This window comes from Halomonas sp. 72 (genome assembly GCF_052379785.1).
Classification (GTDB): Bacteria; Pseudomonadota; Gammaproteobacteria; order Pseudomonadales; family Halomonadaceae; genus Vreelandella; species Vreelandella citrativorans.
Genome location: NZ_JBQSYY010000002.1, coordinates 1 through 112,816 on the forward strand (window position 1 = coordinate 1; position 112,816 = coordinate 112,816).

112 protein-coding genes and 1 tRNA gene (1 of these 113 cut by a window edge) are annotated in these 112,816 nt (G+C 55.3%); 68 read left to right on the top strand and 45 right to left on the bottom strand.

The genetic code is table 11. From position 1 onward, the window contains the following. Both ACT3T6_RS01885 and ACT3T6_RS01890 read left to right on the top strand, forming a co-directional pair. Window positions 1–210: hypothetical protein (locus ACT3T6_RS01885; protein ID WP_444625936.1), on the top strand; the 210-nt coding region annotated here is incomplete at its 5' end. A 91-nt stretch (window positions 211–301) separates the two neighbouring features. Further along, window positions 302–490 (top strand): hypothetical protein, encoded by a 189-nt coding sequence (locus ACT3T6_RS01890; RefSeq protein ID WP_193055153.1) that lies wholly within the window; start codon window positions 302–304, stop codon window positions 488–490. A 92-nt stretch (window positions 491–582) separates the two neighbouring features. On the opposite strand, the gene ACT3T6_RS01895 is transcribed toward ACT3T6_RS01890, so the two are convergent. Further along, window positions 583–1,434 (bottom strand): Tim44 domain-containing protein, encoded by an 852-nt coding sequence (locus ACT3T6_RS01895; RefSeq protein ID WP_172119062.1) that lies wholly within the window; start codon window positions 1,432–1,434, stop codon window positions 583–585. A gap of 144 nt (window positions 1,435–1,578) precedes the next feature. On the opposite strand from ACT3T6_RS01895, the gene ACT3T6_RS01900 reads away from it, so the two are divergent. After that, complete coding sequence (locus ACT3T6_RS01900; protein ID WP_193055154.1) at window positions 1,579–2,154, top strand: isochorismatase family protein; 576 nt, start codon at window positions 1,579–1,581, stop codon at window positions 2,152–2,154. A gap of 16 nt (window positions 2,155–2,170) precedes the next feature. Here the strand turns inward: ACT3T6_RS01900 and yaaA are convergent, their stop codons facing one another. Next, on the bottom strand, window positions 2,171–2,950 hold the full coding sequence (gene yaaA, locus ACT3T6_RS01905; protein ID WP_172119060.1) for a peroxide stress protein YaaA: 780 nt from the start codon (window positions 2,948–2,950) through the stop codon (window positions 2,171–2,173). Window positions 2,951–3,062: 112 nt separating this feature from the next. Further along, window positions 3,063–4,094 carry an NADP(H)-dependent aldo-keto reductase gene (locus ACT3T6_RS01910; RefSeq protein WP_193055155.1) on the bottom strand — a complete coding sequence of 344 codons (1,032 nt, stop codon included), beginning with the start codon at window positions 4,092–4,094 and terminating at the stop codon, window positions 3,063–3,065. A gap of 250 nt (window positions 4,095–4,344) precedes the next feature. Here ACT3T6_RS01910 and ACT3T6_RS01915 point away from each other — a divergent pair, with 250 nt between their 5' ends. Continuing rightward, the gene (locus ACT3T6_RS01915; protein ID WP_193055156.1) at window positions 4,345–4,839 is read left to right on the top strand and encodes a tetratricopeptide repeat protein; all 495 of its coding nucleotides are present in this window, start codon (window positions 4,345–4,347) and stop codon (window positions 4,837–4,839) included. Window positions 4,840–4,858: 19 nt separating this feature from the next. Then, window positions 4,859–5,365 (top strand): hypothetical protein, encoded by a 507-nt coding sequence (locus ACT3T6_RS01920; protein WP_193055157.1) that lies wholly within the window; start codon window positions 4,859–4,861, stop codon window positions 5,363–5,365. A 29-nt stretch (window positions 5,366–5,394) separates the two neighbouring features. Here ACT3T6_RS01920 and ACT3T6_RS01925 read toward each other — a convergent pair whose 3' ends face one another. The 6 genes from ACT3T6_RS01925 to ACT3T6_RS01950 all read right to left on the bottom strand — a co-directional run bounded on the left by ACT3T6_RS01925 (window position 5,395) and on the right by ACT3T6_RS01950 (window position 8,663). Beyond that, window positions 5,395–5,940 (bottom strand): LOG family protein, encoded by a 546-nt coding sequence (locus ACT3T6_RS01925; RefSeq protein ID WP_193055158.1) that lies wholly within the window; start codon window positions 5,938–5,940, stop codon window positions 5,395–5,397. A gap of 36 nt (window positions 5,941–5,976) precedes the next feature. After that, window positions 5,977–6,498, bottom strand: coding sequence for a DUF501 domain-containing protein (locus ACT3T6_RS01930; protein WP_193055159.1), 522 nt, complete (start codon window positions 6,496–6,498; stop codon window positions 5,977–5,979). Window positions 6,499–6,510: 12 nt separating this feature from the next. Beyond that, on the bottom strand, window positions 6,511–6,813 hold the full coding sequence (locus ACT3T6_RS01935; RefSeq protein ID WP_193055160.1) for a hypothetical protein: 303 nt from the start codon (window positions 6,811–6,813) through the stop codon (window positions 6,511–6,513). A gap of 38 nt (window positions 6,814–6,851) precedes the next feature. After that, window positions 6,852–7,253, bottom strand: coding sequence for an acyl-CoA thioesterase (locus ACT3T6_RS01940; protein ID WP_193055412.1), 402 nt, complete (start codon window positions 7,251–7,253; stop codon window positions 6,852–6,854). A 50-nt stretch (window positions 7,254–7,303) separates the two neighbouring features. After that, window positions 7,304–8,128: a hypothetical protein gene (locus ACT3T6_RS01945; protein WP_193055161.1), complete on the bottom strand. Its 825-nt coding sequence runs from the start codon at window positions 8,126–8,128 to the stop codon at window positions 7,304–7,306. Window positions 8,129–8,231: 103 nt separating this feature from the next. Then, the gene (locus ACT3T6_RS01950; protein ID WP_193055162.1) at window positions 8,232–8,663 is read right to left on the bottom strand and encodes a hypothetical protein; all 432 of its coding nucleotides are present in this window, start codon (window positions 8,661–8,663) and stop codon (window positions 8,232–8,234) included. Between the two features lie 37 nt (window positions 8,664–8,700). Here ACT3T6_RS01950 and ACT3T6_RS01955 point away from each other — a divergent pair, with 37 nt between their 5' ends. Continuing rightward, the gene (locus tag ACT3T6_RS01955; RefSeq protein ID WP_193055163.1) at window positions 8,701–9,864 is read left to right on the top strand and encodes a MalY/PatB family protein; all 1,164 of its coding nucleotides are present in this window, start codon (window positions 8,701–8,703) and stop codon (window positions 9,862–9,864) included. 3 nt (window positions 9,865–9,867) lie between these two features. On the opposite strand, the gene ACT3T6_RS01960 is transcribed toward ACT3T6_RS01955, so the two are convergent. From ACT3T6_RS01960 to ACT3T6_RS01980, 5 genes are all read right to left on the bottom strand, one after another. Beyond that, the gene (locus ACT3T6_RS01960) at window positions 9,868–10,806 is read right to left on the bottom strand and encodes a co-chaperone YbbN (protein WP_193055164.1); all 939 of its coding nucleotides are present in this window, start codon (window positions 10,804–10,806) and stop codon (window positions 9,868–9,870) included. A 258-nt stretch (window positions 10,807–11,064) separates the two neighbouring features. Then, window positions 11,065–12,135 (bottom strand): AbrB family transcriptional regulator, encoded by a 1,071-nt coding sequence (locus ACT3T6_RS01965; RefSeq protein WP_319022158.1) that lies wholly within the window; start codon window positions 12,133–12,135, stop codon window positions 11,065–11,067. Continuing rightward, a complete protein-coding gene (locus tag ACT3T6_RS01970; RefSeq protein ID WP_193055165.1) occupies window positions 12,122–13,636 on the bottom strand; it encodes a tripartite tricarboxylate transporter permease in 1,515 nt (504 codons plus the stop codon). Before ACT3T6_RS01970 ends, ACT3T6_RS01965 begins: the two co-directional genes overlap by 14 nt. 1 nt (window position 13,637) lies before the next feature. After that, a complete protein-coding gene (locus ACT3T6_RS01975; RefSeq protein WP_226912029.1) occupies window positions 13,638–14,090 on the bottom strand; it encodes a tripartite tricarboxylate transporter TctB family protein in 453 nt (150 codons plus the stop codon). Between the two features lie 104 nt (window positions 14,091–14,194). After that, window positions 14,195–15,082, bottom strand: a complete 888-nt coding sequence (locus ACT3T6_RS01980) for a tripartite tricarboxylate transporter substrate binding protein (RefSeq protein ID WP_319022162.1) — start codon at window positions 15,080–15,082, stop codon at window positions 14,195–14,197. Between the two features lie 288 nt (window positions 15,083–15,370). On the opposite strand from ACT3T6_RS01980, the gene ACT3T6_RS01985 reads away from it, so the two are divergent. Both ACT3T6_RS01985 and ACT3T6_RS01990 read left to right on the top strand, forming a co-directional pair. Next, the gene (locus tag ACT3T6_RS01985) at window positions 15,371–16,054 is read left to right on the top strand and encodes a GntR family transcriptional regulator (RefSeq protein WP_193055166.1); all 684 of its coding nucleotides are present in this window, start codon (window positions 15,371–15,373) and stop codon (window positions 16,052–16,054) included. A gap of 75 nt (window positions 16,055–16,129) precedes the next feature. Further along, complete coding sequence (locus ACT3T6_RS01990; RefSeq protein WP_193055167.1) at window positions 16,130–17,110, top strand: D-2-hydroxyacid dehydrogenase family protein; 981 nt, start codon at window positions 16,130–16,132, stop codon at window positions 17,108–17,110. 252 nt (window positions 17,111–17,362) lie between these two features. On the opposite strand, the gene ACT3T6_RS01995 is transcribed toward ACT3T6_RS01990, so the two are convergent. Then, window positions 17,363–17,439, bottom strand: a tRNA-Met gene (locus tag ACT3T6_RS01995). Window positions 17,440–17,713: 274 nt separating this feature from the next. On the opposite strand from ACT3T6_RS01995, the gene phbB reads away from it, so the two are divergent. After that, complete coding sequence (gene phbB / locus ACT3T6_RS02000) at window positions 17,714–18,460, top strand: acetoacetyl-CoA reductase (protein WP_193055168.1); 747 nt, start codon at window positions 17,714–17,716, stop codon at window positions 18,458–18,460. 99 nt (window positions 18,461–18,559) lie between these two features. Here phbB and ACT3T6_RS02005 read toward each other — a convergent pair whose 3' ends face one another. Next, window positions 18,560–21,376 carry a DUF349 domain-containing protein gene (locus tag ACT3T6_RS02005; protein WP_193055169.1) on the bottom strand — a complete coding sequence of 939 codons (2,817 nt, stop codon included), beginning with the start codon at window positions 21,374–21,376 and terminating at the stop codon, window positions 18,560–18,562. A 183-nt stretch (window positions 21,377–21,559) separates the two neighbouring features. On the opposite strand from ACT3T6_RS02005, the gene minC reads away from it, so the two are divergent. From minC to sbcB, 4 genes are all read left to right on the top strand, one after another. Continuing rightward, the gene (gene minC / locus ACT3T6_RS02010) at window positions 21,560–22,312 is read left to right on the top strand and encodes a septum site-determining protein MinC (RefSeq protein WP_193055170.1); all 753 of its coding nucleotides are present in this window, start codon (window positions 21,560–21,562) and stop codon (window positions 22,310–22,312) included. Between the two features lie 148 nt (window positions 22,313–22,460). Next, window positions 22,461–23,279, top strand: coding sequence for a septum site-determining protein MinD (minD, locus tag ACT3T6_RS02015; RefSeq protein ID WP_172118548.1), 819 nt, complete (start codon window positions 22,461–22,463; stop codon window positions 23,277–23,279). Beyond that, window positions 23,276–23,527 carry a cell division topological specificity factor MinE gene (gene minE, locus ACT3T6_RS02020; RefSeq protein WP_018918334.1) on the top strand — a complete coding sequence of 84 codons (252 nt, stop codon included), beginning with the start codon at window positions 23,276–23,278 and terminating at the stop codon, window positions 23,525–23,527. The genes minD and minE overlap by 4 nt, the downstream gene beginning before the upstream one ends. A gap of 82 nt (window positions 23,528–23,609) precedes the next feature. Continuing rightward, the gene (sbcB, locus tag ACT3T6_RS02025) at window positions 23,610–25,103 is read left to right on the top strand and encodes an exodeoxyribonuclease I (protein ID WP_193055171.1); all 1,494 of its coding nucleotides are present in this window, start codon (window positions 23,610–23,612) and stop codon (window positions 25,101–25,103) included. A gap of 13 nt (window positions 25,104–25,116) precedes the next feature. Here the strand turns inward: sbcB and ACT3T6_RS02030 are convergent, their stop codons facing one another. Together ACT3T6_RS02030 and ACT3T6_RS02035 are read right to left on the bottom strand one after the other, a co-directional pair. Beyond that, window positions 25,117–27,957, bottom strand: coding sequence for an insulinase family protein (locus ACT3T6_RS02030; protein WP_193055172.1), 2,841 nt, complete (start codon window positions 27,955–27,957; stop codon window positions 25,117–25,119). Then, window positions 27,957–28,643, bottom strand: a complete 687-nt coding sequence (locus tag ACT3T6_RS02035; protein ID WP_193055173.1) for an SOS response-associated peptidase — start codon at window positions 28,641–28,643, stop codon at window positions 27,957–27,959. The genes ACT3T6_RS02030 and ACT3T6_RS02035 overlap by 1 nt, the downstream gene beginning before the upstream one ends. 190 nt (window positions 28,644–28,833) lie before the next feature. Between ACT3T6_RS02035 and ACT3T6_RS02040 the strand changes: the two genes are divergently transcribed. Together ACT3T6_RS02040 and ACT3T6_RS02045 are read left to right on the top strand one after the other, a co-directional pair. Continuing rightward, on the top strand, window positions 28,834–29,448 hold the full coding sequence (locus tag ACT3T6_RS02040) for a TetR/AcrR family transcriptional regulator (protein WP_172118544.1): 615 nt from the start codon (window positions 28,834–28,836) through the stop codon (window positions 29,446–29,448). 53 nt (window positions 29,449–29,501) lie between these two features. Continuing rightward, entirely contained in the window at window positions 29,502–30,107 is a 606-nt protein-coding gene (locus tag ACT3T6_RS02045) for a 1-acyl-sn-glycerol-3-phosphate acyltransferase (RefSeq protein WP_225733772.1), read from the top strand. 88 nt (window positions 30,108–30,195) lie between these two features. Here the strand turns inward: ACT3T6_RS02045 and ACT3T6_RS02050 are convergent, their stop codons facing one another. Together ACT3T6_RS02050 and ACT3T6_RS02055 are read right to left on the bottom strand one after the other, a co-directional pair. Continuing rightward, window positions 30,196–31,476 carry an HlyC/CorC family transporter gene (locus ACT3T6_RS02050; RefSeq protein WP_193055175.1) on the bottom strand — a complete coding sequence of 427 codons (1,281 nt, stop codon included), beginning with the start codon at window positions 31,474–31,476 and terminating at the stop codon, window positions 30,196–30,198. 87 nt (window positions 31,477–31,563) lie between these two features. Continuing rightward, complete coding sequence (locus ACT3T6_RS02055; protein WP_193055176.1) at window positions 31,564–32,361, bottom strand: cytochrome C assembly family protein; 798 nt, start codon at window positions 32,359–32,361, stop codon at window positions 31,564–31,566. A gap of 209 nt (window positions 32,362–32,570) precedes the next feature. Between ACT3T6_RS02055 and ffh the strand changes: the two genes are divergently transcribed. Further along, window positions 32,571–33,998, top strand: a complete 1,428-nt coding sequence (ffh, locus tag ACT3T6_RS02060; RefSeq protein WP_172118541.1) for a signal recognition particle protein — start codon at window positions 32,571–32,573, stop codon at window positions 33,996–33,998. Between the two features lie 77 nt (window positions 33,999–34,075). Here the strand turns inward: ffh and ACT3T6_RS02065 are convergent, their stop codons facing one another. From ACT3T6_RS02065 to ACT3T6_RS02085, 5 genes are all read right to left on the bottom strand, one after another. After that, window positions 34,076–34,843 carry a metallophosphoesterase gene (locus ACT3T6_RS02065; RefSeq protein ID WP_193055177.1) on the bottom strand — a complete coding sequence of 256 codons (768 nt, stop codon included), beginning with the start codon at window positions 34,841–34,843 and terminating at the stop codon, window positions 34,076–34,078. 30 nt (window positions 34,844–34,873) lie between these two features. Beyond that, window positions 34,874–35,686: an ABC transporter permease gene (locus ACT3T6_RS02070; RefSeq protein ID WP_193055178.1), complete on the bottom strand. Its 813-nt coding sequence runs from the start codon at window positions 35,684–35,686 to the stop codon at window positions 34,874–34,876. Beyond that, entirely contained in the window at window positions 35,683–36,564 is an 882-nt protein-coding gene (locus ACT3T6_RS02075; RefSeq protein WP_226912030.1) for an ABC transporter permease, read from the bottom strand. Before ACT3T6_RS02075 ends, ACT3T6_RS02070 begins: the two co-directional genes overlap by 4 nt. Window positions 36,565–36,664: 100 nt before the next feature. Next, window positions 36,665–37,798, bottom strand: coding sequence for an extracellular solute-binding protein (locus ACT3T6_RS02080; protein ID WP_193055179.1), 1,134 nt, complete (start codon window positions 37,796–37,798; stop codon window positions 36,665–36,667). Then, window positions 37,795–38,835 (bottom strand): ABC transporter ATP-binding protein, encoded by a 1,041-nt coding sequence (locus ACT3T6_RS02085; protein ID WP_193055180.1) that lies wholly within the window; start codon window positions 38,833–38,835, stop codon window positions 37,795–37,797. The genes ACT3T6_RS02080 and ACT3T6_RS02085 overlap by 4 nt, the downstream gene beginning before the upstream one ends. A gap of 211 nt (window positions 38,836–39,046) precedes the next feature. On the opposite strand from ACT3T6_RS02085, the gene ACT3T6_RS02090 reads away from it, so the two are divergent. The 11 genes from ACT3T6_RS02090 to ACT3T6_RS02140 all read left to right on the top strand — a co-directional run bounded on the left by ACT3T6_RS02090 (window position 39,047) and on the right by ACT3T6_RS02140 (window position 49,734). Further along, complete coding sequence (locus ACT3T6_RS02090) at window positions 39,047–40,036, top strand: LacI family DNA-binding transcriptional regulator (RefSeq protein ID WP_193055181.1); 990 nt, start codon at window positions 39,047–39,049, stop codon at window positions 40,034–40,036. Window positions 40,037–40,310: 274 nt separating this feature from the next. Then, a complete protein-coding gene (gene rpsP, locus ACT3T6_RS02095) occupies window positions 40,311–40,559 on the top strand; it encodes a 30S ribosomal protein S16 (RefSeq protein ID WP_009724081.1) in 249 nt (82 codons plus the stop codon). A gap of 45 nt (window positions 40,560–40,604) precedes the next feature. After that, complete coding sequence (rimM, locus tag ACT3T6_RS02100) at window positions 40,605–41,150, top strand: ribosome maturation factor RimM (RefSeq protein ID WP_172118535.1); 546 nt, start codon at window positions 40,605–40,607, stop codon at window positions 41,148–41,150. A gap of 62 nt (window positions 41,151–41,212) precedes the next feature. Next, the gene (gene trmD, locus ACT3T6_RS02105; RefSeq protein WP_193055417.1) at window positions 41,213–41,974 is read left to right on the top strand and encodes a tRNA (guanosine(37)-N1)-methyltransferase TrmD; all 762 of its coding nucleotides are present in this window, start codon (window positions 41,213–41,215) and stop codon (window positions 41,972–41,974) included. Between the two features lie 191 nt (window positions 41,975–42,165). Then, window positions 42,166–42,522: a 50S ribosomal protein L19 gene (gene rplS / locus ACT3T6_RS02110; protein WP_087110090.1), complete on the top strand. Its 357-nt coding sequence runs from the start codon at window positions 42,166–42,168 to the stop codon at window positions 42,520–42,522. A 138-nt stretch (window positions 42,523–42,660) separates the two neighbouring features. Next, window positions 42,661–43,542 (top strand): site-specific tyrosine recombinase XerD, encoded by an 882-nt coding sequence (gene xerD, locus ACT3T6_RS02115; RefSeq protein ID WP_193055182.1) that lies wholly within the window; start codon window positions 42,661–42,663, stop codon window positions 43,540–43,542. Further along, window positions 43,517–44,308, top strand: a complete 792-nt coding sequence (locus tag ACT3T6_RS02120; RefSeq protein ID WP_172118533.1) for a DsbC family protein — start codon at window positions 43,517–43,519, stop codon at window positions 44,306–44,308. Before xerD ends, ACT3T6_RS02120 begins: the two co-directional genes overlap by 26 nt. A 209-nt stretch (window positions 44,309–44,517) precedes the next feature. Then, window positions 44,518–45,834 carry a homoserine dehydrogenase gene (locus tag ACT3T6_RS02125; RefSeq protein ID WP_172118532.1) on the top strand — a complete coding sequence of 439 codons (1,317 nt, stop codon included), beginning with the start codon at window positions 44,518–44,520 and terminating at the stop codon, window positions 45,832–45,834. Window positions 45,835–45,840: 6 nt separating this feature from the next. Continuing rightward, window positions 45,841–47,229: a threonine synthase gene (thrC, locus tag ACT3T6_RS02130; protein WP_193055183.1), complete on the top strand. Its 1,389-nt coding sequence runs from the start codon at window positions 45,841–45,843 to the stop codon at window positions 47,227–47,229. 63 nt (window positions 47,230–47,292) lie between these two features. After that, window positions 47,293–49,047, top strand: coding sequence for a single-stranded-DNA-specific exonuclease RecJ (locus ACT3T6_RS02135; RefSeq protein WP_193055418.1), 1,755 nt, complete (start codon window positions 47,293–47,295; stop codon window positions 49,045–49,047). Window positions 49,048–49,116: 69 nt separating this feature from the next. After that, entirely contained in the window at window positions 49,117–49,734 is a 618-nt protein-coding gene (locus ACT3T6_RS02140; RefSeq protein WP_193055184.1) for a YitT family protein, read from the top strand. A 73-nt stretch (window positions 49,735–49,807) separates the two neighbouring features. On the opposite strand, the gene ACT3T6_RS02145 is transcribed toward ACT3T6_RS02140, so the two are convergent. Beyond that, window positions 49,808–52,318 (bottom strand): heavy metal translocating P-type ATPase, encoded by a 2,511-nt coding sequence (locus ACT3T6_RS02145; protein WP_226912031.1) that lies wholly within the window; start codon window positions 52,316–52,318, stop codon window positions 49,808–49,810. Continuing rightward, on the bottom strand, window positions 52,315–52,743 hold the full coding sequence (locus ACT3T6_RS02150; RefSeq protein WP_193055185.1) for a MerR family transcriptional regulator: 429 nt from the start codon (window positions 52,741–52,743) through the stop codon (window positions 52,315–52,317). Before ACT3T6_RS02150 ends, ACT3T6_RS02145 begins: the two co-directional genes overlap by 4 nt. A 304-nt stretch (window positions 52,744–53,047) precedes the next feature. On the opposite strand from ACT3T6_RS02150, the gene ACT3T6_RS02155 reads away from it, so the two are divergent. Further along, the gene (locus tag ACT3T6_RS02155; RefSeq protein WP_193055186.1) at window positions 53,048–54,400 is read left to right on the top strand and encodes an OmpP1/FadL family transporter; all 1,353 of its coding nucleotides are present in this window, start codon (window positions 53,048–53,050) and stop codon (window positions 54,398–54,400) included. 84 nt (window positions 54,401–54,484) lie between these two features. Here ACT3T6_RS02155 and ACT3T6_RS02160 read toward each other — a convergent pair whose 3' ends face one another. Next, window positions 54,485–54,655 carry a hypothetical protein gene (locus tag ACT3T6_RS02160; protein WP_193055187.1) on the bottom strand — a complete coding sequence of 57 codons (171 nt, stop codon included), beginning with the start codon at window positions 54,653–54,655 and terminating at the stop codon, window positions 54,485–54,487. Here ACT3T6_RS02160 and prfB point away from each other — a divergent pair. The 7 genes from prfB to ACT3T6_RS02195 all read left to right on the top strand — a co-directional run bounded on the left by prfB (window position 54,654) and on the right by ACT3T6_RS02195 (window position 60,943). Continuing rightward, window positions 54,654–55,752, top strand: a protein-coding gene (gene prfB, locus ACT3T6_RS02165) for a peptide chain release factor 2 (RefSeq protein ID WP_172118525.1) whose coding sequence is annotated in 2 segments (ribosomal slippage) — window positions 54,654–54,728 and window positions 54,730–55,752 — 1,098 coding nt in all. Because the reading frame shifts where the segments join, the coding sequence is not laid out codon by codon here. The genes ACT3T6_RS02160 and prfB overlap by 2 nt on opposite strands. 34 nt (window positions 55,753–55,786) lie before the next feature. Then, complete coding sequence (lysS, locus tag ACT3T6_RS02170; RefSeq protein WP_193055188.1) at window positions 55,787–57,298, top strand: lysine--tRNA ligase; 1,512 nt, start codon at window positions 55,787–55,789, stop codon at window positions 57,296–57,298. A 90-nt stretch (window positions 57,299–57,388) separates the two neighbouring features. Next, window positions 57,389–57,775, top strand: coding sequence for a hypothetical protein (locus ACT3T6_RS02175; protein ID WP_172118523.1), 387 nt, complete (start codon window positions 57,389–57,391; stop codon window positions 57,773–57,775). 143 nt (window positions 57,776–57,918) lie between these two features. Next, window positions 57,919–59,319 carry an MFS transporter gene (locus ACT3T6_RS02180; protein ID WP_193055189.1) on the top strand — a complete coding sequence of 467 codons (1,401 nt, stop codon included), beginning with the start codon at window positions 57,919–57,921 and terminating at the stop codon, window positions 59,317–59,319. A gap of 43 nt (window positions 59,320–59,362) precedes the next feature. Continuing rightward, window positions 59,363–59,671, top strand: a complete 309-nt coding sequence (locus ACT3T6_RS02185; protein WP_172118521.1) for a BolA family protein — start codon at window positions 59,363–59,365, stop codon at window positions 59,669–59,671. After that, the gene (locus ACT3T6_RS02190; protein WP_193055190.1) at window positions 59,668–60,507 is read left to right on the top strand and encodes a hypothetical protein; all 840 of its coding nucleotides are present in this window, start codon (window positions 59,668–59,670) and stop codon (window positions 60,505–60,507) included. The genes ACT3T6_RS02185 and ACT3T6_RS02190 overlap by 4 nt, the downstream gene beginning before the upstream one ends. Next, the gene (locus ACT3T6_RS02195) at window positions 60,497–60,943 is read left to right on the top strand and encodes a GNAT family N-acetyltransferase (RefSeq protein ID WP_193055191.1); all 447 of its coding nucleotides are present in this window, start codon (window positions 60,497–60,499) and stop codon (window positions 60,941–60,943) included. Before ACT3T6_RS02190 ends, ACT3T6_RS02195 begins: the two co-directional genes overlap by 11 nt. Here ACT3T6_RS02195 and zapB read toward each other — a convergent pair. Together zapB and rsmD are read right to left on the bottom strand one after the other, a co-directional pair. Next, window positions 60,936–61,118, bottom strand: a complete 183-nt coding sequence (zapB, locus tag ACT3T6_RS02200) for a cell division protein ZapB (RefSeq protein ID WP_172118518.1) — start codon at window positions 61,116–61,118, stop codon at window positions 60,936–60,938. The genes ACT3T6_RS02195 and zapB overlap by 8 nt on opposite strands. Before the next feature lie 93 nt (window positions 61,119–61,211). Continuing rightward, window positions 61,212–61,820, bottom strand: a complete 609-nt coding sequence (rsmD, locus tag ACT3T6_RS02205) for a 16S rRNA (guanine(966)-N(2))-methyltransferase RsmD (protein ID WP_172118517.1) — start codon at window positions 61,818–61,820, stop codon at window positions 61,212–61,214. 90 nt (window positions 61,821–61,910) lie between these two features. Here rsmD and ftsY point away from each other — a divergent pair, with 90 nt between their 5' ends. The 4 genes from ftsY (at window position 61,911) to rpoH (ending at window position 66,320) form a co-directional block, all read left to right on the top strand. Further along, window positions 61,911–63,512 (top strand): signal recognition particle-docking protein FtsY, encoded by a 1,602-nt coding sequence (gene ftsY / locus ACT3T6_RS02210; RefSeq protein ID WP_193055192.1) that lies wholly within the window; start codon window positions 61,911–61,913, stop codon window positions 63,510–63,512. After that, window positions 63,509–64,177 carry a cell division ATP-binding protein FtsE gene (gene ftsE, locus ACT3T6_RS02215; protein WP_087110053.1) on the top strand — a complete coding sequence of 223 codons (669 nt, stop codon included), beginning with the start codon at window positions 63,509–63,511 and terminating at the stop codon, window positions 64,175–64,177. The genes ftsY and ftsE overlap by 4 nt, the downstream gene beginning before the upstream one ends. Then, window positions 64,174–65,220: a permease-like cell division protein FtsX gene (ftsX, locus tag ACT3T6_RS02220; RefSeq protein ID WP_193055193.1), complete on the top strand. Its 1,047-nt coding sequence runs from the start codon at window positions 64,174–64,176 to the stop codon at window positions 65,218–65,220. Before ftsE ends, ftsX begins: the two co-directional genes overlap by 4 nt. Window positions 65,221–65,453: 233 nt before the next feature. Beyond that, a complete protein-coding gene (rpoH, locus tag ACT3T6_RS02225; RefSeq protein ID WP_087110047.1) occupies window positions 65,454–66,320 on the top strand; it encodes an RNA polymerase sigma factor RpoH in 867 nt (288 codons plus the stop codon). Window positions 66,321–66,414: 94 nt separating this feature from the next. Here rpoH and ACT3T6_RS02230 read toward each other — a convergent pair whose 3' ends face one another. The 6 genes from ACT3T6_RS02230 to coaBC form a co-directional block, all read right to left on the bottom strand. Further along, entirely contained in the window at window positions 66,415–66,714 is a 300-nt protein-coding gene (locus tag ACT3T6_RS02230; RefSeq protein WP_193055194.1) for a hypothetical protein, read from the bottom strand. A 77-nt stretch (window positions 66,715–66,791) separates the two neighbouring features. Next, window positions 66,792–67,400, bottom strand: a complete 609-nt coding sequence (gene slmA, locus ACT3T6_RS02235; protein WP_087110043.1) for a nucleoid occlusion factor SlmA — start codon at window positions 67,398–67,400, stop codon at window positions 66,792–66,794. A gap of 21 nt (window positions 67,401–67,421) precedes the next feature. Beyond that, the gene (gene argB / locus ACT3T6_RS02240; protein WP_193055420.1) at window positions 67,422–68,321 is read right to left on the bottom strand and encodes an acetylglutamate kinase; all 900 of its coding nucleotides are present in this window, start codon (window positions 68,319–68,321) and stop codon (window positions 67,422–67,424) included. Window positions 68,322–68,410: 89 nt separating this feature from the next. Then, window positions 68,411–69,796, bottom strand: coding sequence for a phosphomannomutase/phosphoglucomutase (locus ACT3T6_RS02245; RefSeq protein WP_193055195.1), 1,386 nt, complete (start codon window positions 69,794–69,796; stop codon window positions 68,411–68,413). A 72-nt stretch (window positions 69,797–69,868) separates the two neighbouring features. Beyond that, on the bottom strand, window positions 69,869–70,327 hold the full coding sequence (gene dut, locus ACT3T6_RS02250) for a dUTP diphosphatase (RefSeq protein WP_087110037.1): 459 nt from the start codon (window positions 70,325–70,327) through the stop codon (window positions 69,869–69,871). Window positions 70,328–70,398: 71 nt separating this feature from the next. Continuing rightward, a complete protein-coding gene (coaBC, locus tag ACT3T6_RS02255; protein ID WP_193055196.1) occupies window positions 70,399–71,655 on the bottom strand; it encodes a bifunctional phosphopantothenoylcysteine decarboxylase/phosphopantothenate--cysteine ligase CoaBC in 1,257 nt (418 codons plus the stop codon). Window positions 71,656–71,796: 141 nt separating this feature from the next. Between coaBC and radC the strand changes: the two genes are divergently transcribed. The 7 genes from radC to ald all read left to right on the top strand — a co-directional run bounded on the left by radC (window position 71,797) and on the right by ald (window position 77,178). Further along, the gene (gene radC / locus ACT3T6_RS02260) at window positions 71,797–72,471 is read left to right on the top strand and encodes a RadC family protein (protein ID WP_172118509.1); all 675 of its coding nucleotides are present in this window, start codon (window positions 71,797–71,799) and stop codon (window positions 72,469–72,471) included. 256 nt (window positions 72,472–72,727) lie between these two features. Further along, window positions 72,728–72,964 (top strand): 50S ribosomal protein L28, encoded by a 237-nt coding sequence (gene rpmB, locus ACT3T6_RS02265; RefSeq protein WP_172118508.1) that lies wholly within the window; start codon window positions 72,728–72,730, stop codon window positions 72,962–72,964. Between the two features lie 26 nt (window positions 72,965–72,990). Then, window positions 72,991–73,146: a 50S ribosomal protein L33 gene (gene rpmG / locus ACT3T6_RS02270; RefSeq protein WP_009098622.1), complete on the top strand. Its 156-nt coding sequence runs from the start codon at window positions 72,991–72,993 to the stop codon at window positions 73,144–73,146. Between the two features lie 180 nt (window positions 73,147–73,326). After that, the gene (gene mutM, locus ACT3T6_RS02275) at window positions 73,327–74,154 is read left to right on the top strand and encodes a bifunctional DNA-formamidopyrimidine glycosylase/DNA-(apurinic or apyrimidinic site) lyase (protein WP_172118507.1); all 828 of its coding nucleotides are present in this window, start codon (window positions 73,327–73,329) and stop codon (window positions 74,152–74,154) included. A 49-nt stretch (window positions 74,155–74,203) separates the two neighbouring features. Then, window positions 74,204–75,394, top strand: a complete 1,191-nt coding sequence (locus ACT3T6_RS02280; RefSeq protein ID WP_172118506.1) for a class I SAM-dependent rRNA methyltransferase — start codon at window positions 74,204–74,206, stop codon at window positions 75,392–75,394. Window positions 75,395–75,460: 66 nt separating this feature from the next. After that, on the top strand, window positions 75,461–75,895 hold the full coding sequence (locus ACT3T6_RS02285; RefSeq protein ID WP_193055197.1) for an acyl-CoA thioesterase: 435 nt from the start codon (window positions 75,461–75,463) through the stop codon (window positions 75,893–75,895). Between the two features lie 164 nt (window positions 75,896–76,059). Next, entirely contained in the window at window positions 76,060–77,178 is a 1,119-nt protein-coding gene (gene ald, locus ACT3T6_RS02290; RefSeq protein ID WP_193055198.1) for an alanine dehydrogenase, read from the top strand. 67 nt (window positions 77,179–77,245) lie between these two features. Here ald and ACT3T6_RS02295 read toward each other — a convergent pair whose 3' ends face one another. Beyond that, the gene (locus ACT3T6_RS02295) at window positions 77,246–77,494 is read right to left on the bottom strand and encodes a SlyX family protein (protein ID WP_193055199.1); all 249 of its coding nucleotides are present in this window, start codon (window positions 77,492–77,494) and stop codon (window positions 77,246–77,248) included. Between the two features lie 110 nt (window positions 77,495–77,604). Here ACT3T6_RS02295 and ACT3T6_RS02300 point away from each other — a divergent pair, with 110 nt between their 5' ends. Continuing rightward, on the top strand, window positions 77,605–78,159 hold the full coding sequence (locus ACT3T6_RS02300) for a cold-shock protein (protein WP_226912032.1): 555 nt from the start codon (window positions 77,605–77,607) through the stop codon (window positions 78,157–78,159). 131 nt (window positions 78,160–78,290) lie between these two features. Here ACT3T6_RS02300 and ACT3T6_RS02305 read toward each other — a convergent pair whose 3' ends face one another. The 7 genes from ACT3T6_RS02305 to map form a co-directional block, all read right to left on the bottom strand. Next, window positions 78,291–78,680 carry a hypothetical protein gene (locus ACT3T6_RS02305; RefSeq protein WP_087110018.1) on the bottom strand — a complete coding sequence of 130 codons (390 nt, stop codon included), beginning with the start codon at window positions 78,678–78,680 and terminating at the stop codon, window positions 78,291–78,293. Next, entirely contained in the window at window positions 78,677–79,849 is a 1,173-nt protein-coding gene (gene dapE, locus ACT3T6_RS02310) for a succinyl-diaminopimelate desuccinylase (protein ID WP_193055200.1), read from the bottom strand. The genes ACT3T6_RS02305 and dapE overlap by 4 nt, the downstream gene beginning before the upstream one ends. Beyond that, a complete protein-coding gene (dapD, locus tag ACT3T6_RS02315; RefSeq protein ID WP_172118502.1) occupies window positions 79,836–80,861 on the bottom strand; it encodes a 2,3,4,5-tetrahydropyridine-2,6-dicarboxylate N-succinyltransferase in 1,026 nt (341 codons plus the stop codon). Before dapD ends, dapE begins: the two co-directional genes overlap by 14 nt. 109 nt (window positions 80,862–80,970) lie before the next feature. Then, window positions 80,971–81,318, bottom strand: a complete 348-nt coding sequence (locus tag ACT3T6_RS02320; RefSeq protein ID WP_193055201.1) for a Spx/MgsR family RNA polymerase-binding regulatory protein — start codon at window positions 81,316–81,318, stop codon at window positions 80,971–80,973. Window positions 81,319–81,357: 39 nt separating this feature from the next. Then, window positions 81,358–82,554 carry a succinyldiaminopimelate transaminase gene (dapC, locus tag ACT3T6_RS02325; protein WP_193055202.1) on the bottom strand — a complete coding sequence of 399 codons (1,197 nt, stop codon included), beginning with the start codon at window positions 82,552–82,554 and terminating at the stop codon, window positions 81,358–81,360. A 132-nt stretch (window positions 82,555–82,686) separates the two neighbouring features. Beyond that, on the bottom strand, window positions 82,687–85,362 hold the full coding sequence (locus ACT3T6_RS02330) for a [protein-PII] uridylyltransferase (protein ID WP_193055203.1): 2,676 nt from the start codon (window positions 85,360–85,362) through the stop codon (window positions 82,687–82,689). Next, window positions 85,362–86,153, bottom strand: a complete 792-nt coding sequence (map, locus tag ACT3T6_RS02335) for a type I methionyl aminopeptidase (RefSeq protein ID WP_172118499.1) — start codon at window positions 86,151–86,153, stop codon at window positions 85,362–85,364. The genes ACT3T6_RS02330 and map overlap by 1 nt, the downstream gene beginning before the upstream one ends. Window positions 86,154–86,521: 368 nt before the next feature. On the opposite strand from map, the gene rpsB reads away from it, so the two are divergent. The 18 genes from rpsB (at window position 86,522) to tilS (ending at window position 107,313) form a co-directional block, all read left to right on the top strand. Continuing rightward, complete coding sequence (rpsB, locus tag ACT3T6_RS02340) at window positions 86,522–87,271, top strand: 30S ribosomal protein S2 (RefSeq protein WP_193055204.1); 750 nt, start codon at window positions 86,522–86,524, stop codon at window positions 87,269–87,271. A gap of 217 nt (window positions 87,272–87,488) precedes the next feature. Continuing rightward, window positions 87,489–88,358 (top strand): translation elongation factor Ts, encoded by an 870-nt coding sequence (gene tsf, locus ACT3T6_RS02345; RefSeq protein ID WP_193055205.1) that lies wholly within the window; start codon window positions 87,489–87,491, stop codon window positions 88,356–88,358. A 121-nt stretch (window positions 88,359–88,479) separates the two neighbouring features. Beyond that, window positions 88,480–89,253: a UMP kinase gene (gene pyrH, locus ACT3T6_RS02350; protein ID WP_172118496.1), complete on the top strand. Its 774-nt coding sequence runs from the start codon at window positions 88,480–88,482 to the stop codon at window positions 89,251–89,253. A 4-nt stretch (window positions 89,254–89,257) separates the two neighbouring features. Then, entirely contained in the window at window positions 89,258–89,815 is a 558-nt protein-coding gene (gene frr, locus ACT3T6_RS02355; protein ID WP_193055206.1) for a ribosome recycling factor, read from the top strand. Between the two features lie 86 nt (window positions 89,816–89,901). Further along, a complete protein-coding gene (gene uppS, locus ACT3T6_RS02360) occupies window positions 89,902–90,693 on the top strand; it encodes a polyprenyl diphosphate synthase (RefSeq protein WP_193055207.1) in 792 nt (263 codons plus the stop codon). Continuing rightward, window positions 90,686–91,507, top strand: a complete 822-nt coding sequence (locus tag ACT3T6_RS02365) for a phosphatidate cytidylyltransferase (RefSeq protein ID WP_172118494.1) — start codon at window positions 90,686–90,688, stop codon at window positions 91,505–91,507. Before uppS ends, ACT3T6_RS02365 begins: the two co-directional genes overlap by 8 nt. Beyond that, window positions 91,504–92,700 carry a 1-deoxy-D-xylulose-5-phosphate reductoisomerase gene (gene ispC / locus ACT3T6_RS02370; protein ID WP_193055208.1) on the top strand — a complete coding sequence of 399 codons (1,197 nt, stop codon included), beginning with the start codon at window positions 91,504–91,506 and terminating at the stop codon, window positions 92,698–92,700. Before ACT3T6_RS02365 ends, ispC begins: the two co-directional genes overlap by 4 nt. 78 nt (window positions 92,701–92,778) lie before the next feature. Continuing rightward, entirely contained in the window at window positions 92,779–94,137 is a 1,359-nt protein-coding gene (rseP, locus tag ACT3T6_RS02375) for an RIP metalloprotease RseP (RefSeq protein WP_193055209.1), read from the top strand. A 100-nt stretch (window positions 94,138–94,237) separates the two neighbouring features. Next, complete coding sequence (gene bamA, locus ACT3T6_RS02380) at window positions 94,238–96,589, top strand: outer membrane protein assembly factor BamA (RefSeq protein WP_412767875.1); 2,352 nt, start codon at window positions 94,238–94,240, stop codon at window positions 96,587–96,589. 59 nt (window positions 96,590–96,648) lie between these two features. Further along, on the top strand, window positions 96,649–97,155 hold the full coding sequence (locus tag ACT3T6_RS02385; RefSeq protein WP_087109986.1) for an OmpH family outer membrane protein: 507 nt from the start codon (window positions 96,649–96,651) through the stop codon (window positions 97,153–97,155). A gap of 58 nt (window positions 97,156–97,213) precedes the next feature. Next, window positions 97,214–98,251, top strand: a complete 1,038-nt coding sequence (gene lpxD, locus ACT3T6_RS02390; RefSeq protein WP_193055210.1) for a UDP-3-O-(3-hydroxymyristoyl)glucosamine N-acyltransferase — start codon at window positions 97,214–97,216, stop codon at window positions 98,249–98,251. A gap of 133 nt (window positions 98,252–98,384) precedes the next feature. Further along, window positions 98,385–98,828, top strand: a complete 444-nt coding sequence (fabZ, locus tag ACT3T6_RS02395) for a 3-hydroxyacyl-ACP dehydratase FabZ (protein WP_087109982.1) — start codon at window positions 98,385–98,387, stop codon at window positions 98,826–98,828. Further along, window positions 98,825–99,592, top strand: coding sequence for an acyl-ACP--UDP-N-acetylglucosamine O-acyltransferase (lpxA, locus tag ACT3T6_RS02400; RefSeq protein ID WP_193055211.1), 768 nt, complete (start codon window positions 98,825–98,827; stop codon window positions 99,590–99,592). Before fabZ ends, lpxA begins: the two co-directional genes overlap by 4 nt. A gap of 16 nt (window positions 99,593–99,608) precedes the next feature. Next, window positions 99,609–100,781, top strand: coding sequence for a lipid-A-disaccharide synthase (gene lpxB / locus ACT3T6_RS02405; protein WP_193055212.1), 1,173 nt, complete (start codon window positions 99,609–99,611; stop codon window positions 100,779–100,781). Further along, entirely contained in the window at window positions 100,771–101,388 is a 618-nt protein-coding gene (gene rnhB / locus ACT3T6_RS02410; RefSeq protein ID WP_193055213.1) for a ribonuclease HII, read from the top strand. Before lpxB ends, rnhB begins: the two co-directional genes overlap by 11 nt. 65 nt (window positions 101,389–101,453) lie before the next feature. Further along, on the top strand, window positions 101,454–104,960 hold the full coding sequence (gene dnaE / locus ACT3T6_RS02415) for a DNA polymerase III subunit alpha (protein WP_193055214.1): 3,507 nt from the start codon (window positions 101,454–101,456) through the stop codon (window positions 104,958–104,960). Between the two features lie 135 nt (window positions 104,961–105,095). Beyond that, a complete protein-coding gene (locus ACT3T6_RS02420; protein WP_172118486.1) occupies window positions 105,096–106,049 on the top strand; it encodes an acetyl-CoA carboxylase carboxyltransferase subunit alpha in 954 nt (317 codons plus the stop codon). Next, window positions 106,030–107,313, top strand: a complete 1,284-nt coding sequence (gene tilS, locus ACT3T6_RS02425) for a tRNA lysidine(34) synthetase TilS (protein WP_193055215.1) — start codon at window positions 106,030–106,032, stop codon at window positions 107,311–107,313. Before ACT3T6_RS02420 ends, tilS begins: the two co-directional genes overlap by 20 nt. 20 nt (window positions 107,314–107,333) lie before the next feature. Here the strand turns inward: tilS and ppx are convergent, their stop codons facing one another. Beyond that, entirely contained in the window at window positions 107,334–108,878 is a 1,545-nt protein-coding gene (gene ppx, locus ACT3T6_RS02430; protein WP_193055216.1) for an exopolyphosphatase, read from the bottom strand. A 701-nt stretch (window positions 108,879–109,579) separates the two neighbouring features. Between ppx and rho the strand changes: the two genes are divergently transcribed. The 3 genes in view from rho to ACT3T6_RS02445 are tightly spaced (at most 55 nt apart) and all read left to right on the top strand, a layout consistent with a single transcriptional unit that may run on beyond the window. Further along, window positions 109,580–110,839 (top strand): transcription termination factor Rho, encoded by a 1,260-nt coding sequence (gene rho, locus ACT3T6_RS02435; protein ID WP_172118483.1) that lies wholly within the window; start codon window positions 109,580–109,582, stop codon window positions 110,837–110,839. 48 nt (window positions 110,840–110,887) lie between these two features. Next, a complete protein-coding gene (ubiD, locus tag ACT3T6_RS02440) occupies window positions 110,888–112,384 on the top strand; it encodes a 4-hydroxy-3-polyprenylbenzoate decarboxylase (protein ID WP_193055217.1) in 1,497 nt (498 codons plus the stop codon). A gap of 55 nt (window positions 112,385–112,439) precedes the next feature. Continuing rightward, a protein-coding gene (locus tag ACT3T6_RS02445) for an NAD(P)H-flavin reductase (protein ID WP_193055218.1) crosses the window boundary here: on the top strand, window positions 112,440–112,816 show its 5' portion. The gene runs 361 nt beyond the window's last position; 377 of the gene's 738 nt are visible here — the first part of the coding sequence; its start codon is at window positions 112,440–112,442; its stop codon lies beyond the right edge, outside the window.

Consider the following 112,816-nt stretch of genomic DNA (forward strand, 5'->3'; position numbering starts at 1 on the left):
CGCGCCTCGGGGGATTTTTTTTTGCATGCAGGAAAAGGCGGCAAGGCACTCTTCAGCGTGATGGATCAGCCGCTAACCCCAGCAGCACTTTGTGCTGCATCGCCGGCTGAAGCCAGCTCCCACAATGTAGAGGCAGGTCAATCCATAATGCCTACAAAACATGGCTGGAATTTACTATTTACGCTTTTTTGCGTCAGGCAGCTATCCTGATATGGGTGGTTATGACGCACTGTTGTCTTTAGAATGATATGGCACGTTGATGGAAGGGTAATCTGCGCTTTATCTCAGGAGGAGAAACAACATGAATGGACAATGGATCAAGAAATTATCAGCGGCGGTATTGATGGCTCTGCTCGCGGGCGGTTTGGCTGCCTGTGATAACCAGGGGCCTGCTGAAGAGGCAGGTGAAAGTATTGATGATAGTATTGGAAGCGCCGGCGAAAGCATTGAAAGCGCGGGTGAGAGTATCGAAGAGGCTGCTGAAAACTAATTCACTATGTTGATTTAAACGGTTGATTAGGTTGCCCTGTGGAAAGAAAAACGGCCGCTAAAAGCGGCCGTTTGAAGGTATAGCTCCGCGTTTTAAGCGCCAGGGTTTTGCTCAATACCTTGCACATACCAGGGCGCTTGGTCGCGCATTGCACGGGTTAAGTGCCACGACTCGTTGAACTCGGTCTGCTCTCCATTCTCCTCTATAACGCCATGAAAGATCACGCTTGCCTCAGCATGCCCTTCGTATTCGTTAATATCCCCCAATTCGGCAAATAAACGTACGATGTCGGTACGGTTATTGGCAGGATGCTGAGCACGCTCGGAGCGTAGCAGGTTATAGAGCTCGGGAGTGACATACTCCTGAATCTGGCTAAAGTCGTTATTGTCCCAGGCGCGCTGCAGCGTCATAAAATGCTCTTTAGCACCGTTTAAAAACGGCTCTTTATCAAACCAGGTCGGCGTGCTTTGCAGGTTGCTTGCCAGGCTACCAGGCACAGCGCCTACTGAGCCAGCAGCAGGCGCTGATGGTACGTGCTGTGTGCGTTGGTAGTTGGGTTCGGAAGCATGCGCTGGACGTCGCTGGCGAATAAACGCACGGAAAGCGATCATCGCAAGCACTGCGATACCGACCACCATGAGCAGGTCCATCATTCTTAGCTCATCAAAGGCACCGCCGAAAAAGAGTGCGGCAATTAGCCCACCAGCCAGAAGACCGCCCATCATACCGCCCATTCCGCCTCTACGTGCTGCCGCACCCGCTTGGCCCTGTTGCTGGCCACCTTGCGCTTGTTGTGTACTGGGAGTGCTGGCCGGGCGGTCCGCAGAACGGGACATGCTGCCCATATTGCCACCACCCCCCATACGACGCGCTTCCGCATGCTCCACCGCAACGCTAAACCCCATAACGCTGACCAGCAGCATGACAAACAATTGTCGTAACATGGCAATCTCCAATGTTCAAAGCCTTAAGAAAATAAGCCCAATGTAATGAGCGTGTAGAAAGCGTTGGGCAGCTAGTTTAGCGCCTCAGCTGTCAGAATGGGCTATCTTAATGGCACTAATAAGCATAAAGAATAAGAGGAAGGTATGCGCCTACAACGAGATCGTAGCCTATTGTTAATGATCGACTTTCAAGCAGGATTACTGCCGGTGGTTGAAGGCGGTTTGCAGGTAATAGAGGAGGCCGCCTGGCTTGCAAACGTAGCAGAAGCCTTGGCAGTGCCTGCATGGCTTACCGAACAATACCCTGAAAAACTCGGGGGAACAGCGCCTGGTTTGATAAGGGAGTTGGGTGAGCATCAGGTTTGGCAAAAACATCATTTCAACGCCATGGAAGAGCCAAAATTTGCCCGAGCATTAAAGGCCCAGTCGGTGCAACAAGTCGTGATCTGTGGCACAGAAGCACACATCTGTGTGTTGCAGAGCGCGCTTGGCTTGCTGGAAGCTGGATATAGTGTGTACTGGCTAAGTGAAGCGACAGCCAGCCGACGTTGTGAGGAAGCTCGCTTTGCGCGTGAGCGTGCTTGTGCTCAAGGCGCCATTGCGGTGACGGCGGATATGGTGGCTTACGAGTGGCTTGATCGCTGTGATACCGCGCTATTTAAAGAGGTGCATCGCCGGTTGCTTAAGCCGCGCTCCTCACGCGGCGTAACTTTTTTTTAGCAAAAGGGGGAAACGTTTATCGGTCGGCTTCTTTGCGTGTGAACACCAGCGTATCGCCCTCAGAAGCCGCTGCATCAAATTGGTAGCCTGCCACGTTAAATGCTGTAAGCGCTTCAGGGTCATTCACCTGCTGATGAATAATCCAAGCGCTCATCAAGCCTCGAGCCTTTTTGGCATAAAAGCTGATGATTTTAAACGTGCCGTTTTTCTCATCTTTAAACACCGGCGTGATGACGCGGGCGTTCAGCTTTTTGGCATCTACCGCTTTAAAGTACTCATTAGAAGCAAGATTCACCAGAACCTTTGAGCCGCTTTCTGTAATAGCCTGATCAAGGGCGTTGGTCAGTGTAGGCTTCCAGTACGCGTATAAATCCTTACCCGCCTGATTAGACAGTTTGGTGCCCATCTCCAGTCGGTACGCCTGGATTAGATCCAGTGGGCGCAGTAAGCCATACAGGCCTGACAAAATACGCAAGTGCTGCTGGGCAAACCGGTTATCCGCATCGCTGAATGTTTGCGCCTCCAGGCCAGTATAAACATCGCCTTGGAATGCTTGAGCGGCAGGTTTGGCATTCTCTAGTGAAAACGGCGGCTCCCATTCAGCAAAGCGTGCTGCATTAAGGCCAGCAAGCTTGTCGCTGATGCCCATCAGCTCACTGATCTGCTGAGGTGAATAATCACGCAGGATATCGATCAGCGCTTGGCTTTCCGTTAGAAAACCGGGCTGTGTCACCTGGTGAGTGGTGGAGGGCGTTTCAAAATCCAGCGTTTTCGCTGGCGAAATAACGCTTAGCAAGGTGAGCTCCTTCGGCCGATGCAAAACCAGATAAGAACAAAATCATGGCCGATAGTATATCAAGCCTCGGCGTTGGCCGAGGCTATCGCTTTAATAGCGTGTGTATCAATGCTTAGGGGCAGGGGTTTGGCATCCGGCGATGAATATCCTCAATCGCGCTAAGCACATCGTCGTCCAGCTTAAGGCTCTCACTGGCCAGGTTGCTTTCCAACTGGTCCAGTGTGGTGGCACCAATAATATTGCTGGTAAGGAAGCTGCGTGAATTAATAAACGCCAGTGCCATTTGTGCGGGGTCAAGGTCATGTTCGCGGGCCAGCTCAACGTAGGCCTTTGTCGCCGCCTCCGCCTCTGGTGAGGTGTAGCGCTTAAAACGCTCATAAAGCGTCAGGCGGCCTTTTTCGGGCCATGCGCCATTAAGATACTTGCCAGAAAGAACGCCAAAGGCCAAGGGAGAATAAGCCAGCAAGCCTACGTCTTCGCGATGAGCAATCTCCGCCAGGCCCACTTCAAACGAGCGATTAAGCAGGTTGTAAGGATTTTGTATGGAGGCCACTCGCGGTAGATCCATTTTTTCGGCCAATTGAAGCGAGCGCATGACGCCCCACGGGGTTTCATTGGAGAGGCCGATCGATCTGACCTTGCCAGCATCCACCAGCTCCTTGAGTGCAGAAAGTGTCTCTTCAAGCGGCGTGGCATCTTCATTCTCCTGATGCGCGTAGCCCAGCTTGCCGAAAAAGTTGGTGTTGCGGTCTGGCCAATGCAGCTGATAAAGATCGACATAGTCCGTTTGTAAGCGCTCAAGGCTTGCGTCGATGGCTTGGTGAATATGGTCACGCGTTAAGCGTGGGCCACCTCGGATATGCTCAGGCCCGGGGCCTACCGCCTTGGTGGCGATAATAACGTCATCGCGGTCGCCACGCTGTTTCAGCCAGCTGCCCACATAGGTTTCCGTTAATCCTTGCGTTTCGGCTTTGGGCGGTACGGGGTACATCTCAGCTGTATCGATAAAATTGATACCGAAAGCGACGGCGCGATCCAGCTGTTCGTGAGCTTCTGCCTCACTGTTTTGCTCGCCAAACGTCATCGTACCAAGGCAGAGCCGACTGACCTCAATTCCCGTTCTGCCAAGTGGGCGCGTTTGCATTTTTGTCTCCTCGCTAAAGCGAAAATTATCGCCGAATGGGCGTTTGTAAAGGTGATGAATGACGGTGTGTGAGAGGCATGTTAGCGAGGCTATTTGAAAGCAGCAAATCAATGGGGTTGAGTCGTTGCAAAGGCAGGCGTATGCTTGCCACCCCATTGGCCGGCTGACCCCGGTTTTTCGTGTGATTGGCAGTCAAATGATGTAGTGACCGCTAATTCAATATCTCAACAAATTGGCAGGGTGGTTTGCCATGCCGCAGGCATCATCTTTGTTTATTCGGCTAGAGTTTCGTTTAGCTGAACGGCTGTTTCAAAACCGTTGGTTGTTACCGCGTTCAGAGCGCACACAGCGTCTTACCATGCGTTTGTTCAAGCGCTGCGCTGAAGCGGGGCATCCTGATGCACTGTCCGTTTACGGGCATATGCTGTTTCATCGTAGCTTATCGCCGCAGGACAAAGCGCGGGGGGCACGCTATGTGGTGGAAGCCGCTCAAGCGGGTGATGTGAAGTCGCAGTACCAGGTGGCCCAGATCTACGAGCACGGCTGCGCGCAGTACCCGCGCCGTGAAGATTATGCAGTAACGTGGTATGCCCGTGCGGCGCAGTCCGGTCACTATTTGGCTGCTGAGCGGCTGGCCAGCGCCTATCGTTTGGGTGAGCTAGGCTTAAGCATAGATGCGAGCCAGGCTACCTACTGGGAACAGTTCGCTGAACATCATCCGCACAACGATGTGACCGCCGCGTAATGATTGAATGAGGAAGTCAGTGTCCGAGACGCTACCCACTGTATTAGATATTGAAGCGTCCGGATTTGGGCGTGGTAGTTATCCCATAGAAGTCGGCATTGCACGTGCTGACGGTAGCTGCTGCGCGTTTCTTATTCAGCCACTGGATGAGTGGACGCACTGGGACCCTAAAGCAGAGCTCTTGCACGGTATTTCGCGTGATCGCTTGTACCAGGAAGGGCACCCTGTTCGTCAGGTGGCCCAATGGCTCAACGATGAGTTAAGCGGGTTAGGCAAAGCGTACAGCGACAGCTGGGGCTACGATAATACCTGGCTTTCGCTGTTGTTCCACCATGCCGGCATGCTGCCTCGCTTCCGCCTGGAGGCGCTGCGCATTTTGTTGAGCGAAGAGCAGCAAGCGATATGGAGCGGTACCAAAGAGGCCATGATTACCGAGGTCGATATCCATCGTCACCGAGCGGGAGACGATGCCCGTCTGCTCCAGCTCACCTATCAGCGCACCCGCAACGTTATCCACGGCGCGTAGCGCGCTTGCCATGTCTGCCTTGCTCACCTCTACCTAAGCTGGCTCTCCAGCGCGTCAAGTAGCGCCTCTGGTGTTACCGCGTCCAGCAGCATATCGCGTGTCGTTTGAGCTAGAAAACCCTGCGTCACGGTGTTGTCGAGAAATGCCAGTAGTGGTGTATAAAACCCCTCGGTATCCAGTAGGCCCATGGGCTTCTCATGCAGGCCTAAATAGCCCCAGGTCCAAATCTCAAACAGCTCCTCAAAGGTACCGATACCGCCAGGCATGGCAATAAACGCATCGGCGTTAGCGGCCATGGTGGCTTTGCGTTCATGCATGTTGGGCACGCGGATCAGCTCGGTGAGTCCAAAGTGCGCCTGCTCGCGCTCTACCAGATGGTCCGGCATAACGCCTATCACGTTGCCGCCTGCCGCCAGCGACGCATTAGCAAGCTCGCCCATTAGGCCAATACGCGCGCCGCCGTATACCAGGGTGTGCCCCCGCTCTGCCAGCACAGTACCTAATGCCTGGGCCGCTTGACGATAAGTCGGGCTGTTACCTTCTCGTGAGCCGAGATAAACGCAAATTCGGGACATTAATTGGGTTCCTTAACGCTTATGAGAGAAGCGGTGTTATGGAAGGTGCTGGTCTACCTGGTAGTGCTCATCCATCCACTGACCAATCACATTATCGCCACATAAATGATGGGCATACTGAGTGTGCAGGCAGCGTATCTGTTGCCAGTTGCTGATACCGCCAATGCCACGCTCGGTCAACACATCGGTGTATCCCAGCCGTGCAACCTCTGTGCACTGGGCGTCGCTCATATAATCCCAGCGGGCTTTTACATAGTCACGATGGCTTTGCTGATAATGCGCTAGAAATTCTGGCTCTTCTTGCAGGCGCTGCTCAAGTGATTTGATAACCCCCACCGCTTCAATGCGTGAAATTTCTACCTTTAGTACATCAGAACAGAGCCAGTACAGGGTAGGAAAGGGTTTGCTATCAACAATCGGCGCCATACGCAGCACCAGCGGTGTGCCTTCGCTATCAGTGGCGGCAACGGCTTCGATGCCACGTGGTGCGCGGCCTAACTGCTGGGTAATAATCGCCAGCTGACGCTCATCGGGCGCCTGGTTGGTGCGGATCACCATTAGGTTGGTCTCTCACGAACGGTCGTCTTGAACAAATTTATTGGAGCGGCCAACAGCACGAAAAAAGCAGCGATTCAACTGCTCAGGAGACGCTACATAGCACCATGTCCGCTCGCAATACTCGGCGGCCCGCGCCATTAGTACGTCATAAAGGCGGTTAAACGGGGCATCATAATCGTAAGGGTCAGCCCCAAACAAGCGGATATGCGGATAGTCTGCAAAGCGCTCAATAAAATAGCGCTCAATATCCGCTTCGACAGCGCGATGCTGCGCGGTATTGTCAGGGTCCAGCCAGAGATTATAGCGAATGGCCATGCTGTGCTCCTGGTCGCCCCGTCCGGCGGGTTGGTGCGTTAGGCGGGCGCATCTTGTAAGTGAGTCGACAAGGCGTCGCGCAGCGTGCCCTCAATAGGTACGGCGCATTTAGCCTGGTGATCGTACTGTACCATCACCGTGTGGCCGAGATTGGCGAGCGTGCCATGTTGGCGTGCTTCCTGAGTGACGGTAAATGAGCTATTGCCCAGCCGCGTTAAGTAGGTGCGTAATTCGACGTCATGGCCGTAAAACAGTTCTGCACGGTAGTCGATTTCCATCCGCGCCATTATCAAACGCCACTGCTTCGGGTTCAGGTCAGGTGTAAAAAGCTTGAATAGGTCGTTGCGGGCCAGCTCAAGCCAGGCGGGTAGGCGCGTATTGTTAATATGGCCCAGCGCATCCGTATCGTAAAACGCCGGCTCAATCGTACGGGTAAACATGGCAATCACCTTATCGTTGGCAGGAGTTGTAAATTCAGGCAAGCGTTCGGTCAAGCCGTTTGCCTGTTGCCTTCGCGTCGCTTGGAAAACCAGCGCTGGACTTGTAGCCAGCCCAGCAGCCATAGCGTTGCTACCAAAAAACCGGCCAGCGTGCCCCAGGCAAGCCCCAACGTTTCATACGTATAAGAGACACACAGGGCGTAACTTAACAGCGAGCCCAGCCCCACGGGGTAGTGTTTGATAACGGTCGCGGTAGGCGCGGGGCCTTGGGTTATATGCAAAATTAGCAGGAAAGGCAGCATGGTGACGGGGAAAGCCGCCAACGTGCCTGCCCAGGCAGGCGGTACCCAATGGGCAAGGCTTGTGATGGCAAAGACAATAAGCGTCGCCAGCAAGGCGCGAATACATAAAGCACCCCATGAGAAAGACTGACGTGCAGTGGCCAGACTGTCGGGTATTCGCCGGAAAATCCACGTAAAAAATACGATAGCGCAAAGCGTCACCAGCGTACCCGTCAAGCGAGTAAAATCGAACTGGGCAAGCACCAGGCTTGCCATAAGCCATAGAGTGATCGCGCCTGCCATTCCGCTAGCAACACCCTTCAAGCCGGGTTTACGGCCGCAAAGCCAGTAACCCGCGCCAAGTGCCATGGTCGCGGTAAAGCCCGCGAGTGTATGAATGGCACTTTCAGCGGAAAACGTTGGGGATATCTCCAGACCAATAAAGAACAGTGCCAGCGCGGTACCCAAAGGGTAGCCTGATAAAAGCCCTGCCACTTTGGGACTCACACGTACAGCAATCGCCCCCAGTCCCAGCACCATCGTGACTGACACCGCTACTTTGGCTAATTGCCAGCTAATCGGAACGTCCAGCATCAATGACTATCCTTATAATTGATTAAACATTTTTCTTCGTTTGTCAGCCAGTATATCCGCGCGCGGCACACCAGGCCGCGCTATCGAAAACGTTAACGTTTTTTTATACTAAACGTAGTCCCTGCTGATCGCGCCAGGCCGCCTCCAAAGCACTTTTTAGTGGTACTTGAAGGTGGGCTGGAAGCGCAGAGTGCGCGGCCTCTAACGTGTTAAACGTGCGGTTGCGCAGCCAGCAGTAAGCCCAGGCACTGGCTTCAGCCTCGCTTTGAGGTGTTGGCTTGGCAGGCATTTGGTTGAGCAGAAAAACCGCTGTGCGGGGTGCCCACAGCGGAATGTCATCCTCACGTGTTTGGCTCCAGTGTTTAAGCATTGCCCCATCGGGCGTCGTGTCCGGCGTGCCCAGTTTGGCAACCCGTGCGGTTTCCGCCAGTATGAGCGCTAACTGGTCAGCATCGGCCTGACCAAGCGCTTGCCATTGCCGCAATAGCGCTGATAATCCTGTGCGTACCTTGGTATAAAAATCATCTTGCGGCATGCTCGTTACCAACCTTCGTCAATAAGTGAGATCTGTTATGGCTTTTGATTTTGCCACGCCTATCGAGCGACGCCACCCCGAAGGTGGCTACTCATCCCAAAAATGGCATCGCTATAACGGTGAAGTACTGCCTCTATGGGTTGCCGACATGGATTTTTATTCGCCGCCCGCGGTGATTGAGGCGCTACAAGCACGGGTCGCTCATGGTGTTTACGGCTACGGAGAAGTGCCTGCTACGTTAACAGAAACGCTCTGCACATGGAGCGCTACGCACTATGACTGGACGATCCAGCCCGACTGGCAGCACTGGCTGCCGGGTGTCGTGGCCGCGCTCCACTTCGCCACGCTGGCGTTAACCCAGCCAGGCGATGGCGTGCTAACGGTAGCGCCTATTTATCCACCGTTTTTAGCCGTCGCTGAGCGTACCGGGCGTTTGCCCCAGCAGGCCATGCTGGCCGCGCCTAAACGCCCAGGCGAGCCATGGCAGTTGGATATTAGCGCGATTGAAGCCGCCATCACGCCCAAAACACGCATATTACTCTGGTGCCATCCGCATAATCCGACCGGGCGGGTTTGGAGCCGTGAAGAGCTGGCGCCATTGGTGAAACTGGCTGAGCAGTACGATCTATGGGTTGTCTCTGACGAACTACACTGCGACCTACTGTTGGATAAAGATGCTCAGCATCGCCCGTTAGCGGCTATGTTTCCTGAACTAGCCAAACGCACGATTACCCTTTGGGCGCCCTCTAAAACCTTTAACCTGGCGGGGTTAAGCAGCGCATGTGCGATCATCCCTGACCCCGAAGTGCACCAGCGGTTTGCCGCTGCCTGCAAGGGCCTGTTGCCCGATGTTAACGTGCTGGGATTAGTGGCGGCAGAAGCGGCGTATCGCGAGGGTGAACCGTGGCGTCAAGCGCTGCTGGATGTGCTGCGTCAGCACCGCGCCACGCTTGAAGCACGCGTTGCCAACTGGCCGGGTGTGCATCTAAGCGCACCGGAGGCAACCTATTTGGCTTGGCTTGATATGAGGGAAGCGGGGCTGGGAGAAACGCCTTACCAAACGCTCAAGGAGCAGGCCGGTGTGGCGCTTTCAGACGGGGCAGCGTTTGGCTACCCCGGCTTTGTTCGACTAAATTTTGGTACTACGGGTGCTCAATTGGAAGCAGCATTAACGCGCATGGATGCGCTATTGAAGCCTTAGCCATTAATAAAGCAGCGCAAACAGCTTGCGGCGATAGGCGACCGTCAACGGGTGGTCGGCGCCTAGCGCATCAAACACCTGCAACAGCGTTTTACGTGCCGCGTCGTCGTTGTAGGTACGGTCGTGCTTCATTAGCGTAAGCAGTGCTTCAAGCCCTGCATCGTATTGACCATCGGCCACTTGGCGCAGGGCGCGCTGGAACTGCGCTTCGCTATCGTCGCGCTCATCCAAGGCCGCAATGTCTTCTGCAGAAAGCGCTTGTTCACTGAACGTAATGCTGGCGCGTACGCCACGTGCTGCGGGGCCATCGCGCTCTTCGGGGGGGAGATTTTCCAGCACGCTGCGCGCCTCATCTCCGCGCCCTTCAGCCACTAATACGCGGGCAAACGCCACTTGGTAGGCGTAGTGTTCCGGGTATTGCGTCACCAGGTCCTGGTAAATGCCGTGGGCTGTTACGGTGTCGCCTTGCTCAAGCGCCGCCTCGGCCTGCTCTTCAGGGCTTTCTGGTGCATCGGCTGGGGCAGGGAAGTAGCGGCCTAACCATTCACGCACCTCTTTCTCGGGCAGTGCGCCCTGAAAATTATCCACAAGGCCGCCCTGGCTCACCAGTTTAACGTCCGGTACCGCCCGCACACCCAACTGTGCAGAAATTTCCGGGTTAGCGTCTGTATTTAGCTTACCAAGCAGGAAGGTGCCCGCGTATTCGAGCGCCAGCTTCTCCAGTACCGTCAGCAGTGTGGCGCAGCTACTATCGGCTGGTGAGTAGCAGCCCAGTAGTACTGGCACTTGCATTGACGCTTCCAGCACTTGCTGAATGTTGCTCGCATCAAGTTCGACGATCACATCTTCAGGGCGCACTGGCGCACGTTCGGTGTCAGCAGTATTCGTGCTTGCGGTATCCGCTGTCAGCGGTTTGCCGGTGCGAGGATCAATGATTGACATGGGTAAGCTCAGCTTCGCAGAAAAATAATTGCTTATGATATGCAGGCAGTCACCGCCATATTCAAGCCGGAACGATGCTAATCATGTAAATCTGAAGAGAAGGCTAGGCCAAGAGGAAAAATATAGGAGCAAGCACTGCTCTAAAGGAGTCTATTAGCACTTTATATCGACAGCTCTTGAGAGTGGCTTCGACGAGACGGTGACGCCAATGCGTGCAGCGCGCGATAGCATCACCATTTAGCCTCGTAAGCGCTATCGTTAGCCTTGCTGCATTTGTTTTCCTAGCCAACTAGCGATGAGGGGTAGCATCGCTACGATCAAGAAAACACGCAGTACATGGTGGGCTGCCACCATGGCGGGATCTATGGACAACGCAAGCGCTACGACGCCAAGTTCCGGCGCCCCCCCAGGTAAATAGGATAAGAACAAAGGCGTGTTGTCCAACCCTATAATGGGCGCAAACAACAGGGCTGCAACGAAGGAGCCAAAGGTAAGGAGTACACCGATCACCGCCGCTAGCCAACCATCTTTTAAAATTTGTGGAAGGGAGTAATTCGCGAATCGCGCTCCTACTCCTGCGCCAATGACAATCTGTGCTGCGCTGGAAAGCAAGGGAGGGACATGCACCGTTAAAAGATCAGTCGCGTGCAGTAATCCCGAGCTGAGTAATGGAATCAATAGCATCGCTGAGGGAAAGTTTAATCGCCAGGCTAGCCAGCCGCTGGCTATCGCCACCAGGGCCAGGATTCCATGGTTAATAGGATCGATTGCTTCCGCGTGAGTGAAGCTTGCAAGACTAGCGTCAGCGAGGTTAATACCGGATGTCGCCTGGATGATGATGGGCGCTGCAATTAGCAATACCACTAAGCGCGCGGTATGACAAAGGGCTACGCGGCTGACTTCGGCTCGGTAATTCTCTGCCAAAACTGAAACGACTGAGAGTCCTCCGGGTATGGCGGCGAACAAAGCAGTTACTCTATCCATTTTCCCGAAGCGATAGAATATTTGATAGGCAATGAAACAAAATGCCAGCGATAACACACTCATGACAATCAGGCTTATGGTCCAGTCCCCGGCTTGTCGTACGATTTCTGGGGTAAAACTGGTTCCTAGCATCGTGCCGATAGCGACCATAGCGTAACTGCGCCAAGGGTTTGGAAAACGAGGCTGAAAAGACGTCGTCTGAGTGCACAAGAGTGATGCCGTTAGGCTGCCCAGTACCCATGGCAACGGTAGAGAGAGTGCAAAAAAAGCGAGTCCGCCTAACGTGCCGATGCCAAAGGTAATGCCTCCCCGAAGTTGAGGAGGCATTTGTTTAATTAGATTCATGGCTAGCGCGGCGGGAGCGGAAGGCTTTTAATGCGGGGGCTCCAATTAAAACAAGCAGCATTATGATGAAAAGAGCAAGAGCAATGGGCCGCTCCATCATATATTCAAAAGGTCGGCCACCGGACACCTGTAAGGTGCGCACGACTTCTCCTTCCATCATGCGGCCAAGCAGTAAACCGATGACTGTTGCCGCGACGGGATAGTTGTTTTGTCGCATGAGCCAGCCAAGTCCTGCAAATGCGGCAACTGTTAGCGGCCCAGCGATAGTGCCGGTTATGCCATAGCCGCCCCAGGCACACATTGCTAATACACTGGGCACTAGGTAAGCCAAGGGAACGCGCACCACCATGCCCAGTAAGCGCAGGCTAAGTAATCCCAGAAATGCGAGAAGTACTACTTGGCCCAGATTGCCGAGAATAATCGAATAGACGATATCGGTCTGGTCTCTTATAAACGATGGCCCACCAATAATGTTGTGAAAAGAGAATGCGGCCAGAAGCACTGCAGTCGCAGCCCCACCAGGAATGCCAAGCGCTAATAGCGCCGTCATTGAGCCTCCCTCCGAGCTGGAGTTCGCGGACTCGGCTGCCACGACACCCTCGGGTGCTCCTTGGCCGAACGCTTCAGGCGTTTTCGACGTTCGTTTGGCCTCACCATAAGAGACCAGATTAGCTACCGATGAGCCCACGCCTGGGATGGCGCCGATCACTGCGCCGATGAGGCTACCTCGTAGTAAGATGCCGGGATGGCGAAATGTCTGCCCAACGCCTTTGAGAATAAGCGCAAAAGATATATTACGTTGAGCCTCATTTTGTACCAGAAATGAGCTTCCTCTCAGGCGTAACAACTCAGAAGCGGCGAAGATGCCGATCATGGCGGGTACTACTGGGATGCCATCAAGGAGGTAGGGGTTGCCTATCGTCGTGCGCATAATACCCGTCGTGGACATACCAATTTGACTGAGCATGAGCCCCAGGAAGCCAGCCAGCAGGCCCTTGGCCATACTGCTATCGTTGAGTGTCGCGATGAGGGTTAATCCCCACAGCACCACCACGACCATTTCCAGCGGGCCTATCTTAAGTACAAAAGCAGCCAGTGGATTGATTAACAACATCAGCAGGCTATAACCCACGAAAGCGCCCACAACTGAAGCGCACAGGCCCAGGCCCAAGGCTTCATTGTGTTGTCCCTTTCGCGCCATAGGGTATCCGTCAAATGCCGTCGCAATTGACGAGGATGACCCCGGGATGTTCATAAGAATAGCGGTTACCCCGCCACCGTAGGCACCGCCAGTAAATATGGCGGTTAAAAACAGCATGGCTTGAAGAAAATCCATACCAAAGGTTACGGGCAAGAAAACGGCCATGGCCATGGAAATTTGCAGCCCGGGAATCGACCCAAAAACGAGACCGATTAATAAGCCCGGAATAACCCAAAGCCAAGGGCTTAGATCAGTAAAAAGATGGGAAAACGCCTGAGATAATGCGAATTGATCAATCATGTTAAAGCACTAGTGTGGTCATTGGGTAAGGGAAGAGAGAGCCAAAGCCCTTGACGAGAAAAACAGTAAACAAAAGTGCGTACAAAGGCGGTTGCCATTTACCTTTACTCCCACACATAAGAATGCCAACCCAGACGAAAACAAAAGTAGCAACATCGAAGCCGACATTGGTTAACGCAAAGCAGAAGACGGCAAATCCTGCGAGAAGCAGTATGTCGCCCCATAACGATGGTTTATCCGTACTGCTGGATGAGGGAGCTGGAACTGGCTTCAGCAAGATTTTAGCGACAATCCCAATGGACAGAAGGCCGATGATTATCGCGGTGGGGGCCACTACCACCAGATTGTTCAGCGTTGTGGAAGCCTGAGTAGCACTCCAGGTAATAAAGCCCGCTATAGCCAGTACAAGGCCTAACAAAAAGGCATGTGTTGCAGAAATCTTTCCTGTCACCATTTTATAGCGCCTCCACATTGAAATAATAATGGGACCAAGCGTAAGTTGGTCCCGTGACGATTAAGCGAAAAGCATTAGTGCACATGTGCCAGCATTGAAATCATTTATTCTTCTGATGTGTATTGCTTCAAAATTTCAAAGTTGGACTCAATGATCTCTGTCGTACGTTCAGGACCAAGCCACTCTGCACCAATATCCTGGGCTTCTAGTCGGCTAACGAACGCCTCATCTTGCAGCGCACTGTGATAGGCATCGACCATTTGTTGGAATGCTTCGGGGTTGCTCTCTTTAAAGTCAGCATGCGCGGCAAGGCCTCGCATTGATCCTGCAAGCACCGGAACCGGCTCGTGACCGCTCTCTTCAAGCGCTGCATTAAGCGTTGGTGCATCCCAGTCCTCCGATGCGGTATCAGCCGCGAGGGCAAGAGGACGTATATATTCCTGGATTGATAGCGTGCCGTCTGCAGCTAATACGGTCATGTCTACCTGCCCGCCAGCGACCGCCGTGCGCGCAGCGCCACCAGACTGATAGGTGACAATGTTGACGTCTGTTTTATCGAGACCAAAGGCCTCAAGAGCGAGTTCAAGGTTGATAGCGCCGGTCGAGCCAGGTACGACAGAAACTCTAAGTTTTCCTGGATTTTCCTTGGCTGCCGCCATGAAATCCGCCAGCGTTTCATAAGGCGTATCAGCATTAACGGCGAAAAGATCGTAATCATTCCACTGCCCGTTAATGAATGCGAAGTCTGACAAATCATAAGTGGCATCAAAGCCAAGAATCGCATTAGAGACGTAAGGGTGGATTGAAGAGGCAAGGAAATAGCTGCCATCAGCAGGCATGTTGTGGAAGTAAGTATGACCTACGTGACCACCGCCGCCATTCTGATTAATGACTGAAATCGGCGTGCCCAGGTCTTCCTGGAGCCGTTGAGCCAGCGCGCGAGCGGTGCGGTCAGCGGACCCGCCAGGGCCAAGCGCAACAACGAAAGTGATTTTCTGTGTTGGCCAGCTTTCCTAGGCTGCGGCGGTGAGGGGGGTAATTGCAGCTGCCAGGGAGAAACCCAGCATAGCTGTAGCGATGACTTTCTTCTTATCGATCATGGTGGTCACTCCGCTTCATCATAGACAATTGTAAGACAATCATTTGTGCGTGAATATAGAAGTACATATAGTAGTTCCTGTCAATCCTCGGATATGTAAACAAAAGATCTATTTTTTCAGATGTTTTTTGGAAATTATTGAAAATTATATAGAGTGTGTTGTCTTCGGAGGATAAATATTTTGTCTACAATAAAAGAAGAAACGCATGGTTTGGCAGCTGAGCGAGTGGCTAGTGGCTTGTACGATGAAATACTTAAAGGGCAGCTGCAGGCTGGGACTCGTCTTGGAGAGGTCGCGTTGGCTGAGCGCTTTTGTGTTAGTCGGGGGCCGGTGCGTATGGCGCTCAAAAGCCTTAGCGAGTGCGGGCTCGTTACTATCGTGCCGAACAGTGGGGCGCACGTGCGTGAAATGCGGTACGAAGATGCCCGGGCGATCTACCAGGTCAGAGCTGCTCTTGAGGCTGAAGCCGCCATGTTGGCGGCCAGTCGTGCCAATGCATCCACTGCCGATGAATACCTTACGTTACTGCAGTTACATGCCAGCCAAGTGACATCTCATCCTGAGGGAGCCTATCTTCAGGAGTCTGAGGAGTATGATTTTCATTTAATTACCGCACGAATGTCCGGTAATCCACTCATTCAGCGTTATTTAACCCACGAGCTTCGCCCGCAGCTAACCCTGTTAAGGAATAAGCATCGGCATGTTACAGGGCGTGGAAAAATCGCACTTTATGAGCACGAGCGCATAGCCTCAGCTATCTCGGAAGGTGATGTGGAGGTGGCGGGCTTATTGATGCGGCGGCATATACAGAGCAGTTGGGAAGCGCTTGAAGAGCAGTTGCCCAAGAGAGATGCCCTTAATTAAACAGTGATTGAGCGATAACCACGCGGCTTAGCAATGCTATGTCCGGCCTTGGCCTGCGCTAGAGAAGGAGTGTATATGAAGACGGTGATTCTTGATGATTGGGAAGGCTGTATGAAGGAGCACCCTGCCGTATCTCGCTTGCGCGAATTCTCTGAGGTATCGGTCTATGGTGATGTGCCTGCCTTTGAAACCCTGGTGAGCCGGCTTCAAGGGGCCGATGCGATTATCCCGCTCAGGGAGCGCACCTTGATTGATCGAGACCTTATCGCGGCTTTACCTGACCTAAAGCTGATCGCCCAAACCGGTACGGGGCTGGCTCATGTGGATAAAGAGGCAGTGGACGAAGCGGGGATTTCGATTGCAACGACGCCGGGTGGGTCTACGGCGGCGGTAACCGAGATGACCTTTGCGTTTTTACTTAATCTCACCAAGCGGATTGTTGAGGTAGATCGCCGGATGTCCACTGGAGAGTGGCCAACGATTGTTACCAGTAATTTGAGCGGTAAAACCATTGGCCTGATTGGTCTGGGCAAGATTGGTTGTACCGTGGCGAGAATGGCGCAGGCCTTTGGTATGCGAGTCATTGCATGGGGCCCCAGACTGACCCAGGAGCGAGCCGTTCAGGTGGGAGCAGAGTACGTGTCATTAGAAAGCCTGCTCACCCAAGCGGACGCCGTTAGTATCCATGTAAGGCTTGTGCCTGAAACGGAAGGGTTACTGACGACGGAGCATTTTGAGCTAATGAAGCCTGAGGCGATTCTGGTCAATACATCACGCGGGCCCATTATTGACGAAGCGGCGCTCATTGATGCTTTGCAGCGTAAGAAGATTGGTGGGGCGGGACTTGATGTTTTCTGTGAAGAGCCGCTACCGCAGCATAATGCCTTTGCGGCATTGGATAATGTCATGATAACGCCGCATATGGCATGGAAGACCGAAGAGACCTTTTCGCGTTTTCTCAATGGGTCGGTTGATAATATCCATGCGTTTTTTGTAAAGGGAGAGCCGCAAAATATCGTTAGTATTTCCCCTGACAAGAAAAAAGCAGGCGTGTAACCGGCCAATGAGTCTCGGTGCTAATTTTGAGGGCTTGGATGTACAGTTAGTTTGCCTGAGTCAGTCCGGTAAGTTGCTTATGTGGCTTGCTGGGAGCTGTGCTTTGGTTTTTCGGTAAGGGTATTCGATGTCGAGCGTCGGCGTGATGCGCTCGGCATAACGGTGTGCGGTGGCGTAGTGCTGGGGAGATGCGAAGAGGGGGTAAACGAAAAAAGGCAGATCAGTAAATAACTGATCTGCCTTTTAAAATATTGGTAGCGGGGACCGGATTTGAACCGATGACCTTCGGGTTATGAGCCCGACGAGCTACCAAGCTGCTCCACCCCGCATCAACGTGAGGCGTATTCTACGGATTTTTTGCGCCACGTCAACCCTTTGTGGCAAACAAAGCACAAAGGCTGATATTCATCGTACTGCAATATGCAAAGAGTAAAGCTATGCTTCCCATGGTCCCAATAAAAAGCTTACTGTCGGTAGGCCGCCTGACAATAAAATCGGTGGCGTGCTGTTGGTGATACAAGCGCTTGACGCTTATTCGAAATGGTTTACGGACCATAACAGTACTTAGCGTCCAAGCCATTTGTCATATCAGGGAGGTAGTCAATGGCCAATCAAGCCCCCGTCGCCTGGGTAACTGGTGGAACTGGCGGAATCGGCACGGCAATTTGTCGTTCGTTGGCAGATGCGGGTTATAGGGTAGTGGCAGGGTATAACAATCCCGAAAAAGCCAAAACCTGGCTGGACACCCAGCAAGCTGCCGGTTATCAGAGTATTACAACACTTGGAGTCGACCTGTCTGACCATAACGCATGCCTGGATGCTGCGCGTGAGATCCACGAACAGTATGGTCCAATTAGCGTGCTGGTAAACTGTGCTGGCATTACCCGCGACGGCACGATGAAAAAAATGGCCTACGAACAGTGGTATCAGGTCATCGATACCAACCTTAATAGCGTCTTTAATACGTGCCGCAGCGTGATCGAGATGATGCTCGAAAATGGCTATGGCCGAATTATTAATATCTCCTCCATCAATGGCCGTAAAGGGCAGTTTGGTCAGGTTAATTACGCTGCCGCTAAAGCCGGTATGCACGGTTTAACCATGTCGCTGGCGCAGGAAACGGCCACCAAAGGCATTACGGTAAATACCGTATCGCCTGGCTATATTGCCACTGACATGATTATGAAAATTCCGGAGCCTGTGCGTGAAGCCATTCGTGAAACGATTCCGGTGAAACGCTACGGTACGCCGGAAGAGATTGGTCGCTTGGTGACGTTCCTTGCCGATAAAGAGTCTGGCTTTATTACCGGCGCCAACATCGATATTAACGGTGGGCAATTTATGGGCTAGGCCACCCATGCCTACGCGACGGCTTATTCCTCACAAGGGAGCATGCAAAACGGGAGGCGAATCGCCTCCCGTTGTGTTGTTGTCGCATTGATGGGGCGATCAGGGGGGCGGAATATGCCCCAGGTCGCGCAATAAGCTATCCAGTTCCCTGGCTTCTTTTTCCCACTGCGCTATCGATACCGGGCCAAGCGCTAATAGCGCGGCTAAGACATCGATAATTTCTTCTTCGCGACTACGCTCCTGGCGAATTCCTTCATTCAAGCGCTCTACCTGAATCGCCAAGCGCAAAGGCTCGTCGCTTTGCCGGATGCTGCCGCTGGTTAATAAAGACAGATGCACCCGCAGCCGAGAAATGGCGTCTGCCCGTGCTGCCTCATCGTCCAGCGACAAAGGGAGTGGCGTGGATTGACGCTGGTGGTTACGCGTCTGATGCGCCTCGACAAATACGCTGGGAAGCGGCGTGCTGATGATATTGTCAGCGTTAATAATTTCCGCGGCCCCGCCGTCCAGATAGCGCTGATCGGCGGCCAGGTGTGCGTTAACGAGCGGTAAAATAAGCTGCCATTGCTGAACGGTATCCGCAATCTTCAGACGACTCAAACGCTCGCGCTTGGCGCGCACAATACCGCTTAAGCGACGCTGCATGCCTTCGCTACGCCGGTTTCGCGGCAGTGGCTCAAGCTGGCTGACCTGGTTCAAAAAGTCGTCCAGCGTGCTGGTTTCATTGGCGGTAGTGGGTTGCCAGCTGTCCATTTGATCGATAAGTATTTGCATGGCTTCAAGCTGCTGTTGCTGATGGGCAGCCTGCTCACTCTTGTAGGCTTCGCGCTGAGCAAACAGCTGATCGCACTCGTGCCGGAACGCCTTCCAAAGGGTTTGTTCCGCCCCTTTGGGTGCGCGCCCTAACTGACGCCAGTGCTGCTGTAGTTGCTTGGTTTGTGTAATGCGTTGAGCCAAAGGCTGTTGCTGGTCGTGACGAAGCGCCCGCACTTCTTCAATGAGCGCCTGCTTTTGAGAGGCGATCTGCTCGGCCCGCTGATCAATTAATGTTTGCAACTGATGGCGGATTTTTCCAAACCGCTGACCAACGGCCTCAGAGCGCTCGCGAGGCACCGGTGAGTAGTGGCGCCATTGATGGCGTGCCTTGTCGCGAATTTCACGTAGTACATCCGGGTCGGCGTCCTCTGCTGGCTGGGAGAGCAGTGTTTCAAGCTGTTCACACAGCTGCTCGCGGGCCTGCAGGTTTGCTTCACGCTCCTGACCTAGTTGGTCGCGCCATGGGGCTAACCGCTCGTGGATGCGGTCAGATGCGGCACGAAAGCGCGCGGACTGTTCGCGATTGGCGGCGGCATCGCCCAGCGACTTCCACTCTTTCACTAGCTGGCGGTGGTGGCGGTCAAGCGCGGTTTCCGCCATGTGCGGGTCGTTGGCCAGTGCTTCAATGCTTGAGCATAACTGCTCGCGCTTGGGCCCTGCGACAAAGCCGCGCCAATCGCGTAGCTCGGCAAGGCGCGCGCCGGACTGCTTGAAGCGTGCCTTCAGCGGCTTGGCTCCCTCCATTTGCAGGGCTTCGATTTGCGGCTTTAAGCGCTGGTGAAGATGGCTGGCACTTTTGAAGGCGCCACGCTCAAGTAGGTGCTCAAAGCTATCGAGTTCTGCTTCATAAGTGCTTAATGAAACCGAGGTGTGTGGGGTAGCTGCCGGTGTGTGAGACTCGCTGGCAAGTGTTGCTTGAGCGCGCTGTATCAACGCAGGCGGCGTAAATGCTTCTGGCCAGTAGCATTCGTTCAGCAGGCGACGCATGACGTGGTGGTCATTATCCGCAAGCGCTTGCTCAAGCGCGACATTAACACCTTGCCAGCGCTGCCAGGCATCCAGACACTGCTCATATTGAATAATGGCTTGCGTGTAGCGTTGGCTTGCAGGTTCGCTGGGCGAGTGTACGTCCGAGAGTGCTTGCCAGCGTTGGCTGAAAAGTTGGCGTTGGGCACGCAGGCTGTCAATATCCTGAACGGTCAGCTCGGTAGCATGATGAAGGCTTTCAAGCGTCTCCTCTAGCCCATCAAGCAGCTGATCACGTGTCTGATCCGCTTCCTCTCGGCGGGCAAGGCTCTGCTGGCGAGCCTGCTCCTGCGTTTCATGGTCGTGAAGCGTTTTACGACAGCCCAGCATGGCTTGATGAAAGCGCTGCTCTTGCTCGGCGCTGGGCGGGGGCGTCAGGTTCTTCCATTCGCGCTCTAAATGGCGAAAGCGACCGCCATATAGCGGCTCCCAAGGCGCGCGAGCCTGCTGTTCCATCTGGTGAAGAAGATGCTCCAGCTGCTGCTGTTGGCGAGCCAGCCATTCGGCATCGGTTCGCTGCTGGCCGAGTTTTTCGCGGGCAAGGCGAGTTACATAACGATCACGTCGCGCATCTTTAAGCAGGCGCTTTAGGCCCTCTTCTGTCTCAATGCGCTCGGCGGCGCGATGACGAACAGCCGCGACACCGTTTTGGCACGCTTGCTTAATCAAGTCGTCTTCACGGGTTAGTCGGGCAAGAGCGGTCAGGCGCAGATCAAGGTTGTCGCCTTGCAAGACAATCACGTTTAAAAGCCGCGGCTCGTCCAGCCCTTCCACCAGGGCTTGGCGTTGTTGCAGTTCGGTACTGCCTTCAAGACCGCTAAGCCGCTGGCTCACGGCATTGAACCATGCCTCTTGCTGGCTGTGGTCAGGGTAGCCCGCCACCAATCCTTCGACATCATCCAGCGCGAGCAGGGCCGCCAAGCGGATGCTGCTGTCACTATCGTGCGCGAGTGCTTGCAGCGCTTCGCGCTGTTCAGCCTGGTGGGGGTCAAGTCGAGAGAGGGCCTGTCGGCGTACCTCGGGGTCGGGGTGTTGCCAACGAGGAGCGAACAGGCGTCTTAACAGTCCGTGCATGGATCATCCTGCGTAGAGGTGCGTAGCATGAAAAAAATTAGCCATTATTGAACAGCGGTTGCAGTCACTGGCGCTGTCGCTTAGCTTTGCCTTACCAGGGTGTAATAGAAATTGATTCTTCACACCCAAAGGCGCCAAATTGCGCTACCTTTATCTTACCTGAACATGACATGGAGTTCGGCTATGAGCCTCAACGCCGATAGTGCCAACATGGCATTTACCTTTAAAGGCGGCATGCTGCCGATGACCGTCATGGAATTAAGTAGCGCTGACCCTGAGCATATCCGGCGGCAGTTGGCCGGTAAACTGTCTCAGTCTCCTGCCTTCTTCCAGCATACACCGGTTGTGCTAAGCGTGGAAAAGCTTGATGAGCCTCATTTGGCTTTGGAAAGAATATGCGCCGTTTGCCGGGATCACAAACTTTTACCCGTTGCGGTGCGCGGCGGTTCAGAGCCGGTACGCCAGTCGGCTTGGGCATTGGGGCTTGGGTGGTTTGCACCTGTAGAGGAGACGCGCGCTCGGGCACTGGAGAGCGTCAGCAGCAAAGAGGAAGCCTCAAAAAACAATGCCTCTGACGACGACCGTATTGAGGCACACGCCAAGAGTGCGGCAACACGGCTTTATCGCGGTACCGTTCGTTCAGGCCAGCAGGTCAGTGCATCGGATGGGGATCTGATCGTTATTGGTGCCGTCAATGCGGGGGCAGAAGTACTAGCAGCAGGTAGTATTCATATTTACGGTGCTCTGCGGGGGCGGGCGCTGGCAGGTATTCATGGTAATACTCAGGCCGGTATTTACTGCCGCGAGCTTGAGGCTGAGCTGCTTTCGGTGGCTGGGAATTACAAACGCCTCGAAGATGTTGATCCCCGGCTTTTGGGCCGCGCCGCAGAAGTTCATTTTATAAGAGAGCAGCTTGAAATTAAGCCGTTGGGTTGATGCTTTCAACGTAGCGTGCATCCATGCTTAATGCTTAGCGACGCTGCCTTGCCTATCCGTTACAGTAGGGCTTTTGTGACATTGACGTTCCCGTTATTCGTTCAGCGTCATGCGCTCGCGATGAACGACTTCAAGAAGGAAGTGAATCTTGGCTAAAATTATTGTTGTGACCTCAGGTAAAGGGGGGGTCGGTAAAACCACTAGCGCTGCAGCAATCTCAACAGGTCTGGCCCTGCGTGGTAAAAAAACCGTGGTCATTGATTTTGATGTAGGGCTTCGAAACCTTGACCTGATTATGGGATGCGAGCGTCGTGTAGTGTATGACCTTGTAAATGTTATACAGGGCGAAGCCGGCCTTAACCAGGCGTTGATCCGTGATAAGCGTGTTGAAAATCTGTATATCCTGCCCGCTTCACAAACCCGGGATAAAGATGCGCTAACCCAGGAAGGGGTGGCGGAGGTCTTGGAAAAGCTTCGAGAAGAATTTGACTTTATTATCTGTGACTCGCCTGCTGGTATTGAGCGTGGTGCGCAGCTTGCCATGTATTTTGCCGACGAAGCGATTGTGGTCACCAACCCGGAAGTCTCATCGGTACGCGATTCTGACCGTATTTTGGGCCTTTTGGCATCAAAAACCCGGCGTGCTGAGCAGGGTGGTGATCCGATTAAAGAGCACCTGCTCGTTACTCGCTATAACCCTGAACGGGTGACCTCCGGGGATATGCTTACCCTTGAGGATATTCGTGAAATTCTGGCCATTCATTTACTGGGCCTGATTCCTGAGTCCGAAGCTGTGCTTCGCGCCTCGAACCAAGGGGTGCCGGTCACTCACGATGCATCAAGTGATGCAGGTCAGGCGTATACGGATACCGTTTCACGTCTGCTGGGTGAGGAGATTCCGTTACGTTTTCATGAGGTGCAGCGCAAAAGTCTGCTTAGCCGTATGTTTGGAGGTAACCGTCGATGAAACTCTTGGAATTCTTGAAGCGTGAGCGCAAGAAATCCGCCTCGGTGGCCAAAGAACGGTTACAAATCATCGTGGCGCATCAGCGAAGCCAGCGTGGTCAGCCTGACTACATGCCGCTACTTGAGCGCGAACTGCTCGAAGTTATTCGTCGCTATGTACATGTTGACGACAATGCCATTCAGATTTCGCTGGATAGCGAAGATAACTGCTCAGTACTTGAGCTGAATGTGACGTTGCCCAAAAGCTGACAAGACAGGAGGGCAACAGGCGGCGAGAAAGGCGCTGGGTGTGCTAGGCTAGGGTTTTTGCTGCCTTGCGGAGTGCTTGTTCATGGCGCCACCTAATGCCGCCCCTGCCAGTTTTTTGTGGCATGACTATGAAACATTCGGGGCCGATCCGCGTCGAGATCGGCCCGCTCAATTTGCTGCGCTGCGTACCGATGCGGACTTAAACGAGATCGGTGAGCCTATCGAGCTCTACTGCAAGCCAGCAGACGATTACCTGCCTCATCCTGCTGCGTGTTTGATTACCGGGATTACCCCACAAAAAGCGCGACGTCACGGTCTGCCTGAAGCGCAGTTTGCCAGTGAAGTGCAGCGCCACATGAGCGAGCCGGGCACCTGTGTTGCGGGATACAACAGCTTACGCTTTGATGATGAAGTGTCTCGTCACCTGTTCTATCGCAACCTGATCGACCCCTACGCCCGCGAATGGCAAAACGGTAACTCCCGTTGGGATTTAATTGATGTGGTGCGCGCATTTTATGCGCTACGCCCGGATGGCATTGAGTGGCCGCTACGTGAAGATGGTGCGCCAAGCTTTAAGCTTGAGCATTTAACCAAAGCCAACGGGATTGAGCATGAAGGTGCGCATGACGCGGTGGCCGACGTTCGGGCAACCATTGCCCTGGCGCGACTGCTCAAAACGCGTAACCCTAAGCTCTTCGATTACTTGCTTGGCCTGCGCGGCAAACGCGCGGTTGCCCAGCAGCTTGACCTGCCTAATGCCAAGCCGCTTTTGCACATTTCCCGCCGCTACCCGGCCAGCCGTGGTTGCAGCGCCCTGGTAATGCCGTTAGCTGAGCACCCTACCAACCCTAATGGGATGATCGTGTACGACCTGAGTGTTGATCCAAGCGACTTTCTTACGCTTTCGCCTGAGCAAATACGCGAGCGCGTCTTTGTCAGTCAGCAGGATTTAGCGGAAGGTGAGGCGCGTATTCCACTCAAGGTCATTCATATCAACCGTTGCCCGGTGATCTTTCCATCGAGTGTGCTCAAGGACATAGAGGGGCCGCAAAAAGGAGCGTATGGCGCGATTGTTGAGCGCCTTGGGTTGGATATTGCAACGTGCCGCCAGCACTGGAAAACCTTGCGCAGCGCCCAGGGAGTGACGCCTAAAGTGGCCGAGGTCTTTAAGACCAACTTTGATGACGCACCCCACGACCCTGACATGATGCTTTACTCCGGCAGCTTCTTTTCCGCCGCCGACCGGCAGCAGATGGAGCAGGTGCGTGAGATGGAACCCTGGGATCTGGTAGGGCAACGGTTTGCCTTTCAGGATCCGCGTCTTGAGGAGATGCTGTTTCGCTATCGGGCGCGTAGCTACCCTGACACGCTGGAAGGTGACGAGCGCGAGCAGTGGGAGGCGTTTCGCTGGATGCGAATTAATGATCCGGCGATGTCCGGCTTTACGCTTAAGGCCTTTGCTCGAGAGATCGAGCGCTACAATCAGCAGCCGCTCAGCGAGCGTGAGCGGCAGATCCTTGAAGAACTGGTGATGTTTGTCGAGGCCATGATGCCCGCCCAGGCGTTCGATGCCTGAGCGGCACATTCATTTACGGAGTGTTGCGCTGGGTAAACGGCGTTAGTGCTTCGCGGTAAGGCGTTACATCGCTGGGCTCATCACCCGGGTTGAAGCGTATATCAAGCTGGTGGCCAAGTAGCTCTGGCCATGCAGCTTGAATATCCGCAGCGCTAACCTCAAGTGCCAGGTTGGCCAGCTCTTCACGACGGTCAAAGCGGATCTCATCCAGCGCGGTGGCCTGCCAGTAACGGTTGGCCATGCCCGCAAGGCTGGTATCACGCTCGCTCAGACTGGCATGGACCGCTTTGCGATAGGCGTCGAGTTCAGCATCGTCGAGTTGCTTAAGTGCTTCGCCAGCGTCAGCTAAAAAGGCATCCATGTGCGCAGCGACCGTTTCGCTGTCCACATCCGGCGATTGAACGAGTAGTGCAATGCCAGGTGCCTCAAGCAGGGGTGAATAACCCGCGTTCACAATATAGCCCAGCTGTTCTTCCGTGCGCAGCTGTTGATAAAAGGGCGTCTCCAGCCACTGGGCAATCACACTAATGGTTGCTTGTTCTTTAGCGCTCTGGTCGCGCCCTTGTAAGTAACGCAGCACCAGGGACTCGTCGCGGGTGCTGTGCGGGTGCAGTACGCTGGAAGTCGTGTCAATGGCCAGCGGGCTAAGCGTTGGAATATCTTCTCGCGTCAAGCCTGGGCGCAGTTTGCTGCGCACCCGCTCGGCTTGTTCCTGGGCGAGTGCTTTATCCAGGTTGCCAATCGCCATGGCGTCGATATAGAGCCCGCCCAAAAAGTGCTTACGGAAGTTCTCAAGGTGCTGCTGGTCAAGGCGCTGACTGGCGTCAAGTAGTTCGGCTGTCGACCAGCGTGGGGTCAGCAGTGCTTCACCCAGCGTGCGGCTTGCCTGGCCATAAAGCGATGATTGCGGCGCATTAACCAGCTCTCTCTGCAGCTGATATTGCACGCGATCAAAGGCGCCTTCGCTAATCTCAGCCGTTTTAAGCTGATCAATGGCTTGCTCAATAAGCGGTGTCTGACCATCACGCCAACCGGAAAATGATAGCGTCATCCCACGTGCGTGCGGGTAGGCGCTAAACGACTGACCGGCCATCCATGCGGGATAAAGTGATTCATTCAAGCTGTCGTTTAGCCACCCAGCCAGCAACTGCGTCAGTACGACCTCTTCGGCCGAATAGCTGGCGTCGGGATACTGCAAACTGACCCGCCACTCAACGCTTGGTGTATTAAAGCGTGAGTCCTGCATGTGCCAAACCTTAAAGAATGGCGTGTCGATCATTAGGCTTGGGTGCTCGTCCTGGCCTTCAATAAGGGCAAGGTCGCTGGCAATAAAGGGGTTGGGTTCAGGCAGGGCCAAACCTTCAAGCGCGAGACCTTCTTGAACAGGCGGTTGTTCTCGCCACTGGGTCGAGAACCAGGGCGAAACCGTGTCACTTTCCACCTCGGGCGCAGAGTAAAAGCGCAGCATGTTGTCCGGCGTTAACGCAGCCAGATACGCTTGCTGGCGCTCAGTGTCCGGTGCATCCATGCGATACGCGGCATACTGCACATCCTCAACCGGGTAGCGGGACAAATTCATGGCGAGCTGAGTGGCTTCCTGCTGGGGTGCGCCGTGCTGTTGAAAACGAAATGCCTGCTCGCTCAAATCGCGCAGTTCAGTATAGCGCCAGTCAGCCAACCCATCGTCACGCAGCTGATCAATGGCGGCAAATAGCGTAGCCTGGATATCATCAAGCCGCTCGGCACCGGCAGGCGTCAGGCTAATGGAAACCGTAAACAGGGCGTCCTGACCATCACCGCGCTGAACACCTGCGGACAGGCCGTCGGCCAAACCTGCATTACGCAGTACCGCCAAAAGGCTGCCATCCCCTTCATCGCCCAGCAAATGCGACATTAAATGAGTGGGTTTTGCGTGGTACTCATTTTCGGGGTCAGGGATGGGGAAGTAAAAACGCAGCTGGCGGCGATCTTGCAGTGACTGACGCTCAACGTAGCGTGGCAGGGTATCGGTATCTACCAGCGGTGCATCAATCGTAGGAACGCTCAGGCCATTGTCAGGAATATCCGCAAAACGCTCCACCACCCACTCTTCGAGTGTATCAAGCGACTGAGGGGCAACGACGGCCAGGTTCATTACGTTGGCATCGTAATGTTGGTGATAAAAATCGATGACACGTTCGCGTAGCGTCGCTTCTCCCGCCGGTGGGCTGGCTAACGTCTCGCGGCTGCCAACGGCAAATCCTGTGGTGGCATTGTCAGGGTTGAGCAATTGGTTAAGCACGTCGTTTTCGCGTCGGGACTCATCGCGAATTCTTGCCATGTACTCAGAATGAACGATATTGCGCTCGCTCTCTAAATGGTCGGCATTAAACAGCGGTGACAGGAAAAACTCGCTAAAGCGATCAAGCGCTTCCGGCAGAGCGGAGGGCTCGATATCAAAAAAATAGTTGGTATCTTGCTGAGCGGTAAAGGCGTTATGGGAGCCCGCGTGGTCAGAAATAAAGCGCTGATAGGCGTCTGGAGCGGGATACGCCTCGGTACCCAGGAACAGCATGTGTTCAAGGAAATGAGCAAGCCCTTGCAGGTCATCTGGATCCTGGGCGCTACCGACTCGGACGTTCATGGATGCAGCGGCTTTATCGGCGTCAGGATCGCTTACCAATAGCGCTTGTAGACCATTTTCAAGCGTCAGCACGCGATAGTCGCGACTGTCAAAGGGGCTGGCAATCGGGATGACAATGTCTTCTATCGGGTCATCACCAGCGGCCAGCACGCCGGGAGAAAACCATACGGAGCTGAGCACCGCTGCCAGTACAACGCGCGAATAAAATAGTCTACTTTTCGGTCGTAACATTACGGCTCCTGTGGGACGGTCCATTGCAGCATTGGCCCAACCGGGTGGGCGCAAGCGGCTGATTGATAGGCAGGATTGTTGACATGCTTGGATACTGGAAACGCACCTAATAGTTCCAAGGGCGCGGGTGTTAATAACGTTTTAACGGTTTCCAAAGGGCTGTCGGGGTCAAGCCATGTGGTCAACGCATGAGGGGGAATGACCGCCGGCAATCGGTCGCTAAGCGGTGCCAGGCATGCGTTGGCCGGTACGCTAATCAGTGCTGTTGAGTCAGTAAACGCGGTAAGCGTTGTATGGTAGCGACACCATAACGCACCGAGCAGTAAGGGCGCGCGCCTCACCTCTGTGACCAGATAAGGCTGTTTGTGTCGCGGCAGTGCTTTCCAAACGTAAAAACCGCTGACAGGAATAACGCAGCGACGAGCCTGAAACGCTTCATGGAACATGGCTTTTGAACTGAGTGTCTCAGCTCTAGCGCAGTGTGGAGCGTGATCCAGCACCGTTAACCACGGGGGGGTTAACCCCCAAAAAACTGATTCGAGCTGCAATTCACCTTGGGCTAAACGAATAGCCGAAACGGGTTGGCGGGGTGCCAGATTGGGGGATTCCACCAGCGCGGATGTCGCCTTGAGTGAGGGCAGAAGACGCTTGAGCGGTAAGTTGTGTACATGTAGGCGTCCGGTCATGCCAGTCTCCTTAAGCAGAATCGGCTCAATCATGTCATGGGAGAGATTACAGATGCACAAGAATGCGCTAAATGTGGCGTTTTAGTGTCGAAAACAGTGTTCGATATAAGGTATCCTATATTACCCCTTGCTCACGCTAAAGCGCTGTGAGGCATTCTTTCTTGTTATTCGTTGACCTGAAGAGATCGCCATGGCCCGTCCTAGACAGCATGCGCCCGATGCCCTCCATGCGCAGGTCATGAAAGCTTGTGATGATTGGTTGGCTGTACAGTCAGTCCACGATTTATCCCTGCGTGCCCTGGCTAGAGAGGTTGGCTGTGCGCCCAGTACGCTGCTTAAACTTTACGGCAGCTTTAACAACTTATTGCAGCACGTTAACGTCGAGACGTTGGCGGGCTTGAAGCAGACCATTACGTCATTATCGGCAGACGCGCCAGAGCCTTGGCTGCGTGCGCTGGCGCATGCGTACTGGCACTTCGCCGAGCAAGACTGCTACCGCTGGAAGCTGCTGTTTGATTATCCTTTGGCGCAAGAAGGGGAGCTTGATCAGCGTCAAAGCCATCTCATTGAAGCGCTGTTTACCCAGGTGGAATCCGCTCTCAAAGAGTATCAGCCCACGCTTGACGATCTCGAAGCTCGGCGTCTGGGGCGCACGCTATGGGGCAGCGTACATGGGCTTGTACAGCTGGGCTTAAATGAACGCTTGGGGTATTGGCAAGGCCAGCAGCTTAAAGTGGATGAACTGCTGGATCAGTTGGTCAGTACGGTGCTGGCAGGGCTTCGGCGCCGGGAGCCGGCGTCGTGAGATGGTGGATCAACGCTGTCCGCAAAGTGCTGCGTAGCCTGATTTATCTGGCTATGCGACTTTGCTATCGCTTGCATGTGCATGGGCGTTATCACCTCCCCAAACGTGGCGGTGCGCTGGTTGTGTGCAATCACGTAAGCTTTATGGATGCTCTGGTCCTGGGGGGCGGCAGCCCTCGGCCACTGCGTTTTGTTATGGATCAGCCAATTTTCGATTCGCCCTGGCTCAAGTGGTGGTTTCAGCTTGTCGGCGCTATTCCCATTGAGTCCGAGCGGCGTAGCCCCGGCGCCTTGCGGCGTACGCTGGATGAAGTGAGCCAGGCACTGCGCCGTGGGGAAGTCGTTATGGTATTTCCGGAAGGGCGGTTAACGCCAGACGGTGATATCCATACCTTCAGACGCGGGCTGGAAACTATTCTGGCACGCGATAATGTGCCGGTGATTCCTGCCGGGCTGGCAGGCTTGTGGGGTTCCTGGACATCACACTACAACGGTAAAGCGCTGAAAAAGTGGCCAAGCCGCTTTAGGGCGCCGGTTAGCCTGCATTTTGGCCCACCCATTAATGTGCAAGAGGTGGATGGGGTTACGCTGCGTAGCTATTTGGAAACGCGGGTGCGAGCGCTAAAAGTGGCCGCCGATAAAGATATTGACGCGCGCTAACGCGCTTCAGCGCTACTTGTTCATGTCGTCCCCAGTGCTGTCCATTTCAAGTGCTAGCCATCTCAAACGCTATCTGTCTCAAGTGCTGTCAGGGTTGGCGTCTTGGAAGACGCACGTTTTGCCAGCAGCGGGCAGAGGTGATCAGGTTGTCGCGGATCTCCAGTATTTCCATACGGATATTGTTAATTTGCAGGCTGGCGGGGCCTTCGGGGAACGCTTCAAGGTGCTCTAAAATCAACCCGTTTAGGGTCTTGGGGCCATCGGTTGGTAAGTGCCACCCCAGCATTTTATTGATTTCACGGATGTTAGCCGTACCCTCAATGACATGGCTGCCGTCGTCCTGCTGATGAATCTCTTCATCTTCCGATACGTCCGTGGTGAACTCGCCAACGATCTCTTCCAGAATATCTTCAAGCGTTACCAACCCTTCGACATCGCCATACTCATCTACCACGATACCGATACGCCGCTTCTGCTTTTGAAAGTTAAGCAGTTGGGTATGAAGCGGTGTGGACTCAGGAATAAAGTAGGGTTCGCGTGCTTCCTGGACAATGGCCGCCTTGGTGACTTCGTCACGGGATAAAAAGCGCGCGGCATTGCGCAAGTGCAGCATGCCGATGATGTTATTGATGTCGCCTTTATAAACCGGTAAGCGGGTGTGCTGGCTGGTACGAATTTGGGTCAGAATATCTTCCAACGAGTCGTCCAGGTCTATCCCCAGCACTTCATGGCGCGGCACCATAATGTCGTTGACCGTGACATTCTCAAGGTCCAGGATCGACAGCAGCATGGCCCGGTGGCGGTAGGGAATCAGCGTACCCGCCTCATGTACCACGGTACGCAGCTCGTCGCGGGTAAGGTTGTTGCCGCCATTCTCCACGCTTTTCACGCCCAGTAGGCGCAGTAGGCCGTTCGAGATCATATTCACCAGCCACACCAGCGGATAAAGCAGCTTCAAAAGCGGCTCCAGCGCCATAGAGCTGGGGTAGGCAATACGCTCAGGTTTAATCGCCGCGTAGGTTTTGGGGGTAACCTCGGAAAAAATTAAAATAGTAATCGTTAAAATGGCAGTAGAAATCGCCGGGCCTGATACTTCGCCGAAAAAGTGAATAGCGATGATAGTCGCAATGGATGCCGCAAGGTTATTGACGAAATTGTTGCCGATTAGAATGACGCCAATCAAGCGGTCAGGGCGGGTAAGCAGGCGCATGACCCGTTTGGCGCGCCGATCACCGCTGTTGGCTTGATGGCTCAGGCGATAACGATTAATCGACATCATGCCGGTTTCAGAGCTGGAGAAAAAAGCCGATAGCAGTACTAGTAAGCCAAGAAGGCCGAATAGTAATCCCAAGGGGAAGTCGTCGCTCAAGTCGAAAATTCCTTTATGCCGTATCAAGCACGGTTTGTAGAAGCTAGAAGAAGGTGTGTCAAGACAGTCATAGCCGTGTATATGGGCTTAGCGATTGAGCAGTATCTCAAGCACAAACTTACTGCCAAAGTAGGCCAGTATCAAAAGCGTGCAACCACCCAGCGTCCACCGTACTGCGCGCATGCCGCGCCAACCGAAACGATAGCGGCCAATGAGTAGGGTTGTGAAAATAACCCACGCACCTAACGAGAGAACGGTTTTATGTAATAAATGCTGGGCAAAAATATTATCAAGAAAGATAAAGCCGCTCACAATCGAGAGCGTTAGTAGCAAAATGCCTGCCCAGACCAACTCAAACAGGACGCGTTCCATCGTGGTTAACGGAGGAAGCGACTGCACGATGCCGCGAATATGGTGATGGCGTAGCGCCTGGTTTTGTAATCCCACCAGGATTGCCTGTATCGCCGCAATTGCGAGCATGGCAAACGCCAGCGCGGAGCTAATGGCATGCAGTAGAATGCCGGGTGTCAGGCCCGTGTGGCTAGTGTGGCTGGGGAGCCAGGTGGCGGTAATCAGCGCGACACCCGCTAAAGGAAAGAGAACGATGCCGACGTTAAGCACTGGCTTGAAAAGGCTCGCTATCAACAGCACATTAACGGCGACCGCCATGAAAAGCGTCGCGCTGGTGGTAAACCCAGGCAGAAGGCCTGGGGATTGCCCCATCAGTTGGACGACCACCGGGATATGGAGCAATAGGCCCAAGGCACCCAGCAGGCGCACCATGCTTTGGCGTGGCGGCACGCGGCGAAAAAGGGTCATGCCCTGCCAAGTGGCAGCAGCAACATAGAGTACAAAAGCGATCGTGGCGAAAGGCAGCGCCTGCATGATGCTATCCGTGTGCGCATTTCGCGCGTTGCAGTAAAAAACAGTTAAGTTAACGTGTACCGACTACTATAACCAATCAAAGCAGTATCGCACAGCCATCGTTAGCCCGCGCGGACAGTCATGGAGACTCAAGGCGTGAGCGCGTATAATCCATGTACATCAGTCTAGGGGCGTAGGCCCGGCGACAGCGACGGAGGCAGAGAGGCCCCATGTTTCAGAATCTCAGTGAGCGTCTTTCCCAGACGTTGAAGTCGATCAAAGGTCAGGCGCGCCTGACCGACGACAATATCAAAGATACCCTGCGCGAAGTGCGCAAAGCGCTGCTTGAAGCCGACGTAGCGCTGCCGGTCGTCAAGGCCTTTATCGAACGCGTTCGCGAGCGGGCGGTTGGGCAAGAGGTGTCCAAGAGCCTGTCGCCCGGTCAGCAGTTCGTCAAAATCGTCCAGCAGGAGCTGGAAGCCATTATGGGCGAGGCCAACGAAGGCCTAACCCTCAAAGGCTCGCCAGCCGTTGTGTTGATGGCCGGTTTGCAAGGGGCGGGTAAAACCACGTCGGTAGCCAAACTTGCCCGCTACCTGCGCGAACGCGAGAAGAAAAAAGTCCTGGTGGTGTCGGCCGACGTTTATCGCCCGGCAGCCATCGACCAGTTGGAGACGCTGGCTAAAGAGGTCGAAGTCGACTTCTTCCCGTCGCGCTCTGACCAGAAGCCTGTTGATATTGCCGAAGCGGCGATCAAGCACGCCAAAATCCAGTTCCACGATGTGGTGCTGGTAGATACCGCGGGTCGCTTGGCAATTGATGAAGCCATGATGGCGGAGATCCAGGCGCTGCATAAGGCGATCTCACCGCAAGAAACGCTGTTCGTCGTCGATGCGATGACTGGCCAGGATGCGGTTAATACCGCGAAAGCATTCCACGATGCGCTGCCGCTGACCGGGGTTATCTTAACCAAGGCTGATGGTGATGCGCGTGGCGGTGCGGCGCTGTCGGTACGTCATATTACTGGTAAGCCCATCAAGTTTATGGGGGTGGGCGAGAAAGTTGACGCTCTGGAGCCCTTCCACCCGGATCGTGTGGCATCACGTATCCTCGGCATGGGCGACATGCTGTCGCTGATCGAGGAAGCCGAGCGCACGGTTGATAAAGACAAAGCTACCAAGCTAGCCAGCAAGGTTAAAAAAGGCGATGGCTTTGATCTGGAAGACTTCCGCGACCAATTGCAACAGCTCAAAAAGATGGGCGGCATGGGTGGTCTTCTGGGCAAACTGCCTGGCATGGGGCAAATGGCCGAAATGGCTCAAGGCCCTGGGCCTGAGAAAGAGCTGGGCAAGCTTGAAGCGCTGATCAACTCCATGACGCCCAAGGAGCGCCGCGCGCCGGATATCATCAACGGCTCGCGCAAGCGCAGGATTGCCGCCGGTGCTGGCCTGCAGGTGCCCGACCTGAACCGTCTGCTCAAGCAGCACAAGCAGATGCAGAAGATGATGAAGAAAGCGGGCAAGAAAGGCGGCATGCAGAAAATGATGCGCGGCATGTCCGGCATGATGGGCGGCGGCGGAGGCCCTGGCGGCCCAGGTGGAATGGGCGGCATGGGCGGTGGCGGTATGGGTGGCCCCGGTGGCCTGCCCTGGCGCTAAGCACACGCTTGGAACCTGGTAGCGGGCCAATTAAAGGCCCGTACGCTTTAAAAGCCAGCACCCTTCGGTGCTGGCTTTTAGGTTATATGGCGCAGGTGAACCAGAACGCTGCCATCTGGCTGGCAGTCATGTAGCGGATAGCTGTAAGGCACATCGCTGAGTGTCGGCTTCGCCTGACTGCCCGGCACCAGGTTGTATTGAAACGCAGGGCTGCCCGCAATGGCGCTGTAGTGTTGTCCCCACAAGGTGTGGAAGGGCTGATGAATATGCCCACATAAAATGCGTTTGGGAGACGCACTGATAATAGCCTCGAAACGCTCTCGGCCCTCGATCAGGCTGTAGTCATCCCAGTGAGGGTTGCCCGTCATAAAGGGCGGGTGATGCATCACCAGAAACGTTAGCGGCTTGGTGTGCCCAAGCTGGTTTTCCAGCCAATCCAGGCGTTCGCTACATAGCGCGCCCTGGGGTTTGCCAGCAATAATTGAGTCCAGGCCCAGTAACGTGACACCGTCTGCCTCTACTCTGGAGTGTAGAAACTTGCCTGGCTGCAAGCCCGAAAGTCGGTCGCCCAGCACTGCGCGCATGGCTTCACGCCGGTCGTGGTTGCCCGGGACGGCCAGAATGGGCATTTCCAGTGGTGCCAGCAAGCGGCGAATCAGTCGATAGTCGTCTTCGGTCCCGCCGTCGGCCAGGTCACCGCTGATCACAATAAGATCGGGCGGTGGGCTAAGCGACACAAGGTCGCTCACGATACGTTCAACCACGTGGGCGATATCCAAACGTGACTCGCCGGTTTCAGACTGCGTAGTAAACACATGAAGGTCAGATAAATGGGCAATCAGCATGCACAAAACTCGATAACGTGACGCGGGCCGTTAACGGCCCACGCGTGACAGGACATCGGCTTTTAGAAAACGCTCGATGACCAACATGAAGCCGACCGATGGGATCAGCAAAATCAACGCGGTGATGGCCGCCACCTGATAGTTGCCACCCATGGAGGCGTTAAACATCAACAGTGGCAGCGTGGTGATTTCCGGTGCGCCGACAAAAAACGTCCCAGTGAACTCATCAATGCTGTCGAGGAATACGAAGATGGACGCGGCAAGCAGGCCAGGTAGCGCCTGGGGCAGGGTGATACCGGCAAACGTACGCAGCGGAGAGGCGCCCAGGTTGCGGGCGGCTTCTTCCAGCGAGCGGTCCACCGTAGAGAATGCGGCGGTCGCGATCCAAACGGCATATACAAGGCCCGGAAGCGAATGCACCAGCACTACGCCAATTAACGTGCCGTTGAGCCCCCACTGATAAAAAATGGCGGCGATATTGACGAAAATCGGCAGATTGGGAAATGCCTGGGGCAATAAAAAAAACAGCATAATCACATTACGCGCGGGTAACGCCTGACGTGCCAAGGCGTAGCCTGCAGGAATGGCCAGCGCCATTGAAAGTATAACGGCGGAAAAGGCAACCAGTACGGTATTGAAAAGCGATGTCCAAGCGCCGGCACGTGGGCGGAACACGCGCTCCCAAAAGGAAAAGCCCCAGCCAGTAGGCAGTCGATTCGGGTAAAACCACTGCTCGGCAAAGGCCCAAAGAGCAAGATTCAACAGCGGCCCGAAAATAATAAAGGCAACCACGCCCAGTAAAAGGCCCAGCCCTATCGGCGAAAGTGCTCGGGTGATACTCATGAGGTCACCTCGCGGCGCAGGGTCAGACGCAAATAGATCCATGCGGTTACCGCCGTTAACGCGTAGGAGAACAGCCCCAGCGCATTGGCGACGCCGTAGTCACCGTAGTACGTGATTCGATGGGCCATCATTGAGGTCATCATGGTGGGGTTACCGGCAATCAGCATCATCGGTACCGAGAGGACCGAAAGCATCGCGACCAGCGACAGAATCAACCCGACCCAGAGGGTGGGCGCTGCCTGAGGCAGGATAATACCGAAAAGGCAGCGCAGGCGGCTCGCGCCCATGTTGCGGGCGGCTTCAATATGGCTGCGGTCAATCGCGGCCATGGCACCGGCCAAGAGAAGCGTCACAAACGGGATCTGTTTCCAGGCAAAGGTCAGCACTAATCCTCGCCAATCCAAAAAGCTCTGCGCGCTCTCGGGCATCATTAGGCCAGTTTCGATCAGTACGCCGTTCATCATGCCGTTGGTCGATAAAAATGAGCGGGCAATCTGACCACTTACCACGAACGGAATAAACAGCGGCCAGCGGTAGAGCCAGCGCAATAAGCGAACGGCCCAGGGCGTGCTGCTCAGCACCAGATAACCTGAAATCGCAATGGAGATAACGGCGATGAGCGCAAGTGCTGCTGATACGACGCCGATAGAAAAAAGCACGTCGCGGCCATAAAGCGAAAAGGCGCGAACGAGGTGGTCGGTAGTCCAGCCGCCATCACTGCTACGAAAAGCTGTCACCAGTGAGCGTAGCAAGGGCAGCGCATAGAGCAGCGTAATCGCGGTTAGCGCGGGCAGCACCAGCAAGATACCCAGGCTTATTCGTGGGAACCGCTTGCCAGGCATTGCCATGAGATAGGTTGAAGAGGGCGAAGTCGTCATAAACGCTTTCCACAGTGAAGGGGGCGCGACGGCCCCCCTGTAGTGATCATCAATGCCTTATCATCAAAGCGTCATCATCGAGCGCTTGATCGTCCAGCGCTTAGCGGCTGACGTGGCTTTCATAGGCTTCGAGAATGGCACGGAAGTAGCCCGCTTGCGGCATGGAGCGGCCACGTTCAGCAAGTGTCTCTGGCGATACGTCAGCATAGAGCTGAGCCCACTGTTCGTCGCTCAGTTCACTGCGAACGTGTTCGGCATCAATACCGGGGAACCAGTTAAACGTGCCGACAATACCTTCAGCCTGTACCTCAGGACTCGTTGCCAAAGCAATGAATTCAGCCGCCAACTCAGCATGCTCTGCGCGCTCAGGAATCGCGTAGTACATCGGCTGGCCGGGCATGCCGGGTTCGAGCAGTAGCAGGCGGAAATCGGGGTTGAGGCGACCATCGGCCATCCAGGTGTAGTACATGTCCATCCACACCGGACCCATGGCGATTTCGCCGCGGTTCATGGCGTCCATGGTGCCCGCATTGCCGGGTGTCAGGGTGACGTGCTGGTTAAAAGTACGCAGCTGATCAAGTGCTGTTGTCCAGCGCTCAGACGCGCCCTCTTCCCAAGGGCCGTTTTGCAGCGTGTCGGCCATATCAGTAAAGGCGTACATCCAGCCGAAGACAAAGCCTACGCCTGCCATGCCGCCGGTGATGCCGTTATAGCCAAACTGGTCGGGGTTCTCCTCAACCCAGTCGGCAAGCGCTGCGTAGCTTTCCGGCGGCTGTTCTAAAAGGGCCGGGTTATAGGCGATGGCAATCTGGCTCTGAAACATCGGCATAACATAGCCTTCGACATCAACGCCCAGCGCATTACGCGCGCTATCCGCGCTGACCAAATCACCGGTTTCAAGCGCGCCGGTATAGGTGCTTAGTAAACCTTCTTCCACCATCTGCCCGGCCATGCGCTGGTGGATGACTGCAACGTCGACGCCCCACGTCTCTTTATCACGCTGAGCGCTTAGGGTTTCGTAAATAGCTTGGCTACCCGCATCGCCGGGGCCGGTGCCCATGGCGCGGACGGTGACATCCGGATGCATGGCTTCAAAGCGAGGAGCGAGAAATTCATTAATGTACTCGACCATGTTGTCGTCGCCTGCCGTAAACACGTTAAGCGTTGTGGCGGCCATGGCGGGCGCAGTGATGGCGCTGGCGATCAGGCTGAGCGTAAGGGCGAAGGGTTTCATGCAATATCCTCTTGTCGATCAAGTGGCGGCAGATGCCGATCGTCCGGCCCAAAAGGGATCAGGGCCGATTGCGGTACCTGAACAACGGCAAAGGTACCCGGAGCAATAGGAGTGGCCGACGTAGCACAAAGCTCAGCCTGTTCGGCACAAAGCGATATTTGATAGCCATCGCCGGTATAAACGCAGTCAGTAACCCGCCCTTTACGCGTCAGCATCGCAGGATGCTGGGGGACATTGATCAAGGCGTCACGCGTACGAAAGCCAAATGTGGTGGCAGCAGAGGCCATCGCGGGGTCCGAGGCTTGCCGAGCAACGGTGTTATCCACACCCAAAAAGCGTGCGGCGGCCACGTCAGCCGGCTGGTGATAAAGCGTTTGGGGTGGCGCTACCTGCACGACATGGCCTCCGCGCATCAGGACGATCTGGTCGGCCATTTGGAGCGCTTCTTCCTGGTCGTGGGTCACCATGATGGTGGTAATGCCCAGCGACTTCTGTAGGCGGCGCAGTTCGCTGCGCAGGCTGCGCCGAATCGCGGCATCCAGGTTGGAAAGTGGCTCATCGAGCAGTAATAAAGGTGGGTCAATAATGAGCGCACGCCCCAGGGCGATACGCTGGCGCTGGCCGCCAGAGAGTTGCGTGACCGCACGGCTTTCAAAACCACCAAGCTCCATGCGCTCCAGCATGGCGGCAACTTTTCGGGCGCGCTCCTCGCGAGGGACGCCGCGCAGTTTCAGCGGGTAGCCAAGGTTTTCCCCCACACTCATATGCGGCCAGAGCGCGTAGGACTGAAACACCATGGCGGTCTGGCGTTTTTCAGGCGGCAGATGAGTGATAGACCGTTTGCCTAAACGTATGTCGCCACGGCTTAGAGGTGTGAAGCCAGCAATGGCGCGCAGCAGCGTCGTTTTTCCGCCGCCGGATGGACCCAGCAGGCAGGTGAAGCTTCCTGGCGCGACATCAAGATGGATGTTTTCCAGAATGCGTTTCTGCCTGAGGTCAATCGTCACGTCATTGAGCGTCAATGCCTCGGTGCTCATTCTCGGGGCTCCATAAAAGGTAGAAGACGGATAACAAGCGTAATTTTTGAACGCGCGTGCAAAACTTTAATAAGGTGATTTTACGAGGCGTTGATGACGCTTTGATGTACATTTTAAAACGCTTAAAAGGCAACCAAGGGGTGCTAGGATGGCGGAATTATCTTGTTGATTGAGCGGTCATCATGTTGAAAAACACCCGAGGCGCTGGCGCATGCCGATACGCGTAACCGCCGATGATGTAGCCCAAGCGGCAGGCGTATCGCGCGCCATGGTCTCACGCGCTTTTACACCCGGAGCGTCGGTGTCGGCAAAAAAGCGCGAACACGTTTTAGCCGTGGCTCAGGCGCTGGGTTATCGGCCCAATCTTATCGCTCGGGGGCTGACGGGGCGTAGCACTGGATTGATCGCGGTGGTGGCCGGAGAGATATCGCGTCCTTATGAGGCTTGGCTACTTGAGCATTTGGTGTTTGAGCTCAGCTCCCGTGGCTATCAGCCGCTACTATTGCCAGCGTTGCGCGGCGGTAACGTCACCGAGGTGATCGACCATGCGCTGGCCTATCAGGTTGAGGGGGCTATTGTGGCGGCAGGCTCGGTGAGTCGCGAGATCGCCGACCGCTGCCGGGCTTCAGGGGCGCCGCTGGTATTGATTGGACGCGTGCTGGAAAGCAGTGGGGCTGATGCCGTGTGTTGCGACAATATAAAAGGTATGCATTTGCTGGTGGACCGGTTGGTCCAGCAAGGGCGCCGACGGATTGCCTGGTTGGGCGGCACTGAGGATACGTTTTCTGACCAGGAGCGCAGGCTGGGCGTCGAGCAGGCGCTGAGCCACCACGGCTTGGCGTTAATGGCCGTGCACCGGGGAGATTTCTCGCTGCAAAGTGGGCTGAATGAAGGGCTGGCGCTGCTGGATGCAGGACAGTCATTGGATGCAATTATCTGCGCCAACGATGCCATGGCGCTGGGCGTTGTCGAAGCCGCTGCACAGCGCGGTATGCGGGTGCCGGATGAGATAGCGGTTACGGGGTTTGACGATGTTCCAGGCGCTGCTTGGGGGCGCTGCCCTTTAACGACGGTGCGTAACCCGGTACAGGAAACGGCTCTTGAAGCACTGCGCCTGCTTGAAGCAAGAGTAAAGACGCCTACGCGCGCCACGCAGGTCGTGAGAGTTGGCGTGACACTTGTTGAGCGTGTCAGTGCTTAGCCGTTAATGCAGTGGTTGACGTATTGTGAGTTTTCTGGCTGTCAGGCTTTCCAATCAGGGCGCATTTGCGTAGAATGCGGCCTCTTCATGCGTGGGTGTTGGCAAAATATGTGTAAGCATTGCCGCCACATCCGGTTGTGAAGGCCTAAAATGGTACAAAGCAGCCACTTATCTTCAAGTGAGCCGCGTATCAAGAAAACAGTATGATGAGTGTTCTGGTGGCGGTTTGCGCTATTTTCCACTCTCGTAACCTCAACCGAAGGATAGTTATCGTATGGTTACCATTCGTTTGGCACGTGGTGGCGCCAAGAAGCGTCCCTTTTATCACCTGACTGTTACTGACTCGCGTAACGCCCGTGACGGCCGTTTCATCGAGCGTATCGGCTTCTTCAACCCGGTTGCCCGTGGTCAGGAAGAGCGTCTGCGCGTTGATCTAGAGCGTGTTACTCACTGGCAGAGCCAAGGCGCCCAGTTGTCTGGTCGTGTTGCTGAGCTGGTTAAAGAAGCGCGTAAACAGGCGTAAGTCTGTTCACGGTAGAGTCTGGACTGCTGTACGTTGAGGTCGTCGATGACGCGTTTTGAAACAAGCCAAACTGACGACACGCATGTGGTGTTAGGCAAGCTGACTAGCCCCCACGGGGTGCAGGGTTGGCTCAAGGTGTATTCTTACACCAGCCCCATGGACAGCATTTTGGATTATCCCGAATGGTGGGTGCGCCAAGGGGAAACCCTGACGCGAATGACCATTGTTCAGGGACGTCGGCAAGGTAAAGGCCTTGTTGTGCAGATTAAAGGCGTGGATGACCGCAATGCCGCTGAAGCACTGGCGCAAGCGGATATTTTACTGCCCAAAGATGCACTGCCTACACTGGCAGCCGATGAGTATTACTGGCATGAGCTTGAAGGCTTGGCTGTCTTCACTCAAGCCGGCGAGCGGTTAGGACGGGTAAGCTACCTGTTTGAAACCGGCGCCAACGATGTCATGGTGGTTCGCGGCGATGACGACGCGATCGACAAACGCGAGCGGCTACTCCCGTTTTTGCCTGATGACGTGATTGTCGAAATCAGCCTTGAAGATGGCCGTATGGTCGTTAACTGGGACCCTGAGTTTTGATCAATGACGAAGCGGCCGATGTGCAAACAGCGGTGCTTGGCAATGATGTGGATACGCCCGCTATGTGGATCGGCGTAGTATCGTTGTTTCCTGAAATGTTCGATGCACTCACCCAACAGGGCGTAGTAGGTCGGGCGATAGAGAAGCAACGTATTAGCCTGGAGTTCTGGAACCCGCGAGATTACGCCACCGACCGCCATCGCAGTGTGGATGACCGCCCTTATGGCGGCGGCCCGGGTATGTTGATGAAAGTCGATACACTCCGTGGCGCTATCCACGATGCCCGTGAGCGGGCACATCAAGCCACCGGCCAGGTGCCTACGGTGATCTATCTTTCGCCCCAGGGGCGTAAGCTTGATCAAAAAGGCGCTCAGGCATTAGCCGCTGCTGGCCCCCTTGTGGTGGTGGCAGGGCGCTATGAAGGGATTGATGAGCGTGTGGTGGAGAGTGACATCGATGAAGAGTGGTCGATTGGCGACTATGTGCTGAGCGGCGGTGAGCTGCCCGCCATGGTGCTGATTGACGCAGCGGCGAGGTTGGTTCCCGGTGTATTGGGGCATCAGGACTCCGCTATCGAAGACTCGTTTAATGACGGTCTTTTGGACTGCCCGCACTATACCCGTCCAGAAAGTATCGACGGGCGCCAGGTGCCGGATGTGCTACTAAGCGGTAATCATGCAGCCATCAAGCGCTGGCGGTTGAAGCAGTCGTTAGGCCGCACATGGCAGCGCCGTCCCGACCTGTTAGAAGGGCGCGCGCTTAATGCTGAGCAACAGCAGTTGCTGAACGAGTTTATCGAGGAACACGCTCTGTCTGCCAAGTAGGTTATTTTCAACGACTTGGTGCAGAGCGGCGGTGCAGGACGGAAAGGGCACGTCGTCTACATATTGACGGCAAGCCTACGGACCTGTGTCACCCATAACGACTCCCGTGTGGCTCGATTCGAGCGCCGGGATCACGGTTTGCCCCTTCCACAACTGCGTGGCAAACCATTCCGTTATTTAGGAGTATGAAGATGAGCAGCAAGAACAAGGTGATCCAGGCGATCGAAAACGAGCAGATGGGCAAAGAGATTCCTTCTTTTGCGCCGGGCGACACCATTATCGTTCAAGTAAAAGTTAAGGAAGGCACCCGCGAGCGTCTGCAGGCGTTTGAAGGTGTTGTTATTGCCAAGCGTAACCGTGGTCTGAACTCCGCTTTCACCGTACGTAAAATTTCTCACGGTGTTGGCGTTGAGCGTACTTTCCAGACCTACAGCCCGCTGGTTGACTCTCTTGAAGTCAAGCGTCGTGGTGACGTGCGTCAAGCCAAGCTGTACTACCTGCGTGAGCGTAGCGGTAAGTCAGCACGTATCAAAGAAAAGCTGTCCTAAGCGACGCTTTCTCGGGCGCGCACTGTTCTTGACGTACGTCTTGGGCACGTGTCGCACCGGATACAAGAACCCCGTCACCGCTTTGCGGGGCGGGGTTTTGTTTATGTGTTCATATACTCAGCAGGAGACGATTAACGTATGAGCGTCATTGATGCTTTCTTGGACGCCCTATGGTTAGAGCAAGGCGCCAGTGATCATACGTTAGCCGCCTATCGGCGCGATTTAACCGCGTGGCAGCACTATCTGGTAGCAGAAGGTGAGGATATATTGTCTCCCACGGGGCAGCGGCTTCCCGTATGGTTGGGTGCCCGCCGAGAGCAAGGCTATCAACTGCGAAGCAACGCCCGGCTGTTATCAAGCCTTAGAAGTTTTTATCGCTGGGCACGCTTACACGGGCATGTGGTTAGCGACCCGCTGGTGGATGTTAAGCTTCCCAGAGTGCAGCCAGGCCTGCCCAATACGCTGGAAGAGGCGGAGGTTGAGCGCCTGCTGATGGCGCCTGATGTTGATACACCGCTGGGCGTGCGCGACCGCACCATGCTGGAGCTGCTGTATGCCTGTGGGCTGCGCGTGTCGGAGCTTGTGTCGTTAACCGGCGATGCGGTGAACCTGCGCCAAAATGTGGTGCGTGTGCGCGGTAAGGGGGATAAAGACCGCTTGGTGCCCATGGGGGAGGAAGCAGCAGATTGGCTTGCGCACTATATGAAAACGGCCAGACCTGCGCTAATGAGCGACCCGACCAGGCCAGCGCTTTTTCCAGGGCGCCATGATAAAGCCATGACGCGACAGACCTTCTGGCACCGTGTAAAAGCGCATGCCATCACGGCTGGTATCTCGCGTCCGTTATCTCCGCATACGCTGCGGCATGCTTTTGCGACACATTTATTGAATCATGGGGCCAATTTACGGGTCGTACAGCTGCTGTTAGGCCACAGCGATTTATCTACGACTCAAATTTATACGCATGTTGCCCAAGCCCGCTTGGAGCATTTACATGCCGAACACCATCCGCGAGGTTGAAGATAGAATGCGTCAACGTACGGTTACTCCTTCTTTACGCACGGCATTACTCACGCTCGCCATCGCCAGCGTTTTGCCGGTCGCCGCTCACGCAGATGCCGTCACGCAACGACTGAGTGAGTCGCTGAGCGTTAATGGTCAGCCGATGCCGGTTGAGCACGTAACGACGACTCCGATGGAAGGCATTTACCACGTGCGCTTGGAAAGCGGCGAGTCGTTTTACACCAACGCCGATGGCAGCCACTTTTTGGTGGGTGATCTTTTCGAAAATGCCGAGACGGGGCTGGTCAATTTAACCGAGCAGTCCAAAAATCAGGAGCGTGTTGCGGCACTGGCAAGCATCCCCGAGTCTGAGCGCGTTGTGTATCGCGGTGTCGATGAGCCAAAAGCCACCGTGGTAGTATTCACCGACCCCACTTGCCCCTACTGTGAGCGTCTTCACGAAGCCGTGCCTGAGCTTAATGAGCGCGGGATTGCGGTACACTATTTAGCATTCCCACGGGCGGGTATGGGCAGCGATGCGGCGACCTCCATGCAGCAAGCGTGGTGTTCGGATAATCGTAGTGAAGCGATGACCCGTGCCCAGCAGCGCCAGCCGTTATCGGGTCCTTCGGATTGCGATAACCCGGTGGCTGAACAGTATGAGCTGGGTATGGCGCTGGGTGTACAGGGCACGCCCGCGATTATTCTGCCCGATGGCCAAATGGTACCAGGCTATGTACCGCCAGAAAGGCTTGCCGTCATGTTAGGCTTGGGCGACGTCTAAGCCTGATCTGGCAGGCGCTTTGAAGCAGGCGCTTTGAAGCAGGCGCTTTGAAGCAGGCGCCTGGCAACAGAAACGTAGCAACAGAAACATAGCAATAGGCACGCCCAACAAGTGCCCACCAATAGAGAGCACCGTTAACGAGCGGTGACGCTGAGACACTGAATTTAAGACCAGGCGCCAAGGGCGCCCACCACGAAAGGGGATGTATTTTGAAACCGGTAAGAGTAGGCATTTGTGGGCTAGGCACGGTTGGCGGCGGCACGTTCAATGTATTGACGCGCAACGCGGATGATATTGCACGCCGTGCAGGCCGCCCTATTGTGATTGAGCAGGTGGCTCATCGCAGTATTCACCCTGACTGCGATATTACCGGTATTAACGCAACCACCGATGTTTTCGAGGTGGCAACTAACCCTAACGTTGATGTGCTGGTCGAGCTGATTGGCGGCTATGACATGGCGCGTGAATTGGTACTCACCGCGATTGCCAATGGCAAACACGTGGTTACTGCCAACAAGGCGTTGATTGCTGTTCACGGTAACGAGATATTCAAAGCCGCCCATGAAAAGGGCGTTATTGTCGCCTTTGAAGCCGCCGTTGCAGGCGGTATTCCGGTTATCAAATCGCTGCGTGAAGGCTTGGGTGCCAACCGCATTGAGTGGGTGGCCGGCATCATTAACGGCACCGGCAACTTTATTCTGACGCACATGCGCGACGAAGGCCGAGCCTTTGAAGACGTGCTTGCCGAAGCGCAGGCACTGGGTTACGCCGAAGCCGACCCCACGTTTGACGTGGAAGGTATCGATGCGGCGCACAAGCTGACCATTCTGGCCTCGATTGCTTACGGCGTACCGCTTCAGTTTGAAAGAGCCTTCACCGAAGGTATTTCACGGATTACCGCTGAAGATGTCGAGCAGGCCGATAACCTGGGCTACGTTATTAAGCACTTGGGTATTTCCAAGCGTACCGACCAGGGGCTTGAGCTACGCGTTCACCCCACGTTGATCCCCAAAGAGCGTTTGCTAGCCAATGTGCATGGCGTCAAAAACGCCATTGCCATCATGGGTGACGCGGTAGGCCCCACGCTTTACTACGGTGCCGGTGCGGGTGCTGAACCAACGGCTTCCGCCGTGGTTGCTGATGTGTTGGATGTAGCTCGTGATATTACAACTGCCCACCACTATCGCGTGCCCTATTTGGCGTTCAGCGGTATTGATGAAGATGTCAGCCAACTGCCGATTATGCCGATGGAAGACATCATTACGGCGTATTATCTGCGCCTGTTGGCGGTGGATCGCCCTGGTGTACTGGCGCGCGTAGCCACCATTCTTTCGGAGCAGGGCATCTCTATTGAGGCACTGATCCAGAAAGAGGCAACCGAAGGCGAGCTGGTGCCGATTATTCTGCTGACGCACCGCACCAAAGAGAAGCAGATGAACGAAGCAATTCGTGAAATCGAAGCGATGGCCGATATCGCCGGACCGGTGACACGCATCCGCGTGGAAAGCCTGAGCGAAGGGGAGTAACCCACTATGCGCTATATCAGTACGCGTGGGCAGGCGCCCGCGCTCTCCTTTGAAGAAGTCGTACTAACCGGTATGGCCAGCGACGGCGGCCTTTACGTGCCGGAAGAGCTGCCCACCCTCTCGAAAGAAGCGCTGGCCGATATGGCCGGGCTCTCTTACGCTGAGATTGCTTTTCGCGTTATGAAGCCGTTTGTGAACGGCGAGATTGACGACGACACTTTCCGCACCATCGTGACCGACGCGTATGCCACCTTCACTCACGATGCGGTGGTGCCGCTCAAGCAGCTCGACGCCAATCACTTCCTGCTTGAGCAGTTCCATGGCCCGACGCTGGCATTTAAAGACGTCGCGCTACAGCTGCTTGGCCGCCTGCTTGATCACTTTTTGAAAAAGCGCGGCGAGCGCGCGGTGATCATGGGCGCCACCTCGGGTGATACCGGGTCGGCGGCGATTGAAGGCTGCCGCCACTGCGACAACCTGGATATCTTTATCCTGCATCCGCACCAGCGGGTGTCCGAAGTGCAGCGCCGCCAGATGACCTCGGTGTTGGCCGATAACGTCTTCAATATTGCTATCGAAGGCAATTTTGACGACGCTCAAGCCATGGTCAAGGCAAGTTTTGCCAATCAGGACTTTCTGAACGGCACGCGCCTGGTGGCGGTCAATTCGATTAACTGGGCGCGCATCATGGCTCAGATCGTTTACTACGTAGCGGCGGGTGTCGCGCTGGGGGCACCGCATCGCGAGGTCAGCTTCTGCGTGCCGTCGGCCAATTTTGGCAACGTGTTTGCGGGCTACATGGCGTACAAAATGGGGCTGCCGGTCAAGCAGTTCATCATTGCCACCAACTCCAACGACATTCTGCACCGCACGTTGGCCGCCAACGACTTTTCCAAGAAGGAACTTGAGGCAACGCTCGCGCCTTCCATGGATATCGTGGTGTCGTCGAACTTCGAGCGTCTTCTGTTTGACGCCTATGAGCGCGATGGTGCGGCCGTGGCGGCACTGCTGGAGCGCTTTCAGCAAGAGCCCACCGCACTTGCCGATGCGCCGCTTGCCAAGCTGCGTGAGAAGTTCTCAAGTTTTAGTGTGGACGATGCGACCATTCTGGACGTCATTCGCGAAGCGCATCATCGTACTGGTGAAATGCTCGACCCGCATACCGCCACGGGCTACCGCGCTGCTGAGCGAGTGCGCGCTGATCACTCAACGCCAATGATAACGCTTGCCACCGCACACCCGGCCAAGTTTGCTGAAGCGGTGGTGAAAGCAGGCTTCCAGGGCGTACCGCTGCCCACGCATATGGATGATTTGCTGGAGCGTGAAGAGCGCTACACGGTATTGCCAGCTGAGCTGAGCGCCGTACAGCAGTTTGTGGCGGATAACCGTCGTTAACACATGATGACTGCTTTGCCAGATGCCAATCCGCCTGTTACACCTCAGCACACCACGCAGCTAATGTTGGAGCCTCGTCCGCTGGACGAGGCTGTCTACGCCCGTGCCCAGGCACAAGGCTTGAGCGAGCTTCAGGCGCGCCTTCTCGCCTCACGGCTGCCCGGCTATCAGGGCGAGCTTGCCCCGCTGGTAACGCCTAGCCTGCGCTATCTGGCTCACCCGGAAAAGCTTGCCGATGGGCGCCGCGCTGCCGAGCGTATTGCTCAGGCGGTTGCGGAGGGTGAATCCATCGGGATTCTGACCGATTACGATGTGGATGGGATTACCTCCCACGTGGTTATTCGCCGCACGCTAGTTGAGCTGTTTGGTGTGCCCGAGCACAAGCTGCATAGCCTGATTGGCCACCGTATTCACGATGGCTACGGGATCAGCTTGCCGTTGGTTGAGCGCACGCTGGCGCTTAAGCCATTCCCGACCCTGGTGATTACCGCCGACTGCGGAAGCAGCGACGAGCCACGTATCGCGCGACTCAAAGCGGCAGGCATTGACGTGGTGGTCAGTGATCACCACGCGTTGCCATTGGAAGGCCCGCCCGTTTCGGCTTACGCCTGCGTAAATCCCACACGTGACGATTGCACTTATCCGGATAAAACCATCGCCGGGTGCATGGTGGCGTGGCTGTTGATGTCGTTGGCACGTGGCGTATTGGTGGAGTGGGGGGCCTTGCCCGAGGCTACGCCCAAACTTTCGCCGTGGCTCTCCTATGTGGCGCTGGGCACCGTGGCGGACTGCGTGTCGCTGGGCGGAAGCCCCGCTAACCGCGCCGTGGTGAGCTATGGATTAACTCTGATCAACCGCATGGACGCCGCCTGCTGGCGCGCCATGGCCGCGCGCTTGGGGGCGGACAGCGTGCCGTTCAACGCCGAAACCCTGGCCTTCCAGATGGGCCCGCGGATCAATGCGCGCTCGCGGCTGGATGACCCTTACGCCGCGCTGCATTTCATGCTGGCCGAGAGCGACGCTGTCGCTAATCGTCAGTTGGAAGTGCTGGATCAGGATAACCAGTCGCGTAAGGCGATTGAGGCTGATATGGCCGAAGAGGCACGGGCGCTGGCCGCCAGTGCGCTGTTAGCCGATGAGCCTGCTGTGGTGGTGTTTCTGGAAGATGGCCACCCCGGCGTTCAAGGCATTGTGGCCTCCCGGCTGGTGCAGTCTTACGGGCGCCCTGCGCTGGTGCTGACGCAGGCGGCGGCACCCAATATGCTCACCGGCTCCGGGCGCTCAATCGATGGCTTGCACCTGCGCGATGCGTTGCAGCGTACTTTTGAGCTGGCCCCAGAGGCGCTGCCACGCTTTGGCGGGCACAGCGGGGCCGCTGGGGTGGGCGTTCCCCGCGAACAGCTGGACGTGTTTAAACAGGCGTTTCTCAAAGCCGTAGCGGAGCTGTTGGAGGGGCGTTCGCTCTATCCCAGGCTATGGACGGACGGCGAGCTTTCTACTGCGCAGCTCTCTCTTGCCACGCTTGAGGAGATCGACGCGCTGGGGCCCTATGGGCGTGAATTTGACGCACCGCTTTTTGAAGGGCGTTTTATCGTCGAAGCGCTGCGCCCAGTGGGTGCCGATGGCGCGCACTTGATGCTTGAGCTCTCCATGGGTGCCATCACCTGTAAAGCAATCTGGTTTCGTGCCTTAACGCCAGGTGAGCTGCCCGCGTTCGCCATCGGCGACACGCTGCACTGCGCTTACAAGCTTAACCGTAACCGCTGGCGGGGGCGGGAGTCGTTGCAGTTGATGGTTGAGCACGCAAGCGCAGTTTAAAACGCTTTCATCAACCCGGTTCATTAACCCTGTTCATCACCCCAGCACACTTCATAAGGGCGTTTAAAAATGCGCGTGGACGATTTACCCAAGGACCCGCACCGCCTCTATGAGGATGTAATGGCGATGCTGCTGGGCACGTTCTTCGTTGCCTTGGGCGTTACCTTTTATACCCAAGCGGTGCTGCTAACTGGCAGCACTGCGGGCTTGGCGCTGCTGCTTAATTACGTGACGCAGTGGGGGTTTGGGCTGTGGTTTTTTGCCATCAACCTGCCGTTTTACTACCTGGCGATCAAGCGTATGGGGTGGAGCTTTACGCTGCGTACCTTTATTGCCATTGGTCTGGTGTCGCTGTTTTCTGAACTAACCCAGCGCTGGGTGCAGTTTGAAAGCGTGCCTTCGCTCTATGCGGCACTCATGGGCGGGGCATTGATGGGCATTGGCATGCTGATGCTGTTTCGCCACCGTACAAGCCTGGGCGGCATCAACATTCTGGCGCTCTACCTGCAGGACCGCCACGGCCTGCGGGCGGGCTATGTGCAGCTAGGCATCGATGGGGTGATTTTGCTAGTAGCGCTTACCCAGCTACCGTTAGACCGCGTTGGCTACTCGGTGCTGGGGGCGCTGACGTTGAACTTGATTATCGCCCTTAACCATAAGCCCGGGCGATATATCGGCGTGAGCTAGCGTGTTTAGCTAAGCCAGAACCACCAAACGACCAGGGCAATGAGCCCCAGGCCTGCCGCGTTAACCAAAAAGCTCATGAGACCTCCTGTTGAGCGGGCTTCCAGAATCGTAGGCGATTGGCGTTACTCACCACGGTGATGGAGGAGAGCGACATGGCGACCCCGGCGATAATCGGTGAAAGCAGCATGCCGGTCACCGGGTAGAGCAAGCCTGCCGCAACCGGGATGCACAGCACGTTATAACCAAAGGCGCCCACCAGGTTCTGCTTGATGTTGGCAAGCGTGGCGCGGCTGATTTCAATCGCTGAGGCCACGCCGTGAAGTGATCCACGCATGAGGGTGATCCCCGCGCTTTCCATGGCAATATCCGTTCCCTGACCAATCGCAAAGCCGACGTTAGCGCGCGCCAGCGCCGGGGCATCGTTAATACCGTCGCCCACCATGCCGACGATTTCGCCTGCCTTTTGTAAGCGCTCAATCTCGGCGTGCTTGTCCTCGGGTGTCAGGCCCGCTTTGAACGTTGTAATGCCCACTTCGCGGGCAATCGCCGCGGCGCTATGCTGGTTATCGCCGGTCAGCATGACCACGTTCAGGCCATCCTGCTGCAAGCGCTTAACGGCCGCGACGGCATCGTGACGTAGTGGGTCGCTAATCCCGAAGAGCGCCGCTAGCTGATTATCCACTGCCAGATATACCAGCGTACGCGCCTTGTGTTGTAGCGTGTTAACCGCTTGCTGGGCAAATGAAAGGTCAACCCCGGCAGCCTCAAGCAGGCGCGCATTGCCCAACAGCAGCGCTTTGCCATCGCGGGTTTCGGCTTTTACGCCACCGCCTGTAACACTTTCAAACCCTTGAATCTCAGCAGGCGCGGCGCCCTGCGCATCCGCGTAAGCGATAAGGGCTGTTGCCAGCGGATGCTCAGAACCGCGCTCTAGGGCATGAACCAGGCCCAGCGCAGTGGTTTGATCCATGCCAAACAGCTGTGCATCGGTGACACTGGGTTTGCCTTCGGTGAGCGTGCCGGTTTTATCCACCACCAGCGTGGTGAGCTTGCTGGCGGTTTGTAGCGCTTCGCCGCTTCTTACCAGCACGCCCTGTTCGGCGGCCTTGCCCACGCCAATCATGGTGGAAATGGGGGTGGCAAGGCCCAGCGCGCAGGGGCAGGCAATAATCAGCACGGTGGTGGCCGCCACTAGCATATGAATCACGCGTGGCTCAGGGCCGACGTTAAACCACGCAAGTGCCGCCAGTACGGCAATAATGATGACGGACGGCACGAAGATGCTCGATACTTTATCCGCCAGTTCACCAATTGGTGGGCGCGAATTCTGGGCGCTGGCGACCTGCTCGGTGATTTGCCCAAGCCGGGTATCGCGGCCCACGCGGGTCGCGCGATACACCAGCCCGCCTTGGCCATTGACCGTGCCTGCGCTGACGTCATCTCCGGATTGCTTGCTGACGGCCAGCGGCTCACCGGTCAACATGGATTCATCAATATGGCTCTGGCCTTCGGTGACTTCGCCATCAACAGGTAAGCGCTCGCCGGGGCGCACGCGGAGTTGGTCGCCTTCACGAACCTCATCCACGTCTATTTCCTGCTCCTGGCCGTCGCGAATGACGCGTGCCGTGCGGCTTTGCAAATCAAGCAGGCGCTTTAGCGCGTTGCTGGTACGCCCACGGGCGCGAAGCTCCATGGCGTTACCCAGCAGGATAAGCCCAATCACCATCGCTGAGGCTTCAAAGTAGATCCCCTGAGCTATTTCAGGCAACCAGGGTGCAAACAGCACCACCGCCATGGAATAGAGCCAAGCGGTGCCCGTACCCATCGCCACCAATGTATCCATATTGGCCTGGTGGCGTTTGAGATTCTTCCACGCATTGACAAAAAAGTGGCGCCCGGGAAAGGCAAGCACGCCCAGGGTCAAGAGGCCAATCACCAGCCAGTAAACCCGGCCCAGGCCCATAACGTGGGGATGATAGATAAACATGCTGAGCATCAGGGGAATGGCCAATGCCAGCGCGATGACACTGCCCCGCAGCCGCTGCCGATAGGTGGTGGCATCCTGCTCGGCGCGAACGCGCTCGGCTTCACGCATATCCACAATCGGCTCCGCCGTGTAGCCCGCTGAGGAGACTGCGTTGATAAGGGCTTGCGCATCGGCACTGCCCACCACTTGGGCGGTGTGGGTCGCGAAGTTAACGCTGGCGGCTTCCACCCCTTGGGTGTTTTTCAGTGCATTCTGAACGCTTTTAACGCAGCTGGCACAGGTCATGCCGCTAATTGCCAAGCGTAGGTTGGTGCCAGTCGTGGCCGGTACCTCAGTTGCCTCTGGCGGGGATTCAGGCACTGTCGGCGAGTCGGGTTCGCTGCTGGCCGGGTAGCCGGCTTTTTCCAGCGCCGTGTTCAGGCGGCTATCGTCCAGACTTGTAGTAACTTCAAGGCGTTTTTCAGCCAGGATGCCCACTACCTCAGCCGCTGGGTCTTCTGCCTGAATCGCCTCGCGCATCCGCTTAACGCAGCCCTGGCAGCTCATGCCACCTACCGTACGGAAAACCGTATGACGTGGAGTGGTTGTGTCGTTCATAAGGCCTCCCTGGAAGAGGGCTCATCGGGAAAGCTTTCAATAAGGCGGCACACGCTATGCCCATCAGGTGTGCCGTCTGGCATGTGCTCCCAGCTTTCCAGCGCCTGCTCCATGCGCTGGGCCAGCGCTTCAAGTTCGGCAATCCGTGTACGGATCTGCGGCAGGCGGCTGGCGAGCAGGTCGCGCACCAGCGGGCAGGGCGAGTCGCCCTGGTCGGCATGCAGGAGAATGTCGCGTATCTCCGCTACGCTAAACCCCAGCTTGCGTGCACGCTGAATAAAGTGCAGCCGCTCAAGGTCGGTGCTTGAGAAAAGCTGATAGCCGTTATCTGGATGGCGGCTCGGGAGAAGTAAGCCTTCGCGGGTGTAGTGGCGCACTGTCTCTGCCGTTACACCGCCCTGTTTGGCAAGCTCGCTGACTTTCATCGCGCACTCCTTACGTTTTTGTCCGCTGTTAGTAAACGGTGGGAATGCACGTAGTGTAAAACCTATGGGTGACACGCAGGTCAAGAAGGACTGTTCAATAATTCTCTAAAAAGGGCTTAAAACGAACAAAACAATGATTTAAAACGGTCGTACGACTAATGTATGAGCGAAAAACAAAATAAAACGCTCGTTTGCCCTTGAACCAAAGGCCACATTGGGCGAAAACTGAAGTGTATGCCTACGCTATAAAAACAGTACCAGCGGATGTCGCCATCCACAGGATCATCGGGACAAGAGGCCAACCATGTATAATAAATTTAATAAGCTCACTCTAGCAGCTGCGGTTTCAGCTGCTGTCTTTGCAAGCCAGGCACACGCTGGCGGTTATCAAATTAACGAGCAAAGCGTTAGCGGCCAAGGCTATGGTCATGCTGGGCGCAGCTCTAACGTACACGATGCCTCTATTGTGTACGGTAACCCGGCAGGTATGTCGTTCCTTGATCGTGCGCAGATCACGGTGGGGGGCACCTATCTTCATGTCAATACTGACGTCAATAATGCTACCTCTGGGCGTTCTTTGGAAACGCCTGCGGGCTCACTGCCTTTGGGATCAGTAGAAGGAACCAATGAAGGTGACATGGTGCCCGGTACGCTGGTTCCTTTTGCTTTTTATGCACAACCGGTCAATGAGCAGTTAGCGTTTGGTTTCGGCGTATATGCACCGTTTGGTTCAAAAACAGAGTATGAAGGTGGTTTCGAGGGGCGTAACCAGGGGAATTATACGGAGGTGAAGGTAATGACTGCCCAGCCAACCGTCTCCTACCGCTTTAACGAGCAGTGGGGCGTCGGGTTGGGGATTACCTATAACCGCGTTGATGGCGAACTGCACCGACAGGTGCCCGTTGCGGTTGGGCAGGCAGCTAATGGGGCTCCGATCGTTACTGAGGTGGATTCACGTGTTGAAGGCGATGATGATGCATGGGGATATAACCTGGGGGTGATTTACCAACCGGTGCCTGAAACCACGTTTGGTTTAACGTATCGCTCAAAAGTTGACTTCAATTTGGACGGTAGCTTTTCCGCAAGCTCCCCTGTGCTTGATCAGTTAGGTATTGGAACCGTAACGGATACGGCTGCACTGGACTTGACTACGCCTGAGACGGTTAACTTCTCGATAACCCAGCAAATGAGCGACAACCTCAAACTCATGTTTGGGGCTTCCTGGGCTCGCTGGAGTCGCTTTGATCAAATCCTTGTTACCGGCACTGAGCGTGAAGAGATCACTAACGAACAGCAAAATTATTCCAATGCCTGGGCATTCTCCACCGGCGGCGAGTACCAGTTGACACCTGAACTGGCGTTGCGAGCAGGGGTAGCGCTGGACTTTACACCAACGCAGGATACGACACGCAGTGTGCGTATTCCTTCTGATGACCGGCGTATCTTCTCGCTGGGTGCTGGCTGGAGCCCTACACCGGACCTAACGCTTGATTTCGCTTACTCTTATCTAACCGAGCGCTCAACCCAAGTGGATCAAACAAAGACGGATAGCTTCACTGTGGCTGGACAGCAGACACCTCCCATTACATCTACCTACTCCGCCGGCTATAAAAACGAAGCCCACGGTTTCGGTGCTCAGCTAACCTATCGTTTTTAAGCCGATGTTTTAGGCGTCTTGGTGAAATACGTTTCTCACGCGTTAAATCGGTAGCTCTACTCCTGAACCCGACACTCGCCGGGTTCAGGCATTCGTCGTCATGGCGAGTGGATGCGAGAAACGCCAGGTTTCGTTACAATGGGTTTTCAGAATTTCGCCGCTGTGGTGCTGGCTTGGAATCATCAAGCCAAGATGCCACAGCGGCGCGTCTTTCTTTTGAACCATGTCATATTGACCAAGGCCAGGGCGATCCATGTTGGAAACCAACCCGATACATAACCAGATCAAGGACCTGTCTGAGCGGACAGACGTTCTTAGGGGGTATCTTTGACTATGCCGAGCGTAAAGATCGGCTAGAAGAAGTCTCTCGCGAGCTCGAAGACCCGAATGTCTGGAACGACCCGGACTACGCACAAAAGCTGGGTAAAGAGCGCTCTTCCCTGGAAGCCATTGTGGCAACCATCGACGAACTGGACCAAGGCCTTGGCGACAGCCGCGACCTTCTGGAACTCGCCGAGATGGAAGAGGATGAGGACACGGTTGAAGAAGTGCGCCAAGAGCTTGATGGCCTTCAGGTCGCGCTTGAAAAGCTCGAATTTCGTCGCATGTTCTCCGGCGAAATGGATGAAAATAACGCCTACCTGGATATTCAATCCGGTTCGGGCGGTACGGAAGCGCAGGACTGGGCCAATATTCTGCTGCGCATGTATCTGCGCTGGGCAGAAAGTCACGGGTTCAAGGCTGAAATAACCGAAATTTCCGCAGGCGAAGTCGCAGGTATCAAGTCGGCCTCGCTGCATGTTCAGGGCGACTATGCGTTCGGTTGGCTGCGTACTGAAACCGGTGTTCACCGGCTGGTGCGTAAAAGCCCGTTCGACTCCGGCGGCCGTCGTCATACGTCGTTTGCGTCGGTATTCATGTCCCCGGAAGTTGATGACAGTTTCGAGGTTGATATTAACCCTTCGGACCTGCGCGTTGATACGTATCGCTCCAGCGGTGCGGGCGGTCAGCACGTTAATACCACCGACTCAGCGGTGCGGATTACCCACGAACCTACCGGTATTGTGGTGGCTTGCCAGAACCAGCGTAGCCAGCATGCCAACCGTGACTTCGCCATGAAGCAGTTAAAGGCGAGGCTCTGGGAGCATGAAATGCAAAAGCGTAATGCCGCCAAGCAGGAAGCGGAAGACTCCAAGGCCGATATCGGCTGGGGCAGCCAGATTCGCTCTTACGTGCTTGATGACCAGCGTATCAAGGATTTGCGCACCGGCGTGCAGTCCAGCAACTGTGACAAGGTACTCGACGGCGACCTGGACCAGTTTATCGTCGCCAGTCTCAAGCAGGGTTTGTAATCTTTTTAGCGTTCGAACATGAATAGGGTGCCCCATGGCTAACCAAGACGCGTCTTCTCCTGAAAACGAAAATCATCTTATTGCCGAACGTCGCGCCAAGCTCACCGCGCGTCGTGAACTGGCCGCAGAGCAAGGGAAGAGTGCTTTCCCGAATGACTTTCGCCGCGATAGCCTGACCGTTGAGCTGCAGGAACGGCTGGGCGAGAAGGAAAAAGCCGAGCTGGAAACGCTTGACCATCACGCATCCGTGGCGGGGCGGATCATGCGCCAGCGCGGTCCGTTTATCGTGATTCAGGACGTGGCGGGGCAGATCCAGCTTTACGTGGATAAAAAAGGCCTGCCGGCGGATGTGCTTGATGACATCAAGAGCTGGGATATTGGTGATATCGTGGCAGCGCGCGGCCCGGTGCATAAATCCGGCAAGGGCGACCTGTACGTGATGATGGTCGATGCCCAGCTTCTGACCAAGAGCTTGCGCCCGCTGCCGGATAAATTCCACGGCCTGACGGACCAGGAGGCGCGCTATCGCCAGCGCTATGTGGATCTGATCATGAACCCGCAGTCGCGCAAAGCGTTTGAAACGCGGGCGGCGGTGATCAGCTCCATGCGCCGTTTCTTTGAAACGCGTGGCTTTATGGAAGTGGAAACGCCGATGCTTCAGGCGATTCCTGGCGGTGCGACGGCGCGTCCGTTTGTGACTCACCACAACGCGCTGGATATGGATATGTATCTGCGCATCGCGCCTGAGCTTTATCTTAAGCGCTTGGTGGTGGGTGGTTTCGAGAAAGTCTTCGAAATCAACCGCAACTTCCGTAATGAAGGTCTTTCGACGCGGCACAATCCTGAATTCACCATGGTCGAATTCTACTGGGCGTATGCCGACTATAACGACCTGATGGATATGACCGAAGCGATGCTGCGCACTGCAGCCGAAGAAGTGCTGGGCACCACCACGCTTGAGTACCAAGGGGCAAGCTACGACTTTGGCCAGCCGTTCAAGCGTTTGACGCTTAAACAGTCGATTCTGGATCACGGTAACGGCATTAGCGATGCTGATTTGGATAGCCTTGAAGCGGCGCGCGTGACCGCTCAGGCGCTGGGCATCAAGGTCAAAGACAGCTGGGGCCTGGGGAAAGTCCAAACGGAAATTTTCGAAGAAGTGGCCGAGCATAAGCTCGACCAGCCGACGTTTATTACCGAATACCCGGCTGAAGTCAGCCCGCTGGCGCGCCGCAACGATGCTAATCCGTTTGTCACTGACCGCTTCGAGTTCTTTGTGGGCGGGCGTGAAATTGCCAACGGCTTCTCGGAGCTAAACGATGCCGAGGACCAGGCCGAGCGCTTCCGCGCACAAGCCGCCGAGAAAGATGCAGGCGACCTGGAAGCGATGTACTACGATGCTGACTACGTGCGTGCACTGGAGTACGGCATGCCGCCTACCGCCGGTGAGGGTATCGGGATTGATCGTTTGGTCATGCTGTTTACCGACAGTGCGTCCATACGTGATGTATTGCTGTTCCCAGCAATGCGCCCTGAGGCTGAGTAGCACGCTGGATGGAATGAGGTAGACTAAAAGTTGGTAAGGGCGCGATTTAGCGCCCATAATGGTCAACGTTTCGACGGCGAGGAGAATCCCATGAAACTGCTAAACCGCTCCGCTCTGAGCGTCAGGCCGACCCAGCCCTTTGTGGACTGGATCAATGCGCTGGAACCCACCATGGGAGACGACGACCTGACACTGGACGACGTCGAACGTGAAAGTACCATTTACCTGATTCCTGAAATGGATACCCCGGAAGCGCTCGAAACCTTCGTGCACGACCGCTATGTAGAAATCCTCGAAACCGAGTTGCGCGCTTGGGAAGAGGATGAGCGCCAATGGCCAGAGCCGCTTGATTGGGCGCTGTTCAAGTCATTTCTTAGCGTTGAGCACAGTTATCTCGCCATCGATCTGGATGATGAGACAGCGCTTGAAATTTCTGACGTTGATGATGCGTTACTGCTCGACAGCGACCAGGATTAACGTTCGGCACTAGTTAGGCGCTATCTCATCATGACGTAACTCATGACGCACTTCTGCTCTTGGGCAGTTGTGCTCAGGCACGTTAAAACCGGCTTAGGCCGGTTTTAACGTGTTAGCCGTTTCGTTTTAGGAATACCCCACTCATGCGACTGTTTCAAACCCGTCCTGGAGACGACGGCCTGCCCGGGCCGGAGCGTGCCTTGGCGGTATTGGCTCTGATTACCGGCACGCTAATGGCGGTGATGGACACCACCATGATTAATTTGGCGCTGCCGACCATTGCCGCAGACTTAAACGCCTCTGCTGCACGCTCGGTGTGGATCACCAACATGTTTCAGGTGGTGTGTGCCGCCTTCTTGCTGGTGTTTGCCGGGGTCAGCGAGCTGGTAACGCGGCGGCGTATTTATCTGTTTGGGCTTGGCACGTTTATGGTGGGCGCATTAGGGGCGGCACTGTCGCGTAATTTAGAAACGCTGCTGGTGTTTCGTGCCTTGCAGGGGCTGGGCGCCGCTGCCACGCTCTCTATTGGCCCTTCGCTTTACCGGGCGATATTTCCCTCTCGCCTATTGGGTAGTGCGTTAGGGTTAAGTGCGCTTGTTGTCGCGGGGGGATATGCCGCAGGGCCAACGCTGAGCGGCGTCATTTTATCCTTTGCGGACTGGCCGTGGTTGTTTGCGCTTAATCTGCCCCTGGGGCTGTGCTCGTTATGGTTTGCCAAGCGCGCACTGCCTCGGGATAAGCCCCGGCAAGGAAGTTTTGATGTTCTGGGGGCGCTGTTGTCCATGCTGATGCTGGCGAGTTTCTTTCTGGCCATGGACGCGGTGGGGCACGCAGCACCGTTTGGCCTGGTGGGCGCCTGGATACTGCTTACCATAGCAAGTGCTGCCGGATTTATTATGCGCCAACGTCGCGCGCTTTATCCCTTGCTACCGCTGAGTATGTTTGCTGAAAAGCGCTTTACGCTTGCGGTATCCGCCTCAGGCCTTGCGTTTATTGGTCAGGGGCTGACCTTTGTCGCGCTGTCGTTTTATTATCAGGAGCAAATGGGGCTTTCGCCCCTGGAGACCGCTTGGCTGTTTACCCCGTGGCCGCTTGGGATCATGCTGGTAGGGCCGTTGGCGGGTCGTTTGGCGGATCGAATCAATCCAAGCGTGCTTTCAAGCACCGGCCTGGGGTTGATCATTATCGGTCTGGTCGCGTTGGCGCTGGTGGATGAAACCATGGGCGTCATGGAAAGCCTATGGCGTACGGCGCTGTGCGGTATCGGTTTTGGTCTGTTCCAGCCACCCAATAACCGCGAAATGATGGGCAGCCTTCCGGCGGAGCGCAGTGCCAGTGTGTCGGGCGTGATGAGCACTATTCGCACGGTAGGTCAGTCGTTAGGGGTGGCGATAGTCGGGGCGGCATTAGCGCTTGGGTTTGAGGTTCAGATAACCCTCTGGCTGGGAGCGGCGACGTCGTTTCTGGCGCTTTTGGCAAGCCTTTCAAGAGTGTCGCTTGCCCGGCGTGCACTGGTTGAACGCCGGGCATCGTCTGGTGGCTAGTAAGCGCGTACAATAAAAATGTTGAATATCGAGGAGAGCATTAATGACGGTGCAAGCACAGATTGAACAGAAGTTAGCGGCGCTAGTGCCTGAAGTAGTGCGCGTGGAGAACGAAAGCCACATGCACAGCGTGCCCGCCAACTCCGAAACCCACTTCAAGGTAACGCTGGTTAGTGACATTTTCGATGGCCTGATGCCGGTGAAGCGTCACCAGAAAATCTACGCACTGTTGGCCGATGAGCTTTCCGGCCCGGTGCACGCGCTAGCTCTGCATCTTTATACGCCGGTTGAATGGCAGGCGAGAGGTGGAGAACGTCCTGATTCACCCAACTGTCGTGGCGGCGGCCAGTGACGCCAGAGGTTACCCGGCGCCACTACCTGGATGCCATGGGCATTACCGCCTGGGCATCGCGCTATCAACTGCCCAATGCGCTGCCGACCGAAGCTTGCGAGTGGGATGAGACGCCGCCGGAAAGAGCGCCCCCGCGTGAGCGTCTCCAGGCGTTGCTTGACGATGCGCCAACCCCGCGTAGCGAGCCCAAGGCGCCGAGCGTTAACTCGCCTGCGCCAGCGCCTTCTTCAGTGCGTGCTTTGCTCGGCCAAGCGCCAGCGGATAAGCTGCCTACTGAACCAATGCCCGTTGAATCAGTACCCGTTGAAGCCGTACCTGGCTCGATGCCTGCGGTATCAGCTAAACCGCTGCAATTTTCGCTTTCCTGCGTGTGTATAGGACAGCGATGGTTGAGCTTGCACCCTGGCAAGATAACGCCCCAGGCGCAGCGCCTGCTTGCCAACATTTGGCAGGCCGTTGGTATCGCGCCGGATGCGTTGTCCAGCGTCACGCTGTTTAAGTGGCCGTTAATGGCCAATACCTTTGCAGAAGACCCTCTTGAAGAAGCCAGAGAAGGGCTCTCTGCGTTTATGTCAGGCTGTGCGAGTCGACAGGGCTGGGCGCTTGAGCGCGTACTTTGGTGGGGGGAGCAACCCGAAGACGATAGCGCTGCTGATATCCTTAGCGTTTTGAATATTCAGCAAGCGCGTAGCGATACGCTGGAACTGCCAATATGGCAGGGCGTAGCGCTTGAACATCTTGCTAAAAATGGCGCTGCCAAGCGTGACCTTTGGCCCCAGCTGTACGCATTAGGCCAGCAGTGGAAAACACTTAACGACCCCGAAAATGATCGCTGAGCTTCAGGCAAGCGACGGCCTACGCTTAGTCACTCTTGAAGCGCAGGCCCAAAGTGGAGCGAGTGAGCGCCAGCTTAATGTGGCATTAACCGATACGGATGCCTGCGTAGTGGGCTGTTTTCAAGAAAATGCCCTGGTAGGCTATGCGCTGGTCGCGCGCTTACCCTTTGATGCTGAGCTTCAAGCCATTGGTGTAGACCCTGCTCACCGCCATTTAGGGCTGGGGTATGGGTTAATGCAGGCAGTGATGTTAAAAGCGGCTGAGTGGCAAAGTGAGCGTGTACTGCTGGAAGTGCGGGCGAGCAACAAGGCTGCGATTAGCCTTTATCAACGTTTTGATTTTAAGGTGGATGGGCAGCGTAAAGGCTACTACCCGGCAGTACAGGGTGCCGCCGGGCGTGAAGACGCACTGCTAATGTCGCGTACGCTTAGTTAGCGATCCCTTCAAACTTGCTGAGTAAGCTGTTCAAACGGCGTTCCCACTCTTCGCGCTCTTGCTTGAGTTTGGTGTTTTCGTCGCGTAGCTCTTCATTTTCCAGCTTCATCATTTCCAACGCTTCCACCGTATCGGTGACTTTTTGCTCAAGCTGATTGAACAGTTCCAGGCTCATGTAAACCTCCAGGTTATGAAAACAAACAACAGGCGTGCCAACAGGTTGAATCAAGCGAGCGTAACGCCCGTAGGCGTCATCGGCAAGCGCTGTTTACGGGGTTTGGCGTTGATAAAGCCGGGCAGTACTTTCACCCGCTTGGGTTTCGCGGTGTAGCTGCCAGTTAGCAGGAGGCGTTGGGTCTAATGAGCGTTCGGTTTCTAGGTAAATCATGGCGTCGGGCGCGAGCCAGCCAAGAGTCTCCAGTGCGTTACAGCAACGTGTAGCAAGCCCCTGGTGAAAGGGTGGGTCAAGAAATACCAGGTGATAAGGGCTAGGCGGCTGGCTCAAGAACGTGTTTGCATCGCATGCAGTGACTTGGCCTCGGGTTGCGCCAAGCGTGGCCAGGTTTTGGGTAATATAGGCGGCTACACTGTTGTCACGTTCGATAAAGTCAACGTGAGCGGCACCGCGCGAAAGCGCTTCAATACCCAGTGCGCCGGTGCCCGCGAACAGGTCCAGCACATGTTGGCCATAGAGCTGCTGCCCCAGCCAGTTAAACAGCGTTTCACGTACTCTGTCTGGCGTTGGCCGTAAGCCGGGCCGGTCAAGCACAGGTAGCTGGCGGCGGCGAAAATCACCACCGATAATACGAAGCTTGCCAGGCTGCCGGGTGGGCGTGCCTTTGGAAGCGGATGGGCGAGAGGAGCGTTGTCGTGTCATATCGGGGATTGTAGCGGGCTACTTATCCAAAGTCTTGGTTGGCGGTGGTAGGATGGTCACAATGTTCACCTTTTAAGTCGGATGACTCCCATGTTTGGTTTTTTCAAACGTAAGAAAAAGCACGACTCCCAACAGGAGCCGCAAGAGCAACGCCCGCAGGAACTCAATGATGATGCGCAGCTTGACGAGCCGCCGCAGGAACCGCTAGCCGACGTTGAAAATGGCGCGCCGGTGACAGAGCCTGAGCCCGAGGTTAAGCCAGAGCCGCCTGAGCCTGAGGTCGAACCCGCGCCAGCGCCTTCTGAGACTAAGCCAGAGACGTCTGAGCCTGAGGTTGAGCCTGCGCCAGCGCCACCTGAAGTTAAGCCAGAACCGCCTGAACCTGAGGTTGAGCCCGCGCCAGCGCCACCTGACGTTAAGCCAGAACCGTCTGAGCCTGAGGTTGAGCCCGCACCTGCGCCACCTGAAGTTAAGCCAGAACCGCCTGAACCTGAGGTTGAGCCCGCGCCAGCGCCACCTGACGTTAAGCCAGAACCGTCTGAGCCGGAGGTTGAGCCCGCACCTGCGCCTCCCGAGGTGAAGCCGGAATCGCCGGAACCCGAAATTAAGCCAGCGCGTGAGCCCGACATTAGCCCGGTTCCTGAGCCTGAAGTCGACCCGGAACCGGCTGAGCTTGACGTTCAGCCGGAGGGCCAGCCCGAGCAGAAGCCTGCACTTCAAGAAAAGCCGGTGGCCACTAGTGGCGAGAAGAAGGGCTGGTTTGCGCGAATTAAGTCAGGCTTGGGCAAAACGCGCGCTAACTTAACCGACGGCATCGCCGATCTGTTTTTGGGAAAAAAGCAGATTGATGATGAGCTTTTAGAGGATCTGGAAACCCAGCTGCTGATGGCGGATGTGGGGATTGAAGCGACCAGCGAGATTATTGGACGCCTTGAAGCACGCGTCTCGCGTAAAGAGTTGAATAACCCTGAGGCGCTTTATCGTGCGCTTCAGGAAGAGCTGGCTGCCATGCTTGGGCAGGTGGCAACGCCGCTGGATATGAATAAGCAAACGGACGGCCCCTTTGTGATTTTGGTAGTAGGGGTGAACGGCGTGGGTAAAACCACGACGATTGGCAAGCTGACCCAGCGTTTTCAGCGCGAGGGAAAAAGCGTCATGTTGGCCGCAGGGGATACCTTCCGGGCGGCGGCGGTTGAGCAGCTTAAGGTGTGGGGAGAGCGCAATAGCGTACCGGTCATCGCTCAACATACTGGCGCCGATAGCGCTTCGGTCATTTATGATGCTGTCGCCGCCGCCAAAGCGCGCGGCGTGGATATCCTTATTGCCGATACGGCAGGTCGCTTGCACAACAAAAGCCATCTGATGGAAGAGTTAAAGAAAGTCCATCGTGTGATGCAAAAGCTCGATACCACAGCGCCGCATGAAGTGATGCTGGTGCTGGATGCAGGTACGGGGCAAAACGCGATTGCGCAGGCGAGCACATTCCACGAAGCTGTGCCCATCACGGGGATTACGCTAACCAAGCTGGACGGTACGGCCAAAGGGGGAATTATTTTTGCCTTGGCCAAACAGCTTGAGACGCCCATCCGCTTTATCGGCGTAGGCGAAGGGCTGGACGATTTACGCCCCTTCGAGGCAGACGACTTCGTTAGCGCACTGTTTGACCGCCAAGAGGACGATGCCAGCGCATGATCGCTTTTGAGCATGTCGGCAAGCGCTATGGAGGGCGCTTTGAAGCCCTGGCGCATCTGGACTTTCGTGTGGCCCGCGGTGAAATGGTGTTTTTGACCGGTCACTCGGGCGCGGGTAAAAGCTCTTTGCTGCGCTTGATTATGCGACTTGAAAAGCCTAGCCGTGGGCGTGTGATCGTGGCGGGGCACGATATTGCCCAGCTTCATGCAAGCCAGGTGCCTTTTTATCGGCGCCAGATTGGGGTGGTGTTTCAGGATCACCAACTGCTGTTTGATAGAAGCGTGTTTCATAACGTCTCGCTGCCGCTGGATATTCAAGGCATTGAGCCACGGGAGTCGGCGCGCCGCGTGCGCGCCGCGCTCGATAAAGTAGGGCTTTTACACCGTGAGAAGGCCCTGCCCGTTGAGCTTTCCGGTGGTGAGCAGCAGCGTGTTGGCATTGCCCGAGCGGTGGTTAATAAGCCCGCGCTTCTCCTGGCCGATGAGCCAACCGGTAACCTGGACCCCCAGCTTTCCGCCGATATCATGGCGCTTTTTGAAGACTTCAATCGCATCGGCACCACGGTAATGATCGCAAGTCACGACCTCGCGCTGATTGCTCGCTTGCGCCACCGTATTTTGCGCTTGCGTGATGGGCGCTTAGTGGCTGATGAGGGCGCAGTATGAAACCATCGGCAACACCGCGTCGCGCAAAAGGCGCTGCACCGAAAGCGGGGCGCAAAGTATCTACCCAGCGTCAGGAAGCCCCACCTCCCAAACGGCGCGGAGCCAATTCGCAGCAAACGCGTTTTTCAAGCCGTTTACGTGCCTGGGGGCGCCACCATCGGGCGATGAGTTGGGACAGCTTTTATCGGCTGTTGCGCCACCCCGTCGGCAGCCTGCTGACAATGCTCGCGATTGCCATTGCCCTCGTGCTTCCGGCTGCGCTGTGGCTGACGCTGGATAGTGCTCGATTGCTGGATGCCGAGCTGGATGAGAGCGCAACCCTCACGGTGTACTTAGAAGCCACCGTTGACCCGGCTCAAGCGGCGCGGATTGATGAGGCGGTAAGCGCTGAGCAGGCGGTGCTAGAGACGCGCTTGATCAGTGCCGAGCAGGGCATGGTCGAGTTTCAAGAGTCGCTGGGGCTGGATGATGCGCTGGCGGGGCTGGATGCTAATCCGCTTCCCGCGAGCATCGTGGTGCGTCCACAAAGCGTGGAGCTGGCATCCATGGAGCAACTGTCTGTTTCGTTAGCCTCTCTGACAGGCGTTGATGAGGTTCGGGTGGATTTGGCCTGGGTGGAGCGCTTACGCCATTTGGCTGCACTTGGCCGACGCGTTGCGTTAGCGCTAGGTCTGCTGTTTGGATTAGGGGTGCTCTTGGTGGTCGGTAATACGATTCGCTTGGCCGTTGAAAGCCGACGCCGCGAAATCGAGGTGGTCATGCTGATTGGTGCCACGCACGCTTTTGTACGTCGCCCGTTTTTATACAGCGGGGCGTGGTATGGTCTTGGGGGCGGTATATTGTCGCTGGGTTTGCTGGGCTTGGGGAATCACTGGCTGTCGCTGCCGGTCGCCGCGTTAGCGGCTAGCTATGGTGCAAGCTTTTCGTTGCCGCAGCTGGATATCACAGGCTCTACAATTTTGCTATCCTGCAGTACACTATTAGGTTGGTTGGGCGCTTGGCTGGCAGTGACCCGTCATCTTTCCAGTATCCGCCCCCGCTAAGCGTGTGTGGCGCTGTCTGCGAACGGTAATAATGTTTTATTACTCTGGCTAGCGCCGACGCAATCTGGCTTAAGCCGATAGCACATTTCGGCAAAACAGGCAGCAGAAACAAGTGAACTTTGCCGCTTAGGCAAGGTCTTAATGGTTAATTGAGGCGTGCGGACGTAAATACAACGACGTCATTACAACTACGTACGTCAATCACGATAGATGATAAGGGAGACCACCTGCACATGAGCACTAGTCTTCTACCGGTGGGACAGCTTTCTCCAGGTCACGACTTGGGCGGCTACATTCGAGCAGTTAACGGCATTTCGGTGCTGAGCGTTGAGGAAGAGCGCGAACTTGCTTTTCGTCTTTATGATGAAGCTGATTTAGAGGCTGCGCGCCGCTTGGTTCTCTCGCACTTGCGCTTTGTTGTGCATATTGCTCGCAGTTATTCAGGCTATGGGTTGCCCCAGGCAGACCTGATTCAGGAAGGTAACGTCGGCTTGATGAAAGCCGTAAAGCGTTTTGATCCTAACCAGGGGGTACGCCTGGTATCGTTTGCGGTTCATTGGATCAAGGCTGAGATACACGAATTTGTACTGCGTAACTGGCGGATTGTTAAAATCGCCACGACGAAAGCTCAGCGTAAGCTGTTCTTTAACCTGCGCAGCGCCAAGAAGCGCCTTGCCTGGTTGAACAACGATGAAGTAGATGCCATCGCTAAAGACCTCGACGTTAAGCCGGAAGTCGTGCGGGATATGGAAGGCCGCCTTTCCGCTTATGATGCAGGCTATGATGCTTCACCGAGCGATGACGAAGAGAGCACGTATCAGGCGCCCGCTTACTTTTTGGATGACGCCTCTGCTGACCCGGCGACCAAGCTTGAAGACAGTGATTTTGAGGAAGACTCAACGCGCCGTCTGCAGCTTGCTTTAAAAGGCCTGGATGAGCGTTCGCGGGATATTTTGCAGCGCCGCTGGCTGACCGATAATAAAGCGACCCTGCATGATTTGGCCGATGTGTACGGCGTTAGCGCTGAACGTATTCGCCAGCTTGAGAAAAACGCGATGAAAAAGCTGCGCCAAAAGATGGGCGATGCTATCGCGGCGTAAGTCTACGTAGTTAGCTGTTCATCGCCAAAAACCGGCCTCTATCAATTAGAGCGCCGGTTTTTTTATGGCTGTTTTATGCGTATGAAGTGGTTTTTTAACGCCGTGCTCTGACATATTTCCACAGCCCGCCACCAGGCAGTATTAACGCGATAAAGCAGCAGGCTGCTGCGGGCGCTGCAACGTCCAAAAACGAGTCCAACGTCCAGTGATTGAATAAACCATAGAAGTACCACACCTCGTTGGGCCCGCCACCCACATATTCATGCTGGGCTATCTCGCGGCCTAAAAAGACGGCCACCACCAAATAACCCGCCACCCAGCGGCCAACAAACGGCCATAGCAAGCCTTGAAAGATCAGCGCGATAATCGTGTGCTCAAGGTGGGTAATATTCAAAAGTGCCTTCCTGTGGCAGGGGAGAGAGCATGTTAACAAAGAATGAGCCAACGTCCCTGTTGACCAACTTGATACTCTTAGGCGGGTTGTGGCGCTTCGAGCAGTAACTGCCTTGATAGAAGCGTCCACTGATCTTCCCAGTACTCAGTGGGCAGGCGTTTAAAGTCGCTGCGCACGTATTGAGAAATGCGTCCTTCCGCTTGGGCGGCGAGCAGGTTAGCGGCCGCTGAGGCCGGAATGCTGGCGCGGCGCCCTTCGCGCAGTTCGGCCTCACGAATAATCTGCTTGAGTTGTAGTTCCAAACGCTCAAATAGCTGATGAACGCGCTGGCGCAGGCGGGCTGTTTCGCCGGTCAATACATCGCCGCCCATCACTCGGGCAAGTCCTGGGTTCTTTTCGGCAAAGCCCAGTAGTAGTGCCAGAATAGTGCCGCAGCGGGGGATGGCGTCGGGTACCTCTTCTAAAATACGCGTAATGCGCGCAAAAATGCTTTCTTCAATAAAGTCGATTAAGCCCTCAAACATTCGCGCTTTGCTGGGAAAGTGGCGGTACAGTGCTGCCTCGGAAACGCCGACCTGGCGTGCAAGGGCGGCCGTGGTAATACGCTTTCCACTATCTTCTTCCAGCATTAACGCGAGTGCTTGAAGGATCTGCTCGCGACGGCGAGGTTTACGGTCGTCACTCATGACGTTAGCCCTCCGTTGCAGTTAGCTCGCGTCGGTAATAAGCGTACCTACGCCAGCGTTGGTGAAAATCTCCAACAACACTGCATGGGGAACACGACCGTCGATAATATGCGCACTGTTAACACCATTTTTAACGGCATCAAGCGCACAGCGTATTTTGGGCAGCATGCCGCCATAAATGGTGCCGTCGGCAATCAGGGCATCCACTTGAAGCGTGCTTAGCCCGGTTAATACCTTGCCTTCCGCATCCATGAGGCCGGCGACGTTGGTCAGTAGCATTAGCTTTTCAGCGTTTAATGCCTCGGCTAATTTACCCGCCACCAGGTCGGCGTTAATGTTGTAACTATGGCCTTCATCGTCAACGCCGATGGGCGCGATCACTGGAATAAAGTCGCGGGCAGCGAGCATTTCGATCAGGTCTGTTGAAATGGACTCGACTTCGCCCACATGCCCAATATCGATAATTTCCGGAACGGTCATTTCGGGGCTTTGGTGCTCGACCTTTAGCTGGCGAGCACGAATTTGTGCGCCATCCTTCCCCGTTAGGCCTATTGCCTTGCCACCGCTTTGGTTAATCAGGTTGACGATGCTTTTGTTCACCAGTCCGCCCAGTACCATTTCAACCACGTCCATGGTCTGGGAATCGGTCACGCGCATCCCGTTCACAAAGCGCGATTCGATATTAAGCTTTTCAAGCAGGCTGCCAATTTGCGGACCGCCGCCATGAACCACTACGGGATTAATGCCAACTTCTTTCATTAGCACGATATCACGTGCGAAAGAGTTGATGAGCGTGTCTTCAGTCATCGCATTGCCGCCGTACTTGACCACAACGGTTTTGCCGGAGAACTGCTGAATATAGGGGAGTGCTTCGGAAAGCACCTCCACAACGACCTGCGGGTCGCGACTGGCTGAATTCATCATGTTGTCCCTTGCTTGCTGTTTTCTTTTATCCAGATGATACGTGGCTAATGAATATTGTTATCGTGCTGCATATCACGAGTGCGCGGTTAAGCTGGCATCTCGGGAATTTTGAGTGCCGGTGCCACACGAGCTAACGCGTTGACAAAACATTCCCGTATACGCATTAGTGCCACGGCATTTTTCCCTTCAAAGCGCATCACCAAGGCAGGTGTCGTGTTGGATGCGCGACATAGGCCCCAGCCATCGGGGTAATCAACGCGAATGCCATCCAACGTGGTTTTAATACCTTCGCCGAAGTCACCTTCACGGGCAAGTGCCTCGATCAGGCCAAATTTTTCGTCATCACTAACGATTATATTAATTTCTGGCGTGCTTGGATCTTGAGGAAAGCGGTCAAAAAAGGCGTCTGCATCTTCGTTATAAAGCGCCAGAATTTCCAGCAGGCGCGCGGCGGAATAAAGGCCGTCATCAAAACCATACCAGCGTTCTTTGAAGAAAATATGGCCGCTCATTTCCCCGCCCAGCAGAGCGTTAGTTGCCTTCATGCGCGCTTTAATCAGCGAATGGCCGGTACGCCACATTTCTGGCTCGCCGCCCGCTTCGCTAATGACTCGGGCAAGGTTGCCCGTACATTTAATATCATAGACCACCCTGGCGCTTGGGTTGCGCGAAAGCATGTCGGTCGCAAAGGCCATCAGGAGGTGGTCAGCGTAGATGATGCGGCCGCGCGGTGTAACAACGGCAACTCGGTCGCCATCACCGTCAAAGGCAAGCCCGATATCCGCGCCGGTTGTCTGAACACTCTTGATCAGGTCTTGCAGGTTTTCAGGCTTGCCGGGGTCAGGGTGGTGGTTAGGAAAATGGCCGTCAATCTCACCAAACAAGACCGTTGTTTCAACCCCCAGCTGCTTGATTAGCTCGGGTCCTAGCTCACCGGCGACGCCGTTACCACAGTCTACAACAGCTTTGATAGGGCGCTTAACGCTAACATCTTCCAAAATACGGGTAAGGTACGCGTGCCGGATGTCGTATTGATGAATGCTGCCCTGGCCGCTGGTGAGGTCATGGGTGTGAATGCGTTCATACAGCGCGGCAATAGCGTCGCCTGATAACGTCTCACCTGCCAGGACAATTTTGAAGCCATTGTAGTCGGGCGGGTTATGGCTGCCGGTCACCATGACCCCTGAGCAGCTCTCAGGCATCACGTGGGTGGCAAAGTAGAGAACAGGCGTGGGCACCATGCCGATATCAATAACATCGCGCCCAGCGGCTGTTAAGCCTCGAATCAGGGCGGCTTGCAGGCGCTCGCCGGATAAGCGGCCGTCTCTGGCAACGATGACACTCTGCTCACCCCGGGCGGCCGCTTCTGAACCAATCGCACGGCCAATCCACTCTGCGGTGGATTCGCTCAGCGTGTTATCGACAATGCCGCGGATATCATAGGCACGAAAAATCGAAGCAGGTACATCCATTGGCTACTCCTGTCAGTGCGTAACGTTCGCCCGAGCCTTGTTAATGACGGACAGTATTAATGCCGACCCGTATTAATGACGGCCAGTGCTGCCAAATCCGCCGCCGCCTCGGGTGGAGTCGGTAAAGGCATCAACAATAGAGAGTTCTGCTTGCACTACCGGCACGAGAACATACTGGGCTAGCCGCTCAAAAGGCGACAGTGTAAAAGCGCTTTGGCCGCGGTTCCACACCGAAATCATCAGCTCACCCTGGTAGTCTGAATCGATCAGACCTACCAGATTGCCCAATACAATGCCGTGTTTATGGCCCAGGCCCGAGCGGGGAAGAATCATGCCAGCAAGGCTTGGGTCTTCAATATAGATGGCAAGACCCGTTCGTACGAGTTGGCATTCGCCAGGATTGAGCGTTAGCGGTTCGTCGAGCAGCGCCCGCAGGTCCATGCCCGCAGAGCCATCAGTGGCGTAGTGCGGCATGTGGTCGTGTAAGCGCTCATCAAGCACTTTGCACTGCAGGCGGGGACGGGTGGTCATGTAGAACTCCAACATTTAAAAACGATAGTAAAAAGGATATTAAAAACAGCTTTAAAAACAGATGCTAAAGACTAGAGCAGCGCTAGCGCCTGACGAACAATGACCTGCGCAAGCTGAGTTTTTGGCTGAGGGGATTCCAAACGCTGCTCGGTGCCTTGCGCTGTTCGCCAGAGCAGCAGCGCGGTATTCTCATTGCTGCCAAAGCCCAGGCCCGATTGAGAGACGTCATTGGCGACAATCATATCAAGCCCCTTGCGGTTAAGCTTATCGTGGGCGTAATGCTCCAGTTGCTGTGTCTCTGCGGCAAACCCTACGACCAAGGGGCGTTGTTCGGTAGGCAGCGCGGCCACATCGGCAATGATGTCAGGATTTTTGATCAGTGTAAGCGTGAACGTATCGCTATCTTCCTGCTTTTTAAGCTTGTGCTCGGCAGGCGATGCCGAGCGATAATCAGCCACTGCCGCGCAGCCAATAAATAACGCCGCCTCAGGCGCCCGGTGCATGGCTTCTTGATGCATTTGCTCGGCCGATTCAACGTCAATACGCGTAACGCCGTTGGGCGTTGGTAGAGCCACAGGCCCGCTAATCAGAGTAACCGTAGCGCCCTGCGCCACCGCAGCCGCCGCCAAGGCGTAGCCCATTTTACCTGAGCTGTGATTGGATAGGTAACGCACGGGATCAAGCGCTTCACGGGTAGGGCCTGCGGTAATGACTACATGAGGGGCGTTGCCCGCCTGGGGGGCACCTGAAAAGAGGCGTGCAACAACCTCAAAGATAGCATCAGGCTCGCTCATACGTCCTGGACCTACATCGCCACATGCCTGGTCGCCCGCCGCGGGGCCGATAAGTTGCCAGCCATCAGCGTGCAGTTGCGCTACATTGCGTTGCGTCGCCGGGTGGCGCCACATGGCCTGGTTCATGGCCGGGGCGATCAGCCTGGGGGCTTCACTGGCCAGGCACAGCGTGGTGAGTAAATCATCCGCCATGCCGTGGACCAGTCGAGCCATCAGGTCCGCCGTTGCGGGAGCGATCAGGATAGTATCCGCCCAGCGGGCGAGCTCAATATGCCCCATCCCGGCTTCCGCTTCCGGGTCAAGCAGAGACGAGCGCACCGGCTCGCCGGATAACGCCTGTAGTGTCAGTGGCGTAATAAACGCCTGAGCACCACTGGTCATTACCACACGCACTTCACAACCGGCTTGTTTAAGCAGCCGCACGATCAGCGCGCTTTTGTAAGCCGCTATGCCTGCACTAATGCCCAACAGAATGCGTTTACCTGCAAGCGTTGAGAGCGTCGTTGGAGTAACAGAGGCAGAAACAGAAACCATGGTAAAGGGCCCACATGCGCGTTCTTAAAGAGGCTTACCATACCATTCGTCTTGCTAATTTGGCATGTTGCTACAAATAATGCGTAAGCCAGGTTTACTGAGCTTTTTGCGTACATGTCTTTGGGGTGAGGAGGTAGGGGGATGGGGATAAATCATTGGCCGGAGGGTGAGCGGCCGCGAGAAAAGCTATTAACCATGGGCGCGCAGACGCTTTCTGATGCAGAGTTGCTGGCGATTTTCTTGCGCGTGGGCGTGCAGGGGCGCTCAGCGGTTGATTTGGCGCGTGATCTGCTCACCGCATTTGGCGGCCTGCGTCCGCTGCTGGAAGCGGACCAGGCAAGCTTTTGCGCGGCGCACGGTTTGGGGAGTGCCAAATTTGCCCAACTGCAGGCCACGCTTGAGATTTCAAAACGCCATTTAGCCAGCCAATTGGCACGTGGCAACGCGCTGACATCGCCTGAACTGGTGCGTCATTACCTGAGCTCTCAACTGCGCCATTTGGGGCATGAGGAGTTCGCGGTAATTTTTTTAGACACGCAGCACCGAATTATTCGCTATGAATCCCTGTTTCGCGGTACCCTAGACAGCGCCTCCGTTTACCCCCGCGAAGTTGCCAAGCGCGCATTAGAACTTAGCGCTGGCGCCGTTATCCTGGCCCACAATCACCCCTCCGGTGTGGCTGAGCCAAGCGATGCTGACCGTCGTATCACCGAACGCTTAAAAGAGGCCCTTGGCCTCTTTGACGTACGTGTCTTGGATCATTTCGTGGTGGGAGATGGAGACGTGGTCTCTTTTGCTGAGCGCGGCTGGCTATAGGCAGTAGATAGAGGGCAGGCATTTAATGTCAGCTGTCTAGGTAAAATACCTAAAAAGTGGCTTTTTTACGCCTTTTTAGACGGTTTTACTTGCCGGTGGTCCGGTGCTCTGGTATAAAGTGCCACCTTTAAACTTGGGTTGAATAACGGATTTGGGTACAGCTAGACGGTTAACGGCGTCGACTCCCTCTCTTCCGGTTTGCCCGACAGTTTTGAACACTCAGGCTTATATCCTGGCCAAGCGGTTGGAGGCTCTCATGTCCAAAGTATGTCAGGTTACCGGCAAGCGTCCGGTAACTGGTAATAACGTTTCACACTCCCAGCGTAAGACACGTCGTCGTTTCTTGCCGAACCTGCACTCCCATCGTTTTTGGGTTGAAGCCGAAAACCGCTTCGTCAAGCTGCGCGTTTCCTCCAAGGGCATGCGCATCATTGACAAGAAAGGTATCGAGACGGTTCTGGCTGATATCCGTAAGCGCGGCGACGCCATCTAAGACAGCATTTTTGGGAGAGTAAAACCATGCGCGATAAGATCAAGCTGGTGTCCAGTGCCGGTACAGGCCACTTCTACACCACTGATAAGAACAAGCGGAACACGCCGGATAAGTTCGAATTCAAGAAATACGACCCGGTTGTCCGTAAGCACGTTATCTACAAGGAAGCCAAGATCAAGTAATCGCGTAAGCGATGATGATCGGCTTCCACTGCAGGCGAGCGCCTGTTGAAAAACCCGGCCCGTGCCGGGTTTTTGCATACATGGGGTTTGCAGATGCAGGCGACTTAATAGTGGCTCCGCATTGCCTGCCTTGTAAGTGCCTATCCTGTCGATATCCCTATCGTTAATCAGGTTCTCTTCATGCCCGAACTGCCCGAAGTCGAAACTACCAAGCGCGGTATTGCTCCCTATCTGGAAGGCCAGGAAATTACCGAGGTGCGTGTTCGCCAGCCGCGCTTGCGTGTTCCGGTGCCTGACGATTTGGCTGAGCGTTTGGTCGGTGCGCGCATCGGCACCCTGACGCGGCGTGCCAAATACCTGCAAATCCCCGTGAAGCAGTCGCCAAACGATGCAACGTTGCTGTGGCACCTGGGAATGTCGGGCAGTTTGCGCATTGCCCAAGTGGGGGATATCCCCAAAAAGCATGATCATGTCGATGTGGTCACCGCAGACGGCTATGTGTTGCGCTATCATGACCCACGTCGCTTTGGTTTTGTGGATTGGCAGTTAGGCGATGGGACGGCAGACCGGCGCCTTGTCCACCTTGGGCCTGAGCCGTTTGATGAGGCCTTTAATGGCCAGTGGCTATATGCGCTTTCGCGTAACAAGCGCGTGGCGGTAAAACCCTTTTTAATGGATAACCGGGTCGTGGTGGGCGCGGGGAATATTTACGCCACTGAAGCGCTGTTCATGGCCGGTATTGACCCACGTCGTGCAGCCGGGCGTATTTCTCTTGCCCGCTATGAGCAGTTGGCGGCGGCTGTGAAAGAAGTATTGGCGGCGGCTATCACTCAAGGTGGTACCACGCTGCGCGATTTTGTGAGCGGCCAGGGTGAGCCTGGTTATTTTGCTCAGCGGTTAAATGTTTATGGGCGCCAGGGGCAACCCTGCTTACGCTGCGGTAGGGAGCTTCGGCGTATTACGCTTGGCCAGCGCGCCAGTGTGTTTTGCCCTGGCTGTCAGCATTGATAGCTGATTACCCTTTTGTTATCTGTTGTCTACGCTTTTGGAGACTGTTGTGACTCAACGCCTGCGCTTAAATAAAAACGCCGATCGCCGCTTAAAAGCAGGCCATCTGTGGATCTACTCCAACGAAGTGGATATTAAAGAAACGCCGCTTAAGAATTTCACTGCTGGCGAAACCGCGTTGGTCGAGGCCTCTAACGGTAAAGTCCTGGGCGTGGCGTATATCAATCCGCACTCGCTGATTGCGGGCCGCGTGATGTCCCGTGATCCGGACATGCGTCTGGACCGTTCGCTGTTTGTACACCGTTTCAATCAAGCGCTGTCACTGCGTCAGCGTTTATATGCCAAGCCTTTTTACCGCCTGATTCACGGTGAGGGTGACCTGCTGCCAGGTCTGGTGATTGACCGTTTTGGCGATGTATTGGTTGTTCAGCTAAATACCGCCGGCATGCAGGCGCTGGCCGATGAGATTGTCGATGCGCTTGAGAAAGTGGTTAAGCCTGACGTCATCGTGTTCCGTAACGATACCGGCGGGCGTCGTCAGGAAGGGCTGGAAGCTCACGTCGACGTAGTGAAAGGCACACTGCCCGACGAAGTATTGATCGAAGAGAACGGTACACGCTTTGCCGTGCCGGTGCTTAATGGTCAGAAAACCGGTTGGTTCTTTGATCACCGCGAGAACCGCGCCTGGCTGAACCGTCAGGTGGCTGGCAAGCGCGTGCTGGATGTCTTTAGCTATGTGGGTGGCTGGGGTGTCCAGGCGGCGGCCAATGGCGCCTCTGAGGTGCTGTGTATCGATGCTTCAGGCCCCGCGCTTGAGCAAGTGGCGCGAAATGCTGAGCTTAACGGTGTGCAAGAGCAGGTCGCCATTGGCGAAGGCGATGCCTTTGAAGCTTTGGCAGCACTGAAGGCCGACGGCGAACAGTTCGACGTGGTGGTTCTGGATCCGCCGGCGTTTATCAAGAAGCGTAAGGATATTCCTAATGGCGAGCGGGCCTATGCGCGCTTGAATCGCGAAGCGATGCGTTTGCTGGGCCGCGATGGCCTGTTGCTTTCAGCGTCGTGCTCCATGCACCTAGGGGAAGATCGCTTGGTAGATGTCGTGCGAGGCGCGGTACGTCATCAGGATCGCCATGGGCAGGTGATCTTCCAGGGCCATCAAGGGCCAGATCACCCCATTCACCCGGCCATTCCAGAAACCGCTTATCTTAAAGCGTTGGGCGTGCGCGTGTTTCGCGATTAATCCATTGAGTCATTAGGCGGGGTGGGCAAGCTGGATTAGCACGGTAGTGGCACAAGGAGCAGAGCAATGGAGTGGGCGTTACCCGATCCCTTTGTGATCGATATTCATGTTAGCGAAGCGGCGATAGATGATTATCAGCACGTGAATAACAGCGAATACCTGCGCTGGGTTGAGCAGGTTAGCTGGGCCCACTCCGAAGCCTTGGGGCTTTCCATCGAGCGCTACCGCGAACTGGACCGCGCCCTGGCCATACATCGCCATGAGCTGGACTATCTTGCTCCTGCCTTTGCGGGTGATGAGCTTCAATTGGCGACGTGGGTCGTCGCCTGTGATGGGCGCTTTAGCCTTACCCGACGTTTCGAGCTTCAGCGGGTGCGAGATGCCAAAATGCTCTTCCAGGCGCGCACCCGGTTTGCGTGTATTGCGCTTTCAAGCGGGCGCCCCAAGCGCCTGCCAGAGGAGTATCAGAGAATCTACGGCGGGGCCTTAATAACAGAGTGACGTTAAATTTTCGGTATAAAGCCCTCAAGCGCTGGATTTTTACTCCTGTAAAACGCCTTAACCGGCGTTTTTTTGTTTTGTGCTTAAGGAAGTGGTGGGTCGCTTGAGCTGTGCTGTAATGCTAAGGCCGTTGTTTAATCTTACGCACAAAAAGAGAGATCGCTATGCAGATTGCCGTCCCCAAAGAGATCAAAAACCATGAATATCGTGTCGCCCTAACGCCCACCGGCGTGCGTGAGTTTGCCCAGCGTGGCCACACCGTTAGTGTGCAGGCAGGCGCAGGAGAGGGCGCTGGTTTTAGCGATAGCGACTATGAGGCTGCGGGTGCGCAGATCGAAAGTGATGTCGACGCCTTGTGGAAGAATGCTGAGCTGATTCTTAAAGTAAAAGAGCCGCAGGTGGAAGAGGTTGCGCGTCTCACTTCCCAGCATACGCTGTTTACCTATCTGCACCTTGCAGCGGAAGAAGCCCTAACGCGGGGCTTGATGGAGAGCGGGGCTACCTGTATCGCTTATGAAACGATTACGGATGCCAATGGAGGGCTGCCGCTGCTTGCGCCAATGAGTACTGTGGCTGGGCGTATGGCCGTTCAAGCAGGGGCGCATGGCCTGGAAAAAGCCCAGGGGGGCGCTGGCGTTCTATTGCCCGGCGTGCCGGGGGTTGCACCGGCAACCGTCACCGTAATAGGCGGTGGCGTCGTAGGTGAAAATGCCGCGAGAATGGCGCTGGGGTTGGGCGCGGATGTCACTATTCTGGATAACTCACTGGCGCGGCTAGACGTTCTGGATAGCCGCTACCAGGGGCGTATCAAAACGGTTTATTCCACCGCCGATGCGTTGGATAACGTCGTGCGCGAGTCTGATATGATTATTGGCGCCGTGTTAATCCCGGGTGCGGCGGCGCCCAAGTTGATTACCCACGCTATGCTGAGCGATATGAAGCCAGGCAGTGTGCTGGTGGATGTAGCGATTGATCAGGGCGGCTGCTTTGAAACCAGTAAGCCCACCACTCACGCCAAGCCCACGTATATCGTGGAGGGCATTGTTCATTACTGTGTAGCCAATATGCCGGGCGGCGTGTCACGCACGTCAACCCTCGGCCTCACCAATGCCACGCTGCCCTTCGTGCTGGCGCTGGCCGATAAAGGCTGGCAGCAGGCGCTAAACGACGATCCCCACTTTCTGCCAGGGCTTAATGTGCATGCAGGGCAGGTGACCTACCAAGCCGTTGCCGATGCCTTTGGTTTGGCGTGTATCGCCCCAGCAAGCGCGGCATCACGATAAGTACGAATGACCGATCAGGTGCGCTAACCCGCAGGGCGCGACAGTGGGTTTTTAATGTTTGTCATCGTTAGTAATGAGGCGGCACCTCGTCTTCAGGGCGGCTTTCCCCCTGATGGTCGCCTGCCTGGAACGCTTGATGCTGTTCACGCAGTCGTTCACGCATTAATGCGCTAAGCTGTTCTAGCTTGGCAAGCCGCTTTTCCTGTTGGGCGACCGCTTGGTCAAGCGTGTCCAGCCAGTGTTCCTGGTAAGCCAGGCGGCTTTCAAGATTTTCGAAAAGTTGATTTAGCTCAGCAGGAGAAAAGTCTTGTGTCATGGTAACATGGCAACCTTGTGTAATATGTCCGGTACTGTTAGGAATGGGCCTGATGGTTCGGGTATTGTCTTTCGTTCGTTACCCATACAACAAGAGAGCTTTTATCATCTATGAATCCAAAAGTTGTGTTTCGCTGTTTCTTAATCAGTGTATTACTAGCCGCCCCCACGCCGCTTTTGCTGGCGGGGATTGTTCATTTAACCAACGCGCCTCTGGCCGATTTATGGCAGGCAGAGTTAGCCATTAGCGGTATCAGTGGTGTTTACATTGCCGTTGCCTTGGGCAGCTTCATCGTTTTATTTATAGGTACGTTAGCGTCGGCTGCTCTGGCTCCTCCGCTAGTCGTTAAACCGAAAGTAGAAAGCTCAGGCGACACGCGTGTTAAAGCTGCGCCGCGTCAGCCCCAGCCTGCCGACGAACGGGACGATGACGAGGAAGACGTCATCGACCCCAACGACGGTCGGGAAGAGGGTGAAGTAAAGTGGTTTAATACCAATAAAGGCTATGGCTTTATTACTCGTGATAATGGCGAAGATGTGTTTGTTCACTTTCGTGCTATTCGGGGTCGCGGCCCGCGTATGCTGGCAGAAGGCCAAATTGTACGTTACCACGTCATTAAGAATGACCGTGGTTTACAGGCCGATGATGTGAGTATTATTGAGTAGCATGTCCACAAGCGTAGTATCAATGTGAACATAATCGACCCCGCCCCGGCGGGGTCGATTGCATTTCAAGAACAGTCTTCAAAAATAGTCTTAAAAAAAACCGCCTTTATGCCGTCTTCTTTCAGGCAGCGTTAGCGGCCTGAGTCGGGCCACTCAATAGCGCCTTCTTTTCCACCGGGTAGCACCTGCCAGAAGCGGTCAGGATCATCGCCTGGATGCCAGCCGCCAAGCGAGCAGCGCACTTCCGTTTGCAGCGCCTCTGCGGCGTGTTGCGCGCACTCCTGGTCGGTCATCCAAGGCGTATGGCTACTGTCAAACCATAAGCTTGCAAAGCGGTCAGCTGCTTTTTCGACCAGTAGTATGGGCACCTCTTTCCCCTGGTGTTGACCATGGGTTTTCCACTTGCCTTTGCCGGCAGGGCTTAATGGCGGTGCAGCAAGCGCACTGGCAAGCCATGCGTTAAGCGCTTCCAGTGAAATGCTGGCGACATACACTTCAATGTCCGGGTAGCGCTCCATCATACGTTGACCTCATCAAGCGTGAGTAGGGCCTGAAGCGTTGCCTCATAGATTCGGCTCAAATCATCCAGGTCGCTAGCGCGTACGCGCTCATTCACTTTGTGGATAGTGTCGTTAAGCGGGCCAAGCTCCACCACTTGAGCACCCAATGTGGCAATAAAACGCCCATCAGAAGTACCGCCGCTGGTGGATAGCGCCGGGCGCTTGCCGGTCACGGCTTCAACACCGCGTACGGCTGCGTTAACAAGCTCGCCTTCTGCGGTTAGGAACGGCTCGCCGTTCAGTGTCCAGTCCAGCTGATACGCCAGGCCGTACTGGTCAAGAATCGCCTCGGTACGCGCCTTAAGCTGCTCATGCGTCACTTCTGTCGAGAAGCGGAAGTTGAATACTGCTTCTACTTCGCCGGGGATGACGTTAGTCGCCCCAGTGCCCGCTCGCAGGTTGGAAATCTGAAAGCTGGTGGCCGGGAAAAAATCATTGCCTGCGTCCCAGTGCTCATTGACGAGCGCATCCAGCGCGGGCATCGCCTGATGAATGGGATTGCGCGCCAGGTGAGGGTAGGCCACGTGCCCCTGAATCCCCTGAATACGTAAAACGCCGCCCAGCGAGCCGCGGCGGCCATTCTTGATCACGTCGCCAAGGTGTTCGGTAGAGGAGGGTTCACCGACGATACAGTAATCAAGCCGCTCATTGCGTTCGCGCAGCTGCTCGACCACGGCGCGAGTGCCATCCACCGCAGGGCCTTCCTCATCGGAGGTGATTAAAAACGCAATACGCCCATCGTGGTCGGGGTAGCGAGCCACGAAACGCTCCACAGCGGTTAGCATAGCGGCCAGGCTGCCCTTCATATCGGCGGCGCCACGGGCACAAAGCATGCCGTGATCGTCAATACAGGGAGCAAAAGGCGGGAATTCCCAGCCGTTTGGTGGCCCGCTGGGCACGACATCGGTATGACCCGCAAGGGCAATCACCGGGCCGTGGTGGCCCCGCACTGCCCAGAAGTTCTGTACATCGCCAAACGGCATACGCTCAATATGAAAACCGAGCGCCGTTAAGCGCTCGATCATTACGTCCTGGCAGCCTTCATCATCCGGCGTCACTGACGGGCGGCTGAGCAGCTCAAAGGCAAGCTGTAGCGTGGGCGACAGCGTGTCAGGCTCAGTTATGGGCATGCAGCGCCTCATTTAGCGCGATGGCGCTTTTATTGGTCAGGCACTCGACGCGGCCATTTTTAGAGTTGCGGCGTAGCAGCAGGTCGTTTTGGCCCGCCAGTTCACGCGCCGCCAGAGTTTTCACTTCGTTACCCTGGTCGTCCAGCAAGGCCACTTTGGTGCCTGCGGTGATATACAAACCGGACTCCACCGTGCAGCGGTCGCCCAACGGAATGCCGATACCGGCATTGGCGCCGATCAAGCAGCCTTCGCCGACCTTGATAACAATATTGCCACCGCCTGACAGCGTGCCCATGGTGGAGCAACCACCGCCCAGGTCAGACCCTTTGCCGACCATCACGCCGGCTGAAATACGGCCTTCAATCATGCCGGGGCCTTCGGTGCCTGCATTGAAGTTAACAAAACCTTCATGCATTACCGTGGTGCCTTCACCCAAATGAGCGCCCAGGCGTACCCGCGCCGTGTCGGCAATGCGTACACCGGCCGGCACAACGTAATCGGTCATTTTGGGGAATTTATCGACACAGTCGACGGACAGCGCACGGCCGGCGAGGCGGGCTTTCAGGCGACGCGCTGGTAGCTCTTCGATATCGATGGCGCCTTCGTTGGTCCAGGCAATATTGCGCAGCAGGCCAAACATGCCGGTCAGGTCAAGGCCATGCGGCTTGACCAAGCGATGCGATAGCAGGTGCAGCTTAAGATAGACCTCTGGCGCCGTTTGCGGGGCCTGATCCGTTTCCAGGAACATGGCCACTAATGGGCGCTGGCTGGTGGCCAGCGCCTCAGCAAGCTCAGCCTGTTCAGGATGCCCGGCTGCCTCAAGCGCCTTGGCTAAGCGGGTGCAGTCTTCTGGCAAAAAGCTAACGGCGACATTGCCCTGCGGCGCATCAAGCGCTTGTTTGGCCGCATTTATCAGGCTTTCCTGCGGGCTAAAGAGCGGTGCCGGGTAGTAAATTTCCAGCCAATCGCCTTGAGTGTTTTGCGTGCCAATTCCAAGCGCAAAGCTCAGCATAAAAGTTCATCCTGTTGTTGATAACATTGTTAACCGGGTCATTAGCTAACGTAAAAGCGGCGGTATAACAAAGTGTTGATTCAAAAATAAGCAAAATAGTGGAGTTGGATCAGCCACTGATTTTATCGTAATCGCCGTCGCGATAGCCTATTTTTAAGGCGTCACTGCCGGTATCCAGCAGTGGTCGTTTAAGCAGTGTTGGGTGTTGGAGCAACAGCTGGCGCGCAGAGTTGGCATCCAGGCTGTCTTTGTCTTCCTGGGGAAGGTCGCGCCATGTCTTGCTGCGCTTATTGACGACTTCCAACAGCGGTGCCCGCTCTAAAAGATGCTCAAGCAGGCTCGCCGAAAGACCATCTTTACGCAAATCATGGGTTTTAAAAGGCACGCCGTTCGCTTCCAGCGCTTTGCGCGCCTTACGACACGTATCACAGGTATCAATGACATAGAGTGTAAACATGGTATCTCCTTTCGAGCTGTTGGTGCCGTAAAAGGTGAATTAACCGCGCTCAATAAGCTGGCGGATACGCTGCGCTGCTTCCAGGGTGGGGGCAAGCTCCGCCACCAGGGCTAGGCGCAGCCGCCCCGTGCCTGGGTTAATGCCCTGAGCATCAGGGCGGCCCATCAAGCTGCCGGGCAGCACGCTCACGTGTTGCTCGGTGTAAAGCCGCTGGGTGAAGCCGATATCATCCCCCCCTGGTACCGCGGGCCACAGGTAAAAGCTTGCCTCTGGCGTTGGGAAGTCCATCACTGGGGCCAGTACCTCCACCACGGCGCTGAATTTTTCACGGTACGCATCACGATTGGCGCGTACGTGCGCTTCATCCTGCCAGGCTGCTATTGAGGCATGTTGAACCGGCAGCGACATGGCGCAGCCATGATAGGTACGGTAGCGCTTGAACGGCGTAAGAATGTCCGCATCGCCTGCCACAAAGCCTGAGCGCAAGCCCGGCAGATTGGAGCGCTTGGAGAGCGAGTGGAAGACGACGCAGCGCCGGTAATCGTTACGACCCAGCTCAGCGCAAGCTTGTAATAGCCCCGGCGGGGGCGCGTTTTCATCCAGGTAAAGCTCGGAATAGCACTCATCAGAAGCAATGATGAAATCGTGCTCGTCGGCCAGCGCAATCAGCTGTTTAAACTCATCCATTGACGTAACCGCGCCGGTCGGGTTGCCTGGTGAGCAGATAAATACGATTTGCACATCACGCCAGGTATCGGGGCTGACACTGGCAAAATCTGGCCGAAAGCCGTTCTCGGCCGTGCCGTTTAAATACACCGGTTGACCGCCAGCCAGCAGCGTCGCACCTTCATAAATCTGGTAAAACGGGTTGGGCACTATCACTCTGGCAGGCCGAGTACGGTCCAGTGCGGCCTGTACAAACGCAAAAATGGCTTCACGCGTGCCATTAACCGGCAGTACCTGGCGCTCGGCATCAAGACCCACAAGCTTAAAGCGCTTGGTCGCCCACTCAGCGAGTGCTTCACGCAAGCTTGGCAGGCCGTTGGTGGCCGGATAACGTGCCATATCAAGCTGATGCTTTACCAGCGCATCAAGCGCTGCTGGGTAGGGCGCGTGCTGCGGCTCGCCGATGGTTAAGGGAATATGCGCCAAATGGGCAGGCGGCGTAAGGTCAGCTTTGAGGCCGGCCAGTTTCTCAAACGGATAAGGGTGTAGGGCGGCGAGATCAGAATTCATGGCGTATCCGTTGAGAGCGTTCTATTGAGAGCATGCCCTGCAGGCGTATTAAACGGCAGGCTAAGCGCCGATTATAAGCAAGCCTCGGGGTTGGGCTCAAATTTAACCACGGGGCACGGCGTCTTTACGTGTTTACACGCCCAGCACCTCAATTAATCGCTCGCGCAGCTCTTGCTGGCGTATTGGGTCGGTTAAGGGTTCGCCTGCTTTCGTGGTGATAAAGAAAACGTCCTCAACACGCTCGCCCAGCGTGGCGATTTTAGCCGCGGAGAGGGCGATGCCCTGCTCCATAAAAATACGCCCTACGCGGGCCAGTAGCCCTGGTCGGTCAGGGGCCGTTAGCTCAAGGAGTGTGCGCTCGTTAGCCGGGTCTTGCTCAATCAGCACTTCGGTGGGTACCTTGAAGTGCTTTAACTGACGCGGCGTATGGCGGGTCACAATTTCTGGGTAGTCGTCTGGGTCATCCAGCTCTTCGATTAAGTGCTGACGCATCTCTTCAATACGCGCCGTGTCGCGAATCGGTTGACCGTGGCTATCCAGCACAATAAAGGTGTTTAGCGTCCAGTTATTGCGCGAGGTAGCAATGCGGGCATCATGAATGGAGAGCCCGAGCTGCTCCATGGCGGCGGCGGTGGCGGCAAACAGGTCATCCACCGAGCGTGTGTGGATAAACACTTTAGTGCCGCCCTCTGCCATATCAAGCGTCGGTGCGCTGATTAATACCAGCGGCAAGGGGGAGGCGTTATGCGCCAGGATGCCTTGGGTTTGCCAGGCAATCTCGCTGGGCGCGTACTGGAGGAAATAGTCTTCCCCAAGCGGTTCCCACAATGCATCAATCTGCGCGCGCCCAAGCCCCATGTTCTGGAGTAGCGAGCGTGCTTCAGAGCGTGTTTCCCGTACCCAGTCATCACGGTCCGGTGGGTTTTTTAGCCCGCGGCGTAAGGCGCGCTTGGTTTCAGCATATAGCTGGCGCAAAAGCGATGCCCGCCAGCCGTTCCAAAGCGTGGGGTTGGTGGCGTTAATATCGGCCACGGTGAGCACATACAGGTAATCCAGACGCATTTCGTTACGCACGATCAGTGCAAAGTCGCGGATCACGTCAGGGTCGCTAATGTCGCGCTTCTGAGCGGTCATCGACATGAGTAAATGGTGCTCGACCAGCCAGCTGGCAAGCTTTGTATCGTGGGCTGAAACATGGTGGTGCTGACAAAAATGCGTAACGTCTTTGGCGCCGATTTCCGAATGGTCGCCCCCGCGACCCTTGCCGATATCGTGAAACAGGCCCGCTATCCACAAAATGTCCAGCCTGGGAAGCTGGTGGATGAGCGCAGCCGCCACGGGAAAGTCGTCTTTGGCATCGGCTTTGCGAAAGCCGTGTAAAAACTTCAGCAGACGCAGCGTATGCGCATCCACGGTGTAGATGTGGAACAGGTCATGCTGCATCAATCCTACGGCTCGGCCAAATTCGGGCAGGTACTTGCCCAGTATGCCGTAGCGGTTCATGCGCCGTAGCTGGCGCGGTACGTTGCCGGGGGCGCGCAGTATTTCCATAAACAGCCGCTGATGGTGAGGATCATCGCGGTAGTGATCATCAATCTGATGGCGGTGGTCGCGAATCAAGCGAATGGTGTCCGCCCGTACGCCTTCGATTTCCGGGTGCCTGGCCATGAGCAGAAATAGCTCCAGCATGGCTTCAGGCTGCTCGCGAAACAGCGTGCGCGAGCGTGCTTGAATATAGCCGCCCTTGGTTTCAAAGCGCTCGTTGAGCTGGATGGTTTCCAGCGCCTCTTTGCCGCGCAAAATCACTTCGTCGAAGTGCTGAAGCAGCATGTCGTTAAGCCCGGCCAGCGCCGTTACGTGGCGATAGTAGCGCTTCATGAACTGCTCAACGGCTAACCGCTCGGGCGTATCTTTAAAGCCAAACAGCTCAGCAATCGTGCGTTGATGATCAAACAGCAGGCGGTCTTCGGCGCGGTCGGTCAACATATGCAGCGCATAACGCACCTGCCACAAAAACGCCTGGCCCTGGCTTAAGATACGCAATTCGGCATCGTTCATAAAACCGTTGGCGACAATGTCGGTGTACTGTTCTGTACCGAAGTGGCGCTTAGCGACCCAGCCAATCATCTGAATATCGCGTAGGCCGCCAGGTGAGCTCTTCAGGTTCGGCTCAAGGTGGTATTCGGAATTGTTGTAACGGTAGTGGCGAGCAATCTGCTCTTGCCATTTGGCTTCAAAAAAACGGTCGGCCGGCCAAATGTGCTCGGCGCTTAAGCGCTCGCGCATTTTTTCGCGCAGTGATGCAGGGCCTGCAATCAGGCGGGACTCAAGCAGGTTGGTGATGACGGTGACATCCGCCTTGGCTTCACGCTCGCAGTCGTTTAATGAGCGTACGCTGTGGCCGATTTCCAGGCCGATATCCCATAAAAAAGTGATAAAGGCAGTGAGTGGTTCGCGGTAAGCGGTGTCGTCGTCATCTTCAAGCAGCAGCAGAAGGTCGATATCCGAATGGGGGTGTAGCTCCCCTCGGCCATAGCCGCCAACAGCAATCAGTGCGACGCCGTCATCTGGCCAGGCGTGCTGCGCCCAGGCAATGGCGAGCAGTTGATCCAAGTACCAGGCCCGCCCCCGCACCAGGTCGCGTATATCGGCGCCCGCACGAAACCGGTCATCCAGCTTGGCCTGGAGCTCACGAAGCGCCGTTTTAAACGGCGCTATGGGTGAGCGCGAGCCGGATAGCTCTGTACGAAAAGCCTCAAGGTCGTAAAGCGACGTATCCGGCTCGAACCGGTGGTGGTGGAGGAGCATTAGTTATCTAAAAAACTAAAGTCTTCATCGCTACGCGCGGTCAGTACTTCAACCCCGGTCTCGGTGACCAGCAAGGTGTGCTCCCATTGCGCTGAAAGGCTCTTGTCCTTGGTAACGGCGGTCCAGCCATCGCGCAAGACTTTGGTTTTGTAGCCACCCACGTTGATCATGGGTTCGATGGTAAAGCACATGCCAGCCTCTAAGGCGATATCAGCGTCTGGTGCGTAACCATCGTAATGCAGGAATTGGGGATCTTCATGAAAGCCTGCCCCAATACCGTGGCCGCAGAAATCGCGAACGACCGAGTAGCCATGCCCTTCGGCGTGCTTTTGAATCACTCGCGCAAGCTCTGAAAGGCGTACGCCTGGCTTTACCAGCGCGATGCTTTTATACAAGCACTCCTGGGTAATCCGGCACAAGCGCTCGCCCTGTATGGTTTCGCCGATGATAAACATGGCACTGGAGTCACCGTGATAGCCATCAGGGGTTTTAACGGTAATGTCCAGGTTCAGGATGTCACCTTTCTTGAGCTTTTTATTAAAATCCGGAAAGCCATGACACACCACATGGTTGAGCGAGATGCACGTGGCGTGGGTATAACCGTGATAGTTGAGCGGAGCGGGAACCGAGCCCAGTTCGTTAACAATATAGTCGTGACAACGCTTATCAATATCGCCGGTGCTTACGCCTTCTTGTATGTAAGGAGCAATCATTTCCAGCACGCTGGCGGCTTGGCGCCCGGCTTCGCGCATTTTCTCGATTTCTGAAGGTGTCTTGATAGGAACGTTCATGAATTCTCGATATGGGTTCAGGCTGAGGTAGTAAGTAACAGCATTAAATGACAGCGTTAAAGCGACAGTATTAAGTGACAAATAAACATCGTAACACGGGCTGTGACTTCATCTTGGTAATGATCTATGGTATAAAGCCGCGCGCTTTCCTGCAATCGCTCGCTCGCTTCTTTGTGGTGAGTCGGCGATCATGGCAAGGCGAACAACCCGCAGCGGGTTCACTTTGAAGACGCTGCTTAATAGCAAGCCTTGAAAACACACATGCACCGACACATGGTCCCGGGTGCCGCTGATAACGTTTTATACGTGGTCAATGGTCGGATCCATGGGGTGCGTGGAGGCCTAACCCGAGTTTCAGGAGTTTTACCATGTCTCACGTTAATATGCGTGACCTGCTCAAAGCAGGTGCTCACTTCGGTCACCAGACTAAGTACTGGAATCCGAAGATGAACAAATTCATCTTCGGCGCACGCAACAAGATTCACATCATCAACCTTGAGCACACTCTTCCGGCGCTGAACGAAGCCGTTGATGTGGTTGAGAAGATGTCGGCATCCAACAACAAAATTTTGTTTGTTGGCACCAAGCGTAGCGCTAGCAAGATCATCAAAGAAGAAGCGAATCGCGTTAGTCAGCCGTTCGTCAACCATCGCTGGTTGGGCGGTATGCTGACTAACTTCAAGACTATTCGTCAGTCTATCAAGCGTCTGCGCGAACTTGAAACCATGCGCGAAGACGGCACGTTCGACAAGCTGACCAAGAAAGAAGTCCTGATGGCAACGCGTGAGCAAGATAAGCTTGAGCGTTCTATCGGTGGTATCAAGAACATGGGCGGCCTGCCGGACGCACTGTTCGTTATCGACGTTGACCACGAGCGCATCGCGATCAACGAAGCCAACAAGCTGGGTATCCCGGTTATTGGCGTGGTTGATACCAACTCTAACCCTGATGGCGTTGATTACGTTATCCCGGGTAACGATGACTCCATTCGCGCTATTCAGATCTACGTGAAAGCGATTGCTGACGCGTGTGGTCGTGCGAAAGAAGGTCGTCCGGACGAGTTCGTTGAAGTGACCGAAGAAGCGGCTTCAGCCGACACTGACGCTGCTGCTGAGTAAGATAGTAGCGGTTGCGGCGGGTAGTTAAGCCGCATCGTGTTGAAGAGGGGGCCTATGCCCCCTTTTTCCCGCTTTGGATGAACATCCGGGTGGGCCGATTACGCCGGACACCAAGCACCGGCAAGCGACCTTCAAAGTGATATATGATAGTCATTTATCGTGGCTATACTCTGTAGGGCGTTTAACTCTCATAGAACCATTTCCGAGGTGAATTCTCATGGCAGCTATCAGCGCCTCTCAGGTCAAGGAACTGCGCGAACGTACTGGTCTCGGCATGATGGAGTGTAAAAAAGCACTCACCGAAACCGACGGTGATATTGAAGTCGCGATCGAAAACCTGCGTAAAAATTCAGGCTTAAAAGCCGCGAAGAAAGCCGATCGTGTTGCTGCAGAGGGTGTTGTTGTTACCCGTGTAGCAGAAGACGGTAGCTACGGCGTAATGGTTGAAATCAACTCCGAGACTGACTTTGTTGCGCGTGATGACAACTTCATTGCGTTCGCTGACAAAATCGCCGCCGCTTTCTTTGCCGCGAAAAGCGAAGATGTTGCTGCCGTTATGGCGGGCGACCTTGAAGCTGCCCGCGAGCAGCTGGTTCAGAAAATCGGTGAGAACATCGGCGTACGTCGCGCGGTAGTTGTCAACGCCGTTGACGGCGGCTTGGTCGGTGCCTACGTTCACGGTGGCCGCATTGGCGTTTTGACCGTACTTAATGGCGGTACTGCAGAAGCAGCGAAAGACGTTGCTATGCACGTGGCAGCTATTAACCCAGCCGTTGCTCACCCGGCCGATATGCCGCAAGAGCAGCTGGATCAAGAGAAAGCCATCATCCTGGGTCAGCCGGATATGGCAGGCAAGCCTGAGCAGATTGCTGAGAAAATGGTTCAAGGCCGCCTGAAGAAATACCTGGCAGAGAACAGCCTGACCGAGCAGCCGTTTGTTAAAGATCCGAACCAATCCGTTGCTGAGTTTGTTAAATCAGCCGGTGGCGAAGTGGTTAGCTTCACGCGCTTTGAAGTGGGTGAAGGTATTGAGAAAGAAGAAGTCGACTTCGCTAAAGAAGTTATGGAACAGGCTGGCCGTCGTTAAGGTCAGACGTTCTAGTCAGAAGATGGCGTGCGCGTAAGCGCACGCCTTCGTGTATCCGGCCCCTGCTAAATAGGGGGTTGCTTCGCCCACCTGTGTCCAAGTCTGCTTCAGGAGAGATGCCATGTCACGAGATGTTCAAGAGCCTACCCCGCTTGTTGTGCCCCATAAGCTTGAAAAGTCGAAGTCAAAATACAAGCGTATTTTGCTGAAACTTTCAGGCGAGGCGCTAATGGGAGAGCACGATTTTGGTATTGACCCTAAAGTGTTAGACCGTATGGCGCTGGAAATCGGCCAGCTGGTGGGTATTGGTGTGCAGGTCGGGATCGTGATTGGAGGCGGCAACCTGTTTCGAGGTGCAGCGCTCAGCGAAGCCGGAATGGATCGGGTCACAGGCGACCACATGGGAATGCTGGCAACGGTCATGAACGCGTTGGCCATGCGCGATGCACTGGAGCGTTCAAATATTCGTTCGCGGGTAATGTCGGCGATTCCCATGAGTGGTGTGGTAGAGCATTATGACCGCCGCACTGCCATCCGTTATTTAACGTCAGGAGACGTGGTACTGTTTTCGGCAGGAACCGGTAATCCATTTTTCACAACCGACTCGGCTGCTTGTTTGCGCGGTATTGAAGTGGATGTGGATGTGGTCATTAAAGCGACCAAAGTGGACGGGGTGTATAACAAGGACCCCCTAAAACATGCTGATGCCGTAAAATATGATCAGCTCTCCTACGATGACGCTCTGGACCAAAAGCTAGGCGTTATGGATTTGACCGCCATCTGCCTGGTACGTGACCATGATATGCCGGTGCGGGTATTTGATATGAATAAGCCTGGTGCCCTGCTGAATTTGGTAGTAGGGGGCAAGGAAGGCACGCTGATAGATAGAGGGTAATAACGTGATCAACGATATTAAGAAAGACGCAGAGTCTCGTATGAAAAAAAGTGTTGATGCGCTGCATAGCAACTTCAACAAAATCCGTACCGGGCGTGCTCATCCGAGTATTCTGGATGCCGTTACCGTTGATTATTACGGCAGCCAAGTGCCGCTTAACCAGGTAGCCTCGGTGAACGTTGAAGATGCGCGTACGCTGGCGGTATCTCCCTGGGAACAGGGTATGGCGCCTAAGGTTGAAAAGGCCATCATGACCGCTGATCTGGGTCTGAACCCGTCAAGTGCAGGCAACGTTATTCGTGTGCCGATGCCGATGTTGACCGAAGAGACGCGTAAGGGATATATCAAACAGGCACGTAGCGAAGCTGAAAATGCTCGCGTGGCTGTGCGTAACGTGCGTCGCGATGCCAACGGTGATTTCAAATCCTTGCTAAAGGACAAAGAGATTACCGAAGACGATCAGCGTCAGGGTGAAGATGAAATCCAAAAGCTGACCGACAAATATATTGCCGAAATCGATAAAGCGCTTGCCGCGAAAGAGCAGGACTTGATGCAGGTATAAGCACCTGCCTTTTATTTAGCTGCGGGTAGCCAGGCTGCCCGCTAGGCCTATGGCTTTACTATGACTGAGCTTTTGTGCGAGACCTCATGACGTCACCGCAGTTTCCTCAAGAACCGCCGGACGACGCAAGCACGCCACCCAAGTGCCTGGGTGAAGCACTGCCGTCGCATGTCGCGATCATAATGGACGGCAATAATCGCTGGGCAAAGGCCCGCGGCCTCTCTGGCGTACGTGGTCATCGTGCAGGCGTCGAAGCCGTCAGAGCGGTCATTCAGCGCGCAGCCGAGCGCCAGGTAAATACGCTGAGCCTGTTTGCCTTTTCAAGCGAGAACTGGAAACGTCCAGCGGCTGAAGTGAATGCGTTGATGGAGCTCTTTTTGATGGCGCTCAAGCGCGAAGTTAAAAAGCTTAATGAGCGCAATATTCGGCTAACGATTATTGGTGAGCGGCGTGGCTTCTCTCACGCCATTCAGAAGTATATACAGCGTGCAGAAGCGCTGACCGCAGATAATACCGGCATGCACCTGGTGATCGCTGCCAACTACGGCGGGCAGTGGGACATCGCACGTGCAGCGCGACATTTGGCTGGGCAGGTATCCGCCGGTGAGTTACAGCCTGGCGATATCGATGAAGCCTGCTTTGACAGGGCAATGGAAGCAGACCATGTGCCTCCTGTTGACCTGTGTATCCGAACAAGTGGCGAACAGCGATTGTCGAATTTTATGCTGTGGCAGTTAGCGTATGCTGAGCTGCATTTCTCGCCCTTACTCTGGCCCGATTTCGGTGCCGATGCGCTGGACAGTGCGCTGTACGACTTTTGTCAGCGGCGTCGGCGTTTTGGCATGACCGACGAACAAATAGAGGCGCAAGGTGCTTAGACAGCGGATTATAACCGTAGCCTGGCTGGCGCCCTTGGTGCTGGTGGGGCTGTTTGGATTGCAAGGTGGCGCGTTTGCGCTTTTTACCGCTTTGATGGTGTTGCTTGGGGCTTGGGAGTGGACGAACCTGGCTGGCGTTATCCGGCAGCGTCAGCGTGTTCAACTGGTCGCCGGGCTTGCGGTGGTGATGCTACTGATGTGGCTTACCGGTGCCGCGTTTGCAGTATGGCCTTTATGGTGCGCCGCCCTTGGCTGGCTGGTTAATCTTTACTGGGTGACCCATTACCCGGGAAAAGGGCTGCAGTGGCAGTCAACGCCACGCCGCTTGGCGATGGGGCTATGGGTGCTACTGCCCTGCTGGGTCGGCTTTAATATTCTGCGCGATAGCGGCGGCGTATGGCTGTTATTTGTATTGCTGCTGGTGTGGGCGGCGGATATCGGCGCCTATTTTGCCGGGCGTCGTTTTGGTAAGCGCAAGCTCGCCCCAAGGGTTAGCCCCGGTAAGTCCTGGGAAGGCGTTATTGGCGGGTTGGTTGCCACCACGCTACTGGCGCTTGTCTTCGCCTTTTGGCAGTCGTTAACCCCGGGTGTAGCTGTTGGCTTGGTGGTAGTCACCGTTATTGTCACGCTTATTTCAGTGCTGGGTGATCTGCTGGAAAGCATGCTCAAACGCTACCGAGACATCAAGGACTCAAGCCAGCTGCTACCGGGCCATGGCGGCGTGCTGGACCGGATTGATAGCTTGACGGCGGCGATTCCGCTCTTTGCGCTGCTCTATTTGCCCGTTCTTCAAGGGCAGGTGCCTGTCTTATGAGTCAATCGTCCTGCCAGTGGATTACCGTGTTGGGCTCAACCGGTTCTATCGGGGTGAGCACCCTGGATGTCATCGCCCGTCATTCCGAGCGTTATCGGGTGTATGCGTTGACGGCACATACCTCCAGGGAAGTGCTTCTGGAACAGTGCCTGGCCCATCATCCCCGTATCGCGGTACTCGATCATAGTGACGATGCGCAATGGCTTCGCCAAGCGCTTGATGACGCTGACCAACCGACCGTCGTGCTGGCGGGTCGTGAAGCACTCTGCCAGGTTGCCCGTGAGGCGTGTGTCGATGCCGTTATGGCCGCCATCGTTGGGGCAGCGGGGCTGCTGCCTGCGCTGGCCGCTGCAGAAGCGGGCAAGCGTGTACTACTTGCTAATAAAGAAGCGCTGGTGATGAGCGGCGCGCTGTTCATGCAGGCGGTTGAGCGCTCTGGCGCCACGCTGTTGCCTATCGATTCTGAGCATAATGCTATCTATCAGTGCCTGCCGGTAAAACATCGCGGCGGGCTTGAGCGTCACGGCGTTCGACAGCTGCTACTAACAGCGTCTGGCGGGCCTTTTCGCACCTGGAGTGCGGACAAGGTTGCCAATGCGACGCCCGACCAGGCCTGCGCCCATCCTAACTGGTCGATGGGGCGCAAGATTTCGGTTGATAGCGCCACCATGATGAACAAAGGCCTTGAATTAATTGAAGCGTGCTGGCTGTTTGATGCAACGCCCGAGCAAATTCAGGTGGTAGTGCATCCGCAGAGTGTGATTCACTCCATGGCAGCTTACATTGATGGCTCTGTCATCGCCCAGCTGGGCAACCCGGATATGCGTATACCCATTGCCTATGGACTGGCATGGCCCGAGCGTATTGAGGCCGGTGTAGAAGCCCTGGATCTGTTCCAGATCGCGCAGCTGGATTTTGAAGCACCGGATGAAGCGCGCTTTCCCTGCCTACGCTTGGCCCGTGAAGCCATACAGAAGGGCGGTGCCGCGCCGGCGATTCTCAATGCCGCCAATGAAGTCGCTGTTGAGGCGTTCCTGGCGGAAAGGCTCAGCTTTGGTGAAATAGCCAACGTGGTTGAAGAGGTTGTATCGCAGCCCTATGCAGGCAGCGCCGATACGATTGAAAATATCTTGGCTGCAGACCACTGGGCGCGTCAGCAGGCAGCGCAAAGGGTCATGTTACAAGCAGGCTAGACACTGCCGTACCGAATATTGAGAAGCAAGTAGGTCACTTAAGCATCGGCTGATGTGCAGGGTGCCAGGGAGTTTATTGTGGGCCTGTTACAAAACATTTTAGCGATCATCGTCGTGCTGGGTTTGTTGATCACCTTTCACGAGTTTGGCCACTTTTGGGTGGCGCGCCGCTGTGGCGTCAAGGTGTTACGTTTTTCGGTGGGTTTTGGCAAACCGCTCTGGTCCACCGTCGACCGCCAGGGGACGGAGTACGCGATAGCGGCCATTCCGCTGGGCGGCTATGTCAAAATGTTGGACGAGCGTGAAGCGCCGGTACCGGAAGATCAGCTTGACCAGGCCTTTAATCGCAAAACGGTATGGCAGCGTATCGCCATTGTTGCCGCTGGGCCTTTGGCAAATTTCCTGTTGGCTATTGTTGCCTACTGGGCGCTCTTTGTATCCGGGACGACCGTGGTCGCTCCCATGGTGGGAGATGTGCTGCCTGATTCGCCGGCAGCTGAAGCAGGCCTTGCCCACGGCGACGAAATTATCGCTATTCAAAATGACGCCGTACGCTCCTGGGAGGAGGTCAACCTAAAGCTTATCTCGATGATTGGTTTTAGTGGCTCGCTAACCATCAATGTGTTGCCTGAGGGCAGTAGCAGTGAACGAGCTTACGCGCTGGAGGTCGATAACTACTTGGCCCGCCAGGACCCGCCCCAGCCACTGCAATCCTTGGGTATGACGCCTTGGCAGCCAGAATTCCCTGCAGTATTAGGCCAGGTGGTCGATGGCGAAGCTGCCGCCAATGCGGGGTTGCAAGCAGGCGATCATATTATTGCGATTGACGGCACGCCGGTGGAAGATTGGATGCAGTTTGTCACGATGATCCGCCGTAGTGCGGGTGAAACGCTTAGCGTAGCCTATGAGCGAAATGGCGAGCAGGGCACACTAATACTAACGCCGGGCAGCAATCTGCTGGAGAGTGGCGGTGAGGTTGGGTACATTGGTGCAGGCGTTGAGTCGGTAACGTGGCCTGAGTCGCTACAGCGCGAAATTCGTTATGGGCCTATCGAAGCGGTTGGACAAGCGCTATCGCGTACCGGTGATATGATTTTATTAACCGTTGATGCGATTCGTAAAATGTTGGTAGGTTTGATTTCACCTTCCAACCTTTCCGGTCCTATTACGATTGCGCAAATTTCGGGTGATTCGGCCCGTGCCGGAATGGAAGCCTTTGTAGGCTTTTTAGCCTATTTGTCCATCAGCCTTGGCGTGCTTAATTTATTGCCTATTCCGGTGCTCGATGGTGGACACTTGCTTTACTATTTTTTGGAAATCGTACGTGGGCGGCCGGTCTCTGAACAAACCCAAGCCATTGGATTACGCATTGGGCTTGCCATGGTTGGCGGCCTGATGGTGATGGCTCTGTATTTTGATCTGATGCGCCTTTGGTAATGACGCGTGTAGCGCGCAGGATGCCTTGTCATCTGCCTGCACAAATGTATATGGTGCTTATCTAACGTGATAGGCAGACCAACGCGAGCGAACTGACAGCATGAAAATCAAGACCCTTGGAATGGCAGCACTCTTGCTGGTAGGCGCTAGCGGCGCCCAGGCACAATCCTTTGATGTTTCGGACATTCGAGTGGAAGGACTACAGCGGGTATCCGCTGCATCGGTCTTTAATGCGTTTCCTGTCAGTACGAATGATCGGGTTAGCGAGCAGCAGCTAGCGTCAGCCGCACGCGATTTGTTTGCCACTGGTTTATTTGAAGATGTTTCGCTAGCTCGCGAAGGCGATGTATTGGTTATTCAGGTAGTTGAACGACCGACCATCGCGCGCTTGAACCTCACTGGCAATAAGCAGATTTCAGAAGAGGACCTGCGTAACGGCTTACGTCAGTCAGGATTGTCGGAAGGGCAAGTGTTGCAACTCTCGACCCTTGAAGAGATTCAGCGTGAGCTTGAAGGTGTTTACCAAGCCCAGGGACGCTACAGTGCTCGCATTACGGCCGAGGTTGAACAGGTTGATGAAGGGCGTGTACAGGTCAATATCAATATTAATGAAGGCGAGGTTGCCAAGATTCGCCAGATTAATATTGTTGGCAATGAAGATTTTGACGATGAAACGCTGCGCGATGTTTTTGAGCTGAACGACAAGCCGGGGCGCTTCTTTGGCTGGTTTTCAAGTGATGAGTACTCGCGTGAAGCGTTATCGGGCGATATCGAGCGCCTTCGCACCTTCTATCTTGATCGTGGCTATGTAAATTTTGATGTTACCTCCACGCAAGTCTCTATTGGGCCTGAAAAGTCCGAAATATTTGTTACGCTTAATGTTGATGAGGGTAACCAATATCGAGTAGGTGATGTCCGTTTTGTGGGTGATATGCAAATCAGCGAAAGCGAAGCACGCCAACTCATGGAGATCCATAGCGGAGACATTTTCTCTCGTGGTCAGGTGAACGCATCGACCGAAGCGCTACGCCAGCGTTTGGGTGCTGAAGGTTTTGCATTCGCCGATATTCAGGGTATTCCTGAAATGGCGGATGACGGTGAAACGGTTGACCTGGTCATCGCGGTTGAACCTGGCCAGCGGACTTATGTTCGACGTATTGAGTTTTATGGTAATACCACCACCCAGGACGAAGTGCTGCGTCGGGAAATGGTTCAAATGGAAGGCGCCCCCGCGTCGACCGACTCAATTACTCAGTCGCGCCAGCGCCTTGAACGGCTTGGCTTCTTTAGCCAGGTAGAAGTGGATACCCAGCCGGTACCAGGTCAGCCTGATCAGTTGGACGTCACCTACAGTGTGGAAGAGCAGCCCTCAGGCTCGGTGTCTGCCAGCGTGGGCTTTTCGCAAAGCGCCGGGGTAATCTACGGGGTTGGACTGGCACAAAACAACTTCCTGGGTACGGGTAACCGGGTCAATGTTGGCGCGCAGCGCAGCGACACCTTCACCAGCGTCAACTTTGCCTTCACGGATCCTTACTGGACACTTGACGGTATTTCTCGCGGCTACAACATATTTTACCGTGAAACGGACTATGCCGACTCGGATATCTCTACCTACTCGACCGATGCGTACGGCGCGGGTATCAACTTCGGCTATCCGGTAAGTGAGCTGTCTCGCCTCAACTTCGGGGCGAGCATTGAAGAGCTTAAAATTAAAACTTACAACGATACGGCGTCAGAAATTCATCGCTATGTGGATGACGAAGGGGAGCGCGCTCAAAGCCTTAAACTCACGGCGAGCTGGACGCGTAACAACCTTAACCGAGGCGTGATGCCGACAGCCGGTAACTATCAGCGCCTGTCGCTTGAAACCGGCGTGCCGGGCGGCGATGCAGAGTACTATAAGCTGCGCGCTCGGGCTCAGCAGCTATATCCGCTCAATAACGATGAGAGTTGGGCGCTTAAGTTTAGCGGTAACCTTGGCTATGCCAATACGTTTGATTCAAACGATCCTTTTCCCTTCTATGAGAATTTTTACGCAGGTGGTTTAGGATCGGTACGTGGTTTTACATCCAATACATTGGGGCAACCTACCACGCCGGGTGTTGAAGGGGGGCGTGATCGCACAATGGGCGGTAATGTGTTGGTGGAAGGTAGTGCCGAAGTTATCTTCCCCATGCCTTTTGTAGAAAACCAGCGTTCTGTGCAGCCTTCGCTGTTCCTGGATGCCGGTAATACGTTCTTGAGCTCCTGCTACAAGGTATTAGAAGCTGATGTGGGTCGTCAGCAGTGTAGTTCTGGCGTCGACCTGGGCGATTTGCGCTATAGTGTGGGCGTTGGCCTTTCCTGGTTAACACCGGTTGGTCCGCTGACCTTTAGCATCGCGGAGCCGCTTAAAGACAAAAGCGGTGATGACACACAGTTCTTCCAGTTCTCGCTGGGACAAACATTCTAACTTTGCTAAAGGGGCGCGCCCTTGGTAGCGCCCCCGCTTGATGATAAGGAAGTGACTCGATGCGTAAACTGACAGCGGCCGTGTGCTTATTTGGTGCGATTGTTTTACCGGTTCATGCAGCAGAAGCTGCAGAGGTTGCCGTGCTGGATTGGCGAGCTGCGCTGATGAATACCCAGTCGGCACAAACCTCGCTAAATCAGCTGGAAAACCAGATTGGCAGTCAGCAGAGTGAAGCCCAAAGCCTGGGAAATGAGTTACAGCAGTTGCAAGAACGCTTGCAGCGCGAAGGCGAAACGATGTCTCAGTCGCAGCGTGAAACACTGATCGCTGAGCTGCAGCAGAAAGGTTCGCGTTTTGAGCAGTTACGTCGTGATGTTATGGAGGCTCAGCAGCGTTCAGAGCAGCAGTTTCTGGAAGGTGCGGAACTCAAGCTTGAGCAAGCGGTGGAGCAAGTGCTGAACCGTCACAATATTGATGTATTGGTTGAGCCTCAAGGAGTGCTTCATTCCTCGGTTGATTTGCCTAATGTGACTGATGAAGTTACGCAAATATTTGATTCGATGTAATTAATTTTTTAATGACTGTTGGTGTAGCTGTGCTGCACTATTGCTTTATTGGGCTCCCATGACGCACGCATCTCACCATCTTACACTTGCGGACATTGCTCGCCATTTAGGGGTCACCTTTGAAGGTGATGCCGCGCTACCCATTCGTGGTTTAGCAACACTTAAAGAGGCCACATCTGATCAAGTGGCCTTTTTAACAAATCGCGCTTACCTCAAGGATTTGGCCACCACTCAGGCGGCAGCCGTGCTGCTTCACCCTGAGCATGGCAAGAGTTGCCCGGTACCAAAGCTTGAGATGGAAAACCCCTACCTGGGGTATGCCAAACTCTCTCAGCTATTTGACCCATTGCCTGCACGTGATAAGGCCGGTATCCATCCCACCGCGGTCGTTGCCGACAGCGTAACGCTGGGTGAAGGCGTCTCGATCCAGGCCCACGCCGTAGTAGAAGCGGGCGTAACACTGGGTGACCACGTTGTGGTGGGCGCTGGGAGTGTCGTTGGGGCTGATAGCGTTATCGGCGAAAATACTCGGCTGCATGCCAATGTGACCGTGTGTCATGGCGTGATTATTGGCAAGCGGGTCATTTTACAAAGTGGCTGTGTGATTGGTGGAGACGGTTTTGGATTTGCCCACGACGGTGAAGGTTGGCACAAAATTGCCCAGTTAGGTGGCGTTGTGCTGGGTGATAATGTCGAAGTTGGCAGTTGCTCAAGCATTGACCGTGGTGCGCTAGGCGATACCCTGATTGGCGATGACGTTAAAATCGATAGTCAGGTACAAATCGCTCATAACGTCACTATTGGTGCCCATAGCGCTTTGGCAGGCTGTGTCGGTATTGCAGGGTCCACCAAAGTAGGCAAGCACTGCATGTTGGGTGGGGGGGTTGGATTATCAGGCCACCTAACGATTTGTGATGGCGTTCAGGTCACCGGAATGAGCCTTGTGACCAATTCGATTCATACTCCCGGTGTCTACTCGTCAGGTACGGGGGCAATGAGTAATTCGCAGTGGCGTAAAAATGCGGTGCGGTTTAAGCAGTTGGATGATATAGCCAAGCGGTTGTCTCGGCTGGAAAAAACGACGCGTGACACCTAAAAGCCATATTGTTTACTAAGTAAGTAGCTTGAGACGAGAGGGCGGCAGGGTATAATTCCTTGCCCTTTAACCAGACGAAGTGCTGGTATTTGCCTGATGCCTATCAGGCGTTTTTCATTTTGAGGTCGTTACGATGGTCATGGATATTAACGAAATTCGCGAATACTTGCCCCACCGCTATCCGTTTTTATTGGTGGATCGAGTGACAGCATTAACTGTGGGCGAATCCATCGTTGCGTTCAAAAACGTTAGTATTAACGAGCCATTTTTCAACGGCCACTTTCCACATCATCCGATTATGCCGGGTGTGCTGGTAGTCGAAGCACTGGCCCAGGTTTGCGGTATTTTAGGCTTTAAAACAGTTAACAAGCTGCCAGCGGATGGCTACGTGTACTACCTGGTGGGTAGCGACAATGTACGTTTCAAGCGCCCGGTTATGCCTGGTGACCAGCTTCAACTGGAGGCTAACGTAATTCGTGGCAAGCGAGGCATTTGGAAATTTGCGTGTCGCGCCACGGTTGACGGAGAGCTTGCCTGTGAAGCAGAAATTATTTGTGCTGAGAGGAAGGTTGCTTGATACATCCTACTGCACTGGTTGACCCAACGGCAACGCTCGCAGATGACGTTGAGGTTGGCCCTTTTAGTGTTATTGGGCCTAACGTCACGATCGGCGAAGGCTCCATAATCGGCCCGCACGTCGTGGTCAAAGGACCCACTGTGTTGGGGAAGCGCACGCGTATTTTTCAGTTCGCCTCGGTAGGTGAGGATTGTCAGGACAAAAAGTACGCTGGTGAACCTACTCGTCTGGTCATGGGCGACGATAACGTTATCCGTGAAGGCGTGACGCTTCACCGTGGTACGGTACAAGACCGTGGTGAAACGACGATTGGTTCCCGCAATCTGTTTATGGCCTACGTACACGTGGGCCATGACTGTGTCATTGGCAATGACTGTATCCTTGCCAACCAGGTAACGCTCGCCGGGCACGTAACGCTGGGTGATTACGCTATCCTGGGTGGCCTGTCTGCCGTGCACCAATTTTGTCACTTTGGTGAGCATGCCATGGCGGGTGGTGGCTCTATTATCACTAAAGACACGCCTGCCTATGTCATGATTAACGGCAACCCGGCAGAAGCGCGTGGTCTGAATCTGGTCGGCTTAAAACGCCGCGGCTTTAGCCGTGAGGCAATTAATGCACTGAGCGTTGCTTATAAGATGGTCTATCGCCAGGGGCTTACCGTCGAGCAAGCGCTTGAAGAGATGCGTGCGCGCTTTGATATAGAGGAAGTGACGGAGTTCGCTGACTCTATCGAGCGTTCGACCCGCGGCATTACGCGCTAACCATGTCCATTCGCTTATGACCTTGCAGCGTGTTTATCTGGTGGCTGGCGAGCTTTCGGGGGATATCCTTGGGGCTGGTCTGATGCGTGCACTTAAGTCGCGCCATCCAGAGGTTGAGTTTCGTGGGATTGGCGGGCCTCGCATGATCGCTGAGGGGATGCAAAGCCGCTTTCCGTTGGAAACGCTTTCTGTGATGGGGCTGGTTGAGGTCATCAAACACCTGCCTGAGCTGGTAGGTGTGCGCCGCACGCTGCGTCGCGAAGCGCTCGCTTGGCAGCCGGATATCATGGTGGGTATCGACGCGCCTGATTTTACGCTCGGCCTGGAAAAGCAACTGCGTAATGCCGGAATCAAAACGGCCCACTACGTCAGCCCTTCTGTTTGGGCGTGGCGGCAGGGGCGTGTGAAAGGCATTGCCAAATCCGTTGATGGCATGCTCACTCTGCTGCCCTTTGAGGCCGATTTTTACCGGCACCACAGTGTTCCTGTTGTGTTCGTGGGTCATCCGCTTGCCGATGAGCTGCCGCTTGAAAATGACCGCATCGCAACGCGACAGGCACTAGGTCTTGATGAAGATGCGCCGGTGCTTGCTTTGTTGCCAGGCTCGCGCAGCAGCGAAATACGTTTCCTGGGTCATACGTTTTTAGCCGCCGCTGAGCTGCTGTGCCAGCGCCATGCCACGCTAAAGGTTTTGATTCCGGCTGCCTCAGCACTGCGTCATGACGAAATTCAGGCGCTCTTGTCTCACTATCCAACGCTTGCCGAGCGTGTGCAGCTGTTAAATGGCCAAGCGCGAGAGGCAATGGTCGCCAGCGATGTCGTGCTCCTGGCATCCGGGACCGCCGCGCTTGAAGCCATGCTGTGTCACCGGGCGATGCTGGTTGCGTACAAGATGGCACCGGCCACCCATTGGCTCGCCAAGCGTATGGTGAAAACCCAGTGGATATCGCTACCCAATCTGATCGCGCAGCAAAGCGTGGTACCTGAGCTTATTCAGGACGCGGCGACACCGGAAGCTATCGCAGACCAGCTTTATGAGTTGCTTAGCAATCACGAAGCACGATTGGCGTTAGAGGCACGCTTTGCAACGATGCACGCCGACTTGCAGCGCAACGCCAGTCAACGCGCCGCTGAGGCAATCACCGCTATCGCCTTAGGCCAGTCACTGGAGCAGCACAATGCCCGCTAAATCAGGCGATTTTCCGCCGCTTGAGATCGCCTATGTGGGAGAGCGCTTGGCGGGGGTCGACGAGGTTGGGCGTGGGCCGTTAATCGGTAGCGTCGTGGCCGCAGCGGTGATTCTGGACCCAGCACGCCCCATTGACGGTCTGACTGACTCTAAAAAGCTCACCGCCCGTAAGCGTGAAGCGTTAGACGTGCTGATACGCGAACAGGCGTTAGCCTTTGTGGTCGCTGAGGCAAGCGCTGCCGAAGTTGATCAGTTCAATATTTACCACGCCACGCACTTGGCAATGCGTCGTGCGATTGATGGTTTAGCCCCTGCGGCCGAGTACTTGCTGGTGGACGGTAACCGTTTGCCGGGACATAGTTTGCCGGGGCAAGCCGTAGTCAAAGGCGATGCGCGCCATCCCGCCATTGCTGCGGCGTCGATTCTTGCCAAGGTCGCGCGCGATGCCCAGATGGTTGCGCTGGATATGCGCTATCCTGAGTACGGCTTTGCACGTCACAAAGGCTACCCAACGAAAGAGCATCTTGAGGCGCTATCCGCTCACGGGCCGCTTGAAGAGCACCGCCGAAGCTTCGCCCCCGTTCAGCGCCAATTAGCCCTCATTTAAGTGCTGTCGCTACGTTAAATTAACGTTATTTCATTTCTTTTTACCGAGATTCTACCGAGAGTGTCATGACGGTACCGTTTGTTCATCTACGTTTGCACAGTGAATACTCCCTGGTCGACGGCTTGGTAAAACTTAAGTCGTTGGTCAGCACTACCTTTGATCGCGGTATGCCGGCATTGGCGCTAACCGACGAAACAAACCTGTTCGGCCTGGTAAAGTTTTACAAGGCCGCTCAAGGGGCCGCACTCAAGCCCATTATTGGCAGTGACTTATGGCTCTTTAATCCCCACGATGAGTCACATCCTTACCGTATAACGCTGCTGGCGATGAACGATGTCGGCTATCGCAACCTGACCGAGCTGATCTCCAAGGGTTGGACCCACGGCCAGCGTCAGGGGCGGGCCATTTTGGATAAGCGCTGGGTGCTTGAACAAAGTGAAGGCCTGATTGCGCTTTCAGGCGCGCGGGAGGGCGAAATTGGCCGTCACCTGCTTTCCGATCATGAACGTGAAGCGCGCCAGCTGCTTGAAGAGTGGCAGGTTGCCTTTCCGGATCGTTTCTATCTGGAATTGATTCGTACCGGGCGTCCGCTTGAAGAGGCGTGCGTGCATGCCAGCGTCAAGCTTGCCATCGATACCGGCACGCCAGTGGTGGCTACCAATGACGTACGCTTTCTTGAGCGGGAGGATTTCTGGGCGCATGAAACGCGTGTCGCCATTGGTGAAGGCAAGGCGTTGGACGACCCGCGCCGTGAACGCCGCTACACCGAAGAGCAGTATTTAAAAAGCCCGGACGAGATGGCAGCACTGTTCTCGGATATCCCCGAGGCGCTGGAAAACAGCGTGATGATTGCCGAGCGCTGCAGCGTGGATGTACGTCTGGGTGAGATATTTTTGCCTGAGTTCGAAATCCCTGAGGGAATGACCCTGGATGAGTTTTTCCGCAAGGTCTCCCACGACGGCCTGACGGATCGTCTGAACTTCCTGTTTCCTGTCGAGCGCTACCCGCGCGACAGTGACGAATACAAGGAAATTGATCAGCGTTACCGCGACCGGCTGGAGTTTGAACTCAACGTTATTATTCAGATGGGCTTCCCCGGTTACTTTCTGATCGTCATGGACTTTATCCAGTGGGCCAAGGATAACAACGTACCGGTAGGGCCCGGGCGAGGTTCCGGTGCGGGCTCTCTGGTTGCCTACGCGCAAAAGATCACCGACCTTGATCCCATCGGCTACGACCTGCTGTTTGAGCGCTTTTTGAACCCTGAGCGTGTTTCCATGCCCGACTTTGACGTCGATTTCTGCATGGAAAAACGCGACAAGGTGATCGAGTACGTGGCCGAGCGCTACGGGCGCGACGCGGTATCGCAGATTGTTACCTTCGGCACCATGGCGGCCAAAGCCGTGGTACGCGATGTGGCACGTGCTCAGGGCCGGCCGTACTCACTGGGTGACAAGCTCTCCAAGTTGATCCCGTTTGAAGTGGGCATGACGCTTGGCAAGGCGATCGAGCAGGAGGCTGCGCTTAAAGAGTTCATTGCTAACGACGAAGAAGCTGAAGAGATCTGGGAAATGGCCCTCAAGCTTGAGGGCACGACCCGGGGCACCGGCAAGCACGCGGGCGGCGTGGTCATCGCGCCCACCAAGCTGACCGATTTCTCGCCCTTACTGTGCGATGAAAGCGGCAATGGGCTGGTGGTTCAGTTCGATAAAAACGATATCGAAGACGCGGGGCTGGTCAAGTTCGACTTTTTGGGGCTGCGTACGCTGACCATTATCGACTGGGCGCTTGAGATGGTCGATAAGGTTCGCGGCGTGAATGGCCAGGAACCGCTGAACATTGATGCGATTCCGTTGGATGATGGCAAAACGTTTGAAATGCTCAAGCGTGCTGAAACCACGGCCGTTTTCCAGCTCGAATCTCGCGGCATGAAGGAGCTGATCAAGCGCCTACTACCGGATTCGCTGGACGACATGATCGCTCTGGTGGCACTGTTCCGCCCCGGCCCGTTGCAGTCAGGCATGGTCGATGACTTTATCAACCGTAAGCACGGCCGTGCCGAAGTATCTTATCCACACCCGGATTACCAGCACGAGCTGTTAAAACCGGTGCTGTCGCCTACCTACGGTATTATCCTTTACCAAGAGCAGGTCATGCAGATCGCTCAGGTAATGGCCGGTTATTCGCTGGGCCAGGCCGATATGCTGCGCCGGGCGATGGGTAAGAAAAAGCCCGAAGAGATGGCCAAGCAGCGTTCAGGCTTTATGGAAGGCTGCGCGGCCAATGGTATCGATAAGGATCTTGCCGGTAATATCTTCGACCTGGTGGAAAAGTTCGCCGGTTACGGGTTTAACAAGTCGCACTCTGCCGCCTACGCGCTGGTGTCTTACCAGACTGCATGGCTGAAGGCCCATTATCCAGGGCCATTTATGGCCGCGGTTATGTCCACCGAGATGGACAACCTGGATAAGGTAGTGCCGCTAATCGAGGAGTGCCGCAACCTCAAGCTGACCGTTACTCCGCCGGACGTTAACGTAGGCGGCTACAAATTTACCGTGGATACCGAAGGGCGCGTGGTTTACGGCTTGGGGGCGATTCGCGGGGTGGGCGAGGGGCCCATCGGGGCAATTGTCGAGGCGCGTCAGACGGGTGGGCCGTTCACCGACCTGTTCGATTTCTGCCGTCGGCTTGACCCTAAGCGTATGAACAAGCGCACCCTGGAAGCGCTGATTCGCTCAGGGGCGCTGGATAACCTTGGTCCTAACCGGGCCGTGCTGGCGGCTTCTATGGAAGATGCCCTGAAGGCCGCCGCCCAGAACCACACCAACCAGAGCCTGGGCATGCTGGACATGTTCGGCGAGGCTTTTGCTGATGCCGAAGACGAAGTGCTCGACGTCTACACTGAGTACCTCGGTGCGCGAGAATGGACCGACCGCGAGCGCCTTTCAGGTGAAAAAGATACCCTCGGGCTTTATCTTACCGGGCATCCGATTGATGAATATGAGCGTGAATTAAAACGCTTTGTATCAACACGTATTAGCGATTTAAAACCCTCCCGCGAACCTCAGCGGGTGGCCGGGCTGGTGGTTGCGATGCGTACCATGAAGTCCAAACGTGGCGATACCATGGCGTTTATCACCCTGGATGATCGCACCGGGCGTATTGAAGCGTCGTTGTTTGGTGAGCTATTCGACCAGTTACGTGGTCAGATAGAAGCTGATCAGGTATTGATTGTTGAAGGCGAAGTTTCCAGCGACGATTTCTCTGGCGGGCTGAGACTGCGTGGAAAAGATGTAACACCTATGGTCACTGCCCGTATTCGCTATGGCGATGCCGTTGAGCTTGCACTGGACGCCGAGCGTATCAATGGCCGCTTGGTCGAGAGTCTGCGCGATAGCTTAGCGCCCTACCGGGATAATGGCGGTTTGCCGGTGCGGTTGCAGTATCGCCATGCCCAAGCCGTCGGCTGGCTGGAGCTTGCCGGTGAATGGAAAGTCGCGCCCAGTGATGACTTGCTGCTTGCGTTGCGCGATGTGGAAGGGCAGGCGGGGGTTCAGCTACGTTACCGCTAAAACCTGACCGTAAGACGGTTGGGTAGTGTCGTTGAGCAGACCCTGCCTTGCGTGGCAGGGTCAGGATGCGATAATACGTCTATTAGATACTCGTTTCGACAAGGCCTTTTTATAGGCAGCTTACAGGCAGAGCCGATGAATCCCAATTATCTCGATTTTGAACAGCCCATTGCCGAGCTTCAGGCAAAAATTGAGGAGCTACGTTTGGTTAGCTCCGACAGCGTTAATCTCTCCGATGAGATATCCCGGCTGGAGGAGAAAAGTCGTAAGCTGACCGAATCGATCTTCAAGGACTTGACGCCCTGGCAGGTCTCTCAGCTATCGCGTCATCCTCAGCGCCCTTATACGCTCGACTATCTTGAGCATATGTTTAGCGACTTTGACGAGCTACATGGCGACCGTAACTTCGCTGATGACGCTGCTCTGGTAGGCGGCGTTGCGCGCTTGAATGATAAGCCGGTAATGGTGATCGGCCACCAGAAAGGGCGCGATGTTAAAGAGAAGGTTCGCCGTAACTTCGGTATGCCTCGCCCGGAAGGTTATCGTAAAGCGTGTCGTCTGATGGAAATGGCCGAACGCTTCAAAATGCCGATTTTAACCTTTATCGATACCCCCGGTGCTTACCCAGGCATTGACGCGGAAGAGCGTGGCCAGAGTGAAGCGATTGCCTACAACCTGGCGGTCATGTCGCGCCTGAAAACACCGATTATATCAACGGTTGTTGGCGAAGGCGGCTCCGGTGGGGCATTGGCGATCGGCGTATGTGATGAGCTGTACATGCTTCAGTACTCCACCTACTCGGTTATTTCACCAGAAGGCTGTGCGTCTATTCTCTGGAAAAGTGCCGAAAGAGCCTCTGATGCGGCCCAGGCAATGGGGATCACCGCAGAGCGCTTAAAAGAGCTTGGCTTTGTAGATGGGCTGATTAAAGAGCCGCTTGGCGGTGCGCATCGTCATCCGATGACGACGGCGGAGCGTGTGAAAGAGACCATCACCGAAGGCCTTGAGCGCCTTCAGGCACTGGATGCCGATGCCTTGCTGGAGCGCCGTTATAAGCGCTTAATGAGCTATGGTGCCCCAACTGCCTAATCAGCTTGAACGCCTGTTAAACGACGCCCTGGTGGAAACCCCACCGGGGCGCTCTATTTGGGTCGCGCTCTCTGGGGGGCTTGATTCCGCATTGTTGCTGACGCTGGCAGCTTCTGTTTGCCGCCAGGCCAATCGCCCACTGCGCGCCATCCATATTCATCATGGCTTGCAAGCCGCCGCCGATGACTTTGAGCAGCACTGCCAAGTGCTTTGCAAGCAGCTTGGCGTGCCGCTTAGTGTGGTGCGCGTAACGGTCGACGCCGCTGGCGGTATTGAAGCGGCAGCGCGTCAGGCGCGCTATGCTGCGTTTCATGAGCATGTTCCCACCGGGGACACCGTTTGGCTGGCCCAGCATCAGGATGATCAAGCGGAAACCTTTCTGCTGGCTGCACTGCGGGGAAGCGGTATTCGCGGGTTAGCGGGAATGCCACACTGCCGTTATGCACACGGCCTTACCTTCGTTCGGCCCTGGCTCTCGATTGCCCGGCGCTGCCTGGAGGGGCGAGCCTACCAAATCGGCCTTGAATGGCGCGAAGACCCCACTAATAGCGATGTCACGCTTGATCGTAACCGCCTGCGTCATGACGTGTTGCCTCTTCTCAAAGCGCGCTGGCCCGACATGGCTGGCACGTTTTCCCATAGCGCTAAGCATGCCGGGGAAGCGGATGCGCTGCTCAGTGAGTATGCGCAAGCGGAATTGGAGGCGCTTCGCACAGATGCTAACAGCACCGACCTGGAGCGTATTGATGCCCTCGCGTTGGCCACGCGCTCACGGCCTCGCCAGCGATTGCTGATACGCTCCTGGTGCCAGCAACGATTATTGCCGACCCCGCCTCAGCGTCGTCTGGAGACGCTACTTGATCAATTAACGGCCGCACCGGACGCGAGTGTGCACGTCACGTGGCCAGGAGCGGAGGCTCGGGTGTGGCAACAGCGGCTTTATCTAATGGCGCCGCTTGAGCCGCTACCGGCCTGGCAGTGTGCCTGGGATGGCAGGGCTGGGCAGGCAACACCGTTAGGTGCGCTGGAACTCTCGTTGAAGTCCGATACGCCGCTAACGTTGCGCTGGCGCCAGGGAGGAGAAGTGATTGCGCTTGCCGAGCGAGGGCGCCGAGACGTTAAAAGGCTGCTTCAGGAGGCCCAAATTCCCCCATGGGAGCGCGAGCGGCTGGTGATGGTCATGGCGGAAGACACTTGCCTTGGTGTGGTTCAGCCGCCAGCCAGAGTGCTCTGGAAAGCGGCTAACGTAAGGTTTGTCTCGTAGGCGGTGTGCCCGTCTGTCTCTTAGTCTTCCTGTATGACGTTCAGCGTGAAGCCTGCGGCGTCCATATACGCCTGCTCCTGCTCAATATCGGTGCTGAGTAGTGTTGGTTCATCGCTGGCGGGCAGTGCCAGCGTTAAGCTGTCAGCATCAACACTAATATTCGGCAAGGGCGGGGCGTTTTCGGGGCGTGAGTGGTTAATCAGTACCGCCAGGCGCAGCAATAGGGCAAGCCGTATGCTGTGCGCGTGCTGCGCCTTGGGGAGCGCCTGCCACTCCTTGAGCGGGAATTTACGCCGATGGGCACGTACTAGAAAGGCCAGCTGATGCTGCTCCGGGCGTGAAAAGCCCGCCAGGTCAGAGTTTTCCAGCAGGTAAGCGCCATGGCGATGAAACTGGCTATGGGAAATAGCCAAGCCAATTTCGTGTACATGGCTGGCCCACTGAAGGTAGTAACGGTGCTCATGGGTGAGCGACCAGGCGCCTTGCACCTGCTTAAACAGACGCAGTGCGGTCTCGGCCACGTTATCGGCCTGTCGGGTATCCACGTCGTAAATGCGCTGGAGTACGTCAAGGCTTTTGGAGCGCGTGTCTTCTGCGCTATTGCGCCCAGCCATATCATAGAGCACACCCTCGCGCAGGGCGCCGTCGGCAAAACGCATTTGGTGCAGGTCAAATGCCTCGAAGATAGCGCTTAAAATGGCCACCCCAGCAGGGAAAACTCGTGCGCGGTCAGGCTTTAACCCGTCGAGCTCGACTTTGCAAAGCTGTTTGCACTTGAGCAGGCGCTCACGCAGTTTTTTGAGCCCGCTGCGCGTAATCACACCTTCAGTGGGTGTGTCACCATAGGCGAGAAGAACGCTAGCCACTGCTTTAATAGTGCCACTGGAGCCTACTGGGTCTTCCCAGCCAAGGCGCAGGTAGGGGCGCTGGATATGGGCAAGTTCTGATAACGCGGCCAGTTCGGCGCGGCGCATGCGCTTTTCACTCATCTCGCCGTCAGGAAAGTAGCGGCTGGTAAAGGTCACACAGCCCATGCGCAGGCTTTCCAGCGCCTTGGGTTCAAACTCTTCACCAATGATAAATTCGGTTGAGCCGCCACCAATATCGACAATCAAGCGGCGCCCGTTTTCGGCCAAGGCATGAGCCGCCCCTAGATAGATAAGCCGGGCCTCTTCGCGGCCCGCAATAATTTCGATGGGGTGACCAAGCTGTGTTTCAGCCCGTTCAATAAACGCCTGGCTATTATGGGCGTCACGCAGGGCGTTAGTGCCCACGATACGCAGGTTTGCGCTCTCAATATCACTTAAAAACGGAGCGAAGCGGCCCAGGCAATCCAGGGCGCGCTGAATGGCTGCTTCGTTAAGCTTGCCCTCTTCATCCAGGCCAGCCGCCAGTTGGACTTTTTCACCCAATCGTGCAACGACTTGAAGACGCTCATTTTGATAGTTGGCTACCAGAAGATGAAAACTGTTGGAGCCGAGGTCAATGGCGGCTAGCCGCTGTGGTGCTGCGTTTTCCAGTTCGCTAACAGGAGCGCTAAAGGGGGGTGAAATGTCCTTGGGCATGAGCTATCCTTCGTATTGGCTTTGCCAAGGTTGCGGTGCGCTTAGGCTATTGTCAATTGGCAAAGACTTGCGTTTATCGCGGGCCTTGACTACCATCGAACGACAGGTCTGACTCGACCTTGCCTGCTACAAGGCTGATTGCTAGAAATTACCCAAAAAATTACTAGTAATAGCTCTGCTGACAAGAGTTCGTTGATAGCGTGTCGATTCAGTTGTCTTGGTTGCCAAGCCTTTCTGGTGCTAGGCTTTCCTAGTTAAGCTTTCCTGGTACTAGGCTTTCTTGGTATTATCGGGACTTATTGAACGTCGTATTTATTTAATGCTGTACTTACCTTGGCTAAGCACGCGATGATTGTGCTACGTATATTGACTAACTAACGCTTATCCAGCATGTTAACAAGATACTGCTTATCCAGATAGCATCAGCCATATTTCCAAGTCGTCAGATGACCCGCTGATTGGTTCTTTCCTTACGCCAATCAGAACAAACAACTGCATGTACCCTCGAACTGAGCAATAACTCATTGCCTCATTGCACCAATGCCATGAGTTTTCACATGCCCAGCGGCTTACCATCGAGCACGTGCTTTATCGGGACCTGAACGCATCACACGGCGCCTAGCCATATCAGTACGTGCTACGCCTCCTGTCTTATTCTGGCGCCTTGCGCCTAGCTTCCAGAGCAACTTTCTAACACGCCGATGAATCTCACTGAACTCAAGCAAAAAACCGTTCCCGAGCTGCTCGATATCGCCCGCGAAATGGGTATCGATAACCTGGCCCGTTCGCGCAAGCAGGACATCATTTTCGCCATCCTCAAACGACACGCTAAAAGCGGTGAGGACATTTACGGCGACGGTGTACTGGAAATTCTTCAGGATGGCTTTGGCTTCCTGCGCAGCGCCGACAGCTCCTATCTTGCCGGACCGGACGATATCTACGTATCGCCCTCGCAGATTCGCCGTTTTAACCTGCGTAAAGGCGACTCCATTTCCGGCAAAATTCGCCCGCCCAAAGAAGGCGAGCGCTACTTTGCTCTGCTCAAGGTTAGCCAGATCAACTTTGACCGTCCGGAAAATGCCAAGCACAAGATTCTCTTCGAGAACTTAACGCCGCTATTCCCGAATGACCGTTTGCGGATGGAAATCGGTAACGGTTCTACCGAAGATCTAACGGCCCGTATCATCGACCTGACTGCGCCGATTGGTAAAGGTCAGCGTGGCCTACTGGTGTCTCCGCCTAAAGCGGGTAAGACACTGATGCTGCAGAACATCGCCACCTCGATTACGCGCAACAACCCTGAGTGCCATCTGATCGTACTGCTGATCGATGAGCGCCCGGAGGAAGTGACCGAAATGTCGCGTACCGTACGCGGTGAAGTGGTGGCTTCCACCTTTGATGAACCGCCAGCGCGCCACGTTCAGGTCGCTGAAATGGTCATCGAAAAAGCCAAGCGTTTGGTTGAGCACAAAAAAGACGTGGTTATCCTGCTGGACTCGATTACCCGCTTAGCGCGTGCCTACAACACCGTCGTGCCGAGCTCCGGTAAAGTGCTGACCGGTGGTGTCGATGCGCATGCGCTTGAGAAGCCTAAGCGTTTCTTCGGTGCGGCGCGTAATATCGAAGAGGGCGGCAGCTTGACCATTATCGCTACGGCCCTGGTGGATACCGGTTCGAAGATGGATGAAGTTATCTTCGAAGAGTTCAAGGGTACCGGTAATATGGAAGCGCACCTTGATCGCAAGCTGGCGGAAAGGCGCGTCTTCCCGGCAATCAACATTCGTCGCAGCGGCACGCGGCGTGAAGATCTGCTGGCGTCTGAGGAAGAGATGCAGCGCATGTGGATTTTGCGCAAGCTGCTCAACCCGATGGAGGACACGGCTGCCACGGAATTCCTGATTGATCGTCTGAAGGATACCAAGACGAATCTTGAGTTCTTTGAAGCGATGAAACGCCGCTAGGATTGATGAGAATCACTATAGCGGCGCAAGCCTAGCGGGGAGTGTGTCTTGAAGTATAACGACTTGCGCGACTTCATCGCGGCGCTGGAAGCGCGCGGTGAACTCAAGCGTATCCAAGCCGAAGTCGATCCTTACCTGGAAATCACCGAGATTTGCGACCGCACGCTGCGTGCCGGTGGCCCGGCACTCTTGTTTGAGAATGTGAAGGGCCATGATATGCCGCTGCTGGGCAATCTTTTCGGTACGCCAAAGCGCGTGGCGCTAGGAATGGGGCAGGAGTCGGTCGAAGCGCTGCGCGAAGTAGGTAAGCTGTTGGCCTTTTTAAAAGAGCCTGATCCGCCCAAGGGGTTGAAAGACGCCTGGGATAAGCTGCCTATCTTCAAACAAGTGCTTAGTATGGGGCCTAAAACCGTTAAGCGGGCGCCAGTGCAGGAAGTCGTTTTTGAAGATGACGAGGTTGATCTTGATCGCCTGCCTATCCAGCACTGCTGGCCGGGCGATGCGGCGCCTTTGGTCACTTGGCCGCTGGTCATTACCCGCGGCCCGCATAAAAAACGCCAGAATCTGGGGATTTACCGGCAGCAAAAGATTGGCAAGAACCGCTTGATCATGCGCTGGCTCTCCCACCGTGGCGGGGCGCTGGATTTCCAGGAGTTTCAGCAAGCGCATCCTGGCGAGCCTTTCCCGGTTGCCGTGGCGCTGGGGGCCGACCCGGCCACGATCCTGGCGGCCGTGACCCCCGTCCCTGACTCACTCTCCGAATATGCGTTTGCCGGGCTTCTGCGCGGCTCGCGTACCGAGCTTGTTAAGTGCGGCCATTATGACCTTGAGGTGCCTGCCTCCAGTGAGATTATTCTGGAAGGGGTTATCTATCCTGATGATATGGCACCTGAAGGCCCGTACGGTGATCACACCGGCTATTACAACGAGGTGGATCACTTCCCGGTCTTTACGGTAACGCGCATGACCATGCGCCGTGATGCCATTTATCACTCCACCTATACCGGGCGGCCGCCGGATGAGCCTGCCGTTCTTGGGTTGGCACTTAACGAAGTGTTTGTGCCGATACTCTGCAAGCAGTTTCCTGAAATTGTCGACTTTTACCTGCCGCCTGAAGGCTGTTCGTATCGCATGGCGGTTGTCACCATGAAAAAGCAGTACCCAGGCCACGCCAAGCGCGTGATGATGGGGGTATGGAGCTTTTTACGTCAGTTCATGTACACCAAGTTCGTGATTGTGCTGGATGACGACGTTGATGCGCGCAACTGGGAAGACGTGATCTGGGCGATTACCACGCGTATGGATCCGGCGCGAGATACCGTGATGGTTGAGAATACGCCTATCGATTATCTGGATTTCGCCTCGCCTGTCTCTGGCCTGGGTTCCAAAATGGGGCTCGATGCGACCAACAAATGGCCAGGCGAAACAGACCGCGAGTGGGGCACGCCCATCGTGATGGACGAGACGGTCAAAAATCGCGTTGACGAGCGGTGGGAAGAGCTGGGAATCGGTATCCCTCTGCCAGCACCGCGGCATGGCGGTTAAGAAGGCAGTTAAGTTTAGCGGCGCACGTTGATCGATTTTTCACATAGAGGTTTTCATGAGCGCAAGGACGTTAACCTGCCAGGTAACGGCCGTTGAGGATTTAAATCCTGACGTATTTGGCGTGACGCTAAAAGGGCGCGCAGAATCAATGCAGCATGCGCCTGGGCAGTATCTAGAACTTAAATTGGATGACAACACCTGGGTGCCTTTTTCAATTGCCAGTGCCGAGCAGGGCGATGGCGTCATTGAACTGCATATTCAGCACTGGCCTGAGCGCGATAATTCAGTACGACTTCGAAATCTGCTCCAGGTGGCCAATCAGCTAACGCTGCGCTTGCCCGGCGGTGAATGTGTGGTTGACGCGCAAAGCGAGCGTCCGCTGCTGCTGATTGCTGCTGGTACAGGGTTTTCACAAATGAAAGCGATTGTTGA

Coding starts and splice junctions, on each gene's coding strand:
- ACT3T6_RS01965 (WP_319022158.1), bottom strand. CDS start 12,135: ATGAATCTAATTAAACAAATGCCTCCTCAACTTCGGGGAGGCATTACC.
- fabZ (WP_087109982.1), top strand. CDS start 98,385: ATGGTCATGGATATTAACGAAATTCGCGAATACTTGCCCCACCGCTAT.
- ACT3T6_RS02185 (WP_172118521.1), top strand. CDS start 59,363: ATGACGGTGCAAGCACAGATTGAACAGAAGTTAGCGGCGCTAGTGCCT.
- ACT3T6_RS01890 (WP_193055153.1), top strand. CDS start 302: ATGAATGGACAATGGATCAAGAAATTATCAGCGGCGGTATTGATGGCT.
- ftsX (WP_193055193.1), top strand. CDS start 64,174: ATGAAACCATCGGCAACACCGCGTCGCGCAAAAGGCGCTGCACCGAAA.
- ACT3T6_RS01975 (WP_226912029.1), bottom strand. CDS start 14,090: ATGGTGACAGGAAAGATTTCTGCAACACATGCCTTTTTGTTAGGCCTT.
- dapC (WP_193055202.1), bottom strand. CDS start 82,554: ATGAATTCTGATCTCGCCGCCCTACACCCTTATCCGTTTGAGAAACTG.
- ACT3T6_RS01915 (WP_193055156.1), top strand. CDS start 4,345: ATGCCGCAGGCATCATCTTTGTTTATTCGGCTAGAGTTTCGTTTAGCT.
- rplS (WP_087110090.1), top strand. CDS start 42,166: ATGAGCAGCAAGAACAAGGTGATCCAGGCGATCGAAAACGAGCAGATG.
- ACT3T6_RS02420 (WP_172118486.1), top strand. CDS start 105,096: ATGAATCCCAATTATCTCGATTTTGAACAGCCCATTGCCGAGCTTCAG.
- ACT3T6_RS01955 (WP_193055163.1), top strand. CDS start 8,701: ATGGCTTTTGATTTTGCCACGCCTATCGAGCGACGCCACCCCGAAGGT.
- rpmG (WP_009098622.1), top strand. CDS start 72,991: ATGCGCGATAAGATCAAGCTGGTGTCCAGTGCCGGTACAGGCCACTTC.
- ACT3T6_RS02035 (WP_193055173.1), bottom strand. CDS start 28,643: ATGACCGGACGCCTACATGTACACAACTTACCGCTCAAGCGTCTTCTG.
- lpxD (WP_193055210.1), top strand. CDS start 97,214: ATGACGCACGCATCTCACCATCTTACACTTGCGGACATTGCTCGCCAT.
- ACT3T6_RS01950 (WP_193055162.1), bottom strand. CDS start 8,663: ATGCCGCAAGATGATTTTTATACCAAGGTACGCACAGGATTATCAGCG.
- ispC (WP_193055208.1), top strand. CDS start 91,504: ATGAGTCAATCGTCCTGCCAGTGGATTACCGTGTTGGGCTCAACCGGT.
- ACT3T6_RS02245 (WP_193055195.1), bottom strand. CDS start 69,796: ATGGATGTACCTGCTTCGATTTTTCGTGCCTATGATATCCGCGGCATT.
- dapD (WP_172118502.1), bottom strand. CDS start 80,861: ATGCTGAGCTTTGCGCTTGGAATTGGCACGCAAAACACTCAAGGCGAT.
- rho (WP_172118483.1), top strand. CDS start 109,580: ATGAATCTCACTGAACTCAAGCAAAAAACCGTTCCCGAGCTGCTCGAT.
- ACT3T6_RS02305 (WP_087110018.1), bottom strand. CDS start 78,680: ATGATGGAGCGCTACCCGGACATTGAAGTGTATGTCGCCAGCATTTCA.
- bamA (WP_412767875.1), top strand. CDS start 94,238: ATGAAAATCAAGACCCTTGGAATGGCAGCACTCTTGCTGGTAGGCGCT.
- ppx (WP_193055216.1), bottom strand. CDS start 108,878: ATGCCCAAGGACATTTCACCCCCCTTTAGCGCTCCTGTTAGCGAACTG.
- rsmD (WP_172118517.1), bottom strand. CDS start 61,820: ATGACACGACAACGCTCCTCTCGCCCATCCGCTTCCAAAGGCACGCCC.
- ACT3T6_RS02150 (WP_193055185.1), bottom strand. CDS start 52,743: ATGAAAGTCAGCGAGCTTGCCAAACAGGGCGGTGTAACGGCAGAGACA.
- uppS (WP_193055207.1), top strand. CDS start 89,902: ATGACGTCACCGCAGTTTCCTCAAGAACCGCCGGACGACGCAAGCACG.
- xerD (WP_193055182.1), top strand. CDS start 42,661: ATGAGCGTCATTGATGCTTTCTTGGACGCCCTATGGTTAGAGCAAGGC.
- ACT3T6_RS02300 (WP_226912032.1), top strand. CDS start 77,605: ATGAATCCAAAAGTTGTGTTTCGCTGTTTCTTAATCAGTGTATTACTA.
- ACT3T6_RS02030 (WP_193055172.1), bottom strand. CDS start 27,957: ATGTTACGACCGAAAAGTAGACTATTTTATTCGCGCGTTGTACTGGCA.
- ACT3T6_RS02140 (WP_193055184.1), top strand. CDS start 49,117: ATGCGCGTGGACGATTTACCCAAGGACCCGCACCGCCTCTATGAGGAT.
- ACT3T6_RS02005 (WP_193055169.1), bottom strand. CDS start 21,376: ATGCACGGACTGTTAAGACGCCTGTTCGCTCCTCGTTGGCAACACCCC.
- ACT3T6_RS02065 (WP_193055177.1), bottom strand. CDS start 34,843: ATGCTGATTGCCCATTTATCTGACCTTCATGTGTTTACTACGCAGTCT.
- map (WP_172118499.1), bottom strand. CDS start 86,153: ATGAACGTTCCTATCAAGACACCTTCAGAAATCGAGAAAATGCGCGAA.
- ACT3T6_RS01900 (WP_193055154.1), top strand. CDS start 1,579: ATGCGCCTACAACGAGATCGTAGCCTATTGTTAATGATCGACTTTCAA.
- ACT3T6_RS01895 (WP_172119062.1), bottom strand. CDS start 1,434: ATGTTACGACAATTGTTTGTCATGCTGCTGGTCAGCGTTATGGGGTTT.
- ACT3T6_RS01990 (WP_193055167.1), top strand. CDS start 16,130: ATGAAGACGGTGATTCTTGATGATTGGGAAGGCTGTATGAAGGAGCAC.
- ACT3T6_RS02145 (WP_226912031.1), bottom strand. CDS start 52,318: ATGAACGACACAACCACTCCACGTCATACGGTTTTCCGTACGGTAGGT.
- ACT3T6_RS02090 (WP_193055181.1), top strand. CDS start 39,047: ATGCCGATACGCGTAACCGCCGATGATGTAGCCCAAGCGGCAGGCGTA.
- dut (WP_087110037.1), bottom strand. CDS start 70,327: ATGACCACCCGTCCCCGCCTGCAGTGCAAAGTGCTTGATGAGCGCTTA.
- ACT3T6_RS02330 (WP_193055203.1), bottom strand. CDS start 85,362: ATGCTCCTCCACCACCACCGGTTCGAGCCGGATACGTCGCTTTACGAC.
- ACT3T6_RS02195 (WP_193055191.1), top strand. CDS start 60,497: ATGATCGCTGAGCTTCAGGCAAGCGACGGCCTACGCTTAGTCACTCTT.
- ACT3T6_RS01930 (WP_193055159.1), bottom strand. CDS start 6,498: ATGGTGATCCGCACCAACCAGGCGCCCGATGAGCGTCAGCTGGCGATT.
- ftsE (WP_087110053.1), top strand. CDS start 63,509: ATGATCGCTTTTGAGCATGTCGGCAAGCGCTATGGAGGGCGCTTTGAA.
- slmA (WP_087110043.1), bottom strand. CDS start 67,400: ATGAGTGACGACCGTAAACCTCGCCGTCGCGAGCAGATCCTTCAAGCA.
- ACT3T6_RS02045 (WP_225733772.1), top strand. CDS start 29,502: ATGCGACTTTGCTATCGCTTGCATGTGCATGGGCGTTATCACCTCCCC.
- trmD (WP_193055417.1), top strand. CDS start 41,213: ATGTGGATCGGCGTAGTATCGTTGTTTCCTGAAATGTTCGATGCACTC.
- phbB (WP_193055168.1), top strand. CDS start 17,714: ATGGCCAATCAAGCCCCCGTCGCCTGGGTAACTGGTGGAACTGGCGGA.
- lpxB (WP_193055212.1), top strand. CDS start 99,609: ATGACCTTGCAGCGTGTTTATCTGGTGGCTGGCGAGCTTTCGGGGGAT.
- ACT3T6_RS02080 (WP_193055179.1), bottom strand. CDS start 37,798: ATGAAACCCTTCGCCCTTACGCTCAGCCTGATCGCCAGCGCCATCACT.
- ftsY (WP_193055192.1), top strand. CDS start 61,911: ATGTTTGGTTTTTTCAAACGTAAGAAAAAGCACGACTCCCAACAGGAG.
- ACT3T6_RS02055 (WP_193055176.1), bottom strand. CDS start 32,361: ATGCAGGCGCTGCCTTTCGCCACGATCGCTTTTGTACTCTATGTTGCT.
- ACT3T6_RS02175 (WP_172118523.1), top strand. CDS start 57,389: ATGAAACTGCTAAACCGCTCCGCTCTGAGCGTCAGGCCGACCCAGCCC.
- sbcB (WP_193055171.1), top strand. CDS start 23,610: ATGGCGCCACCTAATGCCGCCCCTGCCAGTTTTTTGTGGCATGACTAT.
- ACT3T6_RS02135 (WP_193055418.1), top strand. CDS start 47,293: ATGTTGGAGCCTCGTCCGCTGGACGAGGCTGTCTACGCCCGTGCCCAG.
- rpsP (WP_009724081.1), top strand. CDS start 40,311: ATGGTTACCATTCGTTTGGCACGTGGTGGCGCCAAGAAGCGTCCCTTT.
- ACT3T6_RS02295 (WP_193055199.1), bottom strand. CDS start 77,494: ATGACACAAGACTTTTCTCCTGCTGAGCTAAATCAACTTTTCGAAAAT.
- rimM (WP_172118535.1), top strand. CDS start 40,605: ATGACGCGTTTTGAAACAAGCCAAACTGACGACACGCATGTGGTGTTA.
- coaBC (WP_193055196.1), bottom strand. CDS start 71,655: ATGGTTTCTGTTTCTGCCTCTGTTACTCCAACGACGCTCTCAACGCTT.
- tilS (WP_193055215.1), top strand. CDS start 106,030: ATGGTGCCCCAACTGCCTAATCAGCTTGAACGCCTGTTAAACGACGCC.
- ACT3T6_RS02180 (WP_193055189.1), top strand. CDS start 57,919: ATGCGACTGTTTCAAACCCGTCCTGGAGACGACGGCCTGCCCGGGCCG.
- rpsB (WP_193055204.1), top strand. CDS start 86,522: ATGTCTCACGTTAATATGCGTGACCTGCTCAAAGCAGGTGCTCACTTC.
- ACT3T6_RS01970 (WP_193055165.1), bottom strand. CDS start 13,636: ATGATTGATCAATTCGCATTATCTCAGGCGTTTTCCCATCTTTTTACT.
- zapB (WP_172118518.1), bottom strand. CDS start 61,118: ATGAGCCTGGAACTGTTCAATCAGCTTGAGCAAAAAGTCACCGATACG.
- rpmB (WP_172118508.1), top strand. CDS start 72,728: ATGTCCAAAGTATGTCAGGTTACCGGCAAGCGTCCGGTAACTGGTAAT.
- ACT3T6_RS02120 (WP_172118533.1), top strand. CDS start 43,517: ATGCCGAACACCATCCGCGAGGTTGAAGATAGAATGCGTCAACGTACG.
- ACT3T6_RS02320 (WP_193055201.1), bottom strand. CDS start 81,318: ATGTTTACACTCTATGTCATTGATACCTGTGATACGTGTCGTAAGGCG.
- tsf (WP_193055205.1), top strand. CDS start 87,489: ATGGCAGCTATCAGCGCCTCTCAGGTCAAGGAACTGCGCGAACGTACT.
- ACT3T6_RS02070 (WP_193055178.1), bottom strand. CDS start 35,686: ATGAGTATCACCCGAGCACTTTCGCCGATAGGGCTGGGCCTTTTACTG.
- ACT3T6_RS02075 (WP_226912030.1), bottom strand. CDS start 36,564: ATGACGACTTCGCCCTCTTCAACCTATCTCATGGCAATGCCTGGCAAG.
- ffh (WP_172118541.1), top strand. CDS start 32,571: ATGTTTCAGAATCTCAGTGAGCGTCTTTCCCAGACGTTGAAGTCGATC.
- ACT3T6_RS02085 (WP_193055180.1), bottom strand. CDS start 38,835: ATGAGCACCGAGGCATTGACGCTCAATGACGTGACGATTGACCTCAGG.
- ACT3T6_RS01910 (WP_193055155.1), bottom strand. CDS start 4,094: ATGCAAACGCGCCCACTTGGCAGAACGGGAATTGAGGTCAGTCGGCTC.
- rpoH (WP_087110047.1), top strand. CDS start 65,454: ATGAGCACTAGTCTTCTACCGGTGGGACAGCTTTCTCCAGGTCACGAC.
- ACT3T6_RS02040 (WP_172118544.1), top strand. CDS start 28,834: ATGGCCCGTCCTAGACAGCATGCGCCCGATGCCCTCCATGCGCAGGTC.
- ACT3T6_RS01935 (WP_193055160.1), bottom strand. CDS start 6,813: ATGGCCATTCGCTATAATCTCTGGCTGGACCCTGACAATACCGCGCAG.
- ACT3T6_RS02155 (WP_193055186.1), top strand. CDS start 53,048: ATGTATAATAAATTTAATAAGCTCACTCTAGCAGCTGCGGTTTCAGCT.
- dapE (WP_193055200.1), bottom strand. CDS start 79,849: ATGCCCATAACTGAGCCTGACACGCTGTCGCCCACGCTACAGCTTGCC.
- minC (WP_193055170.1), top strand. CDS start 21,560: ATGAGCCTCAACGCCGATAGTGCCAACATGGCATTTACCTTTAAAGGC.
- thrC (WP_193055183.1), top strand. CDS start 45,841: ATGCGCTATATCAGTACGCGTGGGCAGGCGCCCGCGCTCTCCTTTGAA.
- radC (WP_172118509.1), top strand. CDS start 71,797: ATGGGGATAAATCATTGGCCGGAGGGTGAGCGGCCGCGAGAAAAGCTA.
- ACT3T6_RS02285 (WP_193055197.1), top strand. CDS start 75,461: ATGGAGTGGGCGTTACCCGATCCCTTTGTGATCGATATTCATGTTAGC.
- ACT3T6_RS01940 (WP_193055412.1), bottom strand. CDS start 7,253: ATGTTTACCCGTACGATTGAGCCGGCGTTTTACGATACGGATGCGCTG.
- rnhB (WP_193055213.1), top strand. CDS start 100,771: ATGCCCGCTAAATCAGGCGATTTTCCGCCGCTTGAGATCGCCTATGTG.
- pyrH (WP_172118496.1), top strand. CDS start 88,480: ATGTCACGAGATGTTCAAGAGCCTACCCCGCTTGTTGTGCCCCATAAG.
- ACT3T6_RS01960 (WP_193055164.1), bottom strand. CDS start 10,806: ATGTCAATCATTGATCCTCGCACCGGCAAACCGCTGACAGCGGATACC.
- argB (WP_193055420.1), bottom strand. CDS start 68,321: ATGAATTCAGCCAGTCGCGACCCGCAGGTCGTTGTGGAGGTGCTTTCC.
- dnaE (WP_193055214.1), top strand. CDS start 101,454: ATGACGGTACCGTTTGTTCATCTACGTTTGCACAGTGAATACTCCCTG.
- ACT3T6_RS02160 (WP_193055187.1), bottom strand. CDS start 54,655: ATGGATCGCCCTGGCCTTGGTCAATATGACATGGTTCAAAAGAAAGAC.
- mutM (WP_172118507.1), top strand. CDS start 73,327: ATGCCCGAACTGCCCGAAGTCGAAACTACCAAGCGCGGTATTGCTCCC.
- minE (WP_018918334.1), top strand. CDS start 23,276: ATGAAACTCTTGGAATTCTTGAAGCGTGAGCGCAAGAAATCCGCCTCG.
- ACT3T6_RS01945 (WP_193055161.1), bottom strand. CDS start 8,128: ATGCTGGACGTTCCGATTAGCTGGCAATTAGCCAAAGTAGCGGTGTCA.
- ACT3T6_RS02385 (WP_087109986.1), top strand. CDS start 96,649: ATGCGTAAACTGACAGCGGCCGTGTGCTTATTTGGTGCGATTGTTTTA.
- ald (WP_193055198.1), top strand. CDS start 76,060: ATGCAGATTGCCGTCCCCAAAGAGATCAAAAACCATGAATATCGTGTC.
- lysS (WP_193055188.1), top strand. CDS start 55,787: ATGGCTAACCAAGACGCGTCTTCTCCTGAAAACGAAAATCATCTTATT.
- ACT3T6_RS01925 (WP_193055158.1), bottom strand. CDS start 5,940: ATGTCCCGAATTTGCGTTTATCTCGGCTCACGAGAAGGTAACAGCCCG.